The sequence below is a fragment of the Bradyrhizobium genosp. L genome (assembly GCF_015624485.1).
Lineage (GTDB): Bacteria > Pseudomonadota > Alphaproteobacteria > Rhizobiales > Xanthobacteraceae > Bradyrhizobium.
Genome location: NZ_CP061378.1, coordinates 2558989 through 2669676 on the forward strand (window position 1 = coordinate 2558989; position 110688 = coordinate 2669676).

Annotated in this window: 122 protein-coding genes (2 of these 122 cut by a window edge); 66 read left to right on the top strand and 56 right to left on the bottom strand. The window is 62.9% G+C overall.

The window, feature by feature from the left end:
• Window positions 1-330 carry the 5' portion of a DUF2147 domain-containing protein gene (locus IC762_RS11755; RefSeq protein ID WP_195788964.1) on the bottom strand. 294 nt of this gene lie to the left of the window's left edge, so only the first 330 of its 624 coding nucleotides appear in the window; the start codon lies at window positions 328-330; its stop codon lies off the left edge, out of view.
• A 102-nt stretch (window positions 331-432) separates the two neighbouring features.
• Here IC762_RS11755 and hpnO point away from each other — a divergent pair, with 102 nt between their 5' ends.
• A complete protein-coding gene (gene hpnO, locus IC762_RS11760; RefSeq protein ID WP_195788965.1) occupies window positions 433-1824 on the top strand; it encodes an aminobacteriohopanetriol synthase HpnO in 1392 nt (463 codons plus the stop codon).
• A 91-nt stretch (window positions 1825-1915) separates the two neighbouring features.
• Here hpnO and IC762_RS11765 read toward each other — a convergent pair whose 3' ends face one another.
• From IC762_RS11765 to IC762_RS11780, 4 genes are all read right to left on the bottom strand, one after another.
• Window positions 1916-2692: an anti-sigma factor family protein gene (locus IC762_RS11765; RefSeq protein WP_195788966.1), complete on the bottom strand. Its 777-nt coding sequence runs from the start codon at window positions 2690-2692 to the stop codon at window positions 1916-1918.
• On the bottom strand, window positions 2689-3246 hold the full coding sequence (locus IC762_RS11770) for a sigma-70 family RNA polymerase sigma factor (protein ID WP_195788967.1): 558 nt from the start codon (window positions 3244-3246) through the stop codon (window positions 2689-2691). The genes IC762_RS11765 and IC762_RS11770 overlap by 4 nt, the downstream gene beginning before the upstream one ends.
• A gap of 112 nt (window positions 3247-3358) precedes the next feature.
• Window positions 3359-3685, bottom strand: a complete 327-nt coding sequence (locus IC762_RS11775) for a cupredoxin domain-containing protein (RefSeq protein WP_195788968.1) — start codon at window positions 3683-3685, stop codon at window positions 3359-3361.
• 12 nt (window positions 3686-3697) lie between these two features.
• Window positions 3698-4648 (bottom strand): metallophosphoesterase family protein, encoded by a 951-nt coding sequence (locus IC762_RS11780; RefSeq protein WP_195788969.1) that lies wholly within the window; start codon window positions 4646-4648, stop codon window positions 3698-3700.
• A gap of 277 nt (window positions 4649-4925) precedes the next feature.
• On the opposite strand from IC762_RS11780, the gene IC762_RS11785 reads away from it, so the two are divergent.
• The 4 genes from IC762_RS11785 (at window position 4926) to IC762_RS11800 (ending at window position 10152) form a co-directional block, all read left to right on the top strand.
• On the top strand, window positions 4926-5141 hold the full coding sequence (locus tag IC762_RS11785) for a hypothetical protein (protein ID WP_195788970.1): 216 nt from the start codon (window positions 4926-4928) through the stop codon (window positions 5139-5141).
• Window positions 5142-5414: 273 nt separating this feature from the next.
• Window positions 5415-7355 (top strand): autotransporter domain-containing SGNH/GDSL hydrolase family protein, encoded by a 1941-nt coding sequence (locus IC762_RS11790; protein ID WP_195788971.1) that lies wholly within the window; start codon window positions 5415-5417, stop codon window positions 7353-7355.
• A gap of 23 nt (window positions 7356-7378) precedes the next feature.
• Window positions 7379-8584 (top strand): ABC transporter substrate-binding protein, encoded by a 1206-nt coding sequence (locus IC762_RS11795; protein ID WP_195788972.1) that lies wholly within the window; start codon window positions 7379-7381, stop codon window positions 8582-8584.
• 32 nt (window positions 8585-8616) lie between these two features.
• Window positions 8617-10152 (top strand): aldehyde dehydrogenase, encoded by a 1536-nt coding sequence (locus IC762_RS11800; protein WP_433995887.1) that lies wholly within the window; start codon window positions 8617-8619, stop codon window positions 10150-10152.
• Between the two features lie 21 nt (window positions 10153-10173).
• On the opposite strand, the gene IC762_RS11805 is transcribed toward IC762_RS11800, so the two are convergent.
• The 3 genes from IC762_RS11805 to IC762_RS11815 all read right to left on the bottom strand — a co-directional run bounded on the left by IC762_RS11805 (window position 10174) and on the right by IC762_RS11815 (window position 13504).
• Complete coding sequence (locus IC762_RS11805; RefSeq protein WP_210338434.1) at window positions 10174-10881, bottom strand: helix-turn-helix domain-containing protein; 708 nt, start codon at window positions 10879-10881, stop codon at window positions 10174-10176.
• 99 nt (window positions 10882-10980) lie between these two features.
• Window positions 10981-11877: an alpha/beta fold hydrolase gene (locus IC762_RS11810; RefSeq protein WP_195788973.1), complete on the bottom strand. Its 897-nt coding sequence runs from the start codon at window positions 11875-11877 to the stop codon at window positions 10981-10983.
• Window positions 11878-11884: 7 nt separating this feature from the next.
• On the bottom strand, window positions 11885-13504 hold the full coding sequence (locus tag IC762_RS11815; protein WP_195788974.1) for a GMC family oxidoreductase: 1620 nt from the start codon (window positions 13502-13504) through the stop codon (window positions 11885-11887).
• 198 nt (window positions 13505-13702) lie between these two features.
• On the opposite strand from IC762_RS11815, the gene IC762_RS11820 reads away from it, so the two are divergent.
• A complete protein-coding gene (locus IC762_RS11820) occupies window positions 13703-14875 on the top strand; it encodes a M20 aminoacylase family protein (protein WP_195788975.1) in 1173 nt (390 codons plus the stop codon).
• 102 nt (window positions 14876-14977) lie between these two features.
• On the opposite strand, the gene IC762_RS11825 is transcribed toward IC762_RS11820, so the two are convergent.
• Window positions 14978-16600, bottom strand: a complete 1623-nt coding sequence (locus IC762_RS11825; protein ID WP_195788976.1) for an inorganic phosphate transporter — start codon at window positions 16598-16600, stop codon at window positions 14978-14980.
• 512 nt (window positions 16601-17112) lie between these two features.
• On the bottom strand, window positions 17113-18534 hold the full coding sequence (locus tag IC762_RS11830; RefSeq protein WP_195788977.1) for a UdgX family uracil-DNA binding protein: 1422 nt from the start codon (window positions 18532-18534) through the stop codon (window positions 17113-17115).
• A gap of 290 nt (window positions 18535-18824) precedes the next feature.
• Here IC762_RS11830 and IC762_RS11835 point away from each other — a divergent pair, with 290 nt between their 5' ends.
• The 4 genes from IC762_RS11835 (at window position 18825) to IC762_RS11850 (ending at window position 25689) form a co-directional block, all read left to right on the top strand.
• The gene (locus IC762_RS11835; protein WP_195788978.1) at window positions 18825-19604 is read left to right on the top strand and encodes an ImuA family protein; all 780 of its coding nucleotides are present in this window, start codon (window positions 18825-18827) and stop codon (window positions 19602-19604) included.
• Window positions 19495-21303 carry a Y-family DNA polymerase gene (locus IC762_RS11840; RefSeq protein ID WP_433995888.1) on the top strand — a complete coding sequence of 603 codons (1809 nt, stop codon included), beginning with the start codon at window positions 19495-19497 and terminating at the stop codon, window positions 21301-21303. Before IC762_RS11835 ends, IC762_RS11840 begins: the two co-directional genes overlap by 110 nt.
• Window positions 21300-24866 carry an error-prone DNA polymerase gene (locus IC762_RS11845; RefSeq protein WP_195788979.1) on the top strand — a complete coding sequence of 1189 codons (3567 nt, stop codon included), beginning with the start codon at window positions 21300-21302 and terminating at the stop codon, window positions 24864-24866. The genes IC762_RS11840 and IC762_RS11845 overlap by 4 nt, the downstream gene beginning before the upstream one ends.
• A gap of 283 nt (window positions 24867-25149) precedes the next feature.
• Window positions 25150-25689, top strand: a complete 540-nt coding sequence (locus IC762_RS11850) for a GlcG/HbpS family heme-binding protein (RefSeq protein ID WP_195788980.1) — start codon at window positions 25150-25152, stop codon at window positions 25687-25689.
• A gap of 353 nt (window positions 25690-26042) precedes the next feature.
• Here IC762_RS11850 and IC762_RS11855 read toward each other — a convergent pair whose 3' ends face one another.
• Entirely contained in the window at window positions 26043-26330 is a 288-nt protein-coding gene (locus IC762_RS11855; RefSeq protein ID WP_195788981.1) for a hypothetical protein, read from the bottom strand.
• A 156-nt stretch (window positions 26331-26486) separates the two neighbouring features.
• On the opposite strand from IC762_RS11855, the gene IC762_RS11860 reads away from it, so the two are divergent.
• The 3 genes from IC762_RS11860 (at window position 26487) to IC762_RS11870 (ending at window position 32447) form a co-directional block, all read left to right on the top strand.
• Complete coding sequence (locus IC762_RS11860; RefSeq protein ID WP_195788982.1) at window positions 26487-27893, top strand: CoA transferase; 1407 nt, start codon at window positions 26487-26489, stop codon at window positions 27891-27893.
• Window positions 27894-28042: 149 nt separating this feature from the next.
• On the top strand, window positions 28043-29290 hold the full coding sequence (locus IC762_RS11865; RefSeq protein ID WP_195788983.1) for an efflux RND transporter periplasmic adaptor subunit: 1248 nt from the start codon (window positions 28043-28045) through the stop codon (window positions 29288-29290).
• A 28-nt stretch (window positions 29291-29318) separates the two neighbouring features.
• Complete coding sequence (locus IC762_RS11870; RefSeq protein ID WP_195788984.1) at window positions 29319-32447, top strand: efflux RND transporter permease subunit; 3129 nt, start codon at window positions 29319-29321, stop codon at window positions 32445-32447.
• Between the two features lie 3 nt (window positions 32448-32450).
• On the opposite strand, the gene IC762_RS11875 is transcribed toward IC762_RS11870, so the two are convergent.
• Window positions 32451-33422 carry an amidohydrolase family protein gene (locus IC762_RS11875; protein WP_195788985.1) on the bottom strand — a complete coding sequence of 324 codons (972 nt, stop codon included), beginning with the start codon at window positions 33420-33422 and terminating at the stop codon, window positions 32451-32453.
• Between the two features lie 145 nt (window positions 33423-33567).
• Window positions 33568-34986, bottom strand: coding sequence for a TolC family outer membrane protein (locus tag IC762_RS11880; protein ID WP_195788986.1), 1419 nt, complete (start codon window positions 34984-34986; stop codon window positions 33568-33570).
• A gap of 242 nt (window positions 34987-35228) precedes the next feature.
• On the opposite strand from IC762_RS11880, the gene IC762_RS11885 reads away from it, so the two are divergent.
• Window positions 35229-37091: an acetyl-CoA hydrolase/transferase C-terminal domain-containing protein gene (locus IC762_RS11885; protein ID WP_195788987.1), complete on the top strand. Its 1863-nt coding sequence runs from the start codon at window positions 35229-35231 to the stop codon at window positions 37089-37091.
• 10 nt (window positions 37092-37101) lie between these two features.
• On the opposite strand, the gene IC762_RS11890 is transcribed toward IC762_RS11885, so the two are convergent.
• Complete coding sequence (locus IC762_RS11890) at window positions 37102-37881, bottom strand: enoyl-CoA hydratase (protein WP_195788988.1); 780 nt, start codon at window positions 37879-37881, stop codon at window positions 37102-37104.
• A 127-nt stretch (window positions 37882-38008) separates the two neighbouring features.
• Window positions 38009-38677, bottom strand: a complete 669-nt coding sequence (locus IC762_RS11895) for a hypothetical protein (protein ID WP_195788989.1) — start codon at window positions 38675-38677, stop codon at window positions 38009-38011.
• A gap of 325 nt (window positions 38678-39002) precedes the next feature.
• On the opposite strand from IC762_RS11895, the gene IC762_RS11900 reads away from it, so the two are divergent.
• On the top strand, window positions 39003-39548 hold the full coding sequence (locus IC762_RS11900; RefSeq protein ID WP_195788990.1) for a sigma-70 family RNA polymerase sigma factor: 546 nt from the start codon (window positions 39003-39005) through the stop codon (window positions 39546-39548).
• A gap of 2 nt (window positions 39549-39550) precedes the next feature.
• Window positions 39551-40189 carry an NrsF family protein gene (locus IC762_RS11905; RefSeq protein ID WP_195788991.1) on the top strand — a complete coding sequence of 213 codons (639 nt, stop codon included), beginning with the start codon at window positions 39551-39553 and terminating at the stop codon, window positions 40187-40189.
• Here the strand turns inward: IC762_RS11905 and IC762_RS11910 are convergent.
• Together IC762_RS11910 and IC762_RS11915 are read right to left on the bottom strand one after the other, a co-directional pair.
• Complete coding sequence (locus IC762_RS11910; RefSeq protein ID WP_195788992.1) at window positions 40186-41295, bottom strand: DUF2336 domain-containing protein; 1110 nt, start codon at window positions 41293-41295, stop codon at window positions 40186-40188. The genes IC762_RS11905 and IC762_RS11910 overlap by 4 nt on opposite strands.
• A 71-nt stretch (window positions 41296-41366) precedes the next feature.
• On the bottom strand, window positions 41367-42515 hold the full coding sequence (locus tag IC762_RS11915; protein WP_195788993.1) for a GGDEF domain-containing protein: 1149 nt from the start codon (window positions 42513-42515) through the stop codon (window positions 41367-41369).
• A gap of 433 nt (window positions 42516-42948) precedes the next feature.
• Here IC762_RS11915 and IC762_RS11920 point away from each other — a divergent pair, with 433 nt between their 5' ends.
• From IC762_RS11920 to IC762_RS11930, 3 genes are all read left to right on the top strand, one after another.
• Entirely contained in the window at window positions 42949-43518 is a 570-nt protein-coding gene (locus tag IC762_RS11920) for a sigma-70 family RNA polymerase sigma factor (RefSeq protein ID WP_195788994.1), read from the top strand.
• Window positions 43515-44276, top strand: coding sequence for a hypothetical protein (locus IC762_RS11925; RefSeq protein WP_195788995.1), 762 nt, complete (start codon window positions 43515-43517; stop codon window positions 44274-44276). The genes IC762_RS11920 and IC762_RS11925 overlap by 4 nt, the downstream gene beginning before the upstream one ends.
• A 777-nt stretch (window positions 44277-45053) precedes the next feature.
• A complete protein-coding gene (locus IC762_RS11930) occupies window positions 45054-45554 on the top strand; it encodes a TIGR03809 family protein (protein WP_195788996.1) in 501 nt (166 codons plus the stop codon).
• A gap of 10 nt (window positions 45555-45564) precedes the next feature.
• On the opposite strand, the gene IC762_RS11935 is transcribed toward IC762_RS11930, so the two are convergent.
• The 13 genes from IC762_RS11935 to IC762_RS11995 all read right to left on the bottom strand — a co-directional run bounded on the left by IC762_RS11935 (window position 45565) and on the right by IC762_RS11995 (window position 57171).
• Complete coding sequence (locus IC762_RS11935) at window positions 45565-46935, bottom strand: TIGR03808 family TAT-translocated repetitive protein (RefSeq protein WP_195788997.1); 1371 nt, start codon at window positions 46933-46935, stop codon at window positions 45565-45567.
• Between the two features lie 143 nt (window positions 46936-47078).
• Window positions 47079-47726 carry a pyroglutamyl-peptidase I gene (locus tag IC762_RS11940; protein ID WP_195788998.1) on the bottom strand — a complete coding sequence of 216 codons (648 nt, stop codon included), beginning with the start codon at window positions 47724-47726 and terminating at the stop codon, window positions 47079-47081.
• Window positions 47723-48715, bottom strand: coding sequence for a methylmalonyl Co-A mutase-associated GTPase MeaB (gene meaB, locus IC762_RS11945; protein WP_195788999.1), 993 nt, complete (start codon window positions 48713-48715; stop codon window positions 47723-47725). The genes IC762_RS11940 and meaB overlap by 4 nt, the downstream gene beginning before the upstream one ends.
• On the bottom strand, window positions 48712-49062 hold the full coding sequence (locus IC762_RS11950) for a HepT-like ribonuclease domain-containing protein (RefSeq protein ID WP_195789000.1): 351 nt from the start codon (window positions 49060-49062) through the stop codon (window positions 48712-48714). The genes meaB and IC762_RS11950 overlap by 4 nt, the downstream gene beginning before the upstream one ends.
• Window positions 49063-49078: 16 nt before the next feature.
• Window positions 49079-49915: a GIY-YIG nuclease family protein gene (locus IC762_RS11955; RefSeq protein ID WP_195789001.1), complete on the bottom strand. Its 837-nt coding sequence runs from the start codon at window positions 49913-49915 to the stop codon at window positions 49079-49081.
• Window positions 49916-49927: 12 nt separating this feature from the next.
• Window positions 49928-52084 carry a methylmalonyl-CoA mutase gene (gene scpA / locus IC762_RS11960; protein ID WP_195789002.1) on the bottom strand — a complete coding sequence of 719 codons (2157 nt, stop codon included), beginning with the start codon at window positions 52082-52084 and terminating at the stop codon, window positions 49928-49930.
• A gap of 13 nt (window positions 52085-52097) precedes the next feature.
• Window positions 52098-52568, bottom strand: coding sequence for a GFA family protein (locus tag IC762_RS11965; protein ID WP_195789003.1), 471 nt, complete (start codon window positions 52566-52568; stop codon window positions 52098-52100).
• The gene (locus IC762_RS11970; protein WP_195789004.1) at window positions 52565-54439 is read right to left on the bottom strand and encodes a methylmalonyl-CoA mutase family protein; all 1875 of its coding nucleotides are present in this window, start codon (window positions 54437-54439) and stop codon (window positions 52565-52567) included. The genes IC762_RS11965 and IC762_RS11970 overlap by 4 nt, the downstream gene beginning before the upstream one ends.
• Window positions 54440-54543: 104 nt before the next feature.
• Window positions 54544-55035 carry a 2-amino-4-hydroxy-6-hydroxymethyldihydropteridine diphosphokinase gene (gene folK / locus IC762_RS11975; protein WP_195789005.1) on the bottom strand — a complete coding sequence of 164 codons (492 nt, stop codon included), beginning with the start codon at window positions 55033-55035 and terminating at the stop codon, window positions 54544-54546.
• Window positions 55028-55408, bottom strand: a complete 381-nt coding sequence (gene folB / locus IC762_RS11980; protein WP_195789006.1) for a dihydroneopterin aldolase — start codon at window positions 55406-55408, stop codon at window positions 55028-55030. Before folB ends, folK begins: the two co-directional genes overlap by 8 nt.
• The gene (gene folP, locus IC762_RS11985; RefSeq protein ID WP_195789007.1) at window positions 55405-56262 is read right to left on the bottom strand and encodes a dihydropteroate synthase; all 858 of its coding nucleotides are present in this window, start codon (window positions 56260-56262) and stop codon (window positions 55405-55407) included. The genes folB and folP overlap by 4 nt, the downstream gene beginning before the upstream one ends.
• A gap of 83 nt (window positions 56263-56345) precedes the next feature.
• Entirely contained in the window at window positions 56346-56753 is a 408-nt protein-coding gene (locus IC762_RS11990) for a DUF4332 domain-containing protein (protein WP_195789008.1), read from the bottom strand.
• Between the two features lie 52 nt (window positions 56754-56805).
• Window positions 56806-57171, bottom strand: coding sequence for a DUF2267 domain-containing protein (locus tag IC762_RS11995; protein WP_195789009.1), 366 nt, complete (start codon window positions 57169-57171; stop codon window positions 56806-56808).
• Between the two features lie 337 nt (window positions 57172-57508).
• Here IC762_RS11995 and IC762_RS12000 point away from each other — a divergent pair, with 337 nt between their 5' ends.
• The 3 genes from IC762_RS12000 (at window position 57509) to IC762_RS12010 (ending at window position 61216) form a co-directional block, all read left to right on the top strand.
• The gene (locus tag IC762_RS12000; protein WP_195789010.1) at window positions 57509-59134 is read left to right on the top strand and encodes a helicase HerA-like domain-containing protein; all 1626 of its coding nucleotides are present in this window, start codon (window positions 57509-57511) and stop codon (window positions 59132-59134) included.
• 87 nt (window positions 59135-59221) lie between these two features.
• On the top strand, window positions 59222-60622 hold the full coding sequence (locus tag IC762_RS12005) for a M20/M25/M40 family metallo-hydrolase (protein WP_195789011.1): 1401 nt from the start codon (window positions 59222-59224) through the stop codon (window positions 60620-60622).
• 57 nt (window positions 60623-60679) lie between these two features.
• Window positions 60680-61216, top strand: a complete 537-nt coding sequence (locus IC762_RS12010; protein WP_195789012.1) for an REP-associated tyrosine transposase — start codon at window positions 60680-60682, stop codon at window positions 61214-61216.
• Window positions 61217-61382: 166 nt separating this feature from the next.
• Here IC762_RS12010 and IC762_RS12015 read toward each other — a convergent pair whose 3' ends face one another.
• Window positions 61383-62162, bottom strand: coding sequence for a class II aldolase/adducin family protein (locus tag IC762_RS12015; RefSeq protein WP_195789013.1), 780 nt, complete (start codon window positions 62160-62162; stop codon window positions 61383-61385).
• 213 nt (window positions 62163-62375) lie between these two features.
• Complete coding sequence (locus IC762_RS12020) at window positions 62376-64025, bottom strand: glycosyltransferase family 39 protein (protein ID WP_195789014.1); 1650 nt, start codon at window positions 64023-64025, stop codon at window positions 62376-62378.
• Between the two features lie 342 nt (window positions 64026-64367).
• Here IC762_RS12020 and IC762_RS12025 point away from each other — a divergent pair, with 342 nt between their 5' ends.
• Both IC762_RS12025 and IC762_RS12030 read left to right on the top strand, forming a co-directional pair.
• A complete protein-coding gene (locus tag IC762_RS12025; RefSeq protein ID WP_195789015.1) occupies window positions 64368-65267 on the top strand; it encodes a DUF308 domain-containing protein in 900 nt (299 codons plus the stop codon).
• A gap of 195 nt (window positions 65268-65462) precedes the next feature.
• On the top strand, window positions 65463-65876 hold the full coding sequence (locus IC762_RS12030) for a MucR family transcriptional regulator (RefSeq protein ID WP_195789016.1): 414 nt from the start codon (window positions 65463-65465) through the stop codon (window positions 65874-65876).
• A gap of 58 nt (window positions 65877-65934) precedes the next feature.
• On the opposite strand, the gene IC762_RS12035 is transcribed toward IC762_RS12030, so the two are convergent.
• Window positions 65935-66366, bottom strand: a complete 432-nt coding sequence (locus IC762_RS12035; protein WP_195789017.1) for a SufE family protein — start codon at window positions 66364-66366, stop codon at window positions 65935-65937.
• Between the two features lie 90 nt (window positions 66367-66456).
• Window positions 66457-66840: a DUF5330 domain-containing protein gene (locus IC762_RS12040; RefSeq protein WP_195789018.1), complete on the bottom strand. Its 384-nt coding sequence runs from the start codon at window positions 66838-66840 to the stop codon at window positions 66457-66459.
• A gap of 428 nt (window positions 66841-67268) precedes the next feature.
• Between IC762_RS12040 and IC762_RS12045 the strand changes: the two genes are divergently transcribed.
• Together IC762_RS12045 and IC762_RS12050 are read left to right on the top strand one after the other, a co-directional pair.
• Entirely contained in the window at window positions 67269-69080 is a 1812-nt protein-coding gene (locus IC762_RS12045) for a PAS domain-containing sensor histidine kinase (RefSeq protein WP_433995905.1), read from the top strand.
• Between the two features lie 22 nt (window positions 69081-69102).
• Window positions 69103-69801 (top strand): peptidoglycan-binding domain-containing protein, encoded by a 699-nt coding sequence (locus IC762_RS12050; protein WP_195789020.1) that lies wholly within the window; start codon window positions 69103-69105, stop codon window positions 69799-69801.
• 24 nt (window positions 69802-69825) lie between these two features.
• Here the strand turns inward: IC762_RS12050 and IC762_RS12055 are convergent, their stop codons facing one another.
• From IC762_RS12055 to IC762_RS12155, 22 genes are all read right to left on the bottom strand, one after another.
• Window positions 69826-71481 carry an ankyrin repeat domain-containing protein gene (locus IC762_RS12055; RefSeq protein ID WP_195789021.1) on the bottom strand — a complete coding sequence of 552 codons (1656 nt, stop codon included), beginning with the start codon at window positions 71479-71481 and terminating at the stop codon, window positions 69826-69828.
• A 301-nt stretch (window positions 71482-71782) separates the two neighbouring features.
• Window positions 71783-72781: a tyrosine-type recombinase/integrase gene (locus IC762_RS12060; RefSeq protein ID WP_195789022.1), complete on the bottom strand. Its 999-nt coding sequence runs from the start codon at window positions 72779-72781 to the stop codon at window positions 71783-71785.
• Window positions 72782-72947: 166 nt separating this feature from the next.
• Window positions 72948-73286: a hypothetical protein gene (locus IC762_RS12065; RefSeq protein ID WP_195789023.1), complete on the bottom strand. Its 339-nt coding sequence runs from the start codon at window positions 73284-73286 to the stop codon at window positions 72948-72950.
• Entirely contained in the window at window positions 73279-73476 is a 198-nt protein-coding gene (locus tag IC762_RS12070) for a hypothetical protein (RefSeq protein ID WP_195789024.1), read from the bottom strand. The genes IC762_RS12065 and IC762_RS12070 overlap by 8 nt, the downstream gene beginning before the upstream one ends.
• Before the next feature lie 455 nt (window positions 73477-73931).
• A complete protein-coding gene (locus IC762_RS12075) occupies window positions 73932-74162 on the bottom strand; it encodes a hypothetical protein (RefSeq protein ID WP_195789025.1) in 231 nt (76 codons plus the stop codon).
• Between the two features lie 97 nt (window positions 74163-74259).
• Window positions 74260-74700 (bottom strand): hypothetical protein, encoded by a 441-nt coding sequence (locus tag IC762_RS12080; RefSeq protein WP_195789026.1) that lies wholly within the window; start codon window positions 74698-74700, stop codon window positions 74260-74262.
• Window positions 74701-74830: 130 nt separating this feature from the next.
• Window positions 74831-75019: a hypothetical protein gene (locus IC762_RS12085; protein ID WP_195789027.1), complete on the bottom strand. Its 189-nt coding sequence runs from the start codon at window positions 75017-75019 to the stop codon at window positions 74831-74833.
• Window positions 75020-75060: 41 nt separating this feature from the next.
• A complete protein-coding gene (locus tag IC762_RS12090) occupies window positions 75061-75417 on the bottom strand; it encodes a hypothetical protein (protein WP_195789028.1) in 357 nt (118 codons plus the stop codon).
• Window positions 75418-75432: 15 nt separating this feature from the next.
• A complete protein-coding gene (locus IC762_RS12095) occupies window positions 75433-75837 on the bottom strand; it encodes a DUF6745 domain-containing protein (protein ID WP_195789029.1) in 405 nt (134 codons plus the stop codon).
• A gap of 370 nt (window positions 75838-76207) precedes the next feature.
• Window positions 76208-76693 (bottom strand): recombination protein NinB, encoded by a 486-nt coding sequence (locus IC762_RS12100; RefSeq protein WP_195789030.1) that lies wholly within the window; start codon window positions 76691-76693, stop codon window positions 76208-76210.
• A 2-nt stretch (window positions 76694-76695) separates the two neighbouring features.
• Window positions 76696-77388 carry a hypothetical protein gene (locus IC762_RS12105; RefSeq protein ID WP_195789031.1) on the bottom strand — a complete coding sequence of 231 codons (693 nt, stop codon included), beginning with the start codon at window positions 77386-77388 and terminating at the stop codon, window positions 76696-76698.
• A 223-nt stretch (window positions 77389-77611) separates the two neighbouring features.
• Window positions 77612-77845: a hypothetical protein gene (locus tag IC762_RS12110; protein ID WP_195789032.1), complete on the bottom strand. Its 234-nt coding sequence runs from the start codon at window positions 77843-77845 to the stop codon at window positions 77612-77614.
• On the bottom strand, window positions 77842-78114 hold the full coding sequence (locus tag IC762_RS12115; RefSeq protein ID WP_195789033.1) for a hypothetical protein: 273 nt from the start codon (window positions 78112-78114) through the stop codon (window positions 77842-77844). The genes IC762_RS12110 and IC762_RS12115 overlap by 4 nt, the downstream gene beginning before the upstream one ends.
• Window positions 78111-78284 carry a hypothetical protein gene (locus IC762_RS12120; protein ID WP_195789034.1) on the bottom strand — a complete coding sequence of 58 codons (174 nt, stop codon included), beginning with the start codon at window positions 78282-78284 and terminating at the stop codon, window positions 78111-78113. Before IC762_RS12120 ends, IC762_RS12115 begins: the two co-directional genes overlap by 4 nt.
• Window positions 78281-78973: a YjbE family putative metal transport protein gene (locus IC762_RS12125; protein WP_195789035.1), complete on the bottom strand. Its 693-nt coding sequence runs from the start codon at window positions 78971-78973 to the stop codon at window positions 78281-78283. The genes IC762_RS12120 and IC762_RS12125 overlap by 4 nt, the downstream gene beginning before the upstream one ends.
• Before the next feature lie 22 nt (window positions 78974-78995).
• Window positions 78996-79457: a tellurite resistance TerB family protein gene (locus IC762_RS12130; RefSeq protein WP_195789036.1), complete on the bottom strand. Its 462-nt coding sequence runs from the start codon at window positions 79455-79457 to the stop codon at window positions 78996-78998.
• A 148-nt stretch (window positions 79458-79605) separates the two neighbouring features.
• A complete protein-coding gene (locus tag IC762_RS35580; RefSeq protein ID WP_283816355.1) occupies window positions 79606-79737 on the bottom strand; it encodes a hypothetical protein in 132 nt (43 codons plus the stop codon).
• Window positions 79734-79985 carry a hypothetical protein gene (locus tag IC762_RS12135; RefSeq protein WP_195789037.1) on the bottom strand — a complete coding sequence of 84 codons (252 nt, stop codon included), beginning with the start codon at window positions 79983-79985 and terminating at the stop codon, window positions 79734-79736. Before IC762_RS12135 ends, IC762_RS35580 begins: the two co-directional genes overlap by 4 nt.
• Window positions 79985-80284, bottom strand: coding sequence for a hypothetical protein (locus tag IC762_RS12140; protein ID WP_195789038.1), 300 nt, complete (start codon window positions 80282-80284; stop codon window positions 79985-79987). The genes IC762_RS12135 and IC762_RS12140 overlap by 1 nt, the downstream gene beginning before the upstream one ends.
• Before the next feature lie 962 nt (window positions 80285-81246).
• On the bottom strand, window positions 81247-81654 hold the full coding sequence (locus IC762_RS12145) for a helix-turn-helix domain-containing protein (RefSeq protein WP_210338435.1): 408 nt from the start codon (window positions 81652-81654) through the stop codon (window positions 81247-81249).
• A gap of 313 nt (window positions 81655-81967) precedes the next feature.
• Window positions 81968-82225, bottom strand: coding sequence for a hypothetical protein (locus tag IC762_RS12150; protein WP_195789040.1), 258 nt, complete (start codon window positions 82223-82225; stop codon window positions 81968-81970).
• A gap of 231 nt (window positions 82226-82456) precedes the next feature.
• The gene (locus tag IC762_RS12155) at window positions 82457-82759 is read right to left on the bottom strand and encodes a hypothetical protein (RefSeq protein WP_195789041.1); all 303 of its coding nucleotides are present in this window, start codon (window positions 82757-82759) and stop codon (window positions 82457-82459) included.
• A 187-nt stretch (window positions 82760-82946) separates the two neighbouring features.
• On the opposite strand from IC762_RS12155, the gene IC762_RS12160 reads away from it, so the two are divergent.
• From IC762_RS12160 to IC762_RS12350, 40 genes are all read left to right on the top strand, one after another.
• Window positions 82947-83156: a hypothetical protein gene (locus IC762_RS12160; protein WP_195789042.1), complete on the top strand. Its 210-nt coding sequence runs from the start codon at window positions 82947-82949 to the stop codon at window positions 83154-83156.
• A gap of 195 nt (window positions 83157-83351) precedes the next feature.
• A complete protein-coding gene (locus IC762_RS12165; protein ID WP_195789043.1) occupies window positions 83352-83570 on the top strand; it encodes a hypothetical protein in 219 nt (72 codons plus the stop codon).
• A gap of 3 nt (window positions 83571-83573) precedes the next feature.
• The gene (locus IC762_RS12170) at window positions 83574-84140 is read left to right on the top strand and encodes a GcrA family cell cycle regulator (RefSeq protein ID WP_195789044.1); all 567 of its coding nucleotides are present in this window, start codon (window positions 83574-83576) and stop codon (window positions 84138-84140) included.
• 340 nt (window positions 84141-84480) lie between these two features.
• Entirely contained in the window at window positions 84481-84744 is a 264-nt protein-coding gene (locus IC762_RS12175) for a hypothetical protein (RefSeq protein ID WP_195789045.1), read from the top strand.
• Window positions 84741-85136, top strand: coding sequence for a helix-turn-helix domain-containing protein (locus tag IC762_RS12180; protein ID WP_195789046.1), 396 nt, complete (start codon window positions 84741-84743; stop codon window positions 85134-85136). The genes IC762_RS12175 and IC762_RS12180 overlap by 4 nt, the downstream gene beginning before the upstream one ends.
• Window positions 85133-85369, top strand: a complete 237-nt coding sequence (locus IC762_RS12185; RefSeq protein WP_195789047.1) for a helix-turn-helix domain-containing protein — start codon at window positions 85133-85135, stop codon at window positions 85367-85369. The genes IC762_RS12180 and IC762_RS12185 overlap by 4 nt, the downstream gene beginning before the upstream one ends.
• 335 nt (window positions 85370-85704) lie before the next feature.
• On the top strand, window positions 85705-86076 hold the full coding sequence (locus tag IC762_RS12190) for a DUF4406 domain-containing protein (protein WP_195789048.1): 372 nt from the start codon (window positions 85705-85707) through the stop codon (window positions 86074-86076).
• Entirely contained in the window at window positions 86069-86575 is a 507-nt protein-coding gene (locus IC762_RS12195; RefSeq protein WP_195789049.1) for a dATP/dGTP diphosphohydrolase domain-containing protein, read from the top strand. The genes IC762_RS12190 and IC762_RS12195 overlap by 8 nt, the downstream gene beginning before the upstream one ends.
• Window positions 86572-86982 carry a RusA family crossover junction endodeoxyribonuclease gene (locus tag IC762_RS12200; protein ID WP_195789050.1) on the top strand — a complete coding sequence of 137 codons (411 nt, stop codon included), beginning with the start codon at window positions 86572-86574 and terminating at the stop codon, window positions 86980-86982. The genes IC762_RS12195 and IC762_RS12200 overlap by 4 nt, the downstream gene beginning before the upstream one ends.
• An 11-nt stretch (window positions 86983-86993) precedes the next feature.
• Window positions 86994-87458 carry a YdaU family protein gene (locus IC762_RS12205; protein WP_195789051.1) on the top strand — a complete coding sequence of 155 codons (465 nt, stop codon included), beginning with the start codon at window positions 86994-86996 and terminating at the stop codon, window positions 87456-87458.
• Window positions 87455-88969, top strand: a complete 1515-nt coding sequence (locus tag IC762_RS12210; RefSeq protein WP_195789052.1) for a DEAD/DEAH box helicase — start codon at window positions 87455-87457, stop codon at window positions 88967-88969. Before IC762_RS12205 ends, IC762_RS12210 begins: the two co-directional genes overlap by 4 nt.
• Window positions 88959-89888 carry a toprim domain-containing protein gene (locus IC762_RS12215; protein WP_195789053.1) on the top strand — a complete coding sequence of 310 codons (930 nt, stop codon included), beginning with the start codon at window positions 88959-88961 and terminating at the stop codon, window positions 89886-89888. Before IC762_RS12210 ends, IC762_RS12215 begins: the two co-directional genes overlap by 11 nt.
• Window positions 89889-89901: 13 nt before the next feature.
• A complete protein-coding gene (locus IC762_RS12220) occupies window positions 89902-90171 on the top strand; it encodes a hypothetical protein (RefSeq protein WP_195789054.1) in 270 nt (89 codons plus the stop codon).
• Window positions 90168-90812: a hypothetical protein gene (locus IC762_RS12225; RefSeq protein WP_195789055.1), complete on the top strand. Its 645-nt coding sequence runs from the start codon at window positions 90168-90170 to the stop codon at window positions 90810-90812. The genes IC762_RS12220 and IC762_RS12225 overlap by 4 nt, the downstream gene beginning before the upstream one ends.
• 461 nt (window positions 90813-91273) lie before the next feature.
• Window positions 91274-91426 (top strand): hypothetical protein, encoded by a 153-nt coding sequence (locus tag IC762_RS12230; protein WP_195789056.1) that lies wholly within the window; start codon window positions 91274-91276, stop codon window positions 91424-91426.
• A complete protein-coding gene (locus IC762_RS12235; protein WP_195789057.1) occupies window positions 91423-92055 on the top strand; it encodes a hypothetical protein in 633 nt (210 codons plus the stop codon). Before IC762_RS12230 ends, IC762_RS12235 begins: the two co-directional genes overlap by 4 nt.
• A gap of 298 nt (window positions 92056-92353) precedes the next feature.
• Window positions 92354-92584: a hypothetical protein gene (locus IC762_RS12240; RefSeq protein ID WP_195789058.1), complete on the top strand. Its 231-nt coding sequence runs from the start codon at window positions 92354-92356 to the stop codon at window positions 92582-92584.
• Window positions 92581-92772, top strand: a complete 192-nt coding sequence (locus IC762_RS12245) for a hypothetical protein (RefSeq protein ID WP_195789059.1) — start codon at window positions 92581-92583, stop codon at window positions 92770-92772. Before IC762_RS12240 ends, IC762_RS12245 begins: the two co-directional genes overlap by 4 nt.
• Window positions 92769-93470 (top strand): hypothetical protein, encoded by a 702-nt coding sequence (locus IC762_RS12250; RefSeq protein WP_195789060.1) that lies wholly within the window; start codon window positions 92769-92771, stop codon window positions 93468-93470. The genes IC762_RS12245 and IC762_RS12250 overlap by 4 nt, the downstream gene beginning before the upstream one ends.
• A gap of 85 nt (window positions 93471-93555) precedes the next feature.
• On the top strand, window positions 93556-93774 hold the full coding sequence (locus tag IC762_RS12255; RefSeq protein ID WP_195789061.1) for a hypothetical protein: 219 nt from the start codon (window positions 93556-93558) through the stop codon (window positions 93772-93774).
• Window positions 93771-93992 (top strand): hypothetical protein, encoded by a 222-nt coding sequence (locus IC762_RS12260; RefSeq protein ID WP_195789062.1) that lies wholly within the window; start codon window positions 93771-93773, stop codon window positions 93990-93992. Before IC762_RS12255 ends, IC762_RS12260 begins: the two co-directional genes overlap by 4 nt.
• 216 nt (window positions 93993-94208) lie before the next feature.
• Window positions 94209-94637, top strand: coding sequence for a DUF5681 domain-containing protein (locus IC762_RS35230; RefSeq protein ID WP_246801521.1), 429 nt, complete (start codon window positions 94209-94211; stop codon window positions 94635-94637).
• Window positions 94519-97203 (top strand): phage terminase large subunit, encoded by a 2685-nt coding sequence (gene terL, locus IC762_RS12265; RefSeq protein WP_246801647.1) that lies wholly within the window; start codon window positions 94519-94521, stop codon window positions 97201-97203. Before IC762_RS35230 ends, terL begins: the two co-directional genes overlap by 119 nt.
• 307 nt (window positions 97204-97510) lie before the next feature.
• Complete coding sequence (locus IC762_RS12270) at window positions 97511-97834, top strand: hypothetical protein (RefSeq protein WP_195789064.1); 324 nt, start codon at window positions 97511-97513, stop codon at window positions 97832-97834.
• A 126-nt stretch (window positions 97835-97960) separates the two neighbouring features.
• Window positions 97961-100549 carry a hypothetical protein gene (locus IC762_RS12275; RefSeq protein ID WP_195789065.1) on the top strand — a complete coding sequence of 863 codons (2589 nt, stop codon included), beginning with the start codon at window positions 97961-97963 and terminating at the stop codon, window positions 100547-100549.
• The gene (locus tag IC762_RS12280) at window positions 100549-100755 is read left to right on the top strand and encodes a hypothetical protein (protein WP_195789066.1); all 207 of its coding nucleotides are present in this window, start codon (window positions 100549-100551) and stop codon (window positions 100753-100755) included. Before IC762_RS12275 ends, IC762_RS12280 begins: the two co-directional genes overlap by 1 nt.
• Complete coding sequence (locus tag IC762_RS12285) at window positions 100752-100895, top strand: hypothetical protein (RefSeq protein ID WP_195789067.1); 144 nt, start codon at window positions 100752-100754, stop codon at window positions 100893-100895. The genes IC762_RS12280 and IC762_RS12285 overlap by 4 nt, the downstream gene beginning before the upstream one ends.
• The gene (locus IC762_RS12290; protein ID WP_195789068.1) at window positions 100895-101089 is read left to right on the top strand and encodes a hypothetical protein; all 195 of its coding nucleotides are present in this window, start codon (window positions 100895-100897) and stop codon (window positions 101087-101089) included. Before IC762_RS12285 ends, IC762_RS12290 begins: the two co-directional genes overlap by 1 nt.
• Window positions 101089-101355: a hypothetical protein gene (locus IC762_RS12295; protein WP_195789069.1), complete on the top strand. Its 267-nt coding sequence runs from the start codon at window positions 101089-101091 to the stop codon at window positions 101353-101355. Before IC762_RS12290 ends, IC762_RS12295 begins: the two co-directional genes overlap by 1 nt.
• The gene (locus IC762_RS12300) at window positions 101352-101552 is read left to right on the top strand and encodes a hypothetical protein (RefSeq protein ID WP_195789070.1); all 201 of its coding nucleotides are present in this window, start codon (window positions 101352-101354) and stop codon (window positions 101550-101552) included. Before IC762_RS12295 ends, IC762_RS12300 begins: the two co-directional genes overlap by 4 nt.
• A gap of 6 nt (window positions 101553-101558) precedes the next feature.
• A complete protein-coding gene (locus IC762_RS12305; protein ID WP_195789071.1) occupies window positions 101559-101981 on the top strand; it encodes a hypothetical protein in 423 nt (140 codons plus the stop codon).
• 41 nt (window positions 101982-102022) lie between these two features.
• A complete protein-coding gene (locus tag IC762_RS12310) occupies window positions 102023-103009 on the top strand; it encodes a hypothetical protein (protein WP_195789072.1) in 987 nt (328 codons plus the stop codon).
• Window positions 103010-103022: 13 nt separating this feature from the next.
• Window positions 103023-103550, top strand: coding sequence for a hypothetical protein (locus IC762_RS12315; protein WP_195789073.1), 528 nt, complete (start codon window positions 103023-103025; stop codon window positions 103548-103550).
• A 95-nt stretch (window positions 103551-103645) separates the two neighbouring features.
• Complete coding sequence (locus IC762_RS12320) at window positions 103646-104248, top strand: hypothetical protein (RefSeq protein ID WP_195789074.1); 603 nt, start codon at window positions 103646-103648, stop codon at window positions 104246-104248.
• On the top strand, window positions 104245-104640 hold the full coding sequence (locus IC762_RS12325) for a hypothetical protein (RefSeq protein ID WP_195789075.1): 396 nt from the start codon (window positions 104245-104247) through the stop codon (window positions 104638-104640). Before IC762_RS12320 ends, IC762_RS12325 begins: the two co-directional genes overlap by 4 nt.
• The gene (locus IC762_RS12330; protein WP_195789076.1) at window positions 104640-106745 is read left to right on the top strand and encodes a beta strand repeat-containing protein; all 2106 of its coding nucleotides are present in this window, start codon (window positions 104640-104642) and stop codon (window positions 106743-106745) included. The genes IC762_RS12325 and IC762_RS12330 overlap by 1 nt, the downstream gene beginning before the upstream one ends.
• Window positions 106745-107458, top strand: coding sequence for a hypothetical protein (locus IC762_RS12335; protein ID WP_195789077.1), 714 nt, complete (start codon window positions 106745-106747; stop codon window positions 107456-107458). Before IC762_RS12330 ends, IC762_RS12335 begins: the two co-directional genes overlap by 1 nt.
• A gap of 37 nt (window positions 107459-107495) precedes the next feature.
• Entirely contained in the window at window positions 107496-108500 is a 1005-nt protein-coding gene (locus IC762_RS12340; protein ID WP_195789078.1) for a phage tail protein, read from the top strand.
• Window position 108501: 1 nt separating this feature from the next.
• The gene (locus tag IC762_RS12345) at window positions 108502-110529 is read left to right on the top strand and encodes a hypothetical protein (RefSeq protein WP_195789079.1); all 2028 of its coding nucleotides are present in this window, start codon (window positions 108502-108504) and stop codon (window positions 110527-110529) included.
• Window positions 110529-110688, top strand: the 5' portion of a protein-coding gene (locus IC762_RS12350; protein WP_195789080.1) for a hypothetical protein. It continues 116 nt past the right edge of the window; 160 of the gene's 276 nt are visible here — the first part of the coding sequence; its start codon is at window positions 110529-110531; its stop codon lies beyond the right edge, outside the window. Before IC762_RS12345 ends, IC762_RS12350 begins: the two co-directional genes overlap by 1 nt.

Below are 110688 nucleotides of genomic sequence, written 5' to 3' on the forward strand. Positions count from 1 at the left end.
GAGCTGGCCATCCTTGGCGTTGTAGACCTGACCTTCCCACGCATCGGCGCCGGACTTTTTCTTCATGTCGATCAGGATCGGCATGCCGAGCGTCGGCCGGCTCTGCTTCGCCGGATCGGGATTGTTCTTATCCTTGCCGCCGGGGGTTTTTTCCCAGGAGACCGCACCCCACATGCTACCATTACATTGAGCGACGCGAATGGTGGCGACACCATCGGCGACCTTCCAGTCGCCGGTTGGGTCTGCAGCCAGTGCCGGTGTTAGTACGGTGGCCAAAAATAAACCTGAAAAGGCTATTGTGCGCGCGAAAGTTCTTGGGCAGTGCAACATGGTCCAGACCTGTGCTTAAGTGGACGATCCGAGGAGAGGGCAAAACGCCGCCCTCGGGCGTTTTAAGTTGACGAGATGGCCATCAACCGACGTATGTAACGAATGGTAAGTTCCAATTTAGACGTTTCCGAGATTTTTGTGGAGCGGGAGGGCCAGCGCGGTGCGATGCACACGCGGCATCTCAACGAACAGCTGGTTCGCGTTCTCAAAACCATCGGTTACGACGTCGGCTTCCGAAAGGGGCAAGGCCAGTATCTCTTCGATCGTCAGGGTGCTCGTTACCTCGATCTATTGAGCGGATTTGGCGTTTTTGCGATTGGCCGCAATCATCCGGCGCTACGCAGTGCGCTGAAGAGCGTGCTCGACGCCGATTTGCCGAATCTCGTGCAGCTGGACGTCTCCACGCTCGCCGGCGTGCTTGCGGAACGGCTGCTGGAACATGTTCCATATCTGGACAAGGTGTTTTTCGCCAATTCCGGGGCAGAAACCGTCGAAGCCGCGATCAAGTTCGCGCGCGGCGCCACCGGCCGTCCCGGCATCGTCTATTGCAGCCATTCGTTCCACGGCCTGTCCTACGGCGCGCTGTCGCTGACCGATGATTCGAATTTCCGCGGCGGCTTCGAGCCGCTGCTGCCGGGCTGCACGGCGATCCCCTTCAACGATCTCGAAGCGCTGGAGAAGGCGCTGTCGTCGCGCCAGGTCGGCGCCTTCATCGTCGAGCCGATCCAGGGCAAGGGCGTCAACATGCCCACCGACGAGTTCCTGCCCGGCGCGCTGGCGCTGTGCCGCAAATACGGCACGCTGTTCATCGCCGACGAGATTCAGACCGGCATCGGCCGCACCGGAAAGTTCCTCGCCATCGAGCACTGGGGCATCGAGCCCGACATGGTGCTGCTGGCGAAGGCGTTGTCCGGCGGCCACGTGCCGATCGGCGCGCTGCTGACGCGCAAGAACATCTTCGACAAGATATTCAACCAGATGGATCGCGCCGTGGTGCACGGCTCGACCTTCGCCAAGAACGATCTGGCGATGGCCGCCGGCATCGCCACGCTCGACGTGATGAAGAGCGAGAAGCTGGTGGAGAATGCCGCCAAGCGCGGCGCCGAGCTGCGTCTGGCGCTGACGCGCATGGTGCCGGGCTACGAGCTCCTGAAGGAAGTCCGCGGCAAGGGCCTGATGATCGGCGTCGAATTCGGTCCGCCGAAATCGCTGCGCCTGAAGGCGTCGTGGAACCTGCTAGAGACCGCCAACAAAGGCCTGTTCTGCCAGCTCATCACGGTGCCGCTGTTCAAGGATCACAAGATCCTCACCCAGGTCGCTGGCCACGGTCTCCATACCATCAAGCTGCTGCCGCCGCTCGTCATCACCGAGCAGGATTGCAGCTGGATCGAGAAATCCTTCGACGAGGTGATCGCCGCCAGCCACAAGGTGCCCGGCGCGATCTGGTCGCTCGGCAAGACGCTGGTCGACAACGCGGTCAGAAAGTCAGCGTAGTTTCGTAGGGCGGGTTAGGCGAAGACGTAACCCGCCGCTGACTTGCGATAGATCGGCCGATTACGCCTTCGGCTAATCCGCCCTACAAAACTCATCCTTCCTTGTTCGCCTGCATCGCAGTCTCGAACTTGTCGCCGAACTCCGTCAGCTCGTCGGCGCCGATGTCGCTGACGGCCCAGTAGTTCAGGCCGCGGTCGCTCCAGCGGCGGATGTTGAAGCCTTGCAACGTCGTGATCGTCGCCGGGCGGCGTTCGGTGTTCGCGGTCTGCGCCACGAACAGGTTGATCACGTGTTGCCTCCGCTTGTAGACCACGGCGCCGATCTCGCGGGTGTTGACGTAGTCGAGCCGGCCGCCGATCAGGGTGAAGCCCTGCGCGGTGAGGTCGATCACCGGCGGCGAGACGTCGAGCTTGCCGTTGAACCACGGCTTCACCGTGTGCTGGTCGGTCGAGATCACGTCGGTGAGGTGGCCGGCCTGCAGCGAGCGCAGATGCGCCGACACCACTTCGGACTCGATACGCTGCTCGTCGTCATTGCGCAGCGCGATCGCGAACAGCCCGGTGGCGGCGATCGCCGACACCGCGGAGCCCATCGCGAAGCCGCGCAGCACCGAGCGCCGGCTGGGTGCGCCTTGTACTTGCGTTTGCGGCTGCGGCAGCGCCTTCTCGATCTTCCGGCGCAGCTCGAGCGGCGCCTTGTAGCGCACCTCGCTCTCGGCCATGGCCTGGCGGATCTCCTGGTATTCCTTCATCAGCGCGGCGCAGTGCGCGCAGCCTTCGACATGGGCTTCCACCTCGCGCGCATGGCCGGCGTCGAGCTCGCCGTCGAGCAGCGCGTGGATCAGCACTTCGGCTTCCTCGCAGTTCATTTCACGTGCTCCTGTTCCGCCAGCCAGGCCGATCGCAGCATGGCGCGGGCGCGCGCGAGGCGGGACATCACGGTGCCCACGGGCACGGCGGCGACATCGGCGATCTCGCGGTATGAAAGATTCTGGATTTCCCTGAGCACAAAGGTCTCGCGGAACGGCTCGGCGAGTGCCGCCACCAGCTTGCGCACGGTGTCGCCGTCGAAGCGGCGCAGCAGCGTCTTCTCCGGCGTCTCCGGGGCTTCATTCCACATCGGTGCCTGATCGGCGCCTTCGGGAAGTTCCTCGACCACGGTCGGCGCGGACTTGCGTCTGGCATATTCGGCGCGGCAGACATTGCGCAGGATCGCGAACAGCCACGGCTTCATCGCCGGCCCGCGATAGCTGTCGAAATGCTTGTAGGCGCGCAGGTAGCATTCCTGCACCGCGTCCTCGGCGTCGGCGGCATCGCGCAAGAGATAGCGCGCCAGCGTGTAGGCATCGTCGAGATAGGGCAGCGCCGCCTCGCGGAAGCGCCGCGCCCTTTCCGGATCGTCTTGCGTCGCTTTCGCAACCATCTTGTCCTGCCCGGCATGTCCTGAGACGGCTTGTCCTGAAACGATTTGCGCCCGGCCGGGGGCGGAAGCCACCCACCGGCCGGGCATGGTTGTGATGGTGTGGCTGGTCACGTTACCCAACCTTGATGCTGCCTGTCATGTGCGGATGCAGCGAGCAGAAATACTTGTATTCGCCGGCTTCCGTGAAGGTGAACGAGAAGCTGCCGTCGGTGTCCATCGTCTTGGAGCGGAATTTGCCCGCACACACCACGGTGTGCGGGATGTCGTCGCGGTTGGTCCAGGTCACGGTGGTGCCCGGCTTCACCTCGAGCTGGGCCGGCACGAACACGAAGTTATCGATATGGACCGCAACGGGGTCCTCGGCGCGGGCGGCGGTGACGGGCAGCAGCATGGTCGCGACCACGGCGATGCCGAAGTCGCGGCGATTGATCGAGCTCATCGGTTGATTCCCTTAACCCTGCAGCGGCGTGTCGATGATCGCCAGCGGCTGGCTGTTCTGCTTGAAGTTGATGCTGGCGACGCCGAGCATGCTGCGCAGCTTGGCGTCCTCGACCTTCATCGGACCGGGCGAGGGGGCTGCTCCCGGTGCCGGCTGCGGGAAGGCGGTGGAACGCGCGGTGTGGAAGGTGACGTTGCCCTCGACCTTCTGCATCACCTGGTGGATGTGGCCGTTGAGCACGGTGACCGAGCCGAAGCCCTTGACGTATTCCAGCGCGCGGGCGCCGTCCTCGGTGCCCCAGCCCCATTGCGGATAGACCGTCCACAGCGGGATGTGGGCGAACAGCACGATCGGCGTCGACTTGGAGCGGCCCTTGAGGTCGTTCTCCAGCCATTCCAGCTGCTCGTTGCCGAGATTGCCGAGGCCGCCGCCCTTGAGGTCGACGACGTTGACGAGGCCGATGAAGTGCACGCCGCCGGCATCGAAGGAATAGTAGCCGGCGCCCTTGGTGCCGCGACCGTAGCGCTCCTTGTAGAACTTGACCTCCTCGTCGATGAAATCATGCTCGCCCGGCACATAGTGCACGTCGAGCTTGGCCTGCGAGATGATGCGCTCGGCATCGTCGAATTCGGAGGCCTTCGACAGATGCGTGATGTCGCCGGTGTGGATCATGAAGGACGGCTTCATCGGCATCGCGCGTACCTTGTTGATCGCCTCCTCCAGCGTGCCGATGGCGTTCGGATTGGCCGGCTTGTCGAAGCCGACATGGCTGTCGCTGATCTGCATGAAGGTCATGCCGCCGGCTTCCGCGGCTGCGGCCGAGCCGACGATGCCGAGCGAATGCGGCACGCCGCCGGTGATCGTCCACACCACGCCGGTGCCGGCCCAGGTCATGCATTCCAGCACCTTGCGTCGGCTGATGCCTTTGTCCTCGTCGTGGTGGTCGTGATCGTGTCCGCTCATGGGCTGTCTCCGGTGAAGCTCCCTTGGCCCCCCTTGGGCCCAGGGATTGGGTTCCGGGGACGTGACTGGCGGGGGTGGGGGTTTATTCCCGCCACCACCGCCAAGGCGGGATGGCGCGGTGACGAATTCGTGAGCGGCGGGATTGTGCGCTGCGGTCACGGACCGGGGCGCAACATAGATGAACGGCCGCAACAAAGCTGTCTTGCAGCCGTCAGCATAATGTCAGCGGTTTTGCGTAAGCCTTCCGGACTTCGTTTGCCAAACCGGGAGAGCAACAATGAGCGACCACGCAGGCGTTGATCACCACCACAAGGCAGCTGAACACCACGAGCACGCGGCGCGTCACCACCGCGAAGCCGCCAAGCACCACGAAGCTGGCGACCACGAGAAGGCCGCGCACCACGCCCACACCGCCTATGGCCACGCCAGCCACGCCGAGCATCATCACACCGAGGCCAGCCGGCATCACGCCGAGCACCACGGCAAGCACTAAGAAGCGTTTCAGTACTGCGTGCGTCGCGTGCGCCGTCCCTGCAAGGGGACGGCGTTTTCTTTGTTGATGTCACGCGACCGCAGCGGCGCACGGTCGAGGCGCCGCGGCGGGCGCGGCGCGCCCGACCGTGATCACGTGGCGCATGCAGCATTCTGCGATGAAGAAATCTCCTATAGGAGATTTATCTTTCATAATAGATTTTCTGTGTTAGCTTTCCTGCACAGGCGCAACAGACGCCGTCGAGGGACGCTAATCACAACGGGGAGGTTCACCGTGACGTTGAAATCGGTGATGCCGGCCGCAGCCTTGCTGCTGGCCGCGGGGATGCCTGTCGCCGGCGCGCAGGCGCAGCAGCTTGGGACGATCTACGGTTTTGGCGACAGCCTGCTCGACGTGTCGCGCAACTGCCCGATCGCGTTTCCGCAATCGGCGCCCTACGGGGCCTGCGGCAACGGCAAGGGCACGCTGCAATGGTTGCCCGACTTCACGAGCTACAGTTTCATCAAGTCGAACGACTACGCCTACAACGGTGTCGGCAACGGCGTATTTCCGGCGTTCAACGGCGGCCCGACGGTCGCGCAGCAGATCGTCGAGTTCACCAGCGCCGGCCGCAGCTTTCAGCCCAACGATTTGATCGTGGTCGGCGGCATGCCGAACAATTGGGGCGCGATGTATCTCGGGCTGCCCGATGCGAACGGCGTGCCCTACACGCCGCAGACGCTGGCGGCCGCAACGCTGTCGCAGCAGTACGGCAACTTCGCGCAGCTGATCAAAGCCGGCGGGCACAATTTCATCGCCGAGAACATGTTCGCGTCGTCGACCTACAACTGGTACTACATCGGCGGCTTCTTCCCGAACGGCCCGCCCTACAACCAGATCCCGGATCTGCCGATCGCGCGGCAATTCTTCGGGCTGGTCAACGATAATCTCGCCGCCACGCTGGCGCCGCTCGCAGCGCCCGGCGTGCGCATCCACATCGTCGATCTCGCCGCGATCTACACCCGCGCCTACACCGATCCGGCGAGCCTCGGTTTCAAGACCGGCACTGCCTGCATCTTCGACGGCAACTGCCTGACCGCGTCAAAGGACGTGCAGAACCAGCACTTCATGTACGACCTGCATCCGACCGAGGCGGGCTATGCGGTGATCGCGCGCTATGAGGCGAACCTGCTCGCGGCACAGGACGGCCTCGCCGCGCAGGGCGATCTCGCCCAAATCACCGCGCAGAATTTTTCCAACGCGATCTTCGCGCGGCTGGATGCCTACCGCTTCGCCGATGCCGGCGTCGCAGGCAGCGTCGCGGCCTATCAGGCCTATGCGTCGATGGATCGGCCGGGCATCGCCACCAAGGCGCCGCCGGCGCGCCTGGCACCGGAGCAGCCGCTCTCGGTCTACATGGCGGCAAGCTACGGCAGCGGCAGTATCGGCGATCGCTTCAGCGCCGACGGCAACGCGCGTGGCTTCGACTACACGCTGGCCGGCGGAACGGTCGGCGCCGACGTCAAGATCAATCCCGACACCCGTATCGGCATCGCCTTCAACTATACCAACCCGGTCGCCGATCTCTCCGGCGGCACCGGGCACCTCAATCTCGACAGCTATCAGGTCGGCGGCTTCGCTTCCTTCACCTATCCACATCTCCTAACGGACATCGTCGCGACCTACGGCCATCACGTCTACCAGATCGATCGTCCCGGCGTGATCGACACCATCCGCGGCAGCACCAGCGGCGACAGCTTCACCGCGGGGTTCAAGTCGGCCTATCTGTTCGACGTCGGCCAGCTCAGGGTCGGCCCGCTGGTCGGACTCACCTACGATTACACGACCGTCAATCCCTATACCGAGACCGGCGATCCCATCATCACGCAATTTGTGGCGCGGCAGACGCTGGAGGGCCTGACCGGCAGCGCCGGCGTGCAGCTGCGCGCGCCGTTTGTGGTCGGCACCCAGCTCGTCAGCTCCTACCTCAACCTGACGGCGGAGCACGACTTCCTGAGCGGCGGGCGCACGCTGCTCTCGGCGGAAACCGTGGCGCTGGCACTGCCGATCTACACATTGGTGCCCGGTAATCCCGACCGCACCTACGGCAAGATCGCAGGCGGCCTCAGCACGGCACTCGCGGGCAATGTCAGCGCGATGCTGACGGCGGCCGGCACGTTCGGAAACAGCAATTCGCAGTTCGCGCTGCAGGGCGCCGTGAAGGTCGCATTCTAACTGGACATTTGAGGGAGGAGAGCATGACCTGGTCACTGTTTCGCGGAAGCCTGCTGGCGACATTGTTGATCGCATCGAGCGCAGTGGCGCGTGCCGAGGACGCGCCGTTCCGGATCGGCGTGATCGACGACATGTCCGGCGTCTATTCCGGCAATGGCGGGCCGGGCACCGTGCTCGCCACAAGGATGGCGGTGGAGGATTTTGGCGGCAAGGTGCTGGGCCGCCCGATCGAGGTGATCTCGGCCGACCACCAGAGCAAGCCCGATATCGGCGCAGCACTTGCCCGCCAGTACATCGAGCAGCAGGGCGTCAGCATGATCATTCCGGGCGGTGCGAGCTCGGTGGGCCTCGCGGTGCAGGCGATCGCGCGGTCGCTGAAGAAGACCACGCTGGTCAGCGGCGGCTATGCGTCGAATTTCTCTGGCGACGGCTGCTCGCCCTACGGCACGCAATGGGCGCCCTCGACCAGCGAACTCTCTAAAACAATTGCCAAGGGCATCGTCGAGGGCGGCGGCAAGAAGTGGTTCTTCATCGTCGCCGACTATGTGTTCGGCAAGAATCTCGCGGCCGATGCCGGCGAGACCGTGACCGCCTCCGGCGGCACCATCGTCGGCCAGGTGCTGCATCCGCTCAACGTCACCGACCTCGCCTCGCAATTGCTTGCCGCGCAGGGCTCCGGCGCCGACGTGATCGGCCTCGCCGACGCCGGTCCGGATCTCGTGCTCGCGATCAAGCAGGCACGGGAGTTCGGCGTCAGCGCCAAGCTCGCGACCATGCTCGTGTTCGAGAACAACGTCACCGCGCTCGGGCTCGACACCGCGCAGGGCTTGCGGCTGGCCGCGTCGTTCTACTGGGACCTCAACGACGAGACCCGCGCCTGGTCGAAGCGCTTCATGGCCCGCAATGGCGACAAGGTGCCGACCATGGGTCACGTGCTCGCCTATCTCGCGACCACCCACTACCTCAAGGCGGTCGCTGCCGTCGGCAGCGACGACGCGGCGCAGGTGCAGGCCAAAATGCTGCAGATGCCGATCGAGGGCAATCTGATCCAGCACGCCCACATCCAGGCCAACGGCCGCGTCGTCTCCGACATGCATATTTTCGAGGTCAAGGGTCCGAAGGAATCCAAGGGCCCGGCCGACATGTACAGACTGGTCGCGACACTGCCGGGCGACGGGCTGTTCGTGCCGGCCGAGAAGAGCGGCTGTCCCTATCTCGCTACGCGGTGAGGAGCGGCCAATATGCAGAACAGGGTGACGGAATGACGGCCGATGGTTCGATGGGAACGGAGGCGCTGCGGCCCGGGCAGCCGCAGGCGCTGCCGACATTCAAGATGCATGTCGATGGCGAATGGTGCGAGTCTGCTTCGGGTCAGTGGCTGGAGACCAAGAACCCTTACACCGGCAAGGCCTGGGCGCTGATTCCACGCGGCAACGCCGACGACATCGAGCGCGCCGTGCAAGCGGCGCATCGGGCCTTTGTCGCCGGATCATGGGCCAGCATGCATCCGAGCGATCGCGGCCTGCTGTTGCAACGGGTCGCCGATCTGATCGCGGCCAATGCGGAGCGGCTCGCCGAACTCGAGGTGCGCGACAACGGCAAGCTCAAGGTCGAGATGCTCGGCCAGATGCGCTATCTGCCGCGCTGGTTCCAGTACTATGGCGGGCTTGCCGACAAGATCGAGGGCCGCATGCCGCCGATCGACAAGAAGGGCATGCTGCACTACGTATCATATGAACCCGTCGGCGTCGTCGGCGCCATCACGCCGTGGAATTCGCCGCTGCTGCTGACGGTGTGGAAGATCGCGCCCGCGCTTGCCGCCGGCAACACCGTGGTGATCAAGCCGTCGGAATTCGCCTCGACCTCGTTGATCGCGTTGGTCGAGCTGTTCGAACAGGCCGGCTTTCCCAAAGGCGTCATCAACGTCGTGACCGGTCTCGGCGCCGAGACCGGCGAGCCGCTGGTCGAGCACCCGCTGGTGACACGGATTGCCTTCACCGGCGGCAACATTGCCGGTCTCAGAATCTACCAGGCGGCGGCGCGGCAGTTCAAGCGCGTCTCGCTCGAACTCGGCGGCAAATCGCCGAACATCGTGTTCGCGGATGCGGCGATCGACGAGGCGATCAAGGGCGTCATCTCGGGTATCTTCGCCGCGAGCGGGCAGACTTGCATGGCTGGCTCGCGCCTGCTGCTGCATTCTTCGATTCACGATGCATTCCTGGCGCGCCTCGTCGAAGTCATGCGAGAGGCCCGGCTCGGCGATCCCAACAATCCCGACACCGACGTCGGGCCGGTCGCGACCGAGCAACAGCTCGAAAAAGTGCTGCGCTATATCGAGCTGGCGAAGCAGGAGGGCGCGCGCTGCGTGCTCGGCGGACGGCGCGCCGACGGGCCGGAATGCGGCGACGGCTGGTTTGTCGAGCCGACGATCTTCGCCGACGTCACCAACGACATGCGAATTGCACGCGAAGAGGTGTTCGGCCCGATCCTGAGCGTGATCAAATTCGACAGCGACGAGGAAGCCGTCGCGCTGGCGAACGATACGCCGTTCGGGCTTGCCGCCGGCCTCTGGACCACCGATCTTGCGCGTGCCCTGGCGCTGCCGAAGCGGCTCAGGGCCGGAACGGCGTGGGTCAATGCCTATCGGGTGGTGAGCTATCTCGCGCCGTTCGGCGGCTTCAACGAGTCCGGCATCGGGCGCGAGAACGGCTACGACGCGATCTACGAATATCTGGAGCCGAAGAGCGTCTTCATCAATCCGACGCCTGCGATCGGGAATCCCTTCACCCTGCAGTGAGGGGAGCGCGGATCGCAACGCTCACGGCCGACGACGGCGGATCACCAGGTAATAGGCGCAACGCGTCTTGCCGTCGTTGGTGAACCGATAGGGCTCGCGGACATCGAAATAGAAGGAATCGCCGGTCTCCAGCACATAGCGCGCCTCGCCGGTCTCGACCGTCAGCTGGCCCTCATGCACGATCAGATATTTCTCGGTCGCCACCTTGTAGCGCGGCAGCTCGCCGGAGGATTCGCCGGGCGGAATCCGGTGCAGCAGGAATTCGAGATCGTTGTCGAGGTGCGTCGGCGACAGATTGTGGCGCTCGAAGCCGGTCTCCGGATCGGTGAAGGCGAGCCGGTTGGCCTTGCGGATCACGGCCACTTGTGCCGGGTCGGGCTCCGCGCCCATCAAGGTCGACATCGAGACGTTGAGGCCCTTGGCGATACGCACGATGATCGCAAGCGTCGGGCTCTTCTCTCCGCGTTCGACCTTGGACAGCATGGCGCGGCTGACGCCGGACTGGGTCGCGAACTCTTCCAGCGTCAGCCCGGCCTGCGTGCGCAGCTGCTTGACCCGGCTGCCGACTTCGGCAACCAGCGCATCGTCGCCGGCGCGCTCGGTCCGCGGCGGCCGCTGCAGGCGCGCGCGCTTGGCGCCGGTTCCGACCTCGGCGGCGGCAGCGTCGCCCTTCGTTGGCCGGCCGGACTTCGATCTGTCGTGCATGCTGGAATGAGGAGTGGCGCGCATCTCGGCGCATCATTTCAGAAGTCCGTGCTGGCCTCAAGAGCATCGGCGATGCAGACAGCACCACGGAGCCGGCGAGGTCGGCGTTTTCCCTTTGCGACGCTACGGTGCTTGCGCGGCGAACGCTCTGAGCACCTCGACCAGCAGTCCAGGTGCCTCCTGCGCGACACAATGCCCGACGCCGGCAAAGGTCCGGCGGCTCGCATGCGGGATCAGCGCTGCGGCACGGTCGGCCATCTCGTGGTAGACCGGCCATGACTGCTCGGCGGTGGCGATGCAGACCGGACATTTGATCTCCGACAGCCACGGAAACGGATTGCCGCGTGCGTCGCCGGTATAGATCTGCTCCATGGCCTGGAAGATCGGCACCAGCAGCGCCGACTCGATCTCCGGCGTGCAGTGCAGCCGCACGCGGCCGTCGTCGAGCCGCGCGAAGCCGTGATGAACGTAGGCCCACAGGGCGGGTGCAGTCCATGGCACGAAGGCGGGCGCAGTGCGCAGGCGCTGGAACAGGGCATCGGCGCTATCGAATTCGGCCCGGCGGCGCAGCGTGCCCTGCACCGATGCCACCGACGCCTCGCTCAAACCGGCGTCGCGCGGTGTGTGCGGATCCATCACGGTCGGCTCCATCACGAACAGCCGCGCGAAGCGATCCGGCATCAGCTTTGCCGCCAGCAGCAGATCGGTGGCGCCGGCGCTATGGCCGATGCCGTAGATATCGCGGAGATCGAGGCGCTCGATCACCGTGCAGAGATCCTCGGCGAAATCCAGGAAATGATAGCGGTCGGCCGGCGGCTTGTGGCTGAGACCATGGCCGCGGCGGTCGAGCGCATAGACCGTGCAGTCGGCCGCCAGCGCCTCCGCCACCTCGGTCCAGACCTCGGCAACGAAACCGGTGCCGTGCAGCAGCAGCGCCGGCCGCTTTCCCGAGGCAGGTTCACCCCAGCGCGCCAGCGCGATCGGCGCGTCGCCGACGAGGATGCGGTGAGGGGAGGTCATGCTTCCTCTACCGCGCATCCTGCACAATCATCGCCGCGCCCTTCTCGGCGATCATCGCGGTCGGGGTGTTGGTGTTGCCCGAGGTGATGGTCGGCATCACCGAGGCGTCGGCGATGCGCAGGCCGTTGAGGCCGTAGAAGCGGAGGCGCTCGTCGACGACCGCCATCGGATCGTTCGCGGTGCCCATCTTCGCGGTGCCGACCGGATGGAAGATCGTGGTGCCGATGTCGCCAGCGGCTTTTGCGAGCGATGCATCGTCATCGCCGACGGCAGGGCCGGGCATGAATTCCTCGGGATGATATTTCTCCAGCGCCTTCTGCTTCATCAGTCTGCGCGTGGTGCGGATCGCGTCCGCCGCGACCTGGCGGTCGTCCTCGGTCGAGAGGTAATTCGGCGCGATCGACGGCTTGTCGTCCGCTGCCGCGGAGCGGATCCGCACCGTGCCGCGCGAGGTCGGTTGCAGATTGCAGGCGCTCACCGTGATCGCGGGGAAACGATGCAGGGGATCGCCGAACTTGTCGAGCGACAGCGGCTGCACGTGGAACTGGATGTTGGCGCGCGAGCGCGTGGCATCCGAGCGCGTGAAGATGCCGAGCTGCGACGGCGCCATGGTGAGGGGACCGCGGCGGCGGACCGCATAGTCGAGCCCCATCAGTCCGCGGCGGAACAGATTGTAATAGGTCTCGTTCAGCGTGCGCACGCCCGACACCTTGTAGATCGCGCGCTGCTGCAAATGGTCCTGCAGATTATGGCCGATGCCTTGCACGTCGGCGACGATGTCGATGCCGAGCGGCGACAGCCATTCCGACGGGCCGATGCCGGAGCGCTGCAGCACCTGCGTGGTGCCGATCGAGCCGGCGCAGAGGATCACTTCGCCCTTGGCGCGCGCCTCCATCGTCTCGTGGCCCTGCCGGAACAGCACGCCGGCGGCGCGGCCGCTCTCGATCACCAGGCGGTCGACCAGCACGTTGGTCTCGAGCCGCAGATTGGAGCGATTGAGCACCGGCTTGAGGAAGCCGCGCGCCGACGACCAGCGCCGGCCGCGCTTCTGGTTGACGTGGAAATAGCTGGTGCCTTCATTGTCGCCGGTGTTGAAATCCGGGATGCGCTTGATGCCCATCTCCTCGGCGGCGTCGCCGACCGCGTCGAGCACGTCCCATGACAGCCTGGGCGCCTCGATGCGCCAGCCGCCGCCGCTGCCATGATGCTCGCTCTCGCCGAGGAAATGATCCTCGAGCTTCCGGAACGCCGGCAGCACGTCGCTGTAGCTCCAGCCCGCAAGGCCGAGCTGCCGCCAGTGATCGTAATCCGCGGCCTGGCCGCGCATCGAGATCATGGCGTTGATCGCGGACGAGCCGCCGATCACCTTGCCGCGCGGATAGCTCAGCGCGCGGCCGTTGAGGCCGGGCTCGGGCTCGGTCTTGAACATCCAGTCCGAGCGCGGATTGCCGATCGCGAAGAGATAGCCGACCGGGATGTGAAACCAGATCCAGTTGTCCCTGCCGCCGGCTTCCAGTAGCAGCACGCGCTTGCTCGAATCGGCCGACAGCCGGTTGGCCATGATGCAGCCCGCCGTACCTGCGCCGACCACGATATAATCGAAATCACCCTCGAGCCTTCGCGGCATGTCCTCGTTCCCGGCAGTCTTGTGTCGTCATGCCCGGGCTTGTCCCGGGCATCCACGTCTTTGTCCGTCCTAATAGTCAGACGTGGATGGCCGGGACAAGCCCGGCCATGACGAGGGCGGGTGGCTGCCCTGTTGGGTGGACCGGCTCTTGCATGCTAGACAGGGCATCGCAGTCCAACTCCTGAGGCCAGACTCCCCATGCCCATCGTCAACCGCGTCGCCGACCTGCAACCCGATATCCAGGCCTGGCGCCGCAACATCCACGAAAACCCCGAGCTGCTCTATGACGTGCACCGCACCGCATCATTCGTGGCGGACAGGCTGAAGGAGTTCGGCTGCGACGAGGTCGTGACCGGCCTCGGCAAGACCGGGGTGGTCGGCGTGATCAAGGGCAAGACGCCGGGCGGCAACGGCGATCTCAAGGTGATCGGCCTGCGCGCCGACATGGATGCGCTGCCGATCCAGGAAGAGACCAATCTGCCCTACGCGTCCAAGACGCCCGGTAAGATGCATGCCTGCGGCCACGACGGCCACACCGCGATGCTGCTCGGGGCTGCGCGCTATCTGGCCGAGACGCGCAACTTCGCCGGCACCGCGGTCGTGATCTTCCAGCCGGCCGAAGAGGGCGGCGCCGGCGCTGCCGCGATGATCAAGGACGGGCTGATGGACCGTTTCGGCATCGAGCAGGTCTACGGCATGCACAACGGCCCGGGCATTCCGATCGGCGCGTTCGCGATCCGGCCCGGCCCGATCATGGCCTCGACCGACGAGGTCAATATCAGCATCGAGGGGCTCGGCGGCCACGCCGCGCGGCCGCACAAATGCATCGACTCGGTGATGGTCGGCGCGCAGCTGATCACCGCGCTGCAGTCGGTGGTGTCGCGCAGCGTCGATCCGCTCGACTCCGCCGTGATCTCGATCTGCGAATTCCACGCCGGCAACGCCCGCAACGTGATCCCGCAGACCGCGGAGCTGCGCGGCACCGTGCGCACGCTGACCCCGGAGGTCCGCCAGCTGGTCGAGAAGCGCATCGCCGAGGTCGTCAAGGGCGTGGCGATGCTGACCGGCGCCAGGATCGATCTCAACTACAAGCGCGGCTATCCCGTCACCGTCAATCACGGTGCACAGACCGAATTCGCCTCCCGCATCGCCAGGGAGGTCGCCGGCGAGGCCAATGTGCACGAGATGCCGCCGCTGATGGGCGGCGAGGACTTCTCCTACATGCTGGAATCGCGCCCCGGCGCCTTCATCTTCTGCGGCAATGGCGACAGCGCCGGGCTGCATCACCCCGCCTACAATTTCAACGACGAGGCGATCGTCTACGGCACGTCCTATTTCGTGAAGATCGTGGAGACCGCGCTGGCGGCGTGAGGCTGGCGCCGTTCGTCCTCGCGGCAACAACGCGTCATCCGGAATGCAAAAGGGCCCGCACCTGAAGTGCGGGCCCTTTCGTTTTGACGGAGCCTGTCGGCGTCAGAACACGTGGTAGAAGATGTAGTACAGCACGCCCGAGAGGATCATCGCGGCCGGCAGGGTCAGCACCCAGGCCATCGCGATGTTGCGGATCGTCGACCATTGCAGGCCGGAGCCGTTGGCGGCCATCGTGCCGGCGATGCCGGACGACAGCACGTGGGTGGTCGAGACCGGCAGGCCGTAGCCGTCGGCCGCCGCGATCGTGGCGGCTGCGGTGATCTCGGCGCAGGCGCCCTGGGCGTAGGTCAGGTGGGTCTTGCCGATCTTCTCGCCGACGGTGACGACGATGCGCTTCCAGCCGACCATGGTGCCGAGGCCGAGCGCGATGGCGACGGCGAATTTCACCCAGGTCGGGATGAACTTGGTCGCGGTATCGAGCCCGCCCTTGTAGTCGTTCAGGGTGGCGACGTCGGCAGCCGAGAGCTCGGCTTCCTTGTCCTTCATCAGGAAGCGGATCGCTTCGGAGACGAGGTACATGTCGTTACGGGTGTTGCCGACCGTGTCCGGCGGGACCTTGGCCAGCGAGCCGTACTGGTTGACCTGGTTGCTGATGTCGCGCACCAGCACCGCCAGCGACGGGAACGTGCCCTCGTTGATCTGATGCTGCGAGACGTAGTTGGTCACGGCCGGGCGCGGATTGCCGATCACGTTGTAACCGGCGGCCTTGCCTTCGATGACCTTGCTGGCGGCCTGCGAGGTGGTCGCGAACTTGGCGAGCTGGCTGTCGGGCATCGAGCGGTTCAGCGCGTAGGCCGTCGGCACGGTGCCGATCAGGATCAGCATGATCAAGCCCATGCCCTTCTGACCGTCGTTGGAGCCGTGGAAGAAGCTGACCAGCGTGCAGGTCAGGATCAGGATGCCGCGGATCCACCACGGCGGCGGCTGGTCGCCGACCGGCTCGCCGAACAGGGCCGGAGTCACACGGGCCAGCACGGCCTTGAGGATGAAGAGCAGGCCGGCCGCGAGCACGAAGCCGAACAGCGGCGAGAGCAGCAGCGCCTTGGCGATGCCGGCCGCCTGCGACCAGTCCACACCCGAAGTGCCGTCACGGCCGCGCAGCAGCGCGTTGGTGATGCCGACACCCATGATCGAGCCGATCAAGGTGTGCGAGCTGGAGGCCGGCAGGCCGAGCATCCAGGTGCCGAGGTTCCAGATGATGGCCGCGATCAGCAGTGCGAACACCATCGCGAAACCGGCGCTGGAGCCGACCTGCAGGATCAGCTCGACCGGCAGCAGCGACACGATGCCGAACGCGACCGCACCGCTCGAGAGCAGCACGCCGAACAGGTTGAACATGCCCGACCACACCACGGCGATGTGCGCCGGCATCGAGCGGGTATAGATCACGGTGGCGACCGCGTTGGCGGTGTCGTGGAAGCCGTTGACGAACTCGAAGCCGAGCGCGATCAACAGCGCGACGAACAACAGCATGTAGGGCAGGAACGAGCTGACCCGCGTACCCGTGGCGTCGACATCCGAATAGATGCTGTAGGCGACGAACAGCAGAGCTGCCGCGACGACGCCCAGGTAAATGACACCGGTCAGAGGGTGAAAGCCCTTGTCGAGATCCGGGCCCTTTTTGAGGGCCGGCTCGATCGAGCCGGGTAACGCCATATCGCTCATTGGTTAATTCTCCTGTCCCCAATGGCTGCGACTTTGATCCATCCATATGACAGGCAATTGAAATCCGGCCTGCGAAATGCACAGAACCGCCCCGGCGGTGGAAATTCCGCGAAATCTTTGTGCAATGCATTGATGGGCCACGCCCCTTCGCGATCTCGTGGCAACGCTTGCCAATGGGCGCTGGTGGATTTCGCCGGCCGAGGGCGGCGGTCAGGACGGCGCCTGTCGCTCACATTTCGTCGGGCGGGAAATTATTAACGGAGACCGGCCGGCCAGGTAAGTCGAAGTCGGATAAGCCGAGGCCGGATAAGTCGAGGTCGCGCGCTGCGTGATTGGGGCTAGTCGAACCACGCAGCGCGCCGACCTCAGGGAACGTCATGGCGTGAACATGACGCCCAATCGTATGCGACCGTATCATGGATCAATTAAAGGTTGTAGGCATTTGTGAGGCTTTTCAACAATCTCACACCAAAGTGTGGTTCCCGCCGAGTTCCTGCACGTTGCAGGAACGATCAGGCGGCGCGGGCCGCCCCCCGCAGCAAGCTGCCCGCAATTTTCAGGTCTTCGACAAAGCGCTGATATTCCAGCGCCTTGGCCTCCTCATCCGGAAGCCGCAGCAGATAGGAGGGATGCACGGTGACCAAGACCTTGGTTCCGTCATGGTCGAGCAGGCGGCCGCGGCTCTTGTTGACAGGCGTGATCTTGCCGAGCACGCTTTGCGCTGCGGTTGCGCCGAGCGCCACCACGAGGTCCGGCTTGATGGCCGCGAGTTCCCGCTCATACCATTGCCGGCAGGCACGGATTTCCGGCGTGCTCGGCTTCTGGTGCAGCCGGATTTTTCCGCGCGGCACAAACTTGAAATGCTTCACCGCATTGGTGACGTAGACCTTGGCCCGATCGATGCCGGCTTCCTCCAGCGCACGGTCGAGCATCTGCCCGGCCGGGCCGACGAAGGGATGCCCGGCCAGATCTTCCTTGTCGCCCGGCTGCTCGCCGACCAGCATGACCGATGCATCGCGCGGCCCTTCGCCGAACACGGTTTGGGTCGCGTCCTTCCATAGCGGGCAGGCGCGGCAGGCGGCGGCCTCCTCGCGCAAGGCGGCGATGCCGTCGCTGAGATCCTTGCGGGCCATCGGCGTGTCCTGTTGTTGTTGCGGCGCGTGGGGCTCGGCGGTGCCGGGCGCGCAGTCGCCACCCGTCATCCGCATCGCGTCTTCGAGCAATGGCCTAATGATCGAATCCGCGGGCAGGTTCCTCCAATAGGCCTGCGGCGGCTCCATCGCTTTCAGCCGCGCGGGATTGAAGATGCCGCTGTAATGCCGCCGCCAGGCCTCCTCGAGCCGTTCCTCGGTCGGCACGTCGGATTTGGCGACGCCCGAGGCGATCGAGATCGCGTGCCCGTCCCAATGCGCCGAGATGTCGGGGGTCAGGATCGACCACGGCATGTCGGCGTAGCGGCTGGCGAAGAACGGCGCGGCAGCGTCGACGATGTGATGCTCGGGCTCGAACCAGGCAATGTAATGCGCCTTGTGCTCGCGGCCGACCTCGCGGAAGCGCAGCTGCGCGTGCATCCGATCGATGTCGCGATAGACCGCGCGCGCCATCGCGTGGACCTCGGCGACGTCAGGATCGGTCGTGGCATGGAGCAGGTCGTGATGGCTGCGCAGTCGCCACACCAGGCGATAGAGCAAGGCGAAGCGTTCGTCCTTGCGATGCAGGATCGCGGCCCTTGCCAGCTCGACGAAGCTGGCGGGGACGTTGAACGTCGCATGCGGTGCATCGGGCAGATCGTCGATGCCGGATGCTGCAAATAATTCGTCGTCACCGCGCACGGCCCAGGTGACGTCAGATGGCGTCATGTCGTTCAGCGCCAGTCGCCGCGCGGCCTTGCGCCAGCCTTCGAAATCGGTGTCGTTGTCGAGCATGATGTGCATGGGATTGATTCCGCTCATGAATCGAAGGACCCACCAATCCGGTTGACTCCACGGGCCCTGTTAGCTTTATATTAGAACATATCATGAACAAATGAGCCAGTCCCTGGTTCTCTGTTCGACCAGTGACGACCTCAAATTTTTGGTTGGGAAGGAGCGGCGCATATGCCGGAGCGCGATCAGCAAAAGTGGTCGCCGGTTTTGCGTCCGATCGCGCTCCTCCTTTTTAAGAAAGGCGCATGATCTTGTCGCCAAACCGCTCACACTTTTGCGGATCATGCGCCGCCGCACGCATGGGTACGCTTGCGTCTCTGCGCGGCAGCATCGCGCGGCTCGAGGCGCCGACGGAGGCGAATTTGCCGAACCGCATGGCGCTCGGCCATGCTGGCGCGGATGCGATGCTGCGCGGCGGGCTCGCGCCGGCCACGCTGCATGAGGTGTTCGCGGCCGGTCACCAAAGCGGCGCGGCGACCGGCTTTGTCGCGGGTCTTGCCGGACGGCTGGCACCGCGCAAGCCGCTGATCTGGGTGCGGCAGGATTTTTCCGACCGCGAAAACGGCGCGCTGTCGATGAGCGGGTTGTGCGAGCTCGGCCTCGATCCGCGCCTGCTGGTCACGGTGCGCGCCGCCGATGTCGATGCCGCCTTGCGCACCACCGCCGATGCGCTGGCCTGCGACGCGCTGGGCGCGGTCGTGTTCGAGGTCTGGGGCAATGCGCGCCAGCTCGATCTCGTCGCCAGCCGCAAGCTGACGCTCGCAGCGCAAGCCTCCGGCGTCACCGCGCTCGTGCTGCGGATCGCGGCAACCCCGGTCCCCTCGACTGCGGAGACCCGCTGGATCGTGCGCGCCGCGCATTCGCCGCCGGGCACTGCCGCAAATGTTTGGGGCGCGCCGCGCTTCGACGCCGAACTCGTGCGCAACCGTCATGGCCCGGTCGGGCGATGGATCATGGAATGGAAATGTGATGAGTGCCAATTCAGTGAACCGTCGGCGCATCCTCAGCCTCTGGCTGCCACGCCTCCCCATCGACCGCATCAAGCGGAAACTCGCGCAGAGCATCGCCTCGCGAGCTGAGCTTGTTGCAGGAGAGTTGGATGAATCTCGACGTGAGGTGAGCACCCTGGCCGGGCTCTCTCCCCCCTTGCGGGGGAGAGTTGGAGAGAGGGGTAGCCACGAGCACCATTCGTGGGGCTCACCCCTCTCCCTAACCTCGAGAGCGAGCTCCGCTCGCCTCGGACCCCGCAAGGGGGGAGGGAACCCATCTGCTAGTGCATCCCTTACAAGCAACGACATCCCCAGCGTCGTCGTCGCCAAGGACCACAACGCCATCCTCCTCCATGCCGTCGACGAGGCCGCGATCCGTGCCGGGCTCTCGATCGGGCTGCCGCTCGCCAATGCGCGGGCGATCTGTCCGGAGCTCACCGTCTATGACGCCGATCCCGCGGCGGACGCGAAAACGCTCAACGACATCGCCGACTGGTGCGACCGCTTCACGCCGCTGGTGGCGCTCGACGGACCTGACGGCCTGTTCCTCGACATCACCGGCTGCGCGCATCTGTTCGGCGGCGAGCGCGCGCTGTTGCAGATCGCAACCAATGCGCTGCGTCATCGCGGCTTTGCGATCAGCGCCGCGATCGCCGGCACCTCGATCGCGGCGCGCACGCTGACGCGGCACAGCTCGGGGATCATCGTCGCCGATGGCGCGGAGGCGGACGCCACAGGCCCGTTGCCGATTTCCGCGCTCGGCGCTGAGGCCGCGATTACAACAGGCCTGCGCCGCGCCGGCTTGAAGACCATCGGCGATGTCGCCGCGCGCGCGCCGCACGAGATTTCTGCCCGCTTCGGCGCCGCCTTCACCACCTTGCTCGACCATGCGCTCGGGCGGGACGATGCCCCGATCAGCCCGCGCAAGCCGCTGCCCGACTACATCGTCGAAAAACGTTTCCCCGAGCCGATCGCCACCGACACCGTGATCGCACTGACCTTGCAAAGCCTCGCCAGGATGCTGGTGACAGCGATGGACAGGCAGGGCAAGGGCGCGCGCCAACTGGAAGCAAGCTTCTTCCGCACCGACGGCGCGGTGCGCACCATCATGGTCGAAACCGGGCGTCCGGTGACGCGGGCCGAGATGATCGACCGCCTGTTCCGCGAGCGGCTCGATGCGCTCAACGATCCGCTCGATCCCGGCTTCGGCTTCGACCTCATCCGTCTCGCCGCCGGGCGTACCGAGATCGTGGTGCAGCAGCAGCGCGACCTCGACGCTCACGTGCACGACAATGACGAGCTCTCGGCGCTGATCGACCGCATCGCCGCCCGCATCGGCGGAAAACGCGTCGTCGTGCATCTGCCGCTCGAGAGCCACATCCCCGAACGATCGGCACTCGCGCTGCCGGCGCAGCATCACCTCGTGGCCGCCAGCACCGCCGTCTGGCCCGAACGCGTCGCCGGCGAGCCGCCGCTGCGGCCGCTCAGGCTGTTCGAGACGCCCGAGCCGATCAAGGTGCCGTTCGCGACCGTGCCCGACGGCCCGCCGCATCAATTCACCTGGCGGCGCGCGCTGCATGCGGTGGTGCGCGTCGAGGGTCCCGAGCGCATTTCGATGGAATGGTGGAAGCAGGACGGAAAGTCGCTGACCCGCGATTACTTCCGCGTCGAGGACGCCGAAGGCCAGCGGTTCTGGATCTTCCGCGACGGCCTCTATGAGAGCGAGCTAAAGGACGCGGCGGGCGAGCCGGTGTCCGCCAACTGGTATGTGCACGGGCTGTTCGCATGAAGGCGCCGCGCCGCGTTGAGCCAACGCCTGGTTATGCCGAGATCGGCATCACCAGCAATTTCTCCTTCCTGCGTGGCGGCTCCGATCCGCGCGCCTATGTGCATCAGGCAAGCGAATTGAAAATCCCCGTGATCGGGATCGCCGACCACAACACGTTGGCCGGCGTGGTGCGCGCCTGGAAGGAGCTCGACAGCGACAAGGTCAAACATCCGCCGAAGCTTCTGATCGGCGCGCGCATCGTCTTCATCGACGGCACGCCGGACGTCCTGGTCTATCCGCGCGATCGCGCCGCCTATGGCCGATTGTGCCAGTTGCTGACCCGCGGCAAGCGTGGTGACGACAGCGTTCGGATCGAAAAGGGCGACTGCCGTCTCACTCTGTCCGATCTGCTCGACTTCGCCGAAGGGCAGCTTCTGGTGCTGGCATTGCCGCATCGCTTCGACTCTGCGAAGGCGCTCGATGTGCTCGCATGCCTGAAGGCAAGCGCCGCTGATGGCATCTGGCTTGCCGCAAGCCTGCTCTACCGCGGCGACGACAAGCGCCGCCTGGCGCGGCTGCATGGGCTCGCCGCCAAGGCCGAGGTGCCGCTGCTCGCCACCAACGAGGTGCTCTATCATCATCCCGCGCGCCGCCCCTTGCAGGACGTGCTGACCTGCATCCGCGAAAAAACCACGATCGAAGCAATTGGCAGGAAACTCGAGGCCAATGCCGAGCGGCATCTCAAGCCGGCGCATGAAATGATCAGATTGTTCCGCGATCTCCCGGAGGCGATCGCCGAGACCATGCGCTTTGCCGAGCGCATCAGCTTCTCGCTCGACCAGCTCAAATACCAGTATCCCGACGAACCGGTGCCGCCAGGCAAGACCGCGCAGCAGCATCTGGAAGACCTGACCTGGGCCGGCGTCGACACATATTTCGGCGGCAAGATCGACAGCAAACTACGCGCCACTTTGAAGAAAGAGCTCGCGCTGATCGCCGAGCTGAAATACGCGCATTACTTCCTCACCGTGCATGACATCGTGCATTACGCGCGCAGCCAGAAAATTCTCTGTCAGGGGCGCGGCTCGGCGGCGAATTCGGCGGTGTGCTACGTGCTCGGCATCACCTCGGTCGATCCGACCAAGGTCGATCTGTTGTTCGAGCGCTTCATCTCCAAGGAGCGACTGGAGCCACCCGACATCGATGTCGACTTCGAGCACGTCAGGCGCGAGGAGGTGATGCAATATGTCTACCGCCGTTACGGCCGGCATCGCGCCGCCATCATCGCCACCGTCATTCATTATCGTCCGCGCAGCGCGATCCGCGACGTCGGCAAGGCGCTGGGGCTGACCGAGGACGTGACCGCCGCACTTGCCGACACCGTCTGGGGCAGCTGGGGCAAGGGTCTCAACGACATGCAGGTGCGGCAGGCAGGTCTCGATCCAAAGAATGCGATGATCAACCTTGCGGTCGAGCTCGCCACCGAGCTGATCGAGTTCCCTCGCCACCTGTCGCAGCATGTCGGCGGCTATGTGCTGACCCAGGACCGGCTCGACACCTATGTGCCGATCGGCAACGCCGCGATGGACGACCGCACCTTCATCGAATGGGACAAGGACGACGTCGACGCGCTCAACATGATGAAGGTCGACGTGCTGGCGCTGGGCATGCTGACCTGCATCCGTAAGTGTTTCGATCTGATCGATGATCACAAGGGCAAGCGATACGAGCTGGCAACCATCGAACAAGACGACGAACACGTCTACGACATGCTGTGCCGCGGCGAGTCTCTCGGCGTGTTCCAGGTCGAGAGCCGGGCCCAGATGAACATGCTACCGCGGCTGAAGCCGCGCACTTTCTATGATCTCGTCATCGAGGTCGCGATCGTCCGCCCCGGCCCGATCCAGGGCGACATGGTGCATCCGTATCTGCGACGGCGGAACGGCCAGGAGAAAGTCAGCTATCCGTCGCCAGCACCGGGCAAAGGCGACAAGGATGAGCTCTATAAGGTTCTGTACAAGACGCTCGGCGTCCCCCTGTTTCAGGAACAGGCGATGCGCATCGCGATCGAAGCGGCGCACTTCACTTCCGAGGAGGCCAATGGCCTGCGCCGCTCGATGGCGACCTTCCGCAATGTCGGCACCATCGGCCAATACGAGGAAAAACTAATCGGCAACATGGTCGCGCGCGGTTATTCGCCGGAATTCGCCGCAAGCTGCTTCGACCAGATCAAGGGCTTCGGCAGTTACGGCTTCCCGGAAAGCCACGCCGCGAGCTTCGCGCAGCTGGTCTACATCTCCTCATGGCTGAAGCATTATCATCCCGATGCCTTCTGCTGCGGCCTGCTCAACTCGCAACCGATGGGCTTCTATGCCCCCGCGCAGATCATCGGCGACGCCCGCAAGAACGGCGTCACCGTGCGCGAGGTCGACGTGTCCCATAGCTTTGCGCAGAACACGCTGGAGGAGCGGGTAGGGGATCATTGCGCGGTGCGCCTCGGCTTCCGCCAGATCGATGGTTTCCATTGGCTCGATCAGGACGAGGAAAGGTTGAAACGCGATCAGGCGCTGCGGCGCAGACGAAACGTGGATGAGGAGCAAGAGTCAGGAAGCCACGAACGGTTGGGTTCCCTCCCCCCTTGCGGGGGAGGGGTAGGGAGAGGGGTAAGCCGCACGGGCGGTGGTCGTGGCTTACCCCTCTCTCCAACTCTCCCCCGCAAGGGGGGAGAGAGCCCTCCCACCTCCCGCGCGGCGTTGGACGGAGACGAGCAAGACTGGGCCGACCGCATCATCGCCGCGCGCAGCCGAAAACCCCTCACCTCGCTCGAGGACTTCGCCCGCGACACCGGCCTGCCGAAACGCGCGCTGATCCTGCTGGCCGACGCCGATGCGTTCCGTTCGCTCGGGCTCGACCGCCGCGCGGCGCTGTGGGCGGTGCGGCGGCTGCCGGACGACGTGCCGCTGCCGCTGTTCGAGGCGGCGACCGCGCGCGAGCAACCGGACGAGAACGCAAAGCCGCTGCCTGAGATGCCGCGTCCCGAGCAGGTGGTCGCCGACTATCAGACCATCCGCCTGTCGCTGAAGGGCCATCCGATGGAATTTTTGCGCGAGATGTTCACCCGCGAGCGTGTCGTCGCCTGCCACACGATTAACCAGAGCAACGACCGCCGTCGTGTCCGCTGCGCCGGCGTGGTGCTGGTGCGGCAGCGGCCGGGCAGCGCCAAGGGCGTCGTGTTCATGACCCTGGAGGACGAGACCGGCATCGCCAACATCGTGGTATGGCCGAAGGTGATGGAGCAGTATCGCAAGGAGGTGATGGGCGCGCGGCTGATCCTGGTCGAGGGCTACATCCAGAGCAGCCCGGAAGGCGTCACCCATCTGGTCGCGCAGCGCATGATCGACCGCTCCCACGATCTGATCGGTCTCGCCAACGAGTCTCTTTCGCGCAAGCACCCGGTGCCCGCGGGTCCCGCGCTGATCGAGCCGCTCAACGACGACCGCCGCGACCACGGCGACGACTCCCCACAAAAAATCCGCCACCCCCGCAACGTCCGCATCCTGCCACCGTCCCGCGATTTTCATTGAAGGCGGCGCGCATGCCGGCGGCTCTCGACCCGGCTCGTTCCCCAACGTCGTCCTGGCGAAAGCCAGGACCCATAACCACCGAGCTTCGTTGCGGCTGGGATCGTCGCCCCGGCTTCGCGCAACAATTGGCAGTTGGGGTAATGGGTCCTGGCCTTCGCCAGGACGACATCGTATGTGCACTGCAACTACAGAAGGCGCCTTGTACGCCACGGACCAATTGCTATCGTCCCGCCGCCCGGCACGACCCGCGGCATAGACAAGAATAATCATGTGGGAGGACTCCATGCGTTACTTCACTGCGCTGCTCGGTGCGGCCTGCGTTGCGTTCATCACGACAACAGGGGCGTTCGCCCAGGTGGCCTCCAACCCGGACAACCCGAACGACGTTGTGCCCGACGCGCTGGCGCCGCCGCCCTATGGCGAGCCGATCAACCTCGAGACCGCCAAGAAGGTTGCTGCTGCTGCCGTCGCCGAAACCCAGAAGCGCAACTGGAATGCGTTCTGCATCGCGATCGTCAATCCGGCCGGCGAGCTGGTCTATTTCGAGAAGCAGGACAATTGCCAATACGCCTCGATCGGCGTCTCCCAGCACAAGGCGCGCACCGCGACCCGCTATCGCCGACCGACGCTGGCGTTCGAGAACCTGATGGGCAAGGGGCCGTATTTCTCCTATCTCGCGACGCTCGACGACGTCATCGCCTCGCGCGGCGGCAATCTCTTGATCGTCGACGGCAAGATCGTCGGCGCGATCGGCGTCAGCGGTGGCTCCGGCTCGCAGGACAACGTGATCTCGCTCGCCGGCCAGGCGTCGCTGGGCAAGTGACCACGCCTGCCGCCTAACGTTCGCCGTAGGGTGGACAAAGCGTAGCGTGCCCACCCTCACGAGCACGTCGTAGATGGTGGGCACGGCGCACGTGCGCCTTTGCCCACCCTACGAACTGCGGCCACGTCCCATAGCCCGGTCATGACGACGTGAAGCGTTAGAAGTCCGCAAGTGCGATATGCGACAGCCCGGGGCGAGGGGCACTTGCACGGTTTCGGAATAGTGGAATTATGCCGCTGATTTGCCCGACGTGTCAAGTGTCGGGTCGAACGCCGGCAGCCATCGGCTCCTTTGCATGGGGTTGTTTTCCATGTTTTGGCACTACGCCCTGTGAGTCGTTTGACAGCCGCCTCCTATTCCACCGCAGCTCCCACCGGCGGGCCGCCGGGCGGACGATGCAGGAACGTGATCGATGCATAGGCGCCGATCCAGGAGCCGGCCGCGGCGAAGGCGACGTAGATCCAGTTCTCGGTGTAGCTGATCACCGCATAGGACGAGAGCAGATACCACACGCTGCTCCAGGTCGCCGCCGGCACACGCTTGCGGGCGACGACCGCCGAGGTGAACATCACATAGACCGCGTCGGTGGCCGCGGTCGCGAGGAAGACGCCGCCGGCGGTGAGGGGATCGAGAGCAGCCATTGCAACTCCTGTTCGGTTCGGGCCGCGCCCGGGGAGATCGGATCATGATGCAATCCCGTCCAGTTTCACCATGATTCAGCACATCGTGACAAAGCCGGTCACCGCTCTTCTGTCATCTTGCCGGGTCATATAGAACGATCGCAGGGAGCAATGCGCATGCAGGACGTCAGCGACATCCTCGCCGAAATCTGGACCGCAGCCGGCGGCGCGCCGGCCGCGCTCGATCAAGTCAGGCTGACCGGCAGCGAGCCGCTTCTGCCGTCGTCGTTTCGCGTCGGTGCCGCCGCGCAGGCCTCGATCGCCGCGGCCGGTCTTGCGGCGGCGGACATCTGGCGCGCGCGCAGCGGCGAGGCGCAGCACGTCGCAGTCGACATGCGCCATGCCGTCATCGAATGCCGCAGCGAGCGTTATCTGCGCGTCGACGACAAGCCGCCGCCGGCGGCCTGGGACAAGATCGCCGGCGTCTACCGCGTGCGCGACGGACGCTTCGTCCGCCTCCACACCAATTTCCCGCATCATCGCGACGCCGTCTGCAAGGTGCTTGGCTGCAACGCCGAGCGCGACGAGGTTCAGGCCGCGCTCGAGCAATGGGACGGCGAGGCGTTCGAGACTGCGGCCTATGCCGCCGGTGGCGTCGTCGCCCTGATGCGTTCGCATGACGAATGGTCGGCGACGCCGCATGCCGAGGAATTAGCCAAACTGCCGCTGATCACGATCGAGAAGATCGGCGAGGCCGCGCCAAAGCCGTGGCCCGCAGGGATGCGGCCGCTCGCCGGCATCCGCGTGCTCGACCTGTCGCGCGTGATCGCGGGCCCCGTCGCCGGCCGCACGCTCGCCGCGCATGGCGCCGATGTGCTCTTGATCTCCAGTCCCGACCTGCCGGCGATTCCCTGGCTCACCATCGATACCGGTCGCGGCAAGCTCTCAGCTTACACGAACCTGACAACCGAGGAGGGGCGGCGGACCATGCGCGGCCTGGTCGCAGAGGCCGATATCTTCTCGCAGGGTTACCGTCCGCAGGCGATTGCGCGGCTCGGCTTCTCTCCCGAGGAGGCGGCGCGCATCAATCCCGGCATCGTCTATGTGACGCTGTCGGCCTATGGCCATGCCGGACCGTGGGCCGAGCGCCGCGGCTTCGACTCGCTGGTGCAGACCACGACCGGCTTTAACCATGCCGAAGGGCAGGCGGCCGGCGTCGACGGGCCGAAGGAATTGCCGGCGCAGGTGCTCGATCACGCCACCGGATATTTCATGGCGTTCGGCGCCATGATGGCGAAGGCGCGGCAGGCGCGCGAGGGCGGCAGCTGGCACGTCCGGGTCTCGCTGGCGCAAACCGGACGCTGGCTATGGAATCTCGGCCGTATAGCAGGCGGCCTGGCCACCGAAGACCTCAAGGCCGATGCGGTGATGCCACATATTGAAGTGCTTGCATCGGGTTTTGGCACCCTGAGCTCGGTCAGGCACGCCGCCGTGCTGTCGAGCACCCCGGCGCACTGGTCGCGTCCGGCCGTGCCGCTCGGCAGCCATCCCGCTGAATTTCCTGCCCCGGAGTTTCACGGATGATGCATTCAGCCGCCATTCAGGCTATCCGAACTTTAACGTCAGCCGCTGCCGAACCGCGATTTTTCGGTTGTTTGCGACGCCAATTCGGCACTATTAGCGCAGCGTGCGGCCGTTCCGCCGGAAGCTGAAACGATCGACGCCCGGACCTCATGCCTAACGAGCTGACCACGAGAATGCAGAGCTTTATTCGCCGGCGACTGGTCGCGGCCGTGCTCGTGTTGGTGATCGCCGGCGCGGGCATCTACGGCTACATGCATTTCAGCGCGGCAAAACCGACATCTTCGGAAGTCTCCAGCCAGTCCCGCAAGGGCGGCACGAGCTACGCGCCGACGCAGGCCGAATGGGCCAGCCTGACCTTCCAGGCCGCGACCGAGCACACTTTCCGCTCCGAGCTCGTCACCGAGGGCAAGATCGGGATCGACGAGGACCGCTCCACCCCGGTCTACTCACCCTACACCGGCCGCGTCACGCGCCTGTTGGTGCGGCCGGGCGATGCCGTGGTGAAGGGACAGCCGCTGTTCGTGATCGAGGCCGCCGACACCGTCCAGGCGCAGAACGATTATGTCGCGGCGATGACGGGCCTCAACAAGGCACAGTCCGCGCTCGACCTCGCGCAGATCCAGGAGAAGCGCGCCAAGGACCTGTCCGAGGGCAAGGCGATCCCGCTGAAGGATTACCAGACCGCGCAGGCGGCGCTGGTGCAGGCGCAGAACGATGCCACCTCGGCGCAGACGCTGCTCGAGGCGGCGCAGAACAAGCTGCATATTCTCGGCTTCGGCGACGACGCCATCGTGACGCTGAAGCAGAAGGGCCGCCTCAATCCGGAGACGACGGTGTTCGCGCCGATCGCCGGCACCGTGGTCCAGCGCAAGGCCGGTCCCGGCCAGTATGTCTCGACCGGTGCCAGCGATCCGGTCTATGTGATCGGCGATCTCTCGACGGTCTGGCTGATCGCCTATGTCCGTGAATCCGATGCCGACAGCGTCGCGGTCGGGCAGGATTTGAACTTCAGCGTGATGGCGCTGCCGGGCAAGGTGCTGAACGCCCGCGTCAACTACGTCGCCGCCGCGATCGATCCGACCTCGCGCCGCCTGCTGGTCCGTGCCACCATCGACAACGTCGACAACCGGCTGAAGCCGGAGATGTTCGCCAATGTCACGCTGTTCTCGAAGGGCGATCATCCGGCGGTCGGCGTGCCGAAGCAGGCGCTGATCTATGAGGGCGACCAGGTGCGCCTCTGGGTCGCGCGGCCCGACGACAAGACCATCGAGTTGCGCCAGATCAAGCCCGGTATGACCAACGGCGACCTCGTCGAGGTCGCCGGCAATCTCAAGCCGGGCGAGCAGATCGTGACGAAGGGAAGCCTCTTCATCGACCGCGCCGCGTCCGGCACCTAACTTCCCCGATTGGAAAGCCTCGATCTGAATGGATCGCCTCGTCGCCCTTGCCGTCCAGCGCCGCTACTTGATGGTGGCCATGTTCGTCGCCGTCCTCATCGGCGGCCTGCTCGCATTCAAGCAGCTCAACATCGAAGCCTATCCCGATCCGACCCCACCGATGGTCGACATCGTGACGCAGAGCCCGGGCCTGTCGGCGGAGGAGATCGAGCGTTACATCACGATCCCGATCGAAACCCAGGTCGCAGGCATCAAGAACCTCAAGACCATCCGCACCATCTCGCTGTACGGTCTCTCCGACGTCAAGCTGCAGTTCTCCTTCGACTACACCTATGAGGAGGCGCTGCAACAGGTGCTCAACCGCCTGGCCCAGCTCTCGCCATTGCCGGGCAATGTGCAGCCCGGCATCTCGCCGACCAGCCCGATCGGTGAAATCTTCCGTTATCGGCTGAAGGGCCCGCCGAACTACAGCGTGCTCGACCTCAAGACGCTGCAGGACTGGGTGCTGCAGCGCCGCTTCCGCGCGGTGCCCGGCGTGATCGACGTCACGGGCTGGGGCGGCAAGACCAAGACCTACGAGATCCAGGTGGACTTCAACAAGCTGGTCGCCAACGGCCTGACCCTGCCGCAGGTGCTGCAGGCGGTGTCCAACGCCAACATCAATGTCGGCGGCAACACCGTGAACATCGGCTCGCAATCGGCCGTGGTCCGCGGCGTCGGCCTGATCCGCTCGATCGACGATCTCGCCAACACCATGATCTCGCAGTCCGGCGGCAATCCGGTGCTGGTCAAGGATATCGGCGCGGTGACCGTCGGCGAGCGGCCGCGGCTCGGCATCGCCGGCATCGACGGTGACGACGACATCGTGCAGGGCATCGTGTTGATGCGCCGCGGCGAGCAGTCGTCGCCGACGATCTCCCGCGTCGAGCAGCTGGTCAACCAGATCAACAACTCCTCGATCCTGCCGCCGGGCGTCAAGATCGAGCGCATCTACGACCGCAAGGACCTGATCGAGCTCACCACCCACACCGTGCTGCACAACATGGTCGTCGGCATTCTCCTGATCGTGCTGCTGCAATGGATCTTCCTCGGCGATCTCCGCAGCGCGCTGATCGTCGGCGCGACGATCCCGTTCGCGCTGTTCTTCGCCGTGATCATCCTGGTGCTGCGTGGCGAATCCGCCAACCTGCTGTCGGTCGGCGCGATCGACTTCGGCCTGATCGTCGATGCCACCGTGATCATGGTGGAGGCGATTTTCCGCCGGCTGTCGCAGACCACGGCGCTGTCCGAGGACGAACGTAGCCACATCTCCGACGAAACCATGATGGGGATGAAGAGCCACGCGATCCTGTCGGCGGCAGCCGACGTCTCGCGCTCGATCTTCTTTGCCGCCACCATCATCGTTGCCGCGTTCCTGCCGCTGTTCACGCTGGGCGGCGTCGAAGGCAACATCTTCGGGCCGATGGCGCGGACCTATGCCTATGCGCTGGCCGGCGGCCTGCTGGCGACGTTCACGGTGACGCCGGCGTTGAGCGCGATCATCCTGCCGGCGCACATCCACGAGACCGAGACCTGGATCGTCAGGAAGCTCGACCAGATCTACCTGCCGGTGCTGAACTGGGCGATCGCCAACCGCAAGATCGTGATGGCCGGCGCCGCCGGCCTCGTCGTCATGACCATCATCTGCGCGCGCTTCCTCGGCCTCGAATTCCTGCCCAAGCTGGAAGAGGGCAATCTCTGGATCCGTGCCACGCTGCCGCCGACGATCTCGCTGCAGGAGGGCAACACCTATGTCAACGAGATGCGGAAACTGATCCGCAGCCGCCCCGAGGTGGTGTCGGTGGTGTCGCAGCATGGCCGGCCCGACGACGGCACCGACGCCGCGGGATTCTTCAACGCCGAATTCTTCGCGCCGCTGAAGCCGGCCGGCGAATGGCCCGGCACCCATGACAAGGAAGAGCTCACCGCGCAATTGTTGGGGCAGTTGCAGGACAAATTTCCCGGCGTCGAATTCAACTTCTCGCAGTATTTGCAGGACAACGTCTCGGAGGCGGTGTCGGGCGTGAAGGGCGAGAACTCGATCAAGCTCTACGGCAGCGACCTCCAGGCGTTGACCGACACCGCCAACAAGATCAAGTCCGTGCTGTCGACGGTACAGGGCATCACCGACCTTGCCGTGTTCACCTCGCTCGGCCAGCCGACGGTCCAGATCGACGTCGACCGCGTGCGGGCGGCGCGCTACGGCCTGGCGCCGGGCGACATCAATGCCACGATCAAGGTCGCGGTCGGCGGCGACACCGCGGGCGATCTCTACGAGCCGGGCTCCGACCGGCATTTCCCGATCATCGTTCGCCTCGCGCCGGACTTCCGCAAGAGCGCGGAGGCGATCCAGAATTTGAGGATCGGGGTGACCAATGCCAATGGCGGCATCACGCAGATTCCCTTGAGCGAGGTCGCCTCGATCAAGCTGATCTCGGGCGCCGCCTATATCTACCGCGAGCAGCAGGAACGTTACCTGCCGATCAAGTTCTCGGTACGCGACCGCGACCTCGGCAGCGCCATCCTGGAGGCGCAGCAGAAGGTCGACGAGCAGGTGCAACTGCCGCCGGGCTCGCATCTCGAATGGGTCGGTGAGTTCGGCAATCTGCAGGACGCGATCAGGCGGCTGTCGATCGTGGTGCCGATCTCGCTGGCGCTGATCGCGGCGCTGCTGTTCTTCAATTTCGGCTCGATGGTCGACACCATGCTCGCCATGAGCGTGATTCCGATGGCGATCTTCGGCGGCGTGCTCGGGCTTCTGATCTCGGGCATCCCGTTCAGCGTGTCGGCGGCGATCGGCTTCATCGCGCTGTTCGGCATCGCCGTGATGGACGGCATCATCATCCTGTCGCAGTTCAACCAGCTGATCGACGAGGGCTACGATCGCATGCGCGCGGTGATCCGCACCGGCGAATTGCAATTGCGTCCGGTGCTGATGACCTGCGTCGTCGCCGGCATCGGCCTGTTGCCGGCGGCGATCTCCGAGGGCATCGGCTCGCAGGTGCAGAAGCCGCTCGCCATCGTCGTCGTCACCGGCATGATGCTGGCGCCGGTGGTGATCCTGATCACGCTGCCGGTCTTGATCTCCTATTTCTCGCGAAGGCCGCGAGAGAACTAATAGTTACGAGGTGAAGCCATAGAGCCGCGCCGGATTGTCGACCAGGATGGTCTTGCGGATTGCGGCATCCGGCGCCCAGACCGGAAGCTGGTTGAGCAGGCGGCCGTCGTCGATCTGGTACAGCGGCGTCACATCGGTGACCTGCTTGCCCGGCGGCGTCACGGAATCCGGATGCGGCCAGTCGGTGCCCCAGACGATGCGCTCGGCATTGGCGGCGATCAGCGCCTGCGCCAGCGGCGCGGCGTCGGGATAATCGGGGCCGAGCTTCGAGGCGCGGTAGGCGCCGGAGATCTTGACATAGGCCTTGCCGGACTTGACCAGCGCGAGCAGGTCGGCAAATCCGGGCTGCGCGACACCGAGCGCGGCCTCGGCGCCGCCGAAATGGTCGAACACCACAGGCACCGGCGAGGCCGCGACCAGCTCCTTGATCGCGGTGATCATGGCGAGGCTGGTGAACAGCTGCACATGCCAGCCGCGCGCCTTCATCCGCTCGACCGCTGCCGCAAAGCGCTGCCGCCCGACATTGGGATCGTTGACGCCGCCGGTTGCGAGGTTGAGGCGGATGCCGCGGAAGCCGGCCTGCTGCATAGCGTCGAGATCGCTCTCGCTGGTCTTGTCGTCGATGACAGCGACGGCGCGCGCGGTGGGGCCGCGGGCCTTGATGCCGAACAGCGTCGCCGAATTGTCCGGGCCGTAGACGCTCGGTGTCACGATCACCACGCGCTCGATATGCAGCGCCTTGTGCAAGGCGCTCATTTCCTCGGGCGACGCCTGTTCCGGCGTATAGACGCGGCCGGCGAAGAACGGGAATTTCGCGGGGTCGCCATGGATGTGGGTGTGGCAATCGCAGGCGCCGGCCGGCACGTCGAAATTGACCGCCGTCGACGGTTGCGATGCCTTGGAAAATGCGTTGCTGCTCGTCATGGTCACTCCCGCCGCGATGGAAGCCAGCATCATACTGCGTCGCGTCAGCATTGGACGTCTCCCTGCGTGCTCGTCTGTTATGTGCGTTGTCAGCCGCGTCGGCGTTATCGATCGCCGGCGGGGAGGGAGGTTATCGATGGATGGCACGGGCGGGAAGGGCGGCCTGTTCGCTGCGCGCACGGTTCCGCGAGCAAACTTATTGCCCGGACGGCGTGCGCAGGCCCTGCCAGGCGTCGCGGACCTGATGGTAATGCACCTCGGGCAGATAGTCCGGCGTGTTCAGGTTCAGCGTCTTGACGTCGAGCCGTCCGATCGCGCTGAGCAACGTGTAGGAGGCGACGACGCGATCGCGTTGCGCGCTGATCACCCGGGCCCGCGCCGAGATCACGTCCTGCTGCGCGTTGAGCACGTCGACGGTGGTGCGCTGGCCGCCGGCGGCTTCCTTCTGCACGCCGGCCAGCGCCACCTGCGCGGCCTTCATCTCGGATTCGGAAGCCGATACCGCGATCTTGGCGCCCTCATTGGCGACCCAGGCGCTGATCACCGCGGTCTTGGCTTGGTTGCGCACCTGGTCGAGCACCTGCCGGCTCTGCACGGCGACTTCCTTGGCCTGCCGGGTCTGCGATGCCGCGGTGCCGCCGTCATAGATCGGCTGGGTGACCTGGCCGATCACCGAGGCCTGATCGGTCGCAAACGTGCCGAGCGTCTGGTCGGAGTCGCGGCTGCGGCTGACGCTGCCCTGCACGGTGACCTGCGGCAGCAGGCTGCTCTCGGCGACGCGAATCGAGGTCGAGGCGACGTCGACGTCATAGCCCGCCGCGGTCACGGCCGGATGCTCGTGAAGCGCGACCGCGATGGCGTCCTCGCGGGTGCGCGGCAGTATCCGGTCGACGATCTCGGCGGGCCGCAATTGTTGCGGCGGGCCGCCAATCACCTGTGCGTAGGTTGCCTGGCTGATCGCGAGATTGACCTCGGCGGCGTTGAGATCGGAGAGGCCGCGATTGAGGCGAGCCTCGGCCTGGGCAGTATCGGTCGGCGTCACGTCGCCGGCATTGAGGCGACGCTGGGTGATTGCCTGGGTCTCGCGCAGGAAGTTGACGTTGGCGCGCTGCGAATCGACCATGGTCTGGTTGGCGAGCACGTTGGTATAGGCGGTGACGGCGTCGAGCAGCACGCCCTGGCCGACATTGCGCAGCGCCTCGCGGCCGGACATCACCTGCAATTCGGCGACCCGCACGCTGTTGGCGGTCTTGAAGCCGTTGAACAGGGTCTGCGTCACCGTCAGCCCGATCTGCCACGGCTTCAGTGTCGCGGTCTGGATCACGTTGCCGGGCAATTGGTCGCGCACCGCCTGCAAGCCGGCCGACAGGCTAGCTGCGACCTGCGGCCGGTAGCCGGCCAGCGCCTGCGGCACGTTCTCGTCGGTGGCGCGCTGGCGTGCCCGTTCGGCGTTGATCTGCGGGTTGGTCTGATAGGCCTTGACCAGTGCTTCGGAAAGGCTCTCGGCGCGGGCTCCGGAGCCGGCGAGCAGCGCGCACGTCAAGGCGGCGAGCCGGATGCCCGACACAAGCACGCGCCTCCCGACCTCGCCAACCCTCGCGGCACGCTCAACCATGTGATCCCGCACAGCAAACTCCGGCCGTCCGCCCCCGCCGACGCCCTTCGACACATCTACCTGTTTAGGGGGCGGTGCCGCCACAGGCAAACCGCTGCGCGACATCTGCACATCATTTCCGTTCTTGTCTGTTGCCGGTTCGTCACAGGCGCAGGTGAACGTCATATGACGTATAAGTTCGAACCGACGGCGGGACGATTCATCCGCGCCGGCTATCCACCGACTGCCTGGATTTGCTGCTGATGCCGAAGATGTACGCCGACCCCGAGGCGCTTGCGGAAGACATCGTGAGCGAGGTCGGAGCCGATCTGGTGGTGGGGCTGCCGCTCGGCCTCGGCAAGGCCAACCACATCGTCAACGCGCTGGTTGCGCGGGCTGTCGCCGACCGCTCGATCAACCTGACGCTGTTCTCCGCGCTGACGCTGGAAAAGCCGAAGCCGACGAGCCTGCTCGAACGGCGCTTCATCGAGCCGGTGATCGATCGGCTGTTCGGCGGCTATCCCGATCTCGCCTATGCGGATGCGTTGCGTCACGGCACCCTGCCGCCCAACATCAAGGTGATCGAGTTCTTCTTCCTTGCCGGGCAATGGCTGTATCAACCGTTCGCGCAACAGCATTACATCTCGGCGAACTACACCCACGCGGCGTCGTATCTGCTGGCGCGCGGGCTGAATGTCGTGCCGCAACTGGTCGCCAAGCGCGTGGTCGACGGCGTTGCGCGCTACAGCCTGAGCTGCAACACCGACACCACGCTCGACGTGCTGCGCGCCCGGGCCCAGGGGCGCGCGTCGTTCAAGCTGGTCGGCCAGGTCAATTCGGCGCTGCCCTTCATGCCCGGCGCCGGCGATCTCGCCTCGGATGAATTCGCTGCGGTGCTCGACAGCCCCGAAACCGACTTCCCGCTGTTCGCGCCGCCATCCGAGCCGATCAGCGACACCAAATATGCGATCGGACTGCATGCCGCGGGTCTGGTGCGCGACGGCGGCACGCTGCAGATCGGCATCGGCCAGGTCGGCGATGCGCTGGCGCAGGGGCTCGTGATCCGGCATCGGAGCAATGCCGAGTTCCACAACATCATCCAGCGGCTTGCGCCCGGCACCGCGCAAGGCGCGGCCGCCGAGACCAGGCCGTTCGAGCAGGGGCTCTATGGCGTGAGCGAGATGCTGTTCGAGGCGTTTCTCGGCTTGATCGATGCCGGCGTCCTCAAGCGTGATGTCGACGGTGTCATCCTGCACGGCGCATTCTTCTTGGGGCCGCAATCATTCTACCGCGCGCTGCGCGAGATGCCGCCGGATCAGCTGGCGCGGATCCAGATGATGCCGGTGTCCTTCACCAACGAGATCTTCGAGGACGCGGAGGCCAAACGCCGCGCCCGCGTCGATGCGCGCTTCGTCAACAACGCGATGATGGCGACGCTGCTCGGCGCTGCGGTTTCGGACGGACTCGAGAACGGTCAGGTGGTGAGCGGCGTCGGCGGCCAGTACAATTTCGTAGCGCAGGCGTTCGCGCTCGAAGGCGCGCGTTCGGTGCTGGCGCTGGAGGCGACCCATGCGTCCGGCAAGCAGGCGCAGTCGAACATCCGCTGGTCCTACGGCCACGAGACCATTCCGCGCCACCTGCGCGATGTCTTCGTCACGGAGTATGGCGTCGCCGACGTGCGCGGAAAATCCGATGCCGAGGTGGTCGCGGCGATGCTTGAGGTCTCGGACTCCCGCTTCCAGAACGAGCTGATGCGGCAGGCCAAGGACGCCGGCAAGCTGCCGCGCAATCACGAGATCGCCGCCGCGCATCGCGAAAACCACCCGGAGCGTATCAGCGCCGCGCTGAAGCCCGCGCGCGAGGCGGGCTTGCTGCCGTCATTCCCGTTCGGCAGCGACTTCACCGATGTCGAGCAGCGCCTGATCCCGGCCTTGCAGATATTGCAGCAGGCCCAACGCACGCCGGTGCAACTGGCCGGCCTGCTGTGGCAGGGCATGCGGCATCCGCCTGATGCATCCGACCGCGAATGCCTGGCGCGGCTCGGCCTCGACAAGCCGACGCATTTTGCCGAGCGCGCCTATCGCGCTCTGGTCACCGCAGCGTTGCACCAAAGCAGGACGCATTAGCTGGAAGACATCAGCGGTTCTTGTTGACCGGCTTGCGCTTCTCGATGAACGCGGCCATGCCCTCCGCGCGATCCTCGAGCGCGAAGGTCGCGTGGAACAGGTTGCGCTCGACGCTCATGCCCTCGGACAGCGGCGTCTCGAAGGCGCGGTTGATGGCCTCCTTGGCCATCGCGGCCGCCGGACGCGACATCGAAGCGATCTTCTCGGCGGCGGCAAGCGCCTCTTCCATCAGCTTGTCGGCGGGGACGATCCGCGACACCAGGCCCGAACGCTCGGCCTCCGCGGCATCCATCATCCGCCCAGTCAGGCAGAGGTCCATGGCCTTCGACTTGCCGATCGCGCGCGTCAGGCGCTGTGTGCCGCCGATGCCCGGGATGGTGCCGAGCGTGATCTCGGGCTGGCCGAACTTGGCGGTGTCGGCGGCGATGATGATGTCGCACATCATCGCAAGCTCGCAGCCGCCGCCGAGCGCATAACCGGCGACCGCGGCGATGACAGGCTTGCGGCAGCGCGCGATGCGATCGCCGCCGATCGCGGCGAAGTCGCTGTTGAACATGTCGATGAAGCCCTTCGGCTGCATCTCCTTGATGTCGGCGCCCGCCGCAAAGGCCTTCTCGCTGCCGGTGACCAGGAGACAGCCGATCTTGTCGTCGGCCTCGAGATCGTCGACTGCAGCCGCGATCTCGCGGAACACGCCGAACGACAGCGCATTCAGCATTTTCGGCCGGTTCAGCGTGATGACGCCGACCGGTCCCTTGCTCTCGACGATGATGAATTCGAACGTAGCCATGGACGCAATCCCGTGCCTGATTTGGCCGGCAATGTGCCCGCTGGCGGGATGCGCTTCAAGTGGCTGAAACGACGCTCTGGGCCGCGGTGCGGTGCTACCCGCGCCGCGGACTGCGAAGCCTTTGGGGCTACGCCATGAACATGCGCGCGGCGGAGGCGACCGTGAGCAGCGCACCGAAGCCGATGAAGATCTTTCCGATCAGCGACGTCTCGTCCAGGCTCGAGCTCTCGTTGCTGGCCAGAACCGGCGTCGGCTTGGGCGGAGCAACTGCCACGGTCTGCGATTGGGCCGGCGGGGTGTCCTGCTGCACGGCCTGCGGCTGGGCGGCGGCCGGTTGCTGCGGTTCCGCGGGCTGCTCCTGTTGCAGGGCGCGATCGACGTCGTTGAGCTGGTCGGAAGCGACCACGCTGCTGTCGGCGGGCTGCCCATCGCCCGGCTTGTCGGCCGCGGCCAGCGTCGCGTTGGGCTTGGCCGGCGCCGCGGCGTCGTCGCCGGAGGTCAGCTCGGCCTTGGCATTGGCGACCGAGGCCGGGATACCTGCCGAGGTCACGCTGCCGGCGTCGTTGACGGCGGCCTTGTCGCTCCCGGACTTGTCAGCGCTCTTGGACGACCGATGGTGCGCATGGTGCCTGCCATGCCGCGAATTCTGCCGGGCGGATGTGTCGGATGCTGCGCCGTCGGATTTCGAGACGGTCGTGTCCGAACCTGCCGCATGCGCCGGCAACGGACCGGCGAGGCACACAAAGAGCCCTGTCGCAACCATCAAGGCCAAGCGCCCGCTGGCTTTGATTTTCATTTGTTTGATCTCCCCAATCGCCCGCCCAAGGGGAAAAGAGACCCGGCTGCGTGTCCGGACCGGGGCAGAAAAAGGGAATCTTCAGGCCACTGCGGGCGAAAGCTGGGCAACACGGCCCGGCACGGCGGTTTGACGGGGAGCACCGATGCTTGTCGGTCCGATCGGTGTTATGAGCCAGGGCGCGCGGCCATCCCGGACGCGATTCTGAAAACCGCGCGGTCCTGCGGGAGCGAGAAGATCACGAATTGAGATCACGAGTTCGTGATATTTCGGCCCCCTTCGTAACGAATTGAAAGATTGGACGAATTGCATCTCAGGAGCGTGCGTGCGGGAACGTGAGGACGAGTGGACCGGCCTGATGCGGTCGGCCATCTCAGGTGATGACGCAGCCTATCATCGCCTGCTCAAGGCCATCACGCCGGTGCTCCGCGCCGCGGCGCGCCGGGGTTTGGCGCGCGCGGGACAACCGGTCGATCAGTCCGAGGACATTGTGCAGGACATTTTGCTGGCGGTGCATCTGAAGCGACAGACCTGGGACAGCAACGCGCCGTTCGCGCCGTGGCTGTTTGCGATCGCGCGCAACAAGCTGATCGACGCCCTGCGCCGCCGCGGCAAGCGCATCTTCGTCAACATCGATGACTTTGCCGAGACGCTGCCCGGCGAGACGCCGGAGCCGAGCGCCTCGGCGGGCGAGGTCGCGGCCCAGCTGCAGACCCTGCCGGCGCGGCAGCGCGAGGTGCTGCAGTCGATCGCGGTCGACAGCACCTCGATCAAGGACACCGCGGCGAAGTTCTCGATGAGCGAGGGCGCGGTGCGGGTCGCGCTGCATCGCGGGCTTGCCAGTCTCACTGCGAAACTACGGGACCAATGAGCATGGATACCGATCAACTCATTCGTACCCTGGCCGCAGACAACGCGCACCGCGAACGTCCGATCGGCTTTGCGCTGATGCTGGCGCTGCTGGCGGCTGCGCCGGTCTCGCTGCTGATCTTCTTCGCCGAGCTCGGCGTCCGGCCCGACGTGATGACCGCGATGCATAATCCGTTCTTCGACCTGAAGTTCGCGGTGACGCTGGCGCTCGCCGCCTCGGCGATCGCGGTCAGCCTGCATCTGTCGCGGCCGGAGGCCTCGCTGCGCGGCTTCGGCTGGTGGCTGTTGATTCCCGCCGGCATCCTGGTTGCCGCGATCAGCGGCGAGATGATGATGCCGCAGCGAACGCCGATGATGACGCGGCTGATCGGGACCAATTCGAGGGCTTGCATGACCGCGATCCCCGCGATGTCGCTGCCGCTGCTCGCTGGCGCGCTCTACGGTCTGCGGCAGGGCGCACCGGCGCGGCCGGCCGTCGCCGGCGCGGTTGCCGGCATGTTGTCGGCAGGGCTCGCTGCGACCGTCTATGCGTCGCACTGCACCGATGACTCGCCGCTGTTCGTGGCGACCTGGTACACGCTGGCGACGGCGATCGTCGCGACGGTGGGCGCGCTCGCGGGCAGGCGGGTGTTGAGATATTAGGCCGCCGGCGCGGTCTGCTGCATGCGGTGGAAGCGCAGCACCTGCTGGGCGGTCGAGGGCCGCAGCCGCTCGTAGGTTTCCTTGCAGGCCTGCAAATCGGTCGGTTCGCCACCGAGGATGTCGTCGCGCAGACTGATGATCGCCCGCACCGTCGACCATGACAGGCCCGACACCTTGGCGAGGATCATGACGCCCTCGGCCCGGGTCTCCATCATCATGTTCTCGGCGATGGCCACCGTGACGGTGGCGAGCGCGGCCAGCGAGGCGTTGGTTTCATCGAACTTGCCGGCCTCGGCGAACGCCGCGAGCTGGAATTCGTCGAGCCGGCCGTCCTGATAGAGCGATTTGACCAGGGCATGCGCGATCGTGGTGTCGGGCGTGACGGCCTCGGGCGCCGAGCGTGCGCGCCGCGTGGCTTCCTTCACCGCGATCGGGATCTCCTTGGCCTGCTGCGGAGGTATCGTGGCCTCGAGCCGCTGCCGCACGGTGTCGGAGGCCTTCGCGACCAGCTTGAGGTAGAGATGCCGCGGGATGCTCGGGCGCAGTCCGACGCAGGTCGAAAGATCGTCGTCGCCCTCGGCGCGGCTGACCAGCCGGGTGAAGCCGCGCTCGGTGAATTCTGCGCCCGGATTGTTGACCGTGCTCTGAATGACTTCGTCGTTGCCGCGCAGCACCAGCACGTCGGTGACGGCGCCGCTGAGGTTCTTGCGGTTGGATATCGCCAGGAGATGGGCCTGGCTCTTGCTGCGCGCGGTCTCGATCAGGGTGTCGTCGTCAAGCCGCGGCGACAGCGTCAGCACCGGGCCTGCGACCTCGATCAGGTCGTCGAAGGCGAGCGTCCGGATGGTCTGCGGCGGCGGGGTGTCGATCGGGGCGAGCCGGTTGGCGAGCAGCGCCTTTGCCGATGTCTCGATGTGCTCGATCAGGCACTGGAAGACGTCGTCGAACAGCCCGATCTGCTCGTCCGAATAATTCACCGAGCCGTTGATGAAGAGGTCGGTCACGCGCCGCAGCGTCTCGACGCGGCGGGCGACGGTGCCGTGAGCGAGCGTCGCCTGCAGCTCGTCGAGCAGGCTTTCGGGGGCGGACGCGGACTTCAAACTCATGACTCTATCCTGGAGTATCGATAGGCAGGCTGGTGACGGTTTCTCCGGCACCGGATCTGAAAATGGGTTGGTCAGGCGCTGGCTACGCGATTGCGTCCCTTCGCCTTGGCGGCATAAAGCGCGCCGTCGGCGCGCGTGAGCAATGTGTCGGAGTTTTCGCGCGGCCTGAGCGTGGTGACGCCCGCGGAGATCGTCACCTTCATGCCGGGCGAGAACGCGCTCCAGTCGAGATCGGCGATGATCGTGCGCAGCCGCTCGAGCGCGCGCTCCGCCTGATCCTGCGACAGATCGGGCAGCACCAGCAGGAATTCCTCGCCGCCGTAGCGGCCAAAGCGGTCGATGCTGCGCAGATTGGCGAACATGCTGATCGAAAACGTGCGCAGCGCCTCGTCGCCGATCGGATGGCCGTAGACGTCGTTGATGCGCTTGAAGTGGTCGAGATCGATCAGCGCGACCGCGCAGGCGCTGCCGCTGCGGGCGCAGCGGGCGATCTCCTCCTCGAGCATGCGCATGATGCTGCGGCGATTGAAGGCGCCGGTCAGCTCATCGAGCTCGGCAAGCTCCTCGATGCGCCGGTAGGCCTCCTTGAGCTTCAGTCCACTCTGATAGAGCGATTGCTGCATCGCGCTGGAGAAGATGCCGAGATACATGCAGCGGCCGATGGTCAGTGCGAATACCAGCATCGTGGCGAGGCGATCGACCCTGCTGCCGGTCGGCATCCCGATCGGCTTGTCGGTCCACAGGAACAGCACGGCGAGGCCGAGCACCATGATGGTCCAGATCACGGCGGTCTGCCGCGCCGAGGTGCGCAGCGCGCCGAAGCCGAACACCACGAACAGGTTGCAGAGGAACAGCACGCCGACTTCCGGCGCGACATAGGTGAACAGCAGCAGGTTCACCATGTTGATCGCCGATTGCGGCGCCACCAGGTAGTGGTCGCGAAAGCGCTCGTGGAAGCCGAGTTCCGACAGCGCCACATAGACCGCCACGAGGCAGAGGCCGGAGAGGGCGTAGCCGGTCGCGACCGCGACCGAGGTGGTGCCGGCATGGGCGTAGATCAGGAGCACGATGGCATCGAGCACGAAGCAGATGCCGATCATCGACTGGATCTGACGGCGCTGCTTCGCCCGGCGCGCCAGGCGATCGGGCGTCAGCTTGCGGCGGCCGTCATCGAGGGCGCCCGCGATTGGACCGTGAAAAGACGACGCAGCGCTGCCCATGGTCTCGCCATTGGTGAATCCGGCGAAAATCTACGGGGGAAAGCCTTTAGGTTTGGTATCTTCCGGAACCGAATCTGCCCCGTGGGAACCCGGTCATCACCCTTGTTTCGCAAGGAGAATCCGTCCGCCGAGGGGCCGGGAAGGGGTGGCACTGGCAGCGCGCATGGCGGAGCGCCTGCAACGCCGCGCTGGCTTGGCCGCCAAGGCTTGGTATGAAGGGCTTGATATGAAGGCTTGGTAGGGTCGCCGTGTCTGAAAGAGCGCTCGTTATCATGATACCGTTTTTGGGGGAGTCGATGATATTCCGACAGTCGGATCGTCGACTGTGGCATAGGTCACACATGCAGGCAGGACATTGCCGTAATGTGAAGAATCTTGGCTCTCGCGTCGAACCACGCCCCACTCCCCTCAGACCAACTTTGCGAGACGGCCATTGAGCGCGACACAGGCGGCTTCAGACGATGTTCTGATCGCTCGGATCGCTCAAGGCGACCGGCTCGCCATGCAGGTGCTTTATGGGCGGCACCATGTCAGGGTGTTCCGCTTCGGGCTTCGGCTCGTGCGGAATGAACAGGTCGCAGAGGATCTCATCAGCGAGGTTTTCCTCGACGTGTGGCGTCAGGCGGGCAAGTTTGAGGGACGTTCCGCCGTTTCAACCTGGCTCCTGGCGATAACCCGGTTCAAGGCGTTGTCTGCGCTGCGGCGCAGGAAAGACGCCGAACTGGACGACGAGGCCGCGAACGCGATCGAGGATACGTCCGACGATCCGGAAACGGTGGTGCAGAAAAAGGATACCGGCGACGCGTTGCGCAAGTGCCTGACGTCACTGTCCGCGGAACACCGGGAAATCGTGGATCTTGTCTATTATCACGAGAAATCCGTGGAAGACGTCGCTGAGATCGTCGGGATTCCGGAGAATACCGTGAAGACGCGCCTGTTTTATGCGCGCAAGAAACTTGCCGAGCTGCTGAAGGCGGCCGGCATCGAGCGAGGTTGGCCATGACGGCTGCGAGCAAGAAAGTGCTGGATCAGGAGCCCGGCGAGATCGAGATGCTGCTGCCTTGGCACGCCGCCGGGACGCTGAACGCCCGCGACGCGCGCCGCGTCGAGGAGGCGCTCGCCCAGGACCCGGAGCTCGCCAGGCAGTACGCCGTGATCCGCGACGAATACGCCGAGACCATCGGCCTCAACGAGAGCCTTGGTGCACCCTCGGCGCGCGCCATGCAGAAGCTGTTCGCGGCGATCGATGCCGAACCGGAGCGCAAGCCGTCGATGTGGTCGCGGATTTCGGCAGGCATATCCGAGTTCTTTGCGAAATTGTCGCCGCGCACACTGGCGTGGTCGTCGAGCGCTGCTGCGATCGTGGTGCTGTTGCAGGCGGGCGTGATCGGCACGGTGCTGATGCAGAGCCAGCCGGCCTCGTTCCAGACCGCATCGCTGGACGCCCCCGCCCCCGAGCGCCCCGCGCCACGGGCTCAGAGCATCCAGAGTGCGCCGAGCGCGCCGATCACCCGGGACCTGAGTGGCGGCGCCGCCGCGGCAGCGCCGACCCGGCTGTTGGTGCGCTTCGCGCCGGATGCCAAGGTGGCTGACATCAGCGCGCTGCTCGAAAGCTATCACGCCACCATCACCGAAAGTGCCAAGGACGGCCTGTTCCGGTTGCAGTTCGGCAACCGTGCGATGGACCGTGACGGCGTCACAGCGCTGATCGCGCGGCTGCAGCGCGAGAAGATCGTCAACCTCGCGGTCGAAACGCCGTAGCGGCGATTGGCGGCTCTGCGGCCGAGCTGCGGATCAATCGGAACATCGTAGATGAGCGGCGGGCGTTGGTCGGCGCCGCGGCTCTCGTGCGCGGGCGTCCGACAAATCGTCGCGCACGTCGGACGCGCCGGGCAATAACACTTCCGTGAGGGTGTGTTGAAGGACGACACATGCGCCGACGGCCGCAAACGGTTTCATCGCAAAATACCTTGCCGGCCAGCGGTTTTCGGCGTCGAACGCGTGAAAGGCGTGCATCGGAACCGGACGCGGAGAAGGTCAAAAAAATCGCCGACGGTTTGAACGTCCGCTGCCCTGTCACGACTTATATCTGTGGGAGCGGTTTACCCTCCCCGGCTGTATCAGGCGCGAGCGCCCATCCACCCCAAGCGCCCATATGGCTTTGACCCGTCCGGTTGTCCCCCCGGACGGGTCTTTCATTTGGGGGATGGCTTGTCGGGATTGCCCGGCGCAGCGTCTGGATGGCGATCTCGATCATCGCGAAATTCCTGCCACGAGCTGACAAGAAACGGTGGATCGGTGTGGATAGTTCGGTGTCGCGTTGCCGTTGGTGCGCTGTGCATCGCCATCATGCAAGTCGATGACTTGACTGGGGATAGTCCAGCAAACCCCGTAATGAAGCGGACTTCTTTGATCGCCCGTCGTCGATTAAGAATTTAGTTAGACTTTATTTACCTTTTCCACAGAATATCTCTGTCGCGTCCAGTTGATTCGGTTCGGTTGCGTCTGCGTCCGTTTCTCTTCCTGCGGGCAAATTTGATGACACATCGGACTGACGTGGCCAGGGGCCAGGAGATCGTTGCGCGCTGGTGCAACCTGGCCGAACAGCGGCTCGAACACCTGACCGAACTGTTCGAAACCGGCCGCTGGCGTCGCTATCACACCGAACAGGCATTTCTCGAGAACATCAGGGAAGCGCGCGCCGCGGTCGAGATCTGGCGCGAGCTGCTGACGCGCGAAGCTTCGCTCGACAATTCTCCCATCGACCTGTCCTGGCTCGGCCGCGGCAAGTCGAAATTGCCGCCGCGCCCGGCTTTGCCGGAGCCCGCGCCGGAGCACCGGTTCGACGTGGTCGCGCTGGCCGAATCCACCATGACGGCGGTCGCGGCCGCGCTCGAGACGGCGGTTGCGGTGCTGGAAGATGCGCCCGCCATGGCCGACGCGCCGGCGCCGGAGATGCCGGTCCCGATGATGCCGCCGCCGGTGCTCGACCTCGACACGATCCAGTCGCGCTACCCGCTGCTGCGCAACGCGATGTAAGGCGGGCGCGTCAGCGCCGCACCGCGTTCGACCCCACCATCAGCTGCGCATATTGCTGGGCGCCGCCGGCCGACAGGTCGGATGTGACCGGACGGGCGTGATCGAGCCCGACCACGGCGCCGCGCGGGGTTTCCGAGATCATGTTGTTGTTGATCAGCGCGGAGCCGGCGCCCGGCACCACCGAGACGCCGATGCCAACGAGGGCGTTGCGGATCACGTTGCCCGAGATCGCGACGTCGCGCAGGTACTTACCCCAGCCGGCGACGATGCCGAAGCTCGGCGCGTTCTCGATCACATTGCCGGTGACGGATGTGTCGGCCTCGACATAGATGCCGATGCCGGCCCCGTCATTGGGGTCGGTCCCGGCTGGCCGCTTCGGCAGCAAATTGCGGATGATGTTGCCCTGAACCACCGCGATGCGGCCGCCCTCGTTGAAATTGCACACGGACACGCCGAGCGCCGCGCCATCGACGGTGTTGTTGGCGATCACGGCCGCCTCGAACGCGAACTCCGAATAGAGCGCGACCTCGCGGACATTGCTGACGCTGTTGTCGGTGATGTGGATGTTGGCGGCCGAATTGCCGCGCACCGCCGAAAAATCGCAGTTCCTGATCCGGTTGCCGCGCACGATCACGTTGCCGGCGCGGAATGCGTTGATGGCGTTGCCGTATTGCCCGGAGCCGCCGGGGCCAGCCTTGATGTCCTCGATGCGGTTGTCGGCGACGATCGAGCCGTCGTCGCCGATCGAGGAACGCAGGATCTCGATGCCGTTGTCGTTGGTGCCCTTGATGGTGTTGCGCGAGACCAGAAGGCCGATCGCATCGAACGACACCAGCGCCGTGATCGCGATGTCCGTGAAGATGTTGTTGCTGACGTCGCCCGACATCTGCTCGAACCAGATGCCGTTGCCGCCGCTGCCGATGAACTGGCAATCGGTGATGCGGATGTCGCGGCCGGACAGGCAGTGCACCAGGCCGCGCCTCGTCGGCAGCGGGATGTTGCCGCCGTCGAAGGTCAGGCCCATCAGCACGACTCCGCCGGCGCCTTCGCCTGCCAGCAGCGAGGCACCGCCGTTGAAGGCGAGCCTGCTCGCGCCGCGCACGCCGATCAGCTGGCTGCCGGGCGCAAGCCGCAGCAGGCCGGTGCGATAGACGCCGGGCGGGAAGGCCAGCGGCACCTGCGCATGCGCAGCATCATCGATCGCGCGTTGCAGGTTGCGGGTCTGGTCGTCGGGGCTGCCGGGACGAACGCCATATTGCGTGACGTCGCGGCCCAGCGAGGCGACCGATGCCGCGGCACGCGCAGCCTCCGGCGACATCGCCAGCGCGCCGGCGACGCCGGCGGCGGATGCTCCGATCAGACGGCGGCGGTTGACGTCCATGGTGCCTGGCCCTCGCTAAGAGGCGCGAGCGATGACGTTCGCACCCGATAGGTAGCGCGAAATGCGGCGCCGCTCGGTGAACGCGCGGTCGCAGCCGGGCGATTGTTGGCGGTAGGGTTAACCCGGGGTGGAGCGATTGACGCTCACACCAACGCTATCTGCCGGGTCAACTTCACCAGCTCCATCAGCATGGCTTCGCCGGCATCGACCAGCGCTTCCAGCGTGAGCTCTGAGGTGCCGCGCGCTGCCGTTCCGTCATGGGCGAGCGGTGGAACATGGACGAATTGCGCGAGGCGAGGGCCGTTGTCGCCGCCTGCGGCCTCGATCGCGCGCCAGCTCAGATAGTTGCAGAGATAGCTGCCGGCATCGCGCGACAGCCGCGCGTCGATCCCGGTCGCCACTGCCGCGCGCAGCAGCTTTTCGCTGTGCGGGCCGAATGCGTGCGCATCGGCGCCGTCGACGATCGATCCCTTGCGCGCATGCTGGCGGCCGGCATCGGGGAAGCGCGTGGTTACTGCGTTGCGGGCGCGGCTTTCGATCCGCAGATACGAGGTGCGGCCGGCGAGGCCGAACATCAGCAGCGCCTGCGGGCGATGTTTTGCGATCAGCTCGGGCAACTCGCGATCGACGGTTGCGTAGGTGACGTGGAAGATGTGGCTCGTCAACGCGACGTCGTCGAGCGCCGGTCGCCGCAGCTGCGTCAGCCGCTTCACCAGCGGCATGGTCGGATTGAACGGCGCGCCCGGGAATGGGCCGAAGCCGGTGATCAGGATGCGCAGCCTCTCGCTCACCTCAACATCTCCGCGATCTGCTCCGCGGCCACCGCGGGCGAGATGCGGCCGTCGGCGACCTCGGCTTCCATCTTCTTCACCTTGCTGCGGATCGCGGCGTCGGCGCGCAGCCGCGCCATCATCCGGCCCTCCAGCATCGACCACATCCATTTCACCTGCTGCTCGCGGCGTCGCGCGGCGAATTCGCCCGACGCGTTCATCGCGGTGCGGTGCTCGAGGATCTTCTGCCAGAGCTTGTCGAGGCCCGCACCGGTCAGCGCCGAATATGTTTCGACCGGCGGATGCCAGTGCTCGGAGCGCGGCGTAAGAATATGCAGCGCGCTGCGATAATCGGCGGCGGCGAGGTTGGCGCGCTTGAGATTGTCGCCATCGGCCTTGTTGATCGCGATCATGTCGGCGAGCTCGACCAGGCCCTTCTTGATGCCCTGCAGCTCGTCGCCGGCGCCGGGCAGCATCAAGGCCAGGAAGAAATCGGTCATGTCGCAGACCGCGGTCTCGGACTGGCCGATGCCGACGGTCTCGACCAGCACCACGTCGAAGCCGGCGGCCTCGCACAGCAGCATCGCCTCGCGGGTCTTCGCCGCGACGCCGCCGAGCGTGCCCGAGGACGGCGAGGGCCGGATATAGGCCTTGTCGGAAACCGCGAGCCGCGCCATCCGGGTCTTGTCGCCGAGGATCGAGCCGCCGGTGCGCGCCGACGACGGATCCACCGCCAGCACCGCGACCTTGTGGCCGCGCTCGATCAGGAACATGCCGAGCGCATCGATCGTGGTCGACTTGCCGACCCCGGGCGAGCCGGTGATGCCGACCCGCACCGCGCTGCCGGTGTCGGGCAGCAGCTTCTGCACCAGTTCGCGCGCGGAGGCCTGGTGATCGCCACGCCGGCTCTCGACCAGCGTGATCGCCCGCGCCAGCGCGGCGCGGTGGCCGGCGCGAAGGTCAGGGGCTAGGGCGCGGATGTCCACGACGGTCTTATTTGGCAGGGTCATGCCCGAATGCGTCGCTCTACGCACGTCTTGAGCGGCACGAGCTTTTCCCCGGCTATTCCCCAGAGAATCTCTGGTTCGATCCGAACGCGCGTATTTTCAAGACGAGCGCCAATGTCGGCGAAGCAACGCCAATCAACCGCGGTTTCGGCAGCCTTGATTTCATACGGAATGTGGCCGCACGCGACACTAACCATCTCAAACAGTCTCTCCAGCGCGAGCCGTCGCGACCGATCATTCGCCAGTTCGCTTTCGGAACATTCGCGCAGCTCGACTTGGATGATGTTGATTGCAGATAGGATGTGAGCGAAGCGATCTTGTATGGATGGGACGATTTCCATCTCTGTCATGTTTGGATCATCCTACTCAATTGGCATTCAAGCCAAATTCATCCCCAAGGCGCTCAGCGCGCGAACCGAGCTTTTCCTTCCAAAGATTCTCAAGCGCTAATACTTCGCTTCGCTGAGCCTTTGAGCCTACGGTCTCCAAAATAGATACCGTGTAGTCTCTCTGGTTCCGTTCCTTCAAAAGTTTGTTGCCGCCGTGACCGTCGGCCGCATAGGCAGTCCACCTCCCGAAGAATCCGTCATCTCCGGTGGCCGAGCCAACGTATTGCGCTCCGGTTTTTTTGCAAACGAGCAAATAGACGCCCTTCGTTACCCGGAGAACGGACTGCCAAGTAGGGTACAGAGTCGGAATATCCTCAATTCGCTTCTGGAAGGAGAAATAGTCAGGGAATTTGGGCTCTTCAAATTGCTTACGAATTTCGATGACGTCTTTGTTTTGCTTTTCTGCGCGTTGGACCCAGCTTCGGTATCCTTCGCCCCAGTTCAAAACTAGACGCTTGGAGAAGTCGCTCATTCGATCGTCAAGGGTGAGATCATAGACGAAAAGCTTGCCGGCATCGTACGACTTGAGTTTGATTGGGCAGATGATTGCTTCCGAACTGCTTCTAAGCTCGCCGACTCTAAAAAGGTCTACAAAAAGTGTTTCCCGGCTTGGAGTAACAACGAACGAAGCGATGAATTCCCGTCGAAATATTTCTCGACCTTGGATCATTTGGTAGAATTCAAATTGCGAACGATCTTCCCGCAACAGAGAGTAGGGTGTGCCCCCGCTGGGTCCACGATCTTGATGCCGAACCAGTTGAACAGACTTCGGATCAAGCTTGCATTCGGACAGGATTAGATTGAACTTCAGCATGGCAGTTGAAACTCACTCCGCCGCCTCGCTATGGCCGAGCCTTGCGTTGAGCTTGTGGATCAGCTCCTCGGCGGCGTCTGATATCACGGTGCCCGGCGGGAAGATCGCCTCGGCGCCGGCGGCATAGAGCGCATCGTAATCCTGCGGCGGCACCACGCCGCCGATGATGATCATGATGTCCTCGCGGCCGTGCTGCTTCAGCGCGGCCTTCAGTTCCGGCACCGCGGTGAGGTGCGCGGCGGCGAGCGAGGAGACGCCGAGGATGTGGACATCGTTCTCGACCGCCTGGCGCGCGGCCTCCTCGGCGGTCGCGAACAGCGGCCCGATGTCGACGTCGAAGCCGACATCGGCGAAGGCGGATGCGATCACCTTCTGACCGCGGTCATGGCCGTCCTGGCCGATCTTGGCGACCAGGATACGCGGGCGGCGGCCCTCGGCTTCCTCGAAGGCGTCGATCAGCTCTTGCACCTTTTCGACCTTGTTCGACATGGTCGCTGCCTCTCGCTTGTAGACGCCGGTGATGGACTTGATCTCGGCACGGTGGCGGCCGAACACTTTCTCCATCGCGTCCGAAATCTCGCCGACGGTGGCCTTGACCCGCGCGGCGTCGATTGCCAGCGCCAGCAGATTGCCGCTGCCTTCGCCGGCGCTGCGCGTCAGCGCGGCAAGTGCTGCTTCAACGTCCTTCTCGTTCCGCTCGGAGCGCAAACGCTTGAGCTTGTCGATCTGCAAGCGCCGCACGGTGGAGTTCTCCACCTTGAGCACGTCGATCGGCTTCTCGTTCTCCGGCTTGAATTTGTTGACGCCGATCACGGCCTGGCGGCCGGCATCGATCCGCGCCTGGGTCTTGGCCGAGGCTTCCTCGATCCGGAGCTTCGGCACGCCGGCCTCGATCGCCTTGGCCATGCCGCCGAGCGCCTCGACCTCCTGGATATGGCCCCAGGCCTTTGCGGCGAGATCGCGGGTCAGCCGCTCGACATAATAGGAGCCGCCCCAGGGATCGATGATGCGGTTGGTGCCGCTCTCCTGCTGGATGAACAGCTGCGTGTTGCGGGCGATGCGCGCCGAGAAATCGGTCGGCAGCGCCAGGGCCTCGTCGAGCGCGTTGGTGTGCAGCGACTGGGTGTGGCCTTGCGTCGCCGCCATCGCCTCGATCGTGGTGCGCATCACATTGTTGAAGACGTCCTGCGCGGTCAGCGACCAGCCGGAGGTCTGGCAATGCGTGCGCAGCGACAGCGAGCGCGGGTCCTTCGGGTTGAACGGCTTCAGGAGCTTGGCCCAGAGCAGCCGGGCGGCGCGCATCTTGGCGACTTCCATGAAGAAGTTCATGCCGATCGCCCAGAAGAACGACAGCCGCGGCGCGAAGCGATCGACATCGAGGCCGGCGGCGAGGCCGGCGCGGAGATATTCGACGCCGTCGGCCAGCGTATAGGCGAGCTCGAGGTCCTGCGTCGCGCCGGCCTCCTGCATGTGATAGCCGGAGATGGAAATGGAATTGTATTTCGGCATCCGCTGCGAGGTGTAGGCGAAGATGTCGGAGATGATCCGCATCGAGGGCGTGGGCGGATAGATGTAGGTGTTGCGCACCATGAACTCTTTCAGAATATCGTTCTGAATGGTGCCCGACAGTTTTTCCGGCGGCACGCCCTGTTCCTCGGCGGCTGCGACGAACAGCGCGAGGATCGGCAGCACCGCGCCGTTCATGGTCATCGACACGCTCATCTGGTCGAGCGGGATGCCGGCGAACAGCGTGCGCATGTCGTAGATGGAATCGATCGCGACGCCGGCCATGCCGACGTCGCCGGAGACGCGCGGGTGATCCGAGTCATAGCCGCGGTGGGTGGCGAGATCGAACGCCACCGACAGGCCCTTCTGCCCGGCCGCGAGGTTGCGGCGATAGAAGGCGTTGGAATCCTCCGCCGTGGAGAAGCCGGCATATTGCCGGATGGTCCATGGCTGGTTGACATACATGGTCGGGTAGGGACCGCGCAGATAGGGCGCAATCCCCGGCCAGGTCTCGAGGAAGTCGATGCCCTCGAGGTCGGCCTCGCCGTAAACGGATTTCACCGGGATGCCCTCGGGCGTCAGCCACGGCTCTGCGCTCGCAGCCTGCGCCGCGGTGGCTACCGGCTGGAAGGCGACATCAGCGAAATTGGGAATGCGGGTCATTCCATCGTATCCTCTAGTCATGATCCGGATGCTGATGGCTGGCGATGGTCGCCATCTGCTCCGGTCCGTAATTCTGCATCGTGGTCTGGCTCGGCAGGTTGGCGATGCCGACCACCCAGCCGAGCCGGGATTCGGTTCCATATTGCCGCGTCGGCACCAGCCGGTCGGGCCGATCGAAGGTGCCGGTCATGAGCTCGATCCGTGGGCCGTCGATGCGGCGGAAGCTGAGCGGCGTGCCGCAGGCGGCGCAGAAATCACGCTCGGCGATGGATGAGGACTTGAACGCCGCCGGCTTGCCGCGGGTCCAGGTGAAGTCCTCCTTGTTGATGTCGGCGAAGGAGGCAAACGGCGCGCCGGACGCTTTCTGGCACATCCTGCAGTGGCAGATGCTGATCCGGTTCGGTGCCGCCGAGATCGCAAAGCGAACCGCGCCGCATTGGCAGCCGCCGGTCAGAACGGGTTTTGCTGGTGCCTCTGCCGTCATGCCTGCTCCATCCGCCTGTAAGCGTCGCGCAATGTCGCCAGCGCATCGCCGCTGGCGAAGACGAACTCACCGATGCCGGCCGCCCGCAACTCTGCTTCCTGGTCGCCGGGCCGCCCTGCCAGATAGATATGCCTCGCTCCGGCGCCTTGAAGGGCCTTGGCGGCGTCAACGGCGCTGGCGGCATAGACCTTGTCGGAGGAACAGATGCACGCCACCGTCGCGCCGGAGGCCTTGAAGGCTGCGGCCAGCGTTGCCGGATCGGCAAAGCCTTCGCTGTCGATCGCCTCGATGCCGCCGGTCTCGAAGAAGCTCTTGGCGAAGGTGGCACGGGCGGTGAAATCGGCCGGCGTGCCGAGATTGGCGAGGAAGATCTTTGGCCGCGCGCCACGCGCCTGCAGCGCGGCATCGGATGTGTCGCGCAGCGCCTCGAACGGCTCGGCAAGGCGCATCGGCGCGAGCGGATCGAACTTGATCTTTGCCTCGGGCAGGGGGCTGAGCGCGACCGGCGTCACATCCAGTACCGCGACCCCGGCTTCATGCAGGTTCGGGAATTCGCTGGCGCCAGTCAGCACGTCGCGGCGTTTCGCCACATTGGTCTCGCGCTGGGCGCGCGTCGCGGCGACCTTGCTCTGAAGCAGTCCCTGCTCGAGTGCCGCGAAGATGCCGCCGGCCTTCTCGATCTCCTGGAACAGCGTCCACGCCGCCTCGCAGAGCTGCGTCGTCAGCGTCTCGATGCCGCCGGAGCCGGCGGCGGGATCGGAGACCTTTGCAAGGTTGGATTCCTCGAGCAGCACGAGCTGGGTGTTGCGTGCCACGCGCCGCGCGAAATCATCCGGCAGGCCGAGCGCCAGCGTGTGCGGCAGCACGGTGATCGCGTTGGCGCCGGCAAGCCCGGCCGCGAACGTCGCCATGGTTGCGCGCAGCATGTTCACATTGGCGTCGCGCTGGGTCAGCATGCGCCAGGCGGTCTGCGCGTTGATGAAGATCGGCTTTGGCGTGAGCCCGGACGCTTGCTCGACCCGCGCCCACAGGCGCCGCAGCGCACGGAATTTCGCCATGGTCAGGAACTGGTCGGCGTCGGCGCTGAGCCGGAACGAGATCGCCGCGCGTGCCGCATCGAGATCGAGGCCGGCAGCCTCCAGCATGCGCAGATAGGCGAGCCCGACCGCGAGCGCGAAGGCGAGCTCCTGCACCTCGGACCCGCCGGCATCGTGCACCGGCCGGCCGTCGGCCAGCACGAAGGGGCCGTTGAAGCCGCGCTTGATCAGCCCGCCGACCACCTGGCCGAACGGCTTTTGATAGTCCGCCCAGGCGGCGGTCGCAGCACCACGTACGGCGATGGTGCTGAGCGCCTGGTAATTGAAGTGAAGGTCGAGCTTGGCCGGATCGAGCTTGCGGGCCTCGACCATGTCGGCAAACGTCTCGCCGGCGTTCTCGCGCCCGATGACCGGGTTGAGCGCGATCATGATGCCGGCATCGAGATGGATGCCGCCGCAGGCGCGCGCCAGCGTCCGCTTGCTGGCGTCGGCGAGACCGAAACCGCGGGTGCCGGGGCCATCCGCGAATTCGAATTCGAGGCCGGTCGCGCCGTTTTCGAGATCATGCAGCGCCAGCGCGTTGGCCTGCGCGGGATCGGGATGATCGACCCGCTGCAGGATCTGCCAGGGCGTGGCGGCCGCGCGGCCGGCGATCGGACCGGTATTGGTGGCGCGGCGGTAGATCGGGTCGATCTTGAGCCCATCATAGGTCTTGCCGACCAGCTTCTCGAACGGCGCGCCCTTCAGCACGCCGTCGACCAGCTTGCGCCAGTCCTGATAGGTCGCAGGCGGAAATTCCGCAGCCAGAGCCAAATCGTCAGTCGTGGTCGTCATCCGCCCGCAGAGTCCTTCGCTGGCCCGATCGGGGCCTCTTGATTTGGCCGGAAATTGCCACGGGCGGGCGGCCAAGCCAAACGGTTGTTTGGGGGTGTTCCGGCCTAATCGAGGTCCGGCAGGCGGAAAATACCGTCGGCGGAAACCCCACCCAGCGCGTCGGCGACCTTGCGCCCGGCGATGATGCGATCGGGCACGATCTCGGCCAGCGGCACCAGCACGAAGCCGCGCTCGAACCAATGCGGGTGCGGCAGCGTCAGTTCCGGCTTGGCGAGCCTGACATCGTCATAGGCGATCAAATCGAGGTCGAGGGTGCGCGGGCCCCAGCGCTGCTCACTGGCGCGGTCGCGGCCGAATTTCTTCTCGATCTTGTGCAGCGTGAACAGCAGCGCATGCGGATCGAGCGAGGTCTCGATCTCGATGCAGGCATTGATGAAGCTGTCCTGCTGCTGCTTGCCCCAGGGCGGGGTCGAATAGTCGGACGAGCGCGCGAGCAGCGCGGCCTGGGTCATGCCGCAGATATTGGCGATCGCCTTGCGAAACGTCGCGCGGACGTCGCCGACATTGCCGCCGAGCGCGATCAGGACGTCAGCCATGAGGGGTCGGATGCCGCGAACGCGTCAGCACCACGCCGACATCCTCGAAGATCGCGGCAATCGGCGCGTGCGGCTTGTGGACGGTGACCTTGACCGCCCGGACCCGCGGGAAGGCGGCGAGGATGTCGTCGGCGACCGCGCCGGCGGCGCGCTCCAAAAGCTTGTAATTGGTGGTCTTGAACGCCGACGTCGCGGTCGCCACCACGTTGGAATAGGAGACGGTGTCGGAGAGCCGGTCGGTGCGGGAGGATTCCGACAGATCGGTGTAGAGCTCGAGGTCGATGACAAAACGCTGCCCAACCTCGGTCTCATGCTCCATCACGCCATGGCGGGCATGGATGACGATCCCGGTGATGAAGATCGTGTCGGTCATTGCTGTCCCTTGATTGCTGCCGCCACCCGCAAGGCCTGCACGGTCTCCGCGACGTCATGGGTGCGGATGATGCGAGCGCCATTCTGGGCGGCGATCAGATGCGCGGCGATCGAGCCGCCGATACGCTGTTGCGGCTCCGAGGGCACGACGGTGCTGATGAAGCGCTTGCGCGAGGCGCCGACCAGCACCGGCAGGCCGAACGAGCCGAGCTCGGCGAGCCGCGCCAGCGCCATCATGCTCTGCTCCGGCGTCTTGCCGAAGCCGATACCGGGATCGAGCACGATCTTGTCGGATGAAATGCCGGCCCGAGCGGCGATCTCGAGCGAGCGGGCGAAGAAGCCGGCGATATCCTGCATGATGTCGATGGCCGGATCAGCCTGCGCGCGATTGTGCATGACGATCACGGGCACGTCGCGCGCGGCGATGAGGGGAGCCATGCCGGCATCGCGCTGCAGGCCCCAGACATCGTTGGCGATCGCAGCGCCCTGGTCGAGCGCCCAGGCCACGACCTCCGATTTCATGCTGTCGATCGACACCGGGACGCCAAGCGCGACGACGGCGGCCAACACCGGCGCGAGCCGCTTCAACTCGTCGTCCGCCGAGACCTGCTGCGAGCCGTAGGGGCGGGTCGATTCCGCGCCGATGTCGATGATATCAGCGCCGTCGGCGATCAGCTTCTGGGCCTGCGCCAGCGCCTGTTCGGGAGCGATGAACCGTCCGCCGTCGGAGAACGAATCCGGCGTCACGTTCAATATGCCCATCACCGCCGGATATGGCTTCGACAGCAACGCGGGCAGCAGCTCGTGTTCGGCCGGGCCGGCCGCCGCCGATGCTATGGGCTGGGTCGCCATCATGCGGTGGCTTTGCGCTGACGGCGCCGGCGAGTCAAGCAGTTGCGGAAGTGGGACGCGCTGTGGGCAGGAGCCGCGGCGACAGACTAATACGTGATCTTGGGCGGCAGCTTGCGTGCCTGCTCGATCAAGAGCTCGACCGACTTTTCGGACGGCATGACACGAACCAGTTTCCGCTTGACGTTGGCGTCCTTCATGCTCTGCGCGAGCCGCGACGGGTTGCGCAGCGCGAGCTCGCGCACCGTGGTGACGCCGGCGGCGCGGACCAGCCCGACCTTCGCCTTGCCCATGCCGGGAATCCGCATGTAATCGGAGACGTTGGCCCATTCGAGCAATTGCTGTTCGCTGATTCCGGTCTTGGCGGCGAGCGCCTTGCGCCCCTTGACGGTGCGGGCGGCTTCAAGCAGCGCGTCGGTGGTGCGGATACCCTGCGATTTGAGTTTCGTGGCGCAATAGGCGGACAGGCCTTCAATCTGGGAGAGTGGGTATGTCATGATACTCGTATGCAAATGGAAGGGAGCGCGTGCGCAGGGCGTCAGGGCGGCTTCAGGCAAACTGGCTGAGGCCCGGCGTCCCCGAGATGATCTCGCCCATTTGATCCGCTCCGATTTTGTCGCGGCCGAACCTGAAAAGTTCACGCGCGACGCTCTGAATTTCGCCCATGCTGAGGCCAAGCGCCATCAGCCTCGTGCCGACGGCCATCAGCCCGCCACCCATCAACCGCGACAGACCACCGCTGTTGTTGGACGCGGCGATCGCCGCTTCGGCGCCGGGGATGTGGTCGATCAGAGCCTGAACCTGGTTGGAAGGTCCCTCGTGACGGAGGAAGCCCAGAACGATGCCGATGGTTTTCTCAGCGACAGCACCATCGATGCCGGCCTTCGCGGCCAGCCGTCCAACCAGTTCGTCCATATTGCCCCGCCTCAACCGGTCCTTGCCGGATCGTTCTTGAGGATTCATCTTGAGCGTCCGGGCCGCGAAATTCAAGCGATCCGCACATTGCAGCGCGTTTTTCTTTTTCGATCGCGTAACGAGTGTTGCACCGATGCAAGAGTGAGTGCCGGATTCATGCGATCTTGTCGCAGCGCGCAATTCTTTTCTTCACGCGACAGGGAAGAAAGTATGAGGAACTGGCGCGCGACGATATACGTGACCATCCGCACATGGTTTCAATCGACCGGCAAGATGCAATATGATGGCATGAGTCAAGTGATTGCAGCGATCCAATTTGCGCGAAGAGGCGAAAGCGATGGCGACGTCCGATAACAAGCTGGCCGATACCGACGAAAAGATCTTCATCGGCAAGGGCGAGGAGACGGCGTGGTTGACGCTGGCGCTCGCCAACCGGCACGGCCTCGTGACCGGCGCGACGGGAACCGGCAAGACCGTCTCGCTGCAGGTCATGGCAGAGGGATTTGCGCGCGCCGGCGTGCCGGTGTTCGCGGCCGACATCAAGGGCGATCTCTCCGGCATCGCTGAGGTCGGCGAGGCCAAGGACTTCATCGTCAAGCGCGCCAAGGAGATGGGCCTGACATTCCAGCCCGATCAGTTCTCCACCATCTTCTGGGACGTGTTCGGCGAGCAGGGCCATCCGGTGCGCGCCACCGTCACCGAGATGGGGCCGCTGTTGTTGTCGCGGATGCTCGATCTCAACGATGTGCAGGAGGGCGTACTCAACGTCGCCTTCCGTGTTGCCGACGAGAACGGCCTGACCTTGATCGATATGAAGGATCTGCGTGCGCTGCTGGACGCGATCGCGCCCGACGCGAGCAAGAAGGGCGCCGATGACGCGGAGGATCCGCTGGCGCCGATCCGCAAGGCCGCGCAAAGCTACGGCAATGTGTCGAAGGCAACCGTCGGCACCATTCAGCGCCAGCTGCTGGTGCTGGAGAACCAGGGCGGCACCAAGTTCTTCGGCGAGCCGGCGCTGACGCTGAAGGATTTCATGCGGACGGACCGCGACGGTCGGGGCATGGTTAACATCCTCGTCGCCGACAAATTGATGCAGAGCCCGCGGCTTTACGCCACGTTCCTGCTCTGGATGCTGTCGGAATTGTTCGAGGAATTGCCCGAGGCCGGCGACCTGCCGAAGCCGAAGCTGGTGTTCTTCTTCGACGAGGCGCATCTGTTGTTCAATGACGCGCCGAAGGCGTTGATGGACAAGATCGAGCAGGTGGTGCGGCTGATCCGCTCCAAGGGCGTCGGCGTCTATTTCGTCACCCAGAATCCGATCGACGTGCCGGACAAGGTGCTGGCGCAGCTCGGCAACCGCGTCCAACACGCGCTGCGCGCCTTCACCCCGCGCGACCAGAAGGCGGTGGCGGCGGCGGCGCAAACGTTCCGGCCCAACCCCAAGCTCGACACCGCACGCGTGATCATGGAGCTCGGCAAGGGCGAGGCGCTGGTGTCGTTCCTGGAGGGCGGCGGTACGCCGGCGATGGTCGAGCGCATCCTGGTGCGGCCGCCGTCGGCGCGGATCGGGCCGGTCACGCCGGAGGAGCGCAAGGCGATCATGGATGCGAGCCCGGTCAAGGGCAAATACGACACCGCGATCGACGCGGAGTCCGCCTACGAGATCATCCAGAAGCGCCTTGCCGGCAACGCGGCAACGCCCGAGGGCGGTGGCCAAGGCGGTGAAGGCGGCGGCATCCTCGGACAGATCGGCTCGATCGCCGCCTCGATCTTCGGCACCAATGTCAAACGCGGCCGGCTGTCGACCGGGCAGGTGATCGCGCGCAACGTCACGCGCTCGGTGACCGACAAGGTGATCGGCGGAGTGGTCGCCGATCTCGGCAAGTCGGTCGGCGGTTCGGTCGGTGGCTCAATCGGACGCGCGCTGGTGCGCGGCGCGCTCGGCGGAATTCTGCGCAGGTAGCATCGCGCCGACCGCAGCGACCGCTTTGCCTCCGGCGGCCGGCGCGCTACAACCCGGCGCAACGTCCAACGAAACAGGATATCCGCGATGTCCAACGCCAAGCTGCAGCCGGTCCTCGACCGGATCGATGCCGATTTCGACAATTCTCTCGAGCGGCTGTTCACGCTGCTGCGGATCAAGTCGATCTCGGCCGACCCGGCCTTTGCCAATGACTGCAAGGCGGCCGCCGATCATCTTGCCAGCGATATCGCGACCCTCGGTTTCAGGACCGAGGTGCGCCCGACCGCCGGTCATCCGGCCGTGGTCGGCAAGATGAACGGCAGCACCGACGGGCGCCCGCACGTGCTGTTCTACGGGCACTATGACGTGCAGCCGGTCGATCCCCTGAATCTCTGGCATCGTCCGCCATTCGAGCCTGCGGTCGCCGACCACGTCGACGGCCGCAAGATCATCGTCGCGCGCGGCGCCGAGGACGACAAGGGACAGCTGATGACCTTCGTCGAGGCCTGCCGCGCCTGGAAGACGGTGACGGGATCGTTGCCGGTCGACATCACCATCGTCATCGAGGGCGAGGAGGAGATCGGCTCGAAGAATTTCGTGCCGTTCCTGGAGGCGACCAGGGACGAGCTCAAGGCCGACTTCGCGCTGATCTGCGACACCGGCATGTGGGATTCCGACACGCCGGCGATCACCACCTCGCTGCGCGGCTTGGTCTACGACGAGGTCAAGATCAAGGCCGCGAGCCGCGACCTGCATTCCGGCGTGTTCGGCGGCGGCGCGCAGAATCCGATCCGCGTGCTGACCAGGATCCTCGGCGGCCTGCATGACGACAACGGCCACATCACCATCCCCGGCTTCTACGACGGCGTGAAGGATTTGCCGCCGGAGATTCTGGCGCAGCGCAAGCAGCTCAATCTGACGCCGGAGACGTTCCTCAAGCCGATCGGCCTGTCGGTGCCGGCCGGCGAGAAGGACCGGCTGCTGGTCGAGCAGGTCTCGTCGCGCCCGACCTGCGACATCAACGGCATCGTCGGCGGCTATACCGGCGAAGGCTCGAAGACGGTGATCCCGGCCGAGGCGTCGGCCAAGGTCTCGTTCCGCCTGGTCGAGGGGCAGGATCCCGAGAAGATCCGCAAGGCGTTTCGCGATTACGTCAAGGCGCGCGTGCCGGCGGACTGCAAGGCGGAGTTCATCGACCACTCCAGCGCGCCGGCGATCGCGCTCGACTGGGACATGAAGCCGCTCGCGGCCGCCAAGCGCGCCCTGACCGACGAATGGGGCAAGGAGGCGCTCCTGATCGGCTCCGGCGCCTCGATCCCGATCGTCGCCGACTTCAAGCGCACCCTCGGCCTCGACAGCGTGCTGGTCGGCTTCGGGCTCGACGACGACAACATCCACTCGCCGAACGAGAAGTACGATCTCAAGAGCTTCCACAAGGGCATCCGCTCGTGGGCGCGGATCCTCGCGGCGTTCGCCGACAGAACGTAGATCCCGTAGGATGGGTAGAGCGCAGCGAAACCCATCACTTCGCCAGGATCGCTCGACATGACCAGCTATCGTCGCAACTTCATCCAGGGCGGTAGCTTTTTCTTCACGGTCAACTTGGCTAATCGGCAACGACGATTGCTAACCGAGCACATCGACGCGTTGCGCGCCGCTTTCCGCATTACGCGTGAGCGTCATCCCTTCACGATCGAAGCAATCGTCGTTCTGCCGGATCATCTCCATACGGTCTGGACGCTGCCGGAGGGAGACGCCGACTTTGTGACCCGCTGGCGTCAGATCAAGGCAGCATTCTCTCGGGCTCTTCCCGGTGGCGAACGAGTTTCTGCCAGTCGAGCAGCAAAAGGTGAACGCGGAATTTGGCAGCGGCGGTATTGGGAACATACGATCCGGGACGAAAATGACTTCGCACGCCACGTTGATTACGTGCACATCAATCCGCTCAAGCACGGTCTGGTAACGAGGGTGCAGGATTGGCCCTATTCCTCGTTCCACCGCATGGTCAAGCTCGAGATCTACCCTGAGGACTGGGCTGGCGATGGAGCGGAACTGGATGGGGCATTCGGCGAGCGCTCGTGAAGTCGTCAGTTAGTTGATGGGTTTCGCTTCGCTCTACCCATCCTACGGCCTTCCCGAATGGCCAACAGCAGTTACCTGACGCAAAAACGCCGCCCGGGATTGGGCGGCGTTTTGATTCGGTCGTGCAGAGGGTGTTGCGGCTAATCTAGCCGAAGATTGTGAAGTTTCAATTGCGGTAGCCGGGATTGACGCGGTCGAGCTTGCGCAACAGCGGCGGCCAGACCAGTTGCGTCGAGCGCAGCTCGGCGCGGTCGGGATTCGACAACAGCTCGGTGTTCTTGTCGATGGCGTGCGGGTCGACCGGGTAGGAGATCGGGCCGAGCGCGCGGGTCGCCACCTGCATCGAGCAGGCGCGCTCCAGATGGTACATGCGCTCGAAGGCGGAGGCGACCGAGCGGCCGACCGTCAGCGTGCCGTGATTGCGCAAGAGCATGTGGTGCTTGGCTCCGAGATCGTGCTGCAGCCGCGGGCGCTCGTCGTGATCGAGCGCGATGCCCTCATAGTCGTGATAGGCGAGATCGTGGGTGACGAGTTGCGCCGTCTGGTTCAGCGGCAGCAAGCCGTCGGGGCTCGACGACACCGCGGTGCCGTCGACCGTGTGCAGATGGAGCACGCAGCCGGCATCCTCGCGCACCTCGTGGATCGCCGAGTGGATGGTGAAGCCGGCCGGGTTGATGCTGTACTGGCTCTCGGAGAGCTGATTGCCGTCGAGGTCGACCTTGACCAGGCTCGACGCGGTGATCTCGTCGAACATCAGCCCGTAGGGATTGATCAGGAAATGGTGCTCCGGGCCGGGCACGCGCGCCGAGATGTGGGTATCGACCAGGTCGTCCCAGCCATACAATGCGATCAGGCGGTAGCAGGCCGCAAGATTGATCCGCTGCTCCCATTCCGCCGCGCTCATGTTCGACGGGACTTCCTTGAGGCGCGCTTCTGCTGGCGACATGGCCAATGCTCCGTTGATTGCTGTTGTTGCTTGCCGCGAGCCTAGCGCTGCCGGCCGACCGCAGCAAGGCAGCATACCGGCGTGACAGTCATGCCGGCGCGTAAAGGCTTGGCATGATCAAGCTTGGCATGATCAAGGTTGGCATGATCAAGGAAAGATCATGCTCGCGCGCGCGGCAGCAGCGCGATGGATGTGCTCCGAAGCGGTTCCGGGCTACGGCGCCGGGATCGCGAGCAGGCTGGAGATGCTGCGGCCGCGGATGTCGTAGACGCGGGCGAACACGACGTCGTCGCGTTTGATCTCGACCATCACCGGGGCGTTCAGGCCCTTGCAATAGAACTCGCCGAGCGTCATCGCGAAGTCGGCGGCGGTGGCGTCCCAGCCGATCGTGAAGTCGGGGCCGAGCGCGACCTGCGCCGGCCGCTGCGGGCCGCACACCGCGACCTTCCACTTGCGATGCTGCGGCGGCACTTCCTGGCGTTCGGCGAGCTGCTCGCGCAAGCCGTCCGAGGCCTGCTTCAGCGCCAGGCCCCAATAGTCCAGCATGAAGTAGTTGTCGGCGGTGCGCACCGTGCCGGCGATGTGGTTGAAGTGCGTGTATTGATACGGATGCAGGCGGACCATCTCGCTCGCCGGCAGCAGCAGGCCGAATGCGAACACGGCGACGGCCGCCGGCTGCCAGGCGCGGCGGTGCTCGCCGAGCCAGTTGATGCTGCGGCCGAAGGCGACGCCGCCAAGCACCGCCATCGGCGGGATCACGAAGATGAAATGGCGGATGCCGTTATAGAGCGCCGGCCGCTTCACGATCGCGATCAGCAGCGGCAGCATCGCCGCAAGCGTCAGCAGCAGCATGATGCTCTTGCGCTTGGCCGGCACGTCGTCGCGCGACAGCGAGGTCAGAGTGGTGACGACCGCCGCGATCAGCAGGATCAGCAGCACCTCGGGAAGCTGCAGCGCGAACAGCGTCGGCAGATAGGACCAAGGCATGTCCGGCACCGACACCAGCGCGCCGTCGAACATCTCCTTCCACGGCTTCTCGAAGAAGGTCGAGAAATATGTCACCGCTTCCAGCGGATGGCCGGGCTCCATGATCGACCACGGCCAGATCAGGCCCATCACGAGGTAGCCGAACACGAGTCCGGGCACCAGCACGTACAGCACATGGGCAAAGCGATGCGCCGCCTCGCGCGCGCCCTGGGTGCGGAATTCATCGATCCAGAGCGGGATGAAGCCGACCACGGCGTAGATCAGCGCGAGCCCGCCGAGCACGCGGCAGCCGATCGACAGGCCGGCGCCGAAGCCGACCAGCAGGATCGTGCGCGGCGAGGGCGCCGGATATTCCTCGATCAGGCGGACCAGGCCCATGATCAGGATGATCATCGCCACGGCAAACGGCGCATCCTTCGGGTTCATGAACATGTGGCCGTAGAAGGTCGGGCACAGCGCCAGCAGCAGCAGCGCCGCAAGTCCCGCGAGCGGGCCGCCGATGCGGCGCGCCAGGCGCCAGGTCACCGCAAGCCCGATGACGCCGACGATCGCGCCAAGCAGGCGGCGCGTCTCGAACAGCTCCAGCGGAATGACCTTGTGCAGCAGCGCGGCCGCCATGTCGAAGCCGCCGCCGTACATATAGAGGTTGGCGAACGACAGCGCGCCGGTGTCCTTGAACCCGGAGTCGTACATGCGCAGCAACAAATCGGCGTATTCAGCGTGGGTGTAATCGTCCCAGCCCAGGCCGTAATCGCGAAATGTGAGACCGGCGATCAATGCGATCACGACGAGAGCGAGCAAGGCGAGATCGTCGCAGGTCTTCTCCACCGAGCGCCGCGCAGGCGTGTCGATGGCCGAAGTCGTAATGGATGACATAGTTAATGATACCGGCGTCCCGTTGGCCCGATTTAGCGCTCTAGGGCCTCATTCCCCGGCATCCATATAGCGCAGTTCCATTTCCAAGTAATTGGCAATTGTGGCGTAATTTTCCTGATGCATTGCAATAATCTGGCAGCATTTCGTCGTCAGTAGATCTACGGGAACGGCCGGCTCCGAAGCTTGGCTTTCGATCGCAGCCAAGCACGCCGATGAAACCGGTGGAACGAGATATTCAGGAACTCCGTCTACAATTGGCGGTTGGCGGTGTGGGCAATATGACGGTATCGTGGCGTTGGCGGCCGCGCCGATTTTCAGGCGGGTCTCCCGGGGGTTAGTTCGATGATGGTTGCTCTCTTGGTCGTCGGCGGGGCCCTGGTCGTGGCGGGCCTGGCGGCGGTCGGCTTTGGAGTTCCCTACAAGGAATTTAGCGTCGGCGGGACGTTGATCGAGACGGGCGTGGTCGGAGTCTGCTCCGGCGTGATCGTTCTGGCGGTTGCGGCCGTCGTTCGCCAGCTGCAGATCATCGCCCAGCGATTAGGGCCCCTGGCGGCCGGCGCCAGAGCCGAGCTCCCGGCCGCGACGCTTGCAACTTCCCCGCACAGTCCGGCATCCGGCGATACTGCTTTTGCGCCGCAGCGCGAGCCGCCTGCGATGGCACCACCCATGGCGCCGCCGCCGCTGGCCCAGCCGCCGGCGCCGCCCACCGCTCCGGGCGCGCCGCCCTGGCACGAGGAAATCGCCCAGCGTGGCACTCAGGGTGCGGCCCCGCCGCCGGCGGCCTCGCCCGATGCCGCACCGAAGCGGCGCAATTTGCTGTTCGCCTCGAGCTCGCGGAAAGAGCGCGAGCGTGCCGATTCACGCGCCGCCGAGCCGCTGCCGCCCGACCTGCTGTCGCCGGAGTTGCGTCCAAATCCTCCGGCCGTCCCGCCCGAGCCGGCGCCCGCGACCTTCGACGATGCCTGGCCGAGGGCCGAGCGAGCACGCTCGGTCGACGTCGCCCCAAGGCGCGCCGCCCGCATGCCTTCGACGTTCGGCGACGCCCAGGCGGCTGCGCCATCGCCCGGCCATCCGCCGGCGCCCCAGGAGCAGCCTGCGGTGACCGTGCTCAAATCCGGCGTCGTCGACGGCATGGCCTATTCGCTCTATTCGGACGGATCGATTGAGGCCCAGATGCCGGAGGGCATGATGCGATTCGCCTCGATCGACGAGCTCCGATCGCACCTCGAGCAGCGGCCTTGACTGCAGCCAATACTTGCGACGACGCGTTATTTGAAAACAGACTATTGTCGTTCTTGTCAGAATTCGGCTAATCCGCTCATATTCGCCAAGTAGTACGGGATTCTGCCGACGTATTGTTTCGCCTTGTTGCGCGCGGATACTGCGCTGGCCATGCTCCCGTGCCACAGCCCTCGATAGCCCAGGGAACGTCGCGCCATGTCCGATACGTCAGGCAAAACGCCGGTCGAGCTGACCGCCAACATCGTCTCGGCCTATCTCAGCAACAATCCGACGCCGGCCTCTGACATTCCCAACCTGATCAACCAGGTGCACGCAGCGCTGCTGCGCGTCTCGATCGGTCGCAACGACCCGCCGCTCGAGCCGGCCAAGCCGGCGGTGTCTACCAAGAAATCGATCACGCCCGAATATCTGGTGTGTCTCGAGGACGGCAAGCGCTTCAAGTCGCTGAAGCGCCATCTGCGCACCCAGTACAACATGACGCCCGAGCAATATCGCGACAAATGGGGGCTGCCGGCCGACTACCCGATGGTCGCGCCGAACTATGCGGTGGCGCGCTCGCAGCTTGCCAAGAAGATGGGCCTCGGCCAGCAGAAGGGAAAGAAGAAATAAAGCGTTTCCACGCGAAGTGGAGACGGTTCGCGTAAAGGAAACGCGTCAGAAATAAAGCTCAAGCGGCCGATGCCAGCGCCTCGCGCGCGTCGGTGCGGATTCGCTCGACCATCGAGCGCAGGCCGTTGGAGCGTTGCGGCGTCAGATGGTCGCGGAAGCCGAACTCGTCGAACAGCGCCAGCGCGTCGGTTGCGAGGATTTCTTTCGGCGTGTGGCCGGAAAACAGCGTCAGCACGATCGCGACCAGGCCGCGCACGATGTGCGCATCGCTGTCGCCGAGATAGATCAGGCGCGGCTCGCCATTGCCGTCGCGCTCGATCCGCCTCGACAGCCAGACCTGGCTGACGCAGCCCTGCACCTTGTTCGCCGCCGAGTGATCGGCCTCGGGCAACGGCTCGAGCGCGCGGCCGAGCTCGATGACATAGCGGTAACGGTCGTCCCACTCGTCCAGCAGCGAAAAATTGTCCCTGATCTCGTCGATCGTCGTCATCGTGACCCGCGTTCTGTCCTTGACGGCTTATATAGGAAGGCGGGCCGCGAAAGCGACGAAAATGGAACCGGTTCCGCGGCTAATTTGCGGTCACGGCGTCGGCGGCAGGTGGAATTCGATCGCCTGATCATCCGTCGACAGCGTGTCGTTGGATGCGGCAACGGCGGGCTCGGCACCCTCGCCCCCGATCGAGCCGGTGTGGTCGGGCACCTTCTTGTCGGTGATGATGTGGTACACCTTGCGCGCGCCGTCGGTCGCGCGCTGGCCGATCGCGGTCGCGGCCTGGCCGCCGACCTCGCAGGCCGCAGGCTGACGCTTGCAGAACTGACCCATGTCGTTGATGGTCGCAGTCGCGGCCGACACCGCCTCGGACGCGCTGATCTGCGGCGCGTTGTCCGATTCAGGTGTCTTGTCCCTCGGCAGCAGCACGAGCACCAGCCCGAGCCAGAATGCCAAACGCAGCAGGAAAAACATGGCGCGATCCCGGTCGTCTATCTTTTGCTTCGTTTGCGGTCGATGCCGCAGTTGGCCTTAGACCTAGCATCGGTCGATAAATCGGAAGTATTTGCATTGAGATAAATCCGGCGAAAAAACGCGGAAAATCCGCCTGACTTGATTCGCCGTAAATTTTCGATTGATCGCGGCGGGTGAGGCTGGATGCGTCGCGTCCACCATTTCGAAACCATAGACCGTCACATCCGGAAACCGGTCGTTCACCATCCCCGACAAATGCGCAGCCAATAGCGCGCCAAATCAGCGCGAATGCACCGTGTCCCTCGGCGGCCCGCCCCGCCTTAGCGTTCGCTTAAGTTCGCTCTGACAGGTTGGCCTGCAATCACCAAGGAGGCGTTCCGGCGCGTCTGTTTGACGATACGAGCCGAAGCGCGAGAGCTGTGAGTATTGTGAGTCTGATCCGCGATTGCCTCGATGCGTTGCTGCATCCGTCGGCGCAATACGATGCGCTGACCCGTGCGCGCCATCGCGCCTTCATGGCGCCGCGGCTGCTCGGCAGCCTGGCTGCGCTCGCCTCGTTTCCGGCGTTTCTTGCGATGCGCGGCGCGCCCTCGGCGATCGAGGTCGCCGCGTTCGCCTGGCTGATCGCGCCGATCCTGCTGTCCTGGTTCCTGTCGCGCACCGGTCGCTATGAAGGCGCGCACATCCTGTCATCGATGGCGCTCGCCGGTCTCGTGATGACGATCGCGGCGACCACCGGCGGCATCGCGTCGTTTGCGGCGGTGTGGCTTGTCGTCATTCCGATCGAGGCGGCGCTATCGGCGTCGCGCCGCGTGGTCGCGTTCGCATTTGCGCTGGCGATGATCTGTGCCGCCTTGCTGAGCGTGCTCGGCCACTATCATCTGCTGCCGATTGTCGATCCCGCGATCGTGGCGAGCGGCACGCTGGCGGGCATCGGCGTCGTGTCGGCGATCTTCTACGCGGCCGGGCTCGCGTTCGGCGCGGAGTCGCTGGCGCGCACCAGCGTGGCGCTGCTCTATCTCGAAGAGGACCGCTACCGCCTGCTTGCGCACAATATGAGCGACGTGCTGTCGCGGCACAGCCGCAACGGCGCGGTGCGCTTCATCTCGCCGGCGGCCGAGATCATGCTCGGTGTATCGGCGTCGCGGCTGCTCAACCACGGCCTGTTCGACCGCGTCCACGTCGCCGATCGTCCGGCCTATCTCACCGCGCTGTCGGACGCCGCGCGTGGCGGCTGTTCGCGCAGCGTCGAGTTCCGGTTGCGTCGGGACGCTGCGCGGGGCGGGAGCCTCACCGCCGATTTCATCTGGGTCGAGATGCGTTGCCGGCCGCTCGATCAGGCCGCTGATGAAACCGAAGTGGTGTCCGTGATCCGTGACGTCAGCGATCGCAAGGCGCAGGAGCAGGCGTTGGAGCTCGCGCGCAACGCCGCCGAGCAGGCGGATGCGTCGAAGACGCGCTTCCTTGCCACCATGAGCCACGAGCTGCGGACGCCGCTCAACGCCATCATCGGCTTCTCCGAGATGATCGCGCAGGAAGACGTGCTCGGGCTCGACGTCGCGCGCCGCAAGGAATACGCGCAGCTGATCAACGATTCCGGGCAGCATCTGCTGTCGGTCGTCAACGGCATTCTCGACATGTCGAAGATGGAGGCCGGCAATTTCGAAATCTCGCCGGAGCCGTTCGCGCCGCGGCCGGCGCTGCTCAATTGCTGCAACCTGGTCGCGCTGAAGGCGCGCGAGAACGGCGTCGATCTCGTGACCCGGGTTTCCGACGACTTGCCGAACCTGAACGGCGACCCGCGCGCCTTCAAGCAGATCGTGCTCAACCTCGTCTCCAACGCCATCAAGTTCACCGAGCGCGGCGGCAAGGTGACCGTGTCGGCGATGGTCGAGGGATCGCGGCTCGTGCTGCGCGTCTCTGACACCGGCGTCGGCATTGCCGCGGACGACCTCAAGCGGGTCGGCGATCCGTTCTTCCAGGCCGGCAAGACCTATCAGCGGCGGCACGAGGGCACCGGCCTCGGACTTTCGATCGTGAAGGGGCTGGTCGGCCTGCACCACGGCGAGCTCAACGTCGAGAGCAAGGTCGGCGAGGGCACCACCGTGTCGGTCGCACTGCCGCTGGTGTTCACGCCGCAGGCGGCCGCGCCGGAGCCCGCCGGCAATGTCGCGCCGCTGAAGCCCGCGCTGCGGTCCGGATTACAAGAGCAAGCCCATCAGGTGAAGAAGAGTGCCTAGACAGACTTTGGATGATGACGAGATGCCGCGCCGTCGCCGCGGCGCCAAGGCGGTGGCGATCGAGGCCGAGGACGAGCGTGGCCTCGTCCTGCGCGTCCTGCTGCACAGTCCGAAGGACCTGGTCGCCGTCGTGCTGGCGACTGCTGCGATCGTCGCGATCCTGACCAATGCGCTATTCCTGCAGGCCGGCCGTCATCCGTCACCAATGTTCGGCGGTTCGGTGGTGACGCTGCCGCCGCCGGCTCCGGTCGCAGCCGCCAGCAGCCCCTTGCCGCGTCCGCGTCCAGCCGAGGCCGCCGCCGCGGAGCCGGCCAAGGTCGAGCTGAAGCCGGTCGAGACCAAGCCGGTGGAAGCGAAGCCGGCCGAAACCAGGGCAGTCGAGGCCAAGCCGGCCGAGGTCAAGGTGCCCGATCCGATGACCAATCTGATCACGAAGTCGACGACGGCAGCGCCGAGCGCCGCACCCTCCAACGTGATCCGTCCGCCGGCACCGATCCCGACCGCCCCGCATCTCAGTCCGGCAGGCAGGCGGATCGCGGCCGTGCAGCGCGCGCTGACCGAATATGGCTATGGCCAGCTCAAGCCGACCGGCACCATCGGCGCCGACACGCAGGCCGCGATCGCGAAGTTCGAGCGCGCGCGCAAGCTCCCGGTGACCGGCCAGATGTCCGAGCGCGTGGTCCATGAACTCGGCACCATGATCGGCCATTCGATCGAGTAGTCTTCTGATCGAGTATTTTGGCGCTTAGCCGGCCGCTCCGAGCAAGACGTCCCTGACCTCGTCGGAGAACAGCTTCCGGCGTCCTCCGATCAAGACCCATTCCGGATCGTTGCGATCCGGAGTAGCGTGGGGCAGGCCGTGGTCGAGCAGGGCCTGCGCGCATGCGGCCCAGTCGCCGTCTTCGCTCGGTTCGTTGCAGGACGCCCAGGACAGCGAACCGCAGGCGTTGTCGCCGAAGCCGTGTTGTTCGGTCCATTGTGCGCCGTGCACGAGCAGGAAACGCGTCAGCTCGGCATTGCCGCGGAACACCGCGTGATTGAGCGCCGACGCATCCCAGTCGCCGCCGCGCGCCGCGATCGGCCAGCCGAGTTTTACCATCAGCCGCACCGCGTCGTCGCCACCGGCTGCCGCAAGCTCGGGAAGCAGCCGCAATTGCTGCGGCGAGAGTGCGCCGGGCAGATCAGGCCGCTGCGCCTGGATACGGCGTGCTTCGGGTTCGTCGCCGCCGGCGCAGGCGGCGATGAAGCGCTCGTCGTCGGGAAGCGGCTTGGCCCCCGTCCGCTCACGCAGGAGGTCGGCGACGTCCGATAGTCCGTATCTCAGCGCCAATTCGTAGGCAGTTACGCCATCGGGTGTCGTGACCTGCGGATTTGCGCCGGCGTCGAGCAGCGTCGCGATGCATTGGCGCGAGCGGCGTCGGCGGATCGCCCACATCAATGGAGAGCCGTAGTCGGTAATCGGCGCGTTGCGCGGCGGCTCGTTCGGATCACCGCCATATCGGAGCAACAATTCGAGCGCGGCCACGTTCTCGGTATCGAGCACCTTGTACATCGCGTTGGTGCCCGCGATCCGCGCGCCGTGCTCGAGCAGAATGCCCGTGGTCCCGGACCCTTCCAGCGAATGATACAGCGACTCATTGTCGTTTGGATTGGCGCCGGCTTCGAGCAGCAGCTTCGTCAGCTCGAGATCGTGATTGCGTCCGGCGGCACCATAGAGCGCCGACAGCGGGTTGCTATCGTCAGGCTTATCGAGCGAGCCCGGCGGCCAGCGGCTGCCGATCCGTTGATCGGGATCCGCGCCGGCCTGCAGCAGGAGACGCGCGCAGCGGTGCAGGCGCGGGCGAAATTCCGGTATCTGCAGCAGGCTGGAATGCGTCACCGCCACAAGCGGCGGCAGTTTTAGCGGTCCGCCCGGACGATTGACCCAGGCGGGATCGTTGGCCGCGGCCTTTCGCATCGCATCTTCGTCACCGATGGCGCAGCCGAGATACGGATCATCGGCGGCGAGACCGGGATCCTCAGTGAGTATCTGCGCCGCAACGCGGGGATTGGCGCGATTCACGGTGCCGTCGACATCGCCGGCATAGACCAGCTGGAGCCAACGTCGCACACGATCGGCCTTGCTCTTGCCGGGCGGCAGTTGCGCCTCGACATAGCGGCGCAGGTCCGGCCATGACGCAAAGCCGAGATCGCGCGCCACGCAGGACTGCGCGTCGTGGAGCCGCAGGTTGAGCGCGGCGATGTCGGCGTCGCTGCGTCCGGCCGCCGCAGGAAGCGCGCTGCGGAAACGGGCGAATGCATCGGGCGCCTGTCGCCGATAGAGGCGAATGAGCTCCTTGGCCTGCTTCTTCAGATGTTCGAGATTCAAGCGCGCGGGCGATCGGTCGGACGATCGTTTCATGGAAACCTCCGTGCATCAATGGCCGATGGTCCACAAAACCGGCTGCACAAAGGCTTGGTTGGCCGCTTCAACGCTGCAAGTGGGTTCAACCCTTCCCGTGGACCCGGGTGCGGCTTGCACCGCGACTTCAAGAATATGGGCTGACGATGCGGTGGTCAATCTGCAGGGCTGTGCCGATTGGACGCCGCGACGCTGCTGGCCTATAGGTCCCGCATGCGATTGAAGACCAGCATTTATGTCTCTAGCACGAAAACGCCGTGTTTTCTAGCCATTTTTGCGATTTGGTAACAGTTGGGTAATGCTACCGAGCATTCGCGGCGTTCTTCTGCCAGTCCGGCATGTGGTGCCCGTAGTGCTTCTCGAGCACCGCAGGACTCATGCCGAGATACTTTGCCGTCTCCCACAACGGTACGCCGGCCTTGAGCATGTAAGTTGCTCTCGAATGACGCAGGACGTGAGGTGTCACGTAATCTGGAAACCGACCCAACCGCCAAATCCGCGTCCATGACTTGTCCGGTCGACTGATTTTCTTGCCGCGGAAGTTGACGATGTACTCCGGCTTGTCCCCATCCATTCGTTTCCAGCGCCGCAGATGTGCCAATAGCCGATCGCCGACGCGGATTGTGGGAGCCTTCTTCTTGGTCTCTACGACGTGCCGTGGCTTGCGGCGCATGACGCCGGTCTCCAGATCCACCATCGACCATTTGATGCCGCAGATAGCCCCGCGCCGGCTTCCTGTGTACCAACCAATGAGGAAGAACCTGGCGAGATGTGGCGTTCGCCTGGCGAGCCTCAGAAATCGCGCCGCCTGCTTCCGCGTCATGAAGTCCTGACGAGGCTCCGGCTTGGGGGGCAGTTTGATCTTGGGCAACGCGATCGTGGGGGCGTGATTTGTCTTCCAGTGCTGCATGGCGGCATTGAGGAAAGACAACTCCCGTCGAGAACAAGCGCCGGCATCCCGATGGGCGATATACGCCTTGCAGGAACTGCTTGAGATGTCCGATATCCGCTTTGTGCCCCACCACTTTGCTAGATTCCTCAAATCGTAGGCGATGTGTTTGCCGCTAACCAGATGCTTGACGTGTTCTTCAGCGTAAGTCGCTATGATGTCCGCGAGGAACGGCGTCGGAGATTTGGCCGGTTCGTGCTTCTTTTCGATGTACTCCCGAAGTGCACCCTCAGCTCCTCCAATTTCCGTAGGGCCGAACCCTGTGCGATGGCGGGATCGACCGTCGACGATCGTGAACGTGTCTCGCTTTCGGTCGAACCAGAGTTTAGGTCCTGAGCTGCGACGCGGCATTTCTTTTCCATCTCATCCAGGGCTGCTAACGTCGTCCAATAAGCCCGGCCGATTTTTGAGGCAACAAGATTGCCGCGGTCGATCTCAACTCGCAACGTATATGCATGCCTCGCGTCGCCGAAGAACGCCTCAGCGGCCTGCTTGAGGGTCAACCGGCGCTCTGGCATCATTTCGCCCCCTCGCTCGATGAGCCGACAGCAGCGAGCACTTCGTCGAGCGCTGGCAAGAACGTCTCCACGTTCGCTTGAAAGTGCTTTGAGTCGGTGCAGGCCGCGCCAAGATATTCGATCCGGGCCCGAGCGAGCTTGAGCGCCTTCACAAGATCGTCGTGGTTGTTCACAGCCTTGACGATGAAGGCGGCGTTGGCGACACCAAGCGTTCTTGGCTTTGCTAAGCCGCCGTAATTGGTAACCGCCTCACCATACCATTCCCCGTCGCGAGGGGCACCCTGGATATGGTTAAAATCGTTCCGCCATTTCCAAGGCGTAGGCGTATGCTCACCCATTGCCGCCCTCCGTCGTCGCTGTGGAGACGAGAGCACGGGCGCGAATGATAACCCGGCTCGTCCCAAGGCCACCATAGGTCTCAAGCATTTCCTTCAGCGATTGCCGCAGCTTCTCATTCTCAGCCTTGAGCCGATCGTAACCGTTCGTCATGTCCACGAGGCAGTTCTCTAGAATGCGGGGCTCAATCATGAGGGGTGTCCAGAGCCGGTGCATCTTCGGAATCATCGTCGCAAATCGGGAGTGGCGCTCCAGTCGCAGCACAGATCGCAACTTGGGCGGCGTAGTGCGCTTTTTCGAACCGCTTGATCGACGACCCGAACATTCGCAGGGCTCCGTCTTCGCCATCCCACGCGTGCGAATACATGTTCGATAGCTCAGCGAGCGCTTTCAGCAACTCCGGCGCGGCAGTTAGGAGGCGCGCGTCAGCATCGCTAGGAGCTTTGTCAAATGTGCAGATATCGCCCTCGCGACCAGCGGGCAAGATTGCGACGCATTTGCGCCGATCTGCAAATTGAAACCAGGGACCAGGAGTATGTTCGCTCATCTCACCAACCACCAAAAGAAAATCAAATTCGGAACCACAAGCATAGGAACCGTGAGGAAGAGCAGACGCCAGTCGGGCTCTTCGCCTATGACGACATCTGTCATCCCGCCGCTTCCTGGTCAGCCAGCGTCTTCATGTGCGCGAGCGCGTCGTCATTGGTTTCGAAGAACCGAACCGGGGAAACGGACAGCGGTGAACTCGCATCTAGGATCTTCATTGCTGCGAGCGGGGTGTCGAAGAACTGCTCCAGCTTCTTGCCGGCGTCGCCGGCCAGCGTCACGACCCAGCCCGCCCAGCAGTGCGTATTCTCGCAGGAGTGCCAATCGGACATGCGCAGCGCCTTCGGCTGAGAGGCCGCTGCATAAACGGTCTGGTGAATATTCTCGATGACGGGAGTGGGGGGAGGCCCCGTCAGGCCCGGCTCTGCATCAGGATCGGCCTGCAGGCCCTTCTTGTTGATGAGCCATGCGATATGCGAGCAGTCCGAGCAGCCCGAGCAGTCCGAGCAGCGCGAGCAGCCCGAGCAGCCCGAGCAGCCCGAGCAGTCCGAGCAGCGCGAGCAGCCCGAGCAGCCCGAGCAGTCCGAGCAGCGCGAGCAGCCCGAGCAGCGCGAGCAGTCCGAGCAGCCCGAGCAGCCCGAGCAGCCCGAGCAGCGCGAGCAGCCCGAGCAGTCCGAGCAGTCCGAGCAGTCCGAGCAGTCCGAGCAGTCCGAGCAGCGCGAGCAGCCCGAGCAGCCCGAGCAGTCCGAGCAGCGCGAGCAGCCCGAGCAGCCCGAGCAGCCCGAGCAGCCCGAGCAGTCCGAGCAGCGCGAGCAGCCCGAGCAGTCCGAGCAGTCCGAGCAGTCCGAGCAGTCCGAGCAGTTGATGCAATTATCGCAGTCTTCCAGACTGTCCAGAGCCTTCTGGGCGGCTTCATGGGAGCCGAAATACTCGATCGAGCATTTATTGCCGCGATCGTCCTTGAGCCAAGTAGTCATGAAATTCTCCCGGTATAGTGGCGTCACCACTTGATGAACTCGAAATGCGCGTTGAAGCAGAGGAACGTAATCGACGCCCCGATGCAGAAGCACGTGATCGTCAACCACGGCGTCTGATCGCCCCGGATGTCCTGCATGCTCTCTGCCATCAGCAGGAACCAGGAGCCGATCAGCGTGGCGATGGCGAAGAGGATTCCGAGGATTAGGCCCATTTTGTCGATTCCAGAGTAGAGTGGGGCTTTCGCCCCACGGCTTAATCCATCGATTGGCGCGCAAGTTCAGCGTAGGGATCGTATTCACGAGCAATGCGGAATTCATAGGTGCCGGCGTCGAGATTGATCGACTCGTGCGTGTCGTGATCGCGCAGATGATCAAGCGACATCGGCCTGTCGAGAATTGCGTAAAGAATGCGCATTCCCTCCGGCGGCCTGTCCAACACCATGACGTTGGCATCATTATGCGACAGAACGTGGTGATGCCCCGTCTCGCTGTGGCCAATGATCAGCCGACCGCGCTCCAGCTTCAGCGGCGTGCAACCGGCTTGCTGGACAACGTCAATACGGCGAATGGTGATTTCTCCCTGCGCCGCAACCTTTGAAAACGTCTTCATGTTTCCTGCTCCTGGTTAGGCCCGAATCTCGGGCTTGATGAAATCTTGCGGCTCAAGCCCGACGATCCATGCCTGAGCATCGAGCGCTTTCGTGATGTGCGGCGGGATGCCGATGGCGAATTCGCGGCCCGTTCCGCATTGGACGCGAAGAAATTTTGCCTTCTCGCGCAGGTCCGGCAGTTTCACCTCAACCAAATCGCCGATCTGTGGATCTGGGTCGCTGTCGATCGTCTTGGCTTTGAGAGAAGTGAGGATGCGGCTCCAGCCGAGAATTTCGCACGCGGCCCTCCGCAGTTCGAGATTGGTTTGCTTCAGTGCGTCTGCTGGCGTCAGACTATTTCTATCTTCAACTTGGTGCGAATGATCTTGGTCATCTTCCCCTCTGTAAAAATTCAACGAGAGTTCGGCAAAGCCGACCACTTGCGTAGCGGCCTGGTAGCCGTGTGCTGCGGACTTGACTCCGCGAAGCCCCGTGACCTCAGCTTGTGTTTGCTCGGTGCCAATCCATATGTCTTCCGCAACACGCGATCCGCTTTCGCCATGCGCGGATTGTCCTCGGTGAACGTCTTTGGATCAGCGCAGCATTTCCGGCCGTGGACCTTGCAGTTCTCCAGCGTTGGCTCGCCTCCGAGGCCGTCAGCCTGTACGTGCTCGTAGATAATTTCTCCGGCTCGCAACGGCCTGCCGCAGCCCTCGCAATGAGGAGCGCCCTTGTTTCCGCAACATCGCCGGAAGGCCGCGCGCTTCACCGCAGCGGGAAACTCTTTGCGATCGTGACCGCGGAGGGACGTCATGCAACCTCCCGGGAAATGTTGCCCGCAGCGACGGGGACGGAGGTGGGGATCACCGCTGCGGGCTCCGCTGCAATCGAAGGGGATGTCTCTTGCAGCGAATCTGTGAACTCTCGGAATTGGACGCTCCTCTCCGCTCCAAATGCGATGATCAGCTCCAGCAATTCGCTGATCTCCTGCTTCGACATTTGCGAGGTGCGCATGCCGAGCGGAACGAACGTGCCGGCGTCGATGCCCGGAACAACTCGCGTCCGGCGCAACGAGGCCGTCAGAACGTCCTTCCAATCCTCGCTGGAAAGCTTCTGGCCGTACCAGTCGACTTGCCTGCTGACTTGGCCGAGCAGGGACCACATCAGGGCGTTCTGATCCAACGAGCGGCGAGGAGCGCGAAATTCCACAGTCGTCCCAGCCGGAACGCCAGCCGCCCAGCGAGCGATCTTCTCGCGGTCTGCCTTGCCTCTGATCTGGACGACTTCTCGGGTCATGGTTACGCTGCCTTCTTGCTCAGGGCGGCGCGTCTCTCAATGACCGCAGCCTTGAGTCCGTCCACCTGCGATTGATCGAGCTGGTGATTGCGCCTCGCCACCTTCTGATCCTCTGACTGCCACCAGGCAGCCAAGGCGTCCGCATCGGTGTACTTCGCGATGGTTTCCCGACAATCCACCATGAACGCGTTCTTCGTCATCAGGTCGACAACCGGCGGCTTCTCAGCGACTGGTGGCTTCTCGGTTTCGCTGAATTCGTCCTTGAGGGCATTGACGTACTTATCGTCATCGAACATGCCCATGTGAACGTCGGCGCCGACGCCGATCATCTTGAGCGCGTTCGTAACCGCGTCCGTGAAGGCCTTCTTGAAGGCCTCGTCATCGCCGCGTAGGCCGCTGGATTGCTTGATGACAGCTTTGTCGCCACCGACTCCAAAGACGATAGCGTCCTTGACGCCGTGCCAGATCGATACCGTGCAATAGACGAGCTGTTCGCCCTCATGGCCGGGGACGACCTGGAAAGTCGGCTCGTTGATTCCCCAGCCAGTGCCGCACGGGCCGAACTCCTCCGTCATCTTGCGATAGGAGTAGATCGGCTTGATAGACGTGCCCTTGAAGCCGCCAGAACGATTGAACGGCTTCGTATGCTTCGGATCGGTACGTCCTAACCTATCCCACAGATCGGTCTTGCTCATATTCCCATGTCCTTCTGCCCCTCACGCCGTCTGACGAAGAGGGGGCAAAATCCGCCGTTGATCCCCACGCAACGCATGTACGGCTCCTTGTCGATCCAGGCTGTCGGGGCGACTGGTGAAAGCCCTTCGAGCCTGGGAAACTTCACGCATATCCAGCGAGACGGACTCTGTTTGCGGGTTTCCGCATGAACATTGTCGCACTGCTCGCATGGCGTCGCCGGCATCACTGCGCCTCGGTCTCGACCGGCTTCGCCGCAACTTCGGATTTCGCTGCCCGGATGGTCTCAAGCAGCAACACCGCTTCCTGCTCGGCCGCCTCCAGCTCGAATTCCGCCATCGTGAAGAACGCCGGCCGCGCTGGCATGCGCTGTACTTCGCGTGCTGCGCGGTAGGCATATTCCTGAGCTGCCTGCAGATGCGGCTTGATTGTGCGATCGTAGAGACTGATATCGTTCATGGACTTCGCGGCCTCCGGTTCATCTGATCGACGCAACCCTTGATCAACGATGTCGAGAGGCCGTCGAGCTGGCGGGCGTACTTCTGCACGAAGCTGGCCGTCAGGTTGATTTCGGAATGCCGGCCGTCGCTGAATGCTTCGATCAACTGGCTGAGCGCTTCCTGCATATTGCAGCCAGCAATCAGAATCTGATCGCGGGACCATTCGAAGGTGGTCTTGACCTGAGCCGGCGAGGGCGATCCGTCTGTCTTCTGTGCTGCCTGGGTCATGTTGCCTTGCCCTCGTGATGTGCCAGCCAGATCACGGCGCCGAGAATGAGTGGGTTGATGACGAAGTGCGCGGCGAAGCTGGCCAGCGTCGGCTGCGCCATGAAGGCTGCGGTTCCCCATGATGCCAGCGCGGCATAGGTCGACCACTTCTTGTGAAGCATGTTCGTCATGACGCCCTCGCGAATTTGCTCGACCCGGCGCGCCAGATGGCCGCCGCCGAGAGCACGATGCAGGAACCGAAGAATGCCCAGATGGGTGAAGCTGGGATTAGTGCCGCCAGAGCGTGATCGTCGGCAATCACTTCGCCAGCAATCCAGCCGAGCAGGGCGGCGCCCGCCCAGACCAGAAGCGGGAGACGATCCAGCATGGCGACGATCAGCGAAGCGCCGGCAACGATGAGGGGAATGCTCAGTGCCAGACCAAAACTCAGAAGGAGGATACTTCCCCCTGACGCAGCAGCAATCGCGATGATATTGTCGATGCTCATGGTAGCATCTGCCATCATGACGATGCCGACCGCTGCCCAAAGGCTAGAGGCTTGCTTGTGGCTCTCGTCGTCCTCGCCTGCTGGCGCGAGTAACTTCGTGGCGATCACCAGGAGTGCAAGGCCGCCGACAAGTTTGAGGTATGAGACGCTCATCAGGAACGAAGCGGCTCCAGTCAGGGCGATGCGCATGACGACGGCCGCGCCGGCGCCCAGGATCATTCCGAACATCCGCTGCCGCGGAGAAAGGCCGCGACACACCATCGCAATCACGAGCGCATTGTCGCCCGACAGCAGAATGTCGATCCAGACAATCTTGCCGAGCGCCAACCAGAAGGTTGGCTGAGCGATCTCGGCTTGGAATTGCGTAAGCATGTCGCGGCTCTCCGGGGCTGGCTCAGAACTCGAACTTGGTTGGGTCGACGTGCAGGCGGTTGGCGAGCTTGTTGAGCACCTTCTGCTCGTCTTCCCCGACTTCATGCCGGCTGTTGGCCGACGCGCAGTCCAGCGCGACCAGATAGACGTCTTCCGCCATCTGGGCGCCGTTCGGCAGGGAGAGGATGGCATCGAGCTGGCGGGCCAACTCTTGCTTGCCGCTGGCGGTTTGGGCATGGGAGAGCGCCGACGACAGGGCGGACTCGATGGCCTGGCGGGGATACAGCGATGCGAGCTGCGTATGCCCGGTCAGGACGTCCATGGCCTTCTTCTTCTCGCTCTCCTCGGCGTTGCCATCGGCGTAGATGACAAGCGCACACGACGCCGTTACGCCGCCGAGGAAGTCGTTTGTCTTGCCGTATTCCTTGTTGAGTTCCTTCGCCCCGCTCGCGAAAGCACTCTTCAGTGCTGACATAAAGCCCATAGTAACTCCGTTGGGTTTCGACGCTTGGTATTCACCGCCCGGATTGCGCCTCTGATCCGAACCGTCTTTCAAATTCTCTGAAGGATGTAATAGACCGCGCCGGACACACAGACGGCGATCATTGCGACAAGAAGTGCGACCTCTACGCTCATTGAAAATCCGCGATCAAAAACAGAAAGTCGACAACACCCGGCGCCATCGCCCTAGCAATCGTCGAGACGAGAGCGACAGCCATGATGATGGCGAGATCGGAGCCTACCGATGCAGCGAACTTGGTCATTGCCCCGCCTCCCGCGTCACGGCTTCGATGGTCTGCCGGTATTCGATGTCGTGATCGCCGATCTGGATGACGTTGCTGCTCGTCCGCTCCGCGACCGATGGAAGCGAGAACGCCTTGCACGCGCGGTAGATCATGAGGCGGGTTTCGCTCTCGTCCCGCTCGGACAGGACGCCGGAGCTGCAGATGCGCTCCAAGGTCGTGATCATCGCGGAGGCGGCGAGAATCTGCTGAAGGTTGTCGGCGCCCATCACACCCGTTCCTGATTCTTGCGGAGATCGCGGGCATGATCGAAGCGAGCTGCTTGAAGATCAGCCGGGACAAGGCTGTCCAGATACATCGACGCCGCCGCAATGAACTCGTCAGTGACGTCCTTGTCCGATCCGACTTCGATGATGCTGGAGAGGGAGACGCGCTCGCCGGAGCGGATGTTGCCCCATTCGCCGCGAGCCAAATCGCGGATGGTCCCCTCGCGACTCATGTCCTTCAGGTCGCGCTCGGCGACGTAGGGCTCGTTGTGACCGCAGATGACCAAATATATCGCCGCCATTTGTCCGGTTCCTCAATGTACGTTAAATGTACAATATCGGATAATCGGGTGCAAGCGAAATGTGCGTATAACGTACAAAAATATGGGAAGGCAGTGTTTCTACGGGGAATCACCCCTTGCGAACGTAACGTGAACGCGCCAGATGAGAAAATGCCCGGCTCGATCTCGACAATCGGCCGGGCCGGTCTGGGCGGCTTGATGAACAAACCCAGACCCTGTCGTCAGGGATGTAGCGCTAAGGAGCGCTTCCTGCAACAGGGGTTATTGTTCGGCCCGGTACAAAAATGCCGACTGAGCTGCCCCATCCAGTGTTCGCATGGTCCGGCAGGTACCCGGAGACGACGCGCGGGGCTCTTCACCTCAATGAGGGCTTCCGGCCCGGGCAAATCCGGTTCGACGGTATGCCCACATCTGGGACATGAACGGCACCTCTGCATGGGCTCATGCAGGCCGGGCGGTTGGCCTCCGATATCGGGCATCCCAGGTGTACGCGCTAGCTCGAACTCCCCATCGCTTGGCTCTTGCCGGGAATAGCGGAAGGAGAACTGTGCCTAGTGACGAATGCCTGGTGGCGACGGCCTAAACCCACGATAGACCCAAAGCAGCGCCAGCCACAACGCGAGCAGGGCAGATGGAGGGCCGAGGGTAATGGCTAAAGCAGTCCACCTTTGATCCGTGTCGGGTATCACCTCAAAGGGCTTTGTGAGGTTAAATGCTGGCTTGGGTACACCTAAGCCCACCTGTTCGTCCGTGAGTTCAACGCCAGTTTTGGGCGTCACCCAGTCGTTTGGCTTTCCGTCATTCAATTGAGCTAGAATCGCGGGGTCAGTAACGGGCCTAGGGACGTTCCAATAGTGCCAAGCGGCCGGTAGACTTCCGGCCATCCACATCACAGCGATGACAACCCAGAGCCGAAATGCACCGCGGGTGATGTTCATTGCTCAAATCTTCGCTGGATGACCTTATCCGTCCGTGCCGGTAAGTCCGGTGACGGTTTTAGCGATATCGACAATCTTCTCTCGATCGGCCATCTCCGCCTGATCCCAGATTGACCATAGAGCGCGCGCGTCTGAAGATCCCTTCAAGACCATCGGATCCCTCATCAAGAGTGACGCGACATCGGTGTTGTAGGCGTGTGCCAGAGCCTCAAGGACGCCTTGCGTGTAGCCGATCTTCGCTGCTTCCAACCGTTGGATACTGGCGTGCGTATAGCCCTTCGCGAGCCCATTCTCGATCAAGAATGCGGCAACGCGTTCTGCGGCCTGCTCCTGGGTCAAGCCTCGGTAATCTCGCCACTCCCTAAAGTAGGTGCGCCTCAGCTTCTTGAAGCGGGGCGTAACCTTTTTTGGCTGGCCTTTTCCTTTGGGCATGTACGCAGCATGCACATCCGGGAAAGTACTGTACACGACGCCACACGTACAAAAATTGCTTGCTCTCATTGTACGTTTAGCGTACAACTGCGGTTATGCATCTCTCTGATTACATGTCGGCCAACCAGCTCGATGACGAGGCCGTCGCCGGGAAGATCAATCGTTCTCGCGTAACCGTTAGCAGAATTAGACGCAAGAAGGTTCGGCCGGACTGGGCGACAATAGCTGAGATTCGCAGCTTCACTGGCGGTGCCGTCACTGCGGATGATTTCGAGATAATTGATTCCTGCGGCGAGGCCTCCGAATGACGGAGTCAGTTTGCCGCGCCGCAATAGGATCGCGTGTCCCGCGAAAGATCTATGAGAACCTCCGTCGCCGTTCGTTGAACGTCGCGCGTTATGGTCAGCAAATCTGCGGCAGCGACGAGCGCGGTGAACTGCGGCTCGAGCAATCCTCCTTTTTTCACCCAATGGAAAATGCGTACAATTCCATTCCCAGCGTCCTCCGTCCGAATAATGTTGACGGTATATTCCGGCATTCCAATAAATTCGGCAGCGAAAGCTTCCAGCATTGCACTTCCCCCGTAACTCCGCTCTACGCGGAATCGGGACAATGCAGCTTAGAAAAGCCTCTGTCATCTTACACTTGCGCTGCACCGTATTCACACGGGACAACGCTAAACTTCTCGGAAATTGATCTCGATCAATGCGCGCCAAGCTCCGCACTCGCGGAGATTGCGCAATGATCCTCGCGCTCAAGATCGTTGCAATGTGGACGATGGTCTCTGCGGCCGTAACTCTCGTCATCGGCCCGAGGCTCGCAGCGTTGCGGCATTCTGAGACAGTTCCCGCGCCCGGTCGAACAGTTCCACCGGAAACGCCATTCCGTCGTTCTGCATCTCCTCTCTCGCCTTCGCGATCATCGCGTCGGCAAGTCGGTCAAGAGTAGACGCCATGACCGAGCGCGGAATCACTTTGCAATCGATCAGCGCTGCCAGGATCACGTCAATCGTGTCCTCCGTCGCTTTGTGTCGCGCGTCGGATATCGGCGTTGCGGTTTGTTTTGTCGCGGTCTGCATTTCGTAAATCTCGGGGTTCTTGAGCATGGCATCACCATCGCAGGCGAGGGCGGCAGACGCAAATTCGAGGACCGCAATGGATTGCGGTCGGGGCCGCAATGAGTTGCGGCTAACAGATCGAGTTATGCGCGTGGTGCAAGGACTTTGGCCGCGCAAGACGGCCGCTGAATTATCCGTCAGAACGGGTGCTCAAGTTAGAGCATGCGAATACTGGTTGGCGCGCAAGACCGAGATGTCGGGCGAAGCCTTGGCTGCGCTTCTGCGCAGTGACGCTGGCCTGGAAGTTCTCGAGGCAATCATCGGTCAGGCCAAGCCTCGTTGGTGGAAGCAATTCGCCAGAACAATCGAAATTTCACGTGTGCGGAAGGCGCAGGACGAGGCACGGCTTCGTCTTGAGCGACTTGAACGAGAGTTGGACGTCTAAGGCATCACAATAGCGGCACCGCAGCGCATCTGCGGACTATTCGGCAGGGATTCTCAGGTTTGATCAAAGACCTCGCATATCGAGCTGCTTTGCGGCTCTCGCGGTGGTGTCTGTGGTGGTCCGTCCTTTGGGGGGACGTCGCCGAGAGCGTCCACACGGGTCAATCCATTTCAACCATTCGAAAGGAGCGAGACGATGATCTTTGAGCCGATTACAGAACAACAGATCGAACGATTGCGTCTGCTTCAGGAGCAACTTTACGGCGGGCAGTGGGCTCAGCCCGTGCCGGCGATCGTGGTGACCGGCTCTGGCTCGATCGTTCCGTCTTCAGCGCCCGTTATCCCGGTCCCCGAGACCGAAGAGCAGCGCAATTCCCGTATCTGGGACGCCATTGTCGAGACGAGCAGGAGCTGAGCCATGACGCATACGGCAAAAACGCACATCCACGACTCAGACCCGCCGCGCGCGGATGCCAACCCGTGGCCTCAGGCTCGCGTCGACCGATTGCTAGCGCTGCACGGTGCGAAGATGTCTTGCATCGAGATAGCCGAAGCGATCGGTATCAGCAGAAGCGCCGTGATCGGCAAACTGCGCCGTCTCGGCTTTAGCAAGCCGGCCGTGAGGCTCACTCCGGAGGAGAAAGCCGCTAAGCTATTGGCGCGCCGCGCAGTCGACGCCAAGAACAAGCGGGAGAAGCGGGCGTCATCCAAGGGTACTCGGATCATCCGCCTGGTCCCGGCCAGTTCGCACAACAACAATCTCCGCATACTGCAAACAGTCCAGACCGAGATCGGCGAGTTGCGTTGTGCTCCGGTCGAGCCGCGCAATCTCACGCTTCTCGAACTCGCGGCCGGAGACTGCAGGTATCCTTACGGCGACGGCAGGGACATCGTTTTTTGCGGACATCCCATCCGCAAGGGCTCCTATTGCTTGGCCCATGCGGCGCTGGTGTTCGTCCCGCCGGCCATTCGGAGGGTTGCATGAGCCGCCCAACCGAATGGCTGGCTAGCGAGACTGAGCTGGCTCGGGCCAACTACCACCTTCCGCCGGCTCAGTTCCAGCGCATAACCGGTCGCACAAAACAGGCGGCTCGGGCCCACCTCAAATATATCTCGCGCGCCGACGTGCGCGAACGGAAGAACGCACAGAAGGTCGCGCTCAGGCTTGCAATGAAGCAGTGCCAGCCGACTGCCGCCGTCGCTCCGATTGTCGTACCTGACGAGGTTATAGCAGAGGCCGCGCGTCGAGCTGCGGCACCCCGATCCCTCACGGGCATCGTCATGGGTGATCCGCCAATCGGATTTAGCGCACTGGAGCGGCGGTCATGACACCCAGCAGAGACCCGATCATCGTCACCGATCACGCGGTGCTCCGCTACATGGAGCGCGCCATGGACCTCAACGTAGAGGTTGTGCGCCAGCATATCCTGGCAGTCTGCGCCAACGCAGCGGCGTTTGGTGCCGTCTGTGTGCGAGCTGAAGGTCTTCGTTTCGAGATCAACGGCAACCGCATTTGCACCGTCACGCCGGATCACACCGAACCAAGCAAGACGGGACAAGCTCGGGCTATTCGGAGGGCGCAGGGATGACTGTGTTTGTGAGCCCGGACCAGCGAACGATAGCGGATCAACGAGTTCGTATTGAGGAGTTGGAAGAAGAGCTGCGGCAATTGAAGAGCCGTATTGCGCCGCCAGTAACTTTCCCGGGCGCCTGGAATTTGTACCCTTCCCAGCATCGATTGTTGGCGGCCTTTTCCGCCTCACGAGACGGCTTTCTCTCATCCGACCAAATATACATCGCATTGGGAAGCGAAGCTGAATACGCCGACAATCTGATCAAGGCACAAATCTGCCATTTGAGGCGTAAGGTCGATCGTCTTGGGATCAAGATCGTCTGTCGCAAAGAGTTAGGATACGAGATGACACCCGACTCGGTTGCATTTGTTCGCAGCGTGTTGCGTGCGAGGTCGCAGGCGACATGAAGCACGAACAGAACATCACGGCTGCGAAGATTGAGCCGATCATTCAACGTCTTACAGAGATACGGCTTGCATGGAAATTGCCGCTCAATGACGTCGCCAATCGTTGCGGCGCCGATCTGAACACCTTCAAGCGGTACGAATCCGGACAGACATTTCCCAGCGGGAAGACGCTCGTTCGGTGGGCAACTGTTCTTGGATACGAACTATCCCTTTGGCCCAAGGCTTCAACATGACGTGTCATCGGCGTTCACCAACGAGGTCGGGCTTCAAAGCGAGTAGAGAGCAACGCAAGGAACTGCTCGCTCTTTGGCTGGCCGGTGACAACAAGGCGGTTGCTGCTATGGAAAGGCAAATAGGAGTGAAGCCTAAGTATACCTCCAACATGGCAAACGTCATGGGCATCCACAAGAAGGACGGAGTTCGTGTCGACGCTGACGATCCACGCTGGGCGTGGGCTATCGAGCGCGGACCTGTCTTAGTGTGAGATTTGTGCCGTCATCACAAAGTGATGCCGTCCTTAGCGCGGCGTTGCCCCATACTGCGTCAGTCCGTTTCGTAGGAGATAAAGGTGAAAATCTATCTTGCCGGCCCAATGACAGGTATTCCGCACTTCAACTTTCCTGCATTCAACGCAGCAGCTGCGCTCCTGCGCAATGACGGACACGAGGTGTTCAATCCAGCAGAGCGGGACATTGAGCGTCACGACGGTGTCGATATCTCGGCCGACAACCATGCTGGGGATCCAGCCGAAGCGGTCGCAGTTCACGGCTTCTCCCTTCGTGAAGCCCTAGCGGATGACACTGCGTATATCTGCCGTGAGGCGGACGCCATTGCCATGCTGCCGGGTTGGGAGAATTCCAAAGGGGCTCGTGCCGAACACTCTTTGGCATTCGCGCTTGGACACACAATCATCTACCTACGGAGCGGCTTCGATGTCTGAGAAGCCCGTGCGAGACATGACGCAGGAAGAGCGGCGCGAGCTTGTCGTGTGCCTCCGCGAGCAGCGGAGGGCTTCGAATCCAAAGGACGCCTTCGGCATCAAGAAGGCGCCTCTATCGACCGTTCCGAGCCCGGTTCTTATGGAGCTTGGATGCGCGATGCAGGAAGGCGCATGCAAGTACGGGCGCCACAACTATCGCAGCATTGGTGTTCGCGGCTCTGTTTACTACGACGCGACGCTGCGCCACCTCATGTCCTGGTGGGAAGGAGAGGATGTCGACCTGGACTCTGGTCTCTCGCATATTGCCAAGGCCATCGCTTCGCTCGTGGTGCTTCGCGACGCGATGATGCAGGACAAGTTTACCGACGACCGACCGCCGAAGAGCAAAGCTTGGATCGGAGACCTCAATGCGCGGTCGGAGGCGTTGTTCAACAAGTATCCAGACCCGGTCAGACCATACACCGAGTTGGATAACTCTTGGATAAAGCCTGCGTCATGATCGTCATCGAACTCGCCGGCATCCCCCAAGGCAAAGGTCGCCCCCGCTTCATGCGGAAGACGGGACACGCCTATACGCCGGAGAAAACCCGCAACTACGAGACCAATCTGCGTCTTGCCGCACAGGATGCGATGCACGGTGCCAATCCGATCGAAGGACCACTAGCGGTGACCGTCCGTGCGTTATTCCCGGTGCCGACGTCCTGGAGCAGGAAGAAGCAGACGGCGGCTCTCGAAGGCTCTGTGCGGCCCACAGGACGTCCAGATGCTGACAATCTTATGAAGGTGCTGGATGGGCTCAATGAGATCGTCTTCCGGGACGACAAGCAGATCGTGGATGGCCGAGTGATCAAGACGTATAGCGCGCGGCCGGCGCTGCGAATTGAGGTTGTGGAGATCTCTGCGTGAAGCGCCCTTGGATGCCGCTCTACATCGCCGACTATTTGAAGAAGACAACGCATCTCGGTGCGTTGGAGAGTGGCGCTTACCTGCATCTAATCATGGATTATTGGCAGAACGACGGCCTTCCCAGCGATGATCGCCAGCTCGCTAGGATTGCTCGTCTTACGGATCGGGAGTGGAGGAAATTGAAATCGACCCTTCAAGCGTTCTTCTATGACGGATGGAAACACAAGCGCATTGACGAGGAGATTCGGCACGCCGCCGATATCTCCGAGAAGCGCAAGAACGCAGTGCTGGAGCGCGAACAAAAACGCCTTCATGAAAGGAACAAACAGGGATCAAATGATCCATCAATTGATGCATCAAATGATAGATCAAACGGCCCATCTAATGATGACACACTACACACTACACACTTCACAAAGGAAGAACCCATCCAGGTTGGAAAGACTCTCTCAACTGAGAGAGGGAGGGTTCAGTGATCAGCGAACTTCGCCCGTACCAACTCGAAGCCATGGCTGCGATCCGTGACAGCCTCAGGGGCGGTGTTCGCCGGCTGATGGTGCAGGCTGCCACGGGCGCCGGCAAAACGAAGCTGGCCGCAGCAATGGTCGACTCGGCGCTGTCGAGGGGCAATCGCATGGCGTTTGTGGTGCCTGCGATCTCGCTCGTCGATCAAACCGTGGAATCCTTCTGGGCCGAAGGCATCCGCGACGTGGGAGTTATCCAAGCTCAACACGCCATGGAGGATTGGTCGAAGCCGATTCAGGTTTGTTCAATCCAGACGATCCAGTCTCGTGGCGTGTTCCCGCAGGCCAGCGCTGTCATCTTCGATGAGGCCCACCGATTGCACGAGGCGCACAAGCGCTGGATCGAACATCCGGAGTGGAGGAACGTTCCGATCATTGGGCTCAGTGCCACGCCTTGGGCGAGAGGGCTCGGCAAGTATTTCGATAGCCTGCTGATCGCCGCCACGACATCGGATTTGATCGCGCAGGGCTATCTATCGCCGTTCCGTGTTTTCGCAACCGGACACCCGGATTTGTCGGGGGTGAAAACAGTTGCTGGAGACTATCACGAAGGCCAGCTCAGCGACGCCATGCAGGACGGCGAACTGACTGCGGATATCATCAAAACATGGAAGGAAAAATGGGGCCAAGCAAAGACGCTTTGCTTCGCCGTCGACAAGGCCCACGCGCGTTCAATCCAGGAGCGGTTTGAGCATGCGGGCGTAGCATGTGGCTACCAGGACGCGCAGACGACGTCGGATGAGCGCACCGATATCAAGCGGAAGTTTCATAACGGAGAATACCCGGTTGTCGTGAATATTCAGACGCTGACGATTGGCGTTGACTGGGACGTCCGCTGTCTGATCCTGGCTCGGCCGACCCGTAGCGCGATGCTGTTCGTCCAAATCATTGGGCGGGCTCTTCGAACCGCCCCGGGCAAGGACTACGCCCTGATACTCGATCATTCCGACACGACGCAACGGCTTGGGTTTGTGACGGACATTCACCGCGACCGGCTCGACGACGGCTCAAGCGAAAGCAAGAAGCTGGACGCTACACAAGCCAAGAAACCGTTGCCGAAGGAATGCAAGCAGTGCGGTTGCCTCAAAGCGGCTCGTATCTGTCCTAACTGCGGAACGGAGCCGAAGCGACTCGCTAGCGGCCCGATCGAGAACGAGGGCGAGCTGATTGAGATCGCGCCCGGGCAGAGTGCACCGAAGCAGAAGCGTGGAGCCTGGAGCGAGGTAGAGCGCCAGAAGTTTTTCGCTGAAATGAAGGCGTATGCTCAAACGAAGGGGTTTAAACCAGGCTGGGCTGCAATCAAGTTCAAGGAGCGGTACAAGGAATTCCCGCCACGTTCGTTCGACCGCATTCCGCCCGCCGCTGAAGTGTCGCCCGTCGTGTCTTCATGGATCCGCTCGCGCAATATCGCGTTCGCAAAGAGCAAGCGTCGCGCCTCGCTGATGGTGGCCGATGCACAGTGACATTCAGCAACGCGCGCACGGGCGCTGGTATGGCATTCTGTGCGCCCTCGGCGTGGAATCGAACTATCTGCGCAACAAGCACGGGCCGTGCCCTCGGTGTGGCGGCAAGGATCGCTATCGGTGGGACAACAAGGACGGGAAGGGAACGTTCTTCTGCAACGAGTGTGGTGCTGGAGACGGGTTCGAGCTGTTGAAGCTGGTGAAGGGCTGGGGATTCCGAGAGGCAGCCGAGCATGTCGAATCCGTGGTCGGGAAGGCCACGCTCGAGGCACCGCGTCGGGTATCCACGCAAGAGGAGCTGCGCGCCGCTATGCGCAAGAGGTGGGGCGAGTGCGGGCCGGTTGTCGAGGGGAGTCCAGTCCATAAATACCTGCGTCGCCGGACTGGAGTGGATTCTGCTCCGTCAATTCTTCGTTCAGCGCCGGATCGTCCTGCGATGGTGGCGCTCATGCAGGCTCCGGACGGTCGTGCGGCCATGGTCCACACCACATTCCTCACGGAGGACGGGCGCAAGGCACCCATGGATAATTGCCGGTTGATGATGCCGGGCACGATCGCGGAGGGGGCTGCGGTTCGATTAGCGGGCCATGGAGACGTTCTCGGCATTGCCGAGGGCATTGAGACGGCTCTTTCCGCAACGGCCCTTACGGGCTTTCCGTGCTGGGCTGCATTGAATGAGGTGCTTCTTCAAAAATGGATCGCACCTCAGGAAGTCCGTCAGGTGATCGTGTTCGGCGACAATGACTCGAATTACGTCGGTCAATCGGCGGCCTATATGTTGGCAAGGAAGTTAATCCGACAAAAGAACGCCCCTGCCGTAGACGTGCGCATACCCGAGACTATCGGCCATGACTGGAATGACGAGCTGCGAGCATCACAATATCGGAGGGCCGGCAATGCCTCGGCTGACTGCCAATGATCGGATCGATCGAATGACTGTTGTTGTCCGAACTCCATATGCGAGAAAAGGCGAGACCGTCACTTGCGAGGCGGGCCATCCGATTTGCGATTTTGTCGAAACGGTTTACGTGGGCGAAATTCAGGATGTTGATGGTGAGATCGGGAATTGGCGACAAGAAAAGGTGGTGCGTGGCACAATCCCAATTCCCGGATGCGCAATCTGCGGTGCGGCGTTTACTGACGGGATTATCTTTCACATTGGGAATGAATGGCGCGATCCACTTGGAAGACGCGATCAATGATCGGATCAATTGAAATGACCGCGACCAAGCCCCGCCGGGCTGCTCCTCCTCCGACTGCACGTCCGAAAATGGAAGACGTGACCGTCGCCAGCCCAACCGTACCCGGAGCCGTCGAGCGCGTTCAGAAAATCATGGACCCGCTCTCGACCATGTTCAAGCGGAAGCAGATTTCCGAGCGCGCCTACCTGGCAGGGGATCACTACCGATTGTCCTACGAGAGGCTTCACGGAGCCTCAGGAGGCGCCATGGACTTCGAGCGCGCAAGAGGAGGGGGATTGCCGGGAAGCCCACCAGCGCCCGCCTATCTCATTGCTAGCGAGGTTGTGAGCCAGGTGCGCCGTTGCCTGTATCCCCAGGACTTCGCGATCGTCTACCGCATTTGCGTTCTCGGAATGACGTTGCGGGAGGCGGGAGAGAACTTGCTGCGTACTTCGCCGAGCCGGCAGCAGGAAGAGGATTGCGGCCGGCGTCTTCGGGAGGGACTCGGTCAAATGGCGGACTGGTGGTTTCCGGAGCGGCACGGCACTGGCTCTCGCATGCGCTCGCATGTGGAGGAGAGGGCGACGTCGACCGATGCGAGCTTGGTGCCGAAGCGGGGCGGCGTCGTGCATGCAACGCGAGATCGCGTGTTTAGGAGTTAGGGCGATATGAGGAAACCGTCTTCCAAGCAGTTCTTTCTGTTTGAGTGCGCGATCGTTGCGGCGGTTTGGATTATTCTTGGTTGTTGCAACGGCAGGCCGCTTGGGCATCTTCTGTTTTCTTCCTAAAGATATCAGCGGTGAACATCTTTGTTGCGATCTGCAACTTGATTGGTGCCCTCGTCGGCATCGAGACGGGATATTATCCGTGGAGGGCAGAATGACGGCCATTGAAGTGGAAGATGAACCGACCGATGCGCGAGCGCGGAACGATGGTGCTCGCTTGGCGGATCAAGAGGGTTGGCGCGCTGCGGGAAGCGCGAGATGAGCGAGGACAACCCATCGCATGCCTTGATGCTGGCGCGGCGAATTGCGCACGCTTGGCATGGCGGCTTTATCACCGACTGGCGATGGATATTTAGCCCGTGGTTAGACCGCCTGACCCAACATTCGGAGCCCACCCCATGACCGACACCCCGCTTTACCGCGTCTACATCTGGAACAACCAGGGCGACGTGGTGGCGCACTTCCGCGGTCTGACGACTGAACAGGTCGATGAAATCAAGGGCCGATACGAGGATGAGACGTGGCTCGATGTGGTGTTGGAGGAGCAATGACGATGTGGTTTGAACTCAGGGGCGACAAGCGACTGGGGCAGTGCGCAACCGCACACTGCGGCGGTCAACCGACGTGGCGACTTGAGGCTGATGGCGTCGGGTCCGACTATTGCTCGGGCTGCAAAGAGCGCCTGACCCGGTCCCTCGGTGAGCGGCCCAGAGAGCCGGAGGGGGAGCGCCAAAAGCTAGATGTGATTGGCTTTTCGGGCTCGATCAATGACAGCCGTGACGTGATCGTCCGCTTTCGACGCAACGTCACGATCCAAGATCGCGCTGATTTGCTTGACGCAATCAATGCCGCCGCCCATCCCCGCCCGGCCGAGCAGCCACTGAGGGAGGCGCTGAAGAAGATCACCGTCTTCAAGGTCGAAGATGATGACGACACATACATCCGTATTTGTGGCGTCACTCTCATGCCGATCAAGTCAGGCCGGCCCGCCGAACGCGCACTCCTGAAATTTGATGCACTCCAGCGCGCCGCCCTCCAGCCTGCGCAGTCGGGAGAAGGCCAAGGGCCGGTCGAAGAAGTCCTGACAATCCGCACAGCGTCCGAGATCGAGCACGAGCGCTTGGCACGCAAGCGCGCCCAGCTCGCCGGAGGCGCAGAACTTGACAAACCCCCGGGATAAGTGTATTCCGGTACTCAGCATCCACAATCGCGCCCGCCAAGCATTCGCTTCGGCGGGCAAATTTTTGCCCCGCTGAGCCCGTGCTCAGTCCGGACGCGGCAATGGGGCAACCAATCGGGCGGCTCAGCCACCGCAGGGCTGCATCACACCTCAAGTGCCGATTACGTGCACAGAGCCTTCGACCGCGAGTCCGCCCGATACAAATGCAAGAGCACATAGCCCAAGCCCAATTGCTGATCGGAATTGCAATTGCGGCATTGGTGGTGATTGCGCTCATTCCTGAGAAGGGAAGCCGGCCATGGGAGAGATGAGGGGCGCCGAGATTATTCAATTCGTGCCGCGCTCGAATCCTCGGAGGACTTACAACGATGCCGTTCTCGCACGGATTGTTGGTGTCCCGGCCAATGCTGAGCCGAATGCGCCCGCGCTCAGCGGACAGGGCGACCCGAATATCTATGATACCGCGCCTTGCGAATTGCCCAGCGTCTGGCCGGATTTCTATCACGCCAGCGATAAGGACCCGGCGTGAGCAAGTGGTTCGATCCCGAGGCCAAGCCTATTGCTCACGTGTCGCCCTACAAGCGTATTGATATCAGCAATCCCAGTCGCAAGCCGGTTATCACTCGCCATGAGCATGAGCAAATCGGTGGGAGAGAGCCCGATCCTGCGGTCTACGTCTTCAATCCGTATGTTGACGGTTGGGTGCTGAAGGCGTGACGAAACTCTTTATTGCACTTCCGGCATTCGGTCAGCAGTGCAATTCCCAAACCACGGCGAGCCTTGTCGCGCTCGTGGAGCAATTGGCCCGGCGCGACATCTCAATTGGCTTTAGCGCGATCTCATTTCCCGATATCGCCGATCTCCGCAACGTTCTAACGACTGTCTTCCACGACTGCCTCGACGCCACGCATATGCTGATGGTCGATGCCGACATGCAATTCGAGCCAGCATTGGTGCTCGATATGCTGGACGCGGATAAGCCGTTGGTGGGCTGTATTTATCCCAAGAAACGCGTTCCGATTTCCTGGGTGGGAAGTGCTCTCAACCCGCCGGCTGAACCAGAAGGAAATTTGCTCGAGCTGGAAGGCATCGGCTGCGGCGTTACACTAATCCGCCGCGATTGCATAGAGAACATGATCGCGTCGGGCAATGTTGAGATTGAGGACGACCCGATCGGCGTTGCCGCCGACATGGTCAAGGCCCATGGCGCAACAAGAATGATCAGGGCATTCGATCTGGTCAGGGATGGCAATCGGCGACTGAGCGAGGACTTCAGCTTTTGTTGCCGGCATCGCAAGTCCGGGGGCAAGGTGTGGGCTGTGATCAATCACACCCTAGTTCATTTGGGCTTATATCAGTACGCCGGCCGCTACGATCAGCTTTACAATAGGCCGTCCAGTGAACATGCGGCTTAGAGAACTGGCCAAATCGGCAGAGCTGCAGTCCCATCTCGATCGTTCAATAGTGGATCTGGCGCCGCCACCTCTTCCGGGGAACAAAATGACGACAGTATCCAGCTTGGCTGCCAAAGTAGCCGCCGATCGTAAGGCGCGAGAGGCCAAGGTTGCGGCCATCGCTACCCGTCGAGAAGCACTGAGCGCAAAGGCAGACGCCGTGCTCGCCCAGCATGAATCCGCAATGGCGGCGGAAGAGGCCGAGCTACAGGAACTCGAGGCGTCACTCAATCCGGACTTGGGGCACAACGGAGGACCGGCGTGAACAATCTAGAGAAGGCCAAGGCTGAATGCCTTCAGCAGCGCGACATGCCGGAGGGTTACAAGATCGAGCCTGACTATAAGACATGGAACCTGATGGTGTACGGGCCGACGCAGGCATTCTGTATCACGTCCAAAGCAATTCAAGAGCGCCTACATCTCACACAGTTCGGCCCGGCGTTCGATGCACTTGTTGTGGCTGAGCAGAGACCTTCCGTCTGATGGCGGAGATGTCCATTCGTTACAGGGATCAAGACGGTTGGAAGTCGCGCGCTCCGACACCAGAAGAACGAGGCGAGCACGAAGACAGGCAGGCAGATAATCGCGCCAGGTTCGCCAACTTCGCACCTAGGGTGATCTATCAGCGCGGCACTAAGCGCATCGTGCAGATGACGCCGGTCGTGTGGGACGCGGAAAGTGGTTGGTGGATTCGGGGCGATGGCGATGCCGGTCAAACGTAAGCCCCAGAGCGATCCTCCTGAAGCTACAGGAAGCAAACAGGGCAATACCCAGTTCAAGCCCGGCCAATCCGGCAATCCTCTTGGCCGGCCGAAAGGCAGCCGCAACAAACTTGGCGAGGCCTTCATTGAAGCCATGCACGAGGATTTCCAAACGCATGGCAAGACGGTCATCGAAACCGTGCGCTCCGAGAAGCCAGATCAATACCTCAAGGTCATTGCGTCGATCCTTCCGAAGGAACTGCACGTCAAGGACGCGACCTTGGACGACATGAGCGATAATGAGCTTGTTGAACTCCTCGCTGCCGTTCGATCCCTTACTGCTTCCAACGGTGGAAAGGCGGCTGGCCGCAGAGGTCGCAAAGAGGAAGGCGAAGAAGGAGCAGGGACGGCGCGGCGGACTCATTAGGTTCATCCGGTATTTCTGGGATGTGCTTGAGCCGCAGACGCAGTTCGTGGATGGATGGCCGCTAGAAGCGATCTGTCAGCATCTTGAGGCGATTACATTCGGGGAATTGAACCCGCCGAGACTGCTTGAGAACGTTCCGCCCGGCTTCATGAAGGCGCTGGACGTCGATACTCCTGTTCTGACGACGTGGGGATGGAAGAGGCACGGCGATATCCTGCCGGGAGACTTTGTTTTCGGCCCAGATGGGTCTCCTAAGCGCGTTGAGGCGGTTACCGACCAAAGGTTGGAGGCCGCCTACGAAGTCGCGTTTGACGACGAATCAAAGATCGTAGCTGGTGCCGGTCACTTATGGGAGGTTGAGCGCGATTTTCCGTATGGGGGACCTGGCAGCACGCGAATTCGCCATAAGACGGTAGTCACCACAACAGAGTTGATTCCGTCGACAAGGGGCAGGGGAACTCAGCGGCCGGATCGCATTGAGGTGTGCCGCCCTATCCAATTCCCGCCGCGCCGCTTTCTGATTGACCCCTATTTGTTGGGCGCGTGGCTAGGTGATGGAGCGACGAACAGCGGGGTAATTTATACGGCCGAGCAAGATCGGGAGCATTTCGAGAAACTAGGGCGCATTACATCCACAACTTCGGGGACTAACGGGCGCCAGGATTTCCATCGGATCGGCATCGATGGATTCCAAACCAAACTTCGAGTTGCGGGCTTGTTGGGTAACAAGCATATTCCGCCGGACTATCTCGAATCCTCGGTGGAGCAGCGCACGGCTCTGTTGCAGGGACTTATGGATACCGACGGTACGGTGGACAAGGTCCGCGGGAGCTGCATGTTCACAACAAAGTTGGCTCACTTGGCCAACGAGTTGGTCTCTCTGTTGTCGTCCTTGGGCATCAAGGCGAACGCCAAGGAAAGCTGGTCGACCATTGCAGGTCAGAAGTTCGGTCCATACTGGCAAGTCAGCTTTACTGCGCCGGTGGGTATGCGGATATTCCGATTGGACCGGAAGCAATCACGGGTCCAAGCAGCGGTCTCCAAGAGGGCCAGCGGCCGTTACGTAAAGTCCATAAGAGAAGTTGGGGAGCGGTTGGTTAGCTGCCTTCAGGTGGAGGGCTCCCTCTATTTAGCCGGGACACGTTTTGTAACCACTCACAACAGCCTGGTGACGAACGTCTTCTGGCCGGCATGGGAGTGGGGCCCAATCGATAGGCCGCATCTGCGGTATGTCGCGTTCTCTTACGCGTCAACGCTGACGCTGCGGGACAACAGGCGGTTTCTGGCGCTACTCCAGTCGCAGAAGTACCAGGAGCTTTACGCGGATAGATTCACGCTCCTTAAGGTCGGTGAGGAGCTGGTATCGAACGATAAGACCGGCTGGAAGCTGGCATCCTCGGTCGGCGGCGTCGGCACCGGCGAGCGCGGCAATCGGGTATTGGTTGACGATCCGCACAACGTCAAGGAGCAGGAGTCGGAGGTTATCCGGACTGGCACGGTCAACTGGTTTCAGGAATCGATCCAGAGCCGCCTGAACGACCTGAAGAAAGACGCCATCATCGTGATCATGCAGCGCGTCCATGAAGCGGACGTCAGCGGCGCGATCATCAGGGAAATGCCAGAGTATGAGCATCTGTGCATTCCGATCGAGTATGATCCGCTCCGTCATTGCGAGACCAAGATAGGATGGTCGGACCCTCGCACTGAAGAGGACGAGCTCGCGTGGCCGGAACGATTCGGCGAGGACGAACTCCAGGTCTTCAAGCGCAAGCCGTATCTCTGGGCTGGGCAATACCAACAAACGCCGCGGTCCAGAAAGGGCGCAATCATCCAGCGCGACCACTGGATGACCTGGGACGCAGAGGCTGCTCGGGAGCACGGCGTACAGGTCGGCGAGGACGGCGAGCCGCGATATCCGGAGTTTGAGTTCGTCGTGGCGTCAGCAGACACGGCGTACACCGAGAAAGAGGAAAACGACCCGACTGGCTTTACGATCTGGGGCGTGTTCCGAGACAAGGCCGATCAGCCCAAGGCATTGTTGATGTGGGCTTGGGCCAAGCACAAGGAATTACACGGGCAGTTGCCGCCCAAGCAGCCGAACGAGAGCAAGCGCGAATATGATCTCCGCTGCATGCGTATGGATGCGTGGGGCATTGTCGAATGGATCGCGTACTCTTGCCGGCGGTTTCGGGTAGACAAGCTGCTGATCGAGGCCAAGGCATCCGGCATCACTGTCGCGCAAGAGATGCAACGGCTTCATCGCGAAGATGGCTGGTCGGTTGAGTTGATCAAGCCTCTCGGCGACAAGGTAGCGAGGACTCATTCCGTCGAGCCAGCATTTGCCGCTGGTTTGGTCTATGCGCCAGACACGACTTGGGCCGACAAGGTAATCGACGAGGCGGAAGTGTTCCCTAAGGGCGAGCATGACGACTTGGTGGACAGCGCAACGCAAGCCCTATCCTGGCTTCGTCGCAACGGCCTGATAGCCCACAACTTCGAGATCGCTGCGGAGCTTCGAGAGGCAATGGAGCACAAGCCGCAGGCGAGGGCGCTGTATGATGTGTGAAGCCAACGAACGGGGATTGAAATGTCAGGGTTGTTACGGAACTGGCCGCTGATGTGGAGATCCAACCACGAGGCCGTGAGGCGGGAGAACTACACACTTCGTGACGCTCTCCGCGAGGCAAATGCAGAACTGCTTAAACACCGCCGTTTGATTGGCGGGTTGCGTGAGGGCAGCATCGATCTGGTCGGAAGATTCAGCAAACATGGGGCCGAAGCATGACCGCATCTGACTTTCTCCTCTACAGCATCGGGATATCGTTCATGCTGTTCGCGACGTCGTATGTTATTCGTGCTTTGAGGCAAAACGCATGAGCAACACTCTCTCCATCGATCAATCCGAATGGCGCGTTCTCTTCGCCAGCAGCATTGCGCGCGTCAACGAGTTCGTGAACCAGAACGCAGCTCTTACTCCCGCAACACTGAAGGCAATGCACGAGCACCTGGACAGGGCCAAGCTGATCGCATCGGCATGGGCGGCATCCACTCCGCAGGCTGTACCGCAGGAAGCGGCTCGGGATATGGCTGAGGCACCTGTGGAGGTGCAGGCAAACGGATCGGCGCCACCGAAGCGCAAGGGCGGATGGCCCGCCGGCAAGCCCCGTAAGCGGACCAATCCGCAGGTGGTGCAGTGAATCACACAATCACTATCGGCGATTTGCTCTCTGCGATTGCAGTCGTCGGTGGAATTATCGGCATCGTGGCCGTTTGCATTGTCGTTCTTTCTCTACTCAATCCATTTCGATCTGGGCATTAGCTAGTTGGCCTCACCCTTCGCTGCTTCCGTCTTGCCCCTACGCAAACCGGAAGACGAAGACCCGCGCCTAGACCCCATCGAAGTCGATCTGTCCAATCCCGGCGATGACGTCTCATTCCAAGACGGCGCCAAGCTCACCGAGCTTCCGGGCGGCGCCGTCGAGGTTGATCTAAACGGCGGGCAGGGCAGCAAGCCCAAGTCTGACAAGTTCAGTGCCAACCTTGCGCTGGAGATCGACGACGCCGAGCTAAACCGCATCTCAACCGAGATCATTGAGGGCATCAAGCGCGACGACGACTCGCGGCAAGAGCACCTGGAAATGATCGCGGAGGGCATGAAGCTGCTCGGTCTGGTGATCGAGTCCAGCAACGGCTCGTCAGCGTCGAGTTCGGCCCCTCTGGAAGGCATGTCGACAGTTCGGCATCCGCTGTTGCTCGAGGCGTGCCAACTGTTCCAGGCCAGCGCCATGGGCGAGCTACTGCCTGCTGCCGGCCCGGTCAAGGTCCGTGACGATCGCCCAGAGATACCAGAACCCAAGCCCATGATGGGCCATAACGGCGGTCCTCCGTTGTCGCCGTTCTCTCCGCCGCCTGCGCCCGTAGCTCCACCGGGAGCGAATGGGGCATCACCGCAGGCGGCGGCTCCTACTCCACCTTCGCCGGGTCAGCCGTCCCCACTGCCGCCCGGCGCTGGCGCTCCCGGGACTGGTTCCGTGCCTCCCTCCGGTCCCGGGATGCTGCCGCCTCCACAGCCGGGCATGATGCCACCGCCGCCCGTCATTCCAGACGAGGAGGAAGAGCGCGACGAACTGGCTGAGGCGCTGGAGAAGGACTTCAACCACTATCTGACGACGACAGACGCTGGCTGGGTGCCTGACACCGACCAGATGCTGTTCAAGGTCGGGTTCGGCGGTCTTGGCGTCAAGAAGGTCTACAACTGCCCCCTGAAGCGCATGCCGCTATCGCGCTCGGTCAATATCGAGGACTTCATCGTATCGAAGGACGTGAGCGATCTCGCGGACGCTGGCCGGATTACGCATCGGATCAAGATGCCGCGCTCGACCATGCGTCGCATGCAGATTGTTGGCGCATACCGGGATGTGCCGCTCGGCACTCCGACGATCCAATCCGATCAATCGAACCAGGTCGATCAGGCCAAGGCAGGGATTGCCGGCGTTCAACCCTCGTCCGATCCGAGGGATTTGGACTATGAAGTCTTCGAGTGCTACTGCGAATTGGATCTGGACGAGTTCGCGCCAAAGCAGTTCAGGGGCAAGGGCCTTCCACTGCCGTACAAGGTGGTGATCGAGAAGGAATCGCAGAAGGTTCTTGAGCTGCGGAGAAACTGGCGTGAGGACGACAAGGAATGTCTGGCGATCCAGTATTTCGTCGACTATCCTTACATGCGGGCTTTTGGCTTCTATTGTATTGGCCTTCTTCATCTCCTTGGCAATACAACGAAGGCTCTCACGGCTCTGTGGCGCGAGTTCATTGACGCCGGCATGTTCGCCAACTTTCCTGGGTTCCTGTATCTCAAGGGAGCGGGACGGCAGCTGACCAATCAATTCCGTGTCGCGCCCGGTTCGGGGGTTGGGTTGGACGCCAGTGTCACCGATATCCGGCAGGCCGTCATGCCGCTGCCGTACAAGTCACCTGATGCGGCATTCACGGCATTCGTAACGCACGTCGAGGAACTGGGCCAGCGTCTCGGCGGCACGGCCAATCAGCCGACTGCGGAAATGAAGGCTGACGCGCCAGTTGGCACCACGCTCGCGATCATCGAACAGGCCTCCAAACCCATTGGCGCGGTCAACAAGCGTCTGCACCAGTCGCAGGCGCGAGAGTTCGGCTTGCTCAAGGAACGCTTCCGTGACGATCCAGAGGCGTTCTGGCGCTTCAACAAGCGCCCAGCAAAGGCGTGGGAAAAGGCTGAGTTCGTCAAGGCTCTTAACGATTACGATATGGTGCCTGTCAGCGATCCTAGCAATCCGACTCGTATGCACCGTCTTGCGAAAGCGGAAGCATACAAGCAAATGGTCGCCGCCGCTCCGCAGGCCTTCGATCAAAAGAAGGCCATTTTGAAGTACGCGGACGAAATGGGGCTGTCTGGCGTCGAGGATACGCTGTCCCCGACGATCGGCCAGCCGCAACAGCCTCAGATCGATCCGCATAAGATCGCCGAGCTGCAACAGAAGGGCCAGCAGGCCCAGATGGATGCGCAAACCAAGGCGCAGGACAATCAGACCGATCTGCAAGTCAAGCAGATGGAAATGCAGAACGATGCGGCGGAGCGACAGAACAAGCTGCAACTCGCCCAGCTTTCGGAGAACACCGAGCGGCTGCGTCTAGCCAGCACAATTGCCATCCACTCCGACAAGATGGACGAAGCGCAGCGCGGGGCGAACATCAAGCTGATCTCGGATCATGCATCCGCCGCTCACGGTCACATGGATGCATTGGAGCAGGCCCAGCAGTCGCACCAGCACTCGATCGAGCAGGGCGATCTAGCGCACGAGCGGTCGAAAGAGACCGCGGACATCGCGCACGAGCGCAGCAAGGAACTGGCGAAGCAGCAGCCTAAGAAGGATCAGTGATGAGTTACTACAAATCCGAACATAAGTGCGTCAAACGCGGTAGCTATGAAAATGGCGGGTCAGTCGTCAGTGATATGTGGGAGGGCTTCAAAGCCGGTGCAAAGGACTTCGCGAATGACGCTCGCAAAGCCGTGTCTGGCGACATGAGCGGGACCAGCTTCGACAATCGCAGGGCCCTCTTTGATCGGCAGAAGGACAAGCAATGAGCGACAAACCACAGAAGGTCGACCCCAGTGTTCGACCCGAACAAACCGAGATGAAGGGCGAGCCGCGCGGCAGTGTGCCGCTCGAAAAGACCATGAAGAAGCCCGACGCGTACTATCCACCCAAGCAAGGACCGAAGTGATGAAGCACGTCAAGCACGTGGGAGAAGCGATGCGCCGCACCGCAGAAATGCAGCAGCAGCTCTCGAATAAGAAGGGCTTCGCGAACGGAGGGCGCGTGAAGGCGTATCCCAAGATGGACGCTGGCGCCGGCAGCGGCGAGGGTCGATTGGAGAAAATAGAGAGGTACGGCAAGAACGCTCGGAAAGGTGACTGATGGTCGCCACTGTAGTCCCCATCAGGGCGGGCCTTGAACCAGAGCCGCCGGCTGGTTCTGTCAATGCCGTCCTTGTGAAGGACCTGCAGGAGCTAGTGGCAAAAGCTAGTGCTGGCGAAATCACCGGCGTTGCCTATGTCACGCTGCACCCGGGCGATCTTACTTGCTACCATAGAGTGGGACGAATTACGCGCGGCGTTGTCGGCGCATTATCAATCCTTCAGTTCGATATGGTGAAGGATTGCAATGAAGTGGATAACGAGTGAGCGCCATCCTCGACTCCGAACTCGTCAAGCGCACCAAAGACAAGCTCGACGCCGAGGACCGACGCGCGGTCGATATCATGTCTGGCGGCATGCTTACGGACTGGGGTCAATACCAACGCAGCGCCGGTTATCGCAAGGCAATTGCTGACGCAAAGCAACTGCTCGAAGAGACGTGGCAAGAAATTCAGGAAGAGTGAGAGGCAATGGCAAGAGTAGCCGTACTTGAAGAACTGTCGAAGGCCGCCAATCCCAAGCTAGCACTGAAGATGAAGGTTGGCGATCTCAGCAAGGTCTCGCTGATGTCCAATCGGGTACTGGTCGGCATCTACATCGCACCGGAGAAGACGAAGGGCGGCATTATCCGGACAACCGGATCGCTTAAGGAGGATGTTTTTCAGGCTTGTGTTGGCCTCGTCCTGAAGAAAGGCGCGACCGCGTTCCAGGACGAGCCCGAATCCAACACCTTCTTCCACGGCCAGAACGTTGAGGACGGCGATTGGGTGGTGTTCCGGCCTGGTGATGCGCGACGAGTTCAGATCAACGGCGTGGATTGTCGGTTCATTGAGGACGTCCTGATCGACATGGTGATCGACGATCCGGAAATTGTGACTCACGACGGTAAGTAACAGCCCCGCTTCGGCGGGGTTTCTCATTTGGAGAGCACTGAATGGCGCTTCGCGCACTAAAGACAGACGAGGAAATCGGCAGCGTCCCGCTGGACAAGCCGGTTCTGATCGAATTGCCTGCCGGCGTCGAGATTGACGACGGTAAGGACGAGGAAGACGGCAAGGTTGAGGCCAACAAGAAGCCCAAGAAATCCGAGCCGCAGGACGACGACGGCTCCAAAGTCCTTCGTGAGCAGCTAGAGGCAGCCCAATCCGCCCAGAAGCGCGCTGATGAACGCGCAGCAAAGGCTGAGCGAGAGGCGGCCGAAAACAGGCGCCTCGCCGATCAGCGTGCCAAGGAGGCTGACGAAGCCCGCAAGCGCAGCGCCTCGCTGGAGGGAGATATCATCTCCGGCGGCCTGTCAGCGGCCCAGAACGAACTGGCCTCAGCCAAGGCCGAGCTTGTGCGGGCGGGCGAGGCTGGCGACTACAAGGCCATGGGCGAGGCGCAGAGCCGCATTGGCCGGGCTTCTGCTCAAATCCTCAGCCTTGAATCCGGCGCCGCTGAAGCCGCCGAGCGCGAGAAAGAGTTCAGGCCCGCTCAGCAGGAACAAGTCCTCCAGCAACCTCGTACCTTCGAGGAGCACGTCAGATCCAACCCTGGACTGCTCCACGCCGAGCGCGAATGGATGATCAAGAACAAGACATCCTTCGACGATCCGGAGTTCAACAAGAAACTCGAGTTTGCCTATTCCGGGGCAATGGGCAAGGGACTCGTTCGCGGCAGTCAGGATTACTTCGATCACATCGAGCGCGCCACTGGGCTGAAAGCTGCCCCCGCGCAAGACGAGGAAAGGGAATTGAACGTGCAGGCTCCTCCGTCAAGGAATGATCGCGGGACTGACGGCCGCGTGTCGAACGGCAAGGTCATGCTCACCCCCGAAGAGCGGGATATCTGCAAGAGCATGGGAATTAGTGAGATCGACTACGCGCGACAGAAGGTGAACTTCGATGCCGCCCGTAAAGCTGATCCGGACAAGTATCGATAAGGAGCATCATTTCATGGCACGCACACCCATCCGCCAGGCCGCCCAGAAAGCCGCTCCGGCCCACGGCCGTTCCCGTCTCCGCAAGAACGCCTCTCAGCGTTCGATCCTCGATCTCCCGCAAGACATCGTCAAGCGCATCAAGGACGAGTATAGCTCTGATCTCCAGTGGGTCACTTACGAAGTCCTTGGCAAGAGCGAACCCGCCATGCGCCAGGACTTCGAGATCAACGGCTGGCAGGCCGTTACCCAAGATATGTTCGGCGGTCTCCTCGACGGCATGTACATGAAGAGGGGAGAGAAGGGCGAGATCATCTACGGCGGCATGGTCCTCATGGAGCGTCCGTATGAACTCACCGAGGAATCCCGCGCTGAAGAGGCCGCTGCTCGCAATGCTGCTCTCCGCGCTCAGGAGAACATGATCAAGGGCGGTCTCGGCATTCCTGGTCTGTCGGCCGGCTTCGAGTCCGATCACCCGACCGCAGTATCGAAGAATGTGTTCAAGCGCAGCGTTGAACGTCCCAGCGAGATTCCGACTGAGTAACTGAGTTGGCGAGTTCAGGGACCTACAATTTCAGCCTAACAAACGCTGAGATTGTAACGAGCGCCTATGCGCTGTGTGGGATCAGGCGCCCAGCATTGCTGGCCGAACATCTCGCCGACGCGCGGGTGCATCTCAATCTATTGTTCTCCGACTGGAGCAACGAGCAACCAAATTTATGGTGCGTCGATTTGGTTGAGGTGCCGCTTGTCCAAGGAACCGCTACTTACAGCGTGGATGCCAAGACGGTCATGATCTTGGACGCCTATATCAGGACTGGCTCTGGAGACTCGGAAAATGATCGGCTGATCATGCCCATCAGCCGGGACGAATACGCCAGCTATCCCAATAAGGATGTTCAGGGATATAGCAGTGTCTTTTGGTTTGATCGTCAGATCAATCCAACTATCACTTTGTGGGAAGTGCCGGACGCCACCGGCACCTATCTTCTGCGATACTATCGGGTGACGCAGATACAGGACGCTAATCTCTCCGGCGGGGAAACGCCCAATATTCCATATCGTTGGCTGGATGCAACCGTGACTGGCTTGTCCGCGCGATTGGCTGCGATTTACGCGCCGGAGAAGGAGGACAAGCTCGTTCTCAGAGCGGAAAAAGCTTGGAGTAAGGCCGCGATCCAAGACGTAGAAAATACGTCTGGTCTTTATATTCTGCCGACCGTCGAAGGATACTATCGATGAGCGGTGTTTGGCATCCGACAGGAAGGGCGCGCGTCAGTCAACGCAGTCCATCTGCGATAGGCGTGTGTCAGCGTTGCGGTATGTGGTACCAGCGCAATGAGTTAGTGCCGCAGCTTCAGTGGCAGGGTCCAAAGCTTCAGAACATTGAAGTCTATGTCTGCACGCGAACTTGTCTCGATAAGCCTCAGGCTCAGTTAAAATCAATTATCATTCCTGCAGACCCGGTACCTGTTTGGCGACCATTCCCGGAGCCGTTTGCGGCTGAGGTTCCGAACTTTCTGGGCACGGAAGACGGCAATGCCATAACGACCGAAACTGGTGACAATCTCATTTGGGAGGATGAGACGACGCCGCTACCCGATCCCAACAATCCGGCTTTGTATCCTCCGTAATGTCCAATATCCCTATCTCCACGTTGCCCGTCGCGATCAGTCTCGACGGCAGCGAATACGTGCCTTTGGATCAGGGCGGCACGACAAAGCGCGCGACAGTATCTCTGATCAATTCGTCCAATCCGGCGAACCTTCCACCTGGCGGCATCACTGGTCAGGCACTCGTAAAAACCGGGACGTCGAACTATCAAGTAGGCTGGGTCACTACGCCGGGTCTCGGCACAGTCCAGGAGGTCGATACAGGAACCGGCCTAACGGGCGGCCCGATTACTCTCATGGGGACCGTCTCGCTGGCGCCGATATCGACTGGCAACGTGCTGGCGAACACGTCAGGCATTTCTGCGGCTCCGACACCAACAACCCCGTCCAGTGTGCTCGACGTCATTGGCTCGACGCGCGGGCAAATCCTGTATCGGGGTGCGTCTGGCTGGGCGGCACTTAGCCCTGGATCGGCCGGCCAAATCCTGACGACCGGAGGGGCTGGAACCAACCCTGCATGGTCTGCAGTGGGCTCTGGTACGACCACGTCGGTCGGCTTGTCGCTTCCAGCGATCTTCAGCGTCACAGGAAGCCCCGTCACCACAAGCGGCACGTTGACTGCGACACTGGCAAACCAGAACGCAAATCTGGTCTGGTCCGGCCCGTCCACTGGGGCGGCGGCTGCACCCACATTCCGATCTCTCGTCGGCGCAGACCTTCCAAACCCGTCCGCATCTACTCTCGGCGGCGTCCAGAGCAAGACCGCTGTCGCATCGAACTTCCTGACGCAGATTAGCACTTCTGGCGCCGTTTCGTCAGCGCAGCCTGCGTTCTCCGACATCTCAGGCACGCTTGCGCTATCCCAGCTCGGCACGCAGACAGCCAACACGATCCTGGCTGGCCCGACGAGTGGCGGCTCGGCAAATCCGACCTTCCGTTCCCTGGTGGGGGCCGATCTTCCAAACCCGTCACCGACGACGTTGGGCGGTGTACAATCGCTTGCGGCAACGACGTCGAAGTGGATCAACCAGATTTCAACGTCGGGCGTCCCGAATGCGACGCAGCCTGGCTTCGGTGATATCTCGGGACAAACGACGCTGGGCCAACTGCCGTCGATCGGCAACAACACGGTCCTCGCTAATACGTCTGGTGGCTCTGGCGTTCCTGCCGCGACATCTGTCTCGGCTGTCCTCGACGTTGTAGGCGCCGTACAGGGCGACGTTCTGTATCGCGGGGCCTCAAGTTGGTCCGTCCTGGCACCGGGCACCAACGGGCAGGTGCTCACGACAGGTGGCGCGAGCGCGAATCCGTCATGGACGACCGTCACGGGCACGGGCACGGTTACCAGCGTCTCGGCCGGAACGGGCATTGACACTGGCGGCTCGCCCATTACGACGACGGGCAGCGTTTCGCTCGCGGCCATCGCTGGCCAGCGCATTCTGGCGAACATCACCGGCGGCTTGGCGGTCCCAAGCCCAAACACAATGACATCGCTGCTCGATTTCATCGGGCAGACACAGGGACAAATCCTCTATCGCGGCGCATCAACTTGGAGCGCGCTGGGAGCAGGAACGTCGGGGCAATTTCTGCAGACGCTGGGTGTGGGATCCACTCCACAATGGGCATCGGCAGTCACGGGACCGGGCTCGTCTACCAATAATGGCTTCGTGGTCTGGAACGGCACGACAGGAACCGTCGTCAAGGACCACGCCGCAACTATCTCGCTCACGAGTGAGGTGTCCGGCACGCTGCCGACAGCCAATGGAGGCCTTGGCAACACGGCCGGCGCTTGGACCGCGTACTCGCCGACGCCTGTTCCGGATACCGGGTCTTTCACGACCGTGAGCACCGCTGGCACGTTCTACGTCATCGGCAAGTTGGTTCACTTCCGTCTCACGATTACCATCACGAGCGCTGGTTCGGCCGCTGGTGGCATTCGAGTAGCACTGCCTGTTGGTTCGGCGGCTGGCCCCGCAATGGCGGTCGTGGGAGAGACAGCCAATACCGGCGTAAGCGGCGTCGGCCGTATCACCGGCTCGAATATGATCATCGTCAAGTACGACGCTTCGTCCTTGATCGCGACGGGTAACGTGTTGACCTCCGCCGGCATCTACGAGCAAACCTGATGAGCTACACATATTCGTCGTGGCTCAATGCTCTTGCCATCGAAATCGTGGTGGACCCGACCGATCCGAACTTCCTCGGAATCCTGCCCTCGTGCATCGATTACGCGGAACAGAGGTTATATTCCGAACTCGACTTGCTCAACACGGTGACGCGAGATTCATCCGCTCTCACGTCAGGAAGTCGCAACTATACGTTGCCTCAGAACAACGGCCGCTTCGTCGTTACCAACGGTCTAAATCTGGTCACGCCCGCGATCACGACCAACCCGGACAGCGGAACGCGAACACAGTTGTTGCCGGCGTCTCGGGACTATCTCGATGCGGTAGGCGGGTCACCGAGCTTCACGGGCGCGCCGACCAATTACGCGATGATCACGGATCAGACGCTGATCGTTGGCCCGCAATGGCCGGACGCCTCGTACACGATTGAGGTGATAGGCACCATCAGGCCAACGCCGTTGAGTGCCACGAACACGACTACGTATCTTACGAACTACCTGCCGCAGCTCTGGTTCGCTGCGTCGATGGTGTTCATGGCGTCGTATCAGCAGAACTTCGGTGCTCAAGCTGACAATCCGCAAATGGCCGTCTCGTGGGAATCTCAATATCAGACGCTCTTCAAGGCGATAGACGTTGAAGAGAACAGAAAACGATACGCCTCCGGCGCGTGGGGCAGTCTATCCCCAGCGCCCATCGCAACACCTTCTCGCTAACAGCCCCGCAAGGGGCTTTTTTATTGGGTAAATTGCATTGGCTGATCCGACAACGGTTAACCGTGGCCTAGCCGTGCCGCTCAGGGGTTCAGACCCCGGCACGTGGGACACTCCGATCAACGCAAATACCACGATCATCGATACGATCGTCGGTGGCCTCTCGACTATCGCGACATCGGGGGGCACAACGATCCTGAACCCAGCGCAGTATGCTTGCGGTACAATTCGCATCACCGGCGCTCTCACGTCTGATGCTCTGATCACGTTCCCAGCAGTGCAGGGCTGGTGGACGGTCGAGAATCGCACGACGGGATCATCGGCAATTCAGGTCGATAGCATTGGCGGAACTGAGGTCATCGCAGCGCCACCTGGTGAGCTGATCGATATTCAGGTAACGGGCGCCGTCGTTCGCTATCGCAATTTCGGCCGCATCGGCTCGATAGAGATGTGGGGCGGCATAACAACAATTCCGCGGTGGGTGAATCTGTGTACTACCCCGCCATACGTGGAGTGCGACGGTACGCTGTATCCCGTTGCGCAGTTTCCCTATCTGGGGGCGATCCTGGGCAGCACATTCGGCGGAGACGGCGTTACGACATTCCGAGTGCCCGATCTCCGCGGGCGTCTTCCAATACACTATGACAACACGGCGGCACGCATCACCACGGGGGGGTCGGGGCTTAACGGGCAACTGCTTGGTTCTGCGTTGGACCAGCAGGTAATCAGTCTGAATCCAACACAAATCCCGCAGATACAATCGCAGATTACTTCCCCGTTGTCGGTTGTGTCACAGAGCAACAACTTTGTGGCCAGCAACTCGAACGACGGCACCCCCATCAACCCGGGCGGCAGTGGTGGCGCTGGCGGCACAGTGTCGCAGGGCGGCGGCGGTTTCTCCGTCGGTAAACTAGTCTCCAATGGTCAAACCAGCGGCGGCGGCGCGATTGTTTCGACAAACACATCCGGTGGCTCGCCCGGTGCACAAGTCAACAACGTACAGCCGTCGCTTATGACCGGCATCAACGTGATGCGAGCCGGCTGACGTGCCAGAAGTCTCCCTGAAGTTGCTGCCGGGAGTAAACGCTGATTTCACCAAGACGCTAAATCAGGCTGGCATCTCGTCGAGCAATCTCATTCGGTTCAAGGACAAGCTGCCGCAGAAGCTCGGGGGCTGGACCAGATTCTATCCCAACGCCTTGTCCGGCATTCCGCGCGATATTCACGGGTGGGCGGACCTAAATTCAAATAACTGGCTGGCGATTGGGACCACCACTCAGCTAGTCGTGATATCGAGCGGCAATGCTCAGAACATCACGCCTCAAACGCTGGTGTCGAACTTCGCTCCTGGTCTGAACATATCGACCACGAACGGGAGTCCCATTGTCGGCATTACCGATCCCAATACGTCAAACCTAACCACGCTGGATGCCGTCTACTTCAATACGCCTATTTCCATCGGTGGCCTGATCCTCACCGGCTTGTATCCGATTACGACGATTGTCGGTACATCCACCTATAACATCACAGCGTCGGCAAACGCGACGTCAACAGGTCTCGGCGCTGTAGTGCCCAGTTTCTCGACAACCTCGGGAAGCTCTACGGTTTTGGTTACGTTCCCTGCTCACGGGCTATCGGCGGGCGGCTCGTTCACATTCCCGATCGCGACAACGGGAGCGGGCGTGACGATCCTCGGGACGTATCCAGTCATCGCGGTTCCGAGCAGCAATACCTTTACGATATCGGTCGCCAACTCTGCCTCGTCATCCGCCACGTTCAATATGAACGGCGGCAATGCTCAGCTACTGTACTACATCACGTTGGGTCCGACCGCTCTTGGCACGGGGTTCGGGCTCGGCGGTTTCGGCATTGGCGGCTTCGGCACAGGCGTCGTGCCGGCCTCTCAAACCGGCACTCCGATCACCACCACTGACTGGAGTATGGATAACTGGGGCCAGGATTGGATTGGCTGCCCACGGGGTGGACCGATCTACTTCTGGCAGCCAGGCGCGGGCTATCAGACCGCAGCACTGGTCGCGACGGGACCGACATTCAACAACGGTCTGTTTGTGGCGATGCCGGAACAGATTCTGGTTGCGTGGGGATCCACGCTTTCGAGCGGCCAGCAGGACCCGTTGCTCGTCAGGTGGTCCGACAGTCAGGACTTCACCAATTGGACTGTGACATCGACGACGCAGGCTGGCTCGTTCCACATTCCGACCGGCTCCAAGATCATGGGTGGCTATCAGGGGCCACAACAGGCGCTGATCTGGACCGATCTCGATCTGTACGCAATGCAGTATCTGGGGCCACCGTTCGTCTTCGGCTTCAACAAGCTCAGTTCGGGCTGCGGTCTGATCGGTCCTCACGCGCGTACATCGATGCGTGGCAACGTTTATTGGATGACGTCGGGATCGTTCTTCGTTCTCTCTGGCAACGGCGTGCAGCAAATCCCGTGCTCGGTCTGGGACATTGTGTTTCAGGACCTGGACACAAACAACCAGACAAAGTGTGTCGCGGCGGCGAATAGCCAGTTTGATGAGGTCTCGTTCTTCTATCCGTCCCTGTCGGGAAAAACTGGAGAATGCGACTCATACGTCAAATTGAACGTCAGCGAAGGGTCATGGGACTACGGCAAGCTGGCGCGATCCACCTGGCAGGATCAGAGTGTGCTGGGGCAGCCGATTGGCACCACGCCTAGTGCTATCATCTACCAGCACGAGACGTCGAACGATGCAGATGGGCAGCCGCTAGTCTCGACGTTCACGACTGGCTATTTCGTTCTTTCTGAAGGGCAAGACATTCCGTTCGTCGACTGGCTGTTCCCCGACATGCGATGGGGATTTGCCAACGGCCCGCAAACCGCCTCGGTGCAGATCACCATCAATGTGGTGGCCTATCCGAACGCAACGCCGCAAGCATTCGGCCCGTTCACAATGAGCCAAGCTGTAGACTTCATTAATCTGCGTTTGCGGGGCCGGCAAATCGCCTTCTCTGTCACTTCAAGCGATCTTGGATCGTGGTGGCGCTGGGGCAACACTCGCATTCGAGTCAACAAGATGGGCCGCAGGTAATGAGCGATACCTTCGTCAACTCACTCGGCAGCGGCACCGATACGTCGGGCACACAGTCGGGTGGCGGCACCGCTGCAGGTACGACCGCTGATATTCTCCGCAACCAGGTTCTGTCGCAGTTGGTTACGGCGCTGATGAATGCACTTCCGCAGGCGAGTT

What these genes read in the sequence shown, in the direction of transcription:
- hpnO (WP_195788965.1), top strand. Translation starts at nt 433, where the DNA reads ATGGTAAGTTCCAATTTAGACGTTTCCGAGATTTTTGTGGAGCGGGAG.
- IC762_RS11765 (WP_195788966.1), bottom strand. Translation starts at nt 2,692, where the DNA reads ATGAACTGCGAGGAAGCCGAAGTGCTGATCCACGCGCTGCTCGACGGC.
- IC762_RS11770 (WP_195788967.1), bottom strand. Translation starts at nt 3,246, where the DNA reads ATGGTTGCGAAAGCGACGCAAGACGATCCGGAAAGGGCGCGGCGCTTC.
- IC762_RS11775 (WP_195788968.1), bottom strand. Translation starts at nt 3,685, where the DNA reads ATGAGCTCGATCAATCGCCGCGACTTCGGCATCGCCGTGGTCGCGACC.
- IC762_RS11780 (WP_195788969.1), bottom strand. Translation starts at nt 4,648, where the DNA reads ATGAGCGGACACGATCACGACCACCACGACGAGGACAAAGGCATCAGC.
- IC762_RS11785 (WP_195788970.1), top strand. Translation starts at nt 4,926, where the DNA reads ATGAGCGACCACGCAGGCGTTGATCACCACCACAAGGCAGCTGAACAC.
- IC762_RS11795 (WP_195788972.1), top strand. Translation starts at nt 7,379, where the DNA reads ATGACCTGGTCACTGTTTCGCGGAAGCCTGCTGGCGACATTGTTGATC.
- IC762_RS11800 (WP_433995887.1), top strand. Translation starts at nt 8,617, where the DNA reads ATGACGGCCGATGGTTCGATGGGAACGGAGGCGCTGCGGCCCGGGCAG.
- IC762_RS11805 (WP_210338434.1), bottom strand. Translation starts at nt 10,881, where the DNA reads ATGCGCGCCACTCCTCATTCCAGCATGCACGACAGATCGAAGTCCGGC.
- IC762_RS11810 (WP_195788973.1), bottom strand. Translation starts at nt 11,877, where the DNA reads ATGACCTCCCCTCACCGCATCCTCGTCGGCGACGCGCCGATCGCGCTG.
- IC762_RS11815 (WP_195788974.1), bottom strand. Translation starts at nt 13,504, where the DNA reads ATGCCGCGAAGGCTCGAGGGTGATTTCGATTATATCGTGGTCGGCGCA.
- IC762_RS11820 (WP_195788975.1), top strand. Translation starts at nt 13,703, where the DNA reads ATGCCCATCGTCAACCGCGTCGCCGACCTGCAACCCGATATCCAGGCC.
- IC762_RS11825 (WP_195788976.1), bottom strand. Translation starts at nt 16,600, where the DNA reads ATGAGCGATATGGCGTTACCCGGCTCGATCGAGCCGGCCCTCAAAAAG.
- IC762_RS11830 (WP_195788977.1), bottom strand. Translation starts at nt 18,534, where the DNA reads ATGCACATCATGCTCGACAACGACACCGATTTCGAAGGCTGGCGCAAG.
- IC762_RS11835 (WP_195788978.1), top strand. Translation starts at nt 18,825, where the DNA reads ATGGGTACGCTTGCGTCTCTGCGCGGCAGCATCGCGCGGCTCGAGGCG.
- IC762_RS11840 (WP_433995888.1), top strand. Translation starts at nt 19,495, where the DNA reads ATGAGTGCCAATTCAGTGAACCGTCGGCGCATCCTCAGCCTCTGGCTG.
- IC762_RS11845 (WP_195788979.1), top strand. Translation starts at nt 21,300, where the DNA reads ATGAAGGCGCCGCGCCGCGTTGAGCCAACGCCTGGTTATGCCGAGATC.
- IC762_RS11850 (WP_195788980.1), top strand. Translation starts at nt 25,150, where the DNA reads ATGCGTTACTTCACTGCGCTGCTCGGTGCGGCCTGCGTTGCGTTCATC.
- IC762_RS11855 (WP_195788981.1), bottom strand. Translation starts at nt 26,330, where the DNA reads ATGGCTGCTCTCGATCCCCTCACCGCCGGCGGCGTCTTCCTCGCGACC.
- IC762_RS11860 (WP_195788982.1), top strand. Translation starts at nt 26,487, where the DNA reads ATGCAGGACGTCAGCGACATCCTCGCCGAAATCTGGACCGCAGCCGGC.
- IC762_RS11865 (WP_195788983.1), top strand. Translation starts at nt 28,043, where the DNA reads ATGCCTAACGAGCTGACCACGAGAATGCAGAGCTTTATTCGCCGGCGA.
- IC762_RS11870 (WP_195788984.1), top strand. Translation starts at nt 29,319, where the DNA reads ATGGATCGCCTCGTCGCCCTTGCCGTCCAGCGCCGCTACTTGATGGTG.
- IC762_RS11875 (WP_195788985.1), bottom strand. Translation starts at nt 33,422, where the DNA reads ATGCTGACGCGACGCAGTATGATGCTGGCTTCCATCGCGGCGGGAGTG.
- IC762_RS11880 (WP_195788986.1), bottom strand. Translation starts at nt 34,986, where the DNA reads ATGGTTGAGCGTGCCGCGAGGGTTGGCGAGGTCGGGAGGCGCGTGCTT.
- IC762_RS11885 (WP_195788987.1), top strand. Translation starts at nt 35,229, where the DNA reads ATGCCGAAGATGTACGCCGACCCCGAGGCGCTTGCGGAAGACATCGTG.
- IC762_RS11890 (WP_195788988.1), bottom strand. Translation starts at nt 37,881, where the DNA reads ATGGCTACGTTCGAATTCATCATCGTCGAGAGCAAGGGACCGGTCGGC.
- IC762_RS11895 (WP_195788989.1), bottom strand. Translation starts at nt 38,677, where the DNA reads ATGAAAATCAAAGCCAGCGGGCGCTTGGCCTTGATGGTTGCGACAGGG.
- IC762_RS11905 (WP_195788991.1), top strand. Translation starts at nt 39,551, where the DNA reads ATGGATACCGATCAACTCATTCGTACCCTGGCCGCAGACAACGCGCAC.
- IC762_RS11910 (WP_195788992.1), bottom strand. Translation starts at nt 41,295, where the DNA reads ATGAGTTTGAAGTCCGCGTCCGCCCCCGAAAGCCTGCTCGACGAGCTG.
- IC762_RS11915 (WP_195788993.1), bottom strand. Translation starts at nt 42,515, where the DNA reads ATGGGCAGCGCTGCGTCGTCTTTTCACGGTCCAATCGCGGGCGCCCTC.
- IC762_RS11925 (WP_195788995.1), top strand. Translation starts at nt 43,515, where the DNA reads ATGACGGCTGCGAGCAAGAAAGTGCTGGATCAGGAGCCCGGCGAGATC.
- IC762_RS11930 (WP_195788996.1), top strand. Translation starts at nt 45,054, where the DNA reads ATGACACATCGGACTGACGTGGCCAGGGGCCAGGAGATCGTTGCGCGC.
- IC762_RS11935 (WP_195788997.1), bottom strand. Translation starts at nt 46,935, where the DNA reads ATGGACGTCAACCGCCGCCGTCTGATCGGAGCATCCGCCGCCGGCGTC.
- meaB (WP_195788999.1), bottom strand. Translation starts at nt 48,715, where the DNA reads ATGACCCTGCCAAATAAGACCGTCGTGGACATCCGCGCCCTAGCCCCT.
- IC762_RS11950 (WP_195789000.1), bottom strand. Translation starts at nt 49,062, where the DNA reads ATGACAGAGATGGAAATCGTCCCATCCATACAAGATCGCTTCGCTCAC.
- IC762_RS11955 (WP_195789001.1), bottom strand. Translation starts at nt 49,915, where the DNA reads ATGCTGAAGTTCAATCTAATCCTGTCCGAATGCAAGCTTGATCCGAAG.
- scpA (WP_195789002.1), bottom strand. Translation starts at nt 52,084, where the DNA reads ATGACCCGCATTCCCAATTTCGCTGATGTCGCCTTCCAGCCGGTAGCC.
- IC762_RS11965 (WP_195789003.1), bottom strand. Translation starts at nt 52,568, where the DNA reads ATGACGGCAGAGGCACCAGCAAAACCCGTTCTGACCGGCGGCTGCCAA.
- IC762_RS11970 (WP_195789004.1), bottom strand. Translation starts at nt 54,439, where the DNA reads ATGACGACCACGACTGACGATTTGGCTCTGGCTGCGGAATTTCCGCCT.
- folK (WP_195789005.1), bottom strand. Translation starts at nt 55,035, where the DNA reads ATGGCTGACGTCCTGATCGCGCTCGGCGGCAATGTCGGCGACGTCCGC.
- folB (WP_195789006.1), bottom strand. Translation starts at nt 55,408, where the DNA reads ATGACCGACACGATCTTCATCACCGGGATCGTCATCCATGCCCGCCAT.
- folP (WP_195789007.1), bottom strand. Translation starts at nt 56,262, where the DNA reads ATGATGGCGACCCAGCCCATAGCATCGGCGGCGGCCGGCCCGGCCGAA.
- IC762_RS11990 (WP_195789008.1), bottom strand. Translation starts at nt 56,753, where the DNA reads ATGACATACCCACTCTCCCAGATTGAAGGCCTGTCCGCCTATTGCGCC.
- IC762_RS11995 (WP_195789009.1), bottom strand. Translation starts at nt 57,171, where the DNA reads ATGGACGAACTGGTTGGACGGCTGGCCGCGAAGGCCGGCATCGATGGT.
- IC762_RS12000 (WP_195789010.1), top strand. Translation starts at nt 57,509, where the DNA reads ATGGCGACGTCCGATAACAAGCTGGCCGATACCGACGAAAAGATCTTC.
- IC762_RS12005 (WP_195789011.1), top strand. Translation starts at nt 59,222, where the DNA reads ATGTCCAACGCCAAGCTGCAGCCGGTCCTCGACCGGATCGATGCCGAT.
- IC762_RS12010 (WP_195789012.1), top strand. Translation starts at nt 60,680, where the DNA reads ATGACCAGCTATCGTCGCAACTTCATCCAGGGCGGTAGCTTTTTCTTC.
- IC762_RS12015 (WP_195789013.1), bottom strand. Translation starts at nt 62,162, where the DNA reads ATGTCGCCAGCAGAAGCGCGCCTCAAGGAAGTCCCGTCGAACATGAGC.
- IC762_RS12020 (WP_195789014.1), bottom strand. Translation starts at nt 64,025, where the DNA reads ATGTCATCCATTACGACTTCGGCCATCGACACGCCTGCGCGGCGCTCG.
- IC762_RS12025 (WP_195789015.1), top strand. Translation starts at nt 64,368, where the DNA reads ATGATGGTTGCTCTCTTGGTCGTCGGCGGGGCCCTGGTCGTGGCGGGC.
- IC762_RS12030 (WP_195789016.1), top strand. Translation starts at nt 65,463, where the DNA reads ATGTCCGATACGTCAGGCAAAACGCCGGTCGAGCTGACCGCCAACATC.
- IC762_RS12035 (WP_195789017.1), bottom strand. Translation starts at nt 66,366, where the DNA reads ATGACGACGATCGACGAGATCAGGGACAATTTTTCGCTGCTGGACGAG.
- IC762_RS12040 (WP_195789018.1), bottom strand. Translation starts at nt 66,840, where the DNA reads ATGTTTTTCCTGCTGCGTTTGGCATTCTGGCTCGGGCTGGTGCTCGTG.
- IC762_RS12050 (WP_195789020.1), top strand. Translation starts at nt 69,103, where the DNA reads ATGCCGCGCCGTCGCCGCGGCGCCAAGGCGGTGGCGATCGAGGCCGAG.
- IC762_RS12055 (WP_195789021.1), bottom strand. Translation starts at nt 71,481, where the DNA reads ATGAAACGATCGTCCGACCGATCGCCCGCGCGCTTGAATCTCGAACAT.
- IC762_RS12060 (WP_195789022.1), bottom strand. Translation starts at nt 72,781, where the DNA reads ATGCCGCGTCGCAGCTCAGGACCTAAACTCTGGTTCGACCGAAAGCGA.
- IC762_RS12065 (WP_195789023.1), bottom strand. Translation starts at nt 73,286, where the DNA reads ATGGGTGAGCATACGCCTACGCCTTGGAAATGGCGGAACGATTTTAAC.
- IC762_RS12070 (WP_195789024.1), bottom strand. Translation starts at nt 73,476, where the DNA reads ATGATTGAGCCCCGCATTCTAGAGAACTGCCTCGTGGACATGACGAAC.
- IC762_RS12075 (WP_195789025.1), bottom strand. Translation starts at nt 74,162, where the DNA reads ATGTCCGATTGGCACTCCTGCGAGAATACGCACTGCTGGGCGGGCTGG.
- IC762_RS12085 (WP_195789027.1), bottom strand. Translation starts at nt 75,019, where the DNA reads ATGGGCCTAATCCTCGGAATCCTCTTCGCCATCGCCACGCTGATCGGC.
- IC762_RS12090 (WP_195789028.1), bottom strand. Translation starts at nt 75,417, where the DNA reads ATGAAGACGTTTTCAAAGGTTGCGGCGCAGGGAGAAATCACCATTCGC.
- IC762_RS12100 (WP_195789030.1), bottom strand. Translation starts at nt 76,693, where the DNA reads ATGACCCGAGAAGTCGTCCAGATCAGAGGCAAGGCAGACCGCGAGAAG.
- IC762_RS12105 (WP_195789031.1), bottom strand. Translation starts at nt 77,388, where the DNA reads ATGAGCAAGACCGATCTGTGGGATAGGTTAGGACGTACCGATCCGAAG.
- IC762_RS12110 (WP_195789032.1), bottom strand. Translation starts at nt 77,845, where the DNA reads ATGAACGATATCAGTCTCTACGATCGCACAATCAAGCCGCATCTGCAG.
- IC762_RS12115 (WP_195789033.1), bottom strand. Translation starts at nt 78,114, where the DNA reads ATGACCCAGGCAGCACAGAAGACAGACGGATCGCCCTCGCCGGCTCAG.
- IC762_RS12120 (WP_195789034.1), bottom strand. Translation starts at nt 78,284, where the DNA reads ATGACGAACATGCTTCACAAGAAGTGGTCGACCTATGCCGCGCTGGCA.
- IC762_RS12125 (WP_195789035.1), bottom strand. Translation starts at nt 78,973, where the DNA reads ATGCTTACGCAATTCCAAGCCGAGATCGCTCAGCCAACCTTCTGGTTG.
- IC762_RS12130 (WP_195789036.1), bottom strand. Translation starts at nt 79,457, where the DNA reads ATGGGCTTTATGTCAGCACTGAAGAGTGCTTTCGCGAGCGGGGCGAAG.
- IC762_RS35580 (WP_283816355.1), bottom strand. Translation starts at nt 79,737, where the DNA reads ATGACCAAGTTCGCTGCATCGGTAGGCTCCGATCTCGCCATCATCATG.
- IC762_RS12135 (WP_195789037.1), bottom strand. Translation starts at nt 79,985, where the DNA reads ATGGGCGCCGACAACCTTCAGCAGATTCTCGCCGCCTCCGCGATGATC.
- IC762_RS12140 (WP_195789038.1), bottom strand. Translation starts at nt 80,284, where the DNA reads ATGGCGGCGATATATTTGGTCATCTGCGGTCACAACGAGCCCTACGTC.
- IC762_RS12145 (WP_210338435.1), bottom strand. Translation starts at nt 81,654, where the DNA reads ATGCCCAAAGGAAAAGGCCAGCCAAAAAAGGTTACGCCCCGCTTCAAG.
- IC762_RS12150 (WP_195789040.1), bottom strand. Translation starts at nt 82,225, where the DNA reads ATGCTGGAAGCTTTCGCTGCCGAATTTATTGGAATGCCGGAATATACC.
- IC762_RS12155 (WP_195789041.1), bottom strand. Translation starts at nt 82,759, where the DNA reads ATGCTCAAGAACCCCGAGATTTACGAAATGCAGACCGCGACAAAACAA.
- IC762_RS12165 (WP_195789043.1), top strand. Translation starts at nt 83,352, where the DNA reads ATGATCTTTGAGCCGATTACAGAACAACAGATCGAACGATTGCGTCTG.
- IC762_RS12170 (WP_195789044.1), top strand. Translation starts at nt 83,574, where the DNA reads ATGACGCATACGGCAAAAACGCACATCCACGACTCAGACCCGCCGCGC.
- IC762_RS12175 (WP_195789045.1), top strand. Translation starts at nt 84,481, where the DNA reads ATGACACCCAGCAGAGACCCGATCATCGTCACCGATCACGCGGTGCTC.
- IC762_RS12180 (WP_195789046.1), top strand. Translation starts at nt 84,741, where the DNA reads ATGACTGTGTTTGTGAGCCCGGACCAGCGAACGATAGCGGATCAACGA.
- IC762_RS12185 (WP_195789047.1), top strand. Translation starts at nt 85,133, where the DNA reads ATGAAGCACGAACAGAACATCACGGCTGCGAAGATTGAGCCGATCATT.
- IC762_RS12195 (WP_195789049.1), top strand. Translation starts at nt 86,069, where the DNA reads ATGTCTGAGAAGCCCGTGCGAGACATGACGCAGGAAGAGCGGCGCGAG.
- IC762_RS12200 (WP_195789050.1), top strand. Translation starts at nt 86,572, where the DNA reads ATGATCGTCATCGAACTCGCCGGCATCCCCCAAGGCAAAGGTCGCCCC.
- IC762_RS12205 (WP_195789051.1), top strand. Translation starts at nt 86,994, where the DNA reads ATGCCGCTCTACATCGCCGACTATTTGAAGAAGACAACGCATCTCGGT.
- IC762_RS12215 (WP_195789053.1), top strand. Translation starts at nt 88,959, where the DNA reads ATGCACAGTGACATTCAGCAACGCGCGCACGGGCGCTGGTATGGCATT.
- IC762_RS12220 (WP_195789054.1), top strand. Translation starts at nt 89,902, where the DNA reads ATGACTGTTGTTGTCCGAACTCCATATGCGAGAAAAGGCGAGACCGTC.
- IC762_RS12225 (WP_195789055.1), top strand. Translation starts at nt 90,168, where the DNA reads ATGATCGGATCAATTGAAATGACCGCGACCAAGCCCCGCCGGGCTGCT.
- IC762_RS12230 (WP_195789056.1), top strand. Translation starts at nt 91,274, where the DNA reads ATGACCGACACCCCGCTTTACCGCGTCTACATCTGGAACAACCAGGGC.
- IC762_RS12235 (WP_195789057.1), top strand. Translation starts at nt 91,423, where the DNA reads ATGACGATGTGGTTTGAACTCAGGGGCGACAAGCGACTGGGGCAGTGC.
- IC762_RS12240 (WP_195789058.1), top strand. Translation starts at nt 92,354, where the DNA reads ATGGGAGAGATGAGGGGCGCCGAGATTATTCAATTCGTGCCGCGCTCG.
- IC762_RS12255 (WP_195789061.1), top strand. Translation starts at nt 93,556, where the DNA reads ATGACGACAGTATCCAGCTTGGCTGCCAAAGTAGCCGCCGATCGTAAG.
- IC762_RS35230 (WP_246801521.1), top strand. Translation starts at nt 94,209, where the DNA reads ATGGCGATGCCGGTCAAACGTAAGCCCCAGAGCGATCCTCCTGAAGCT.
- IC762_RS12270 (WP_195789064.1), top strand. Translation starts at nt 97,511, where the DNA reads ATGAGCAACACTCTCTCCATCGATCAATCCGAATGGCGCGTTCTCTTC.
- IC762_RS12280 (WP_195789066.1), top strand. Translation starts at nt 100,549, where the DNA reads ATGAGTTACTACAAATCCGAACATAAGTGCGTCAAACGCGGTAGCTAT.
- IC762_RS12285 (WP_195789067.1), top strand. Translation starts at nt 100,752, where the DNA reads ATGAGCGACAAACCACAGAAGGTCGACCCCAGTGTTCGACCCGAACAA.
- IC762_RS12290 (WP_195789068.1), top strand. Translation starts at nt 100,895, where the DNA reads ATGAAGCACGTCAAGCACGTGGGAGAAGCGATGCGCCGCACCGCAGAA.
- IC762_RS12295 (WP_195789069.1), top strand. Translation starts at nt 101,089, where the DNA reads ATGGTCGCCACTGTAGTCCCCATCAGGGCGGGCCTTGAACCAGAGCCG.
- IC762_RS12305 (WP_195789071.1), top strand. Translation starts at nt 101,559, where the DNA reads ATGGCAAGAGTAGCCGTACTTGAAGAACTGTCGAAGGCCGCCAATCCC.
- IC762_RS12310 (WP_195789072.1), top strand. Translation starts at nt 102,023, where the DNA reads ATGGCGCTTCGCGCACTAAAGACAGACGAGGAAATCGGCAGCGTCCCG.
- IC762_RS12315 (WP_195789073.1), top strand. Translation starts at nt 103,023, where the DNA reads ATGGCACGCACACCCATCCGCCAGGCCGCCCAGAAAGCCGCTCCGGCC.
- IC762_RS12325 (WP_195789075.1), top strand. Translation starts at nt 104,245, where the DNA reads ATGAGCGGTGTTTGGCATCCGACAGGAAGGGCGCGCGTCAGTCAACGC.
- IC762_RS12330 (WP_195789076.1), top strand. Translation starts at nt 104,640, where the DNA reads ATGTCCAATATCCCTATCTCCACGTTGCCCGTCGCGATCAGTCTCGAC.
- IC762_RS12335 (WP_195789077.1), top strand. Translation starts at nt 106,745, where the DNA reads ATGAGCTACACATATTCGTCGTGGCTCAATGCTCTTGCCATCGAAATC.